The following is a 115,343-nucleotide window of genomic DNA, read 5'->3' as shown; positions in this document are numbered from 1 at the left end:
TTTCTGTATTTAGTTTTTTGGTATGTGGAGAATCCTCTGTGAATTGCCCCTAAGTTTTTAATATCCTGACCTAAAAGCCTTTCCAAAGCTCCAATCCATAATGCTAGATCCGGATTAACAGGGTTTTTCACGAATACCGGCTTATCTGTACCTCTTAAAGCCATAGCTATTTCCTGTACTGTAAAAGGGTTTACTGTGGAACGAGCACCAATCCAAAGAACGTCTACATCTGCTTCTAAGGCAGCAAAAACGTGGTGAGCATTAGCAACTTCCGTAGCTGTTTTAAAACCGTATTCTTCTTTTACTTTTTTTAGCCAGTTCAAACCGATCACTCCTACTCCTTCGAAACCATTAGGTTTGGTACGCGGCTTCCAGATTCCTGCACGGAAAACGGATACCTGAGCATTGGATTCTTTAATTCTTCTGGCAGTTTCAAGCATTTGAGCTTCACTTTCTGCGCTACATGGTCCTGCGATCATTAAAGGTTGTGTAAGCCCACTGATCCACTCGTTTTTTAAATCTTTTAAATTCATATTCTAAATTTTATTGTTTTTTAAATATTTGTTTAGTTCACAGCAATAGCCCTTTGATTATAAAATTAATTTTATAATTCTTTTCAAAAAATGCCGTTCAAAATTGTTTAAAGGAATCAGGAAAATGAAAGGGCTCTACTTCTCCTGTATTTTTTGGAAAGAAATTTTATTAACAGTACCAATAAAATCGGTAATACGTTCTAAAATTTCTAAAATAAGAAGCAGAAAAGCTAAAATAACCGCTAAAATAATTAGCGGGTGCAAAGAAAGACAGATATGTATTAGATAATTTTTCCATTTTGTTCTGGAAATGTCTTTGTTTTAGCGTTTCTTACTATAATTTGTTTTTGTGGAAAAGTTATTTTTCGCAGAAAACTTTGACAAAGATATAAAAATTATGTCAAATCAAACTTCATTAAATCATCAAGATCTTTCAAAAGTGGATTTTTTTCTATAAATTTTTCGAAAATCTTTCTCTTGGTAACGACCTCAATCTTCAGATTTTCAACGTCTCTCACGTATTCTACCTCAATAATATGGTTCTGAACTTTTCTTCTGAAATGATTAAAAAATTCTCCACTTATTTTATCGAATTCTACTTTTGCAGAGTCGGAAGGGAATAGAACTTTGATTTTATTTTCTTCTGCCTTTACCAATTTGAAGGTTTTTACAGCATTAAAAACAAAATTATTTTTTACCTGAAGTTGTTTTAGCATAATTTTCCATTCTACCTGGAGATCGGTATCTGTAAAATGGTTTTTAGGAAGGGTTTCAGTTTTTACAGCAACATTTTCTGTTGTCTCTACTTTTTCTTCCTGATTTAAAAAAGAATTGATGCTGAAGCCAGAAGAAATTCCCGATCTGGAAAGTGGCTTTGTTGTCTTTTGTGCGACAGAAGTTTCCGGAGCCTTTTCTGATGATATAGGCAGTTCGGTTTTTATTTCTGGTTTTTCCTGAATCTTTTCAGGGATTTTCACTTCCTGCTTCTCACTGAGAAACGGGGCCAGTATTAGGAATTTTTTTTTTTAGTTACGTCTGAATTTGCAGTCAGCGAAGCCAATTGCATCAACGCAATTTCAACCGTAAGTCTTGGGTTTTTGGAGTTCTTATAATTAATATCCGCATGATTACAGATTTCAATGCCGTCTATCAATTGTTGGGCGGTCCATTTCTGTGCCTGCTCTATGAATTTGGATTTTGTTTTTTCTCCTACTTCAATAAGCTCCATTGTGGAAGTATTCTGTGCCATCATCAGATCTCTGAAATGATTTCCCAGTCCGGCAACGAAAATATGAGGATCAAAACCTTTTTTTACAATCTCATTAAATGCAGAAAGTACTTCAGGAATTTTATTTTCCTTAGCAAAATCTACAATATTGAGATATTGGTCATAATCCAGAATATTTAAAACTTCTGCAGCTTTGGCAAGTGTTATATTCTTTTGGGAGAATGTAGAAAGCCTGTCGAAAATGGAAAGTGCATCTCTAAGTGCCCCGTCTGCTTTTTGAGCAATGAGGTACAATGCATCATCTTCGTACTGGATATTTTCTTTTTGAGCAATGTCTCTTAAATGCGCCTGAATCCCTTCAATCGTAATTCTTTTGAAATCATAAATCTGGCAGCGGGATAAAATTGTCGGGATAATTTTATGTTTTTCTGTAGTAGCCAGAATAAAGATCGCGTGAGCAGGCGGCTCTTCAAGAGTTTTAAGGAAAGCATTGAAGGCAGCAGAAGACAGCATATGCACCTCATCGATGATATACACTTTATACTGTCCTACCTGGGGTGCAAAACGTACCTGATCTATAAGTTCTCTGATATCGTCTACTGAGTTATTGGATGCTGCATCCAGCTCATAGATGTTATAGGCGAAACCGTCTTCGGAGACAGATCCGTCTTTCTCATTGATCTTTCTGGCCAGAATTCTGGCACATGTAGTTTTACCCACACCACGAGGACCGCAAAAAAGCAATGCCTGAGCGAGCTGATTTTCTTCAATTGCGTGTTCTAAAGTATCCGTAATATGGGATTGTCCTACTACCGTATCAAACTCCTGAGGACGATATTTTCTTGCAGATACTATAAAATTTTCCATTGGTCAAAAATAAGAAATATAGTTTTAATTTGAAAATTAAAAGTTTTCCAATTTTAAACAAAAAAGATATTTCTGCTTAAAATTGGAATTTCTAATGATCATTACTTTTGGTAAGCAAAATCTATAATCTCTACAATAGCTTTTTCAATTTCGGATCTACCCTCTTCGTTTTTCATATCCAATCCACAGAAAGTACTTCCGTTGGCAGCGGTATGAATATTCAGATAGTAAGCCCCTGAAATAAGTAAAGCCATGATAGCTCTAAATCTTTTTGCCTTGTCTTCGCCAAAGTAAGGATCTGTAATATTTTTAAACATCACATCCCCCATTTCTTCACGCTCATCAGCTAGTTTCCTCAGGATTGGCTTATGTTCTGAAAGTTCCCAAAGAATAATTTTCTGAAGTTCCTTATTCTTTTTCAAACTTTCAAATTGATTGATTAAAGCAATTTTAGACAGTTCTTTTCCTCCATCTGAAAGATCGATTTCAGTACCGCCTGCAAGGTTATTGCTCCAGTAATCCTGAGATTTGATATACTCATCGATCAACTTATCTGTACTCCCGAAGTACTCGTAGATCAATTTCTTATCAAAACCAGCTACTGCTGCAATTTTGCTTACTTTTAGGCCAGAGTAACCTTTTACTCTTAAAATTTTACCAACTGCGGCCAACAGTTTCTGTTTGGTCTTCTCCTTATCTCTGATAGGACCCTGTACAACTTTCCTAGGCATGGTTGTTATTAAATTTTTTTGCAATATGCAATTTATTATTGATATCTTCAAATGCATTTAGCGTTTTGTCCAAATGTTTTCTCTCATGAGTGGCCATTACAGCCATTCTGATCCTTGCATCTTTTCTCGCTACTGCGGGATATAATATGGGATTGGTATACACTCCGTGTTGTATAAGGAGCTTCCCTACATCTCCAGTTACGTTAGGGTCTCCTATTTTCACCGGAACGATTGCAGAACAGGTATTTCCTGTATCTAATCCTATATCATTTAATCCTTTTTTAAAGTAACTTATATTTTCCCAAAGTTTATGACGCCATATTGGTTCTTCATCCACTAATTCGATCGCTTTGATAATTCCCATTGTAGATGGCGGTGCAGTAGCAGAAAAAATCTGCTGACGGGACTGAAACCTTATAAAGGCTGCCATTTTTTTATCACAGATCACATATCCGCCTAAATTCCCAAAGGTTTTACTGAATGTTCCTGTAATAAAGTCTACTTTATCAATCAAATCTGCTTCTTCCAAAGCTCCTCTTCCTGTTTTACCAAGAATTCCTACCCCATGTGCGTCATCTACCATTAAATAGGCATTATATTTTTTTACCAGGTTGTAGATCTCTCTCAAAGGAGAAACATCACCGTCCTGTGAATAGATTCCGTCAATAATGACCAATTTTGTACGGAACTTATCTTCTGATGTCTTCAAAATGTGTTCCAAAGCATCAAGATTATTGTGAGGAAATGTTTTGGTGTTGGTATAAGCACACCCCTCATGTACACTGGCGTGCACAGCCATATCTATAATTGCGATATCTTCTTTTTGTAATAAAATCTGAAGCGTTGCACTATTGGCGGTATATCCGGTTGTAAATATAACAGCTTCTTCCTGTTTTTTCCCAAAGAAAGATGAAATTCTTTTTTCAAGGTCATCATGAAACACAAAGTGTCCTCCGATAAGGGGCGAAGCTCCTGCTCCTGTTCCGTATTTCTGAATCCCTTCGATAGCAGCCTGCTTTACTTTTGGATGCTGGGTAAATCCGAGATAATCATTGGAAACGAAGCTTACGTAATCTTTCTGTGTATTTTCTATGTCTACATTCATAACAGAGCTGCATCCTGAATTGTTTTTCAGTCTGTAATTCATATGGCCGTTGGATTTCATATAATCCAGGAACTCATAAAATATTTCGGCTCTATCTACCATATCAAAGTCTGGGATATTCTCGAAATCCCTAAATGTTGCTGTTGTGAAATTGATGCTCATCCTTAATCTTGTTTGTTGTGGTTTGAAAGCGCAAATATATGTTTATTTAAAGGGCTTAAGCTTCATGAGAAAATTAAATATTATTAATGGCACAACATTTTTTTTCTTATGATCTGGAAACCAAACGAATTCACATATTTCACGCTTTTTATAAAGAATTTTTTAATTGAATTATTTAGTTTTTCTTATCTAAATTTAAGAAAAAAAAACAAACAATAAAACAATATCGATACATAAAAAATAAAATTTTAAGACAATTTATCACAACAACCTCATTTATAAAAGATTATTTTCATTTATTTTCTCAATTTTATACATTAAAAAAATATTTTGCATCAAAATAGACTTTTCGTATGATTTTTTTCAAAGCCAAACACATCACAACCAACTCATTTATAATAATATACAAAAATTACTCTTTAAAAGCGATTACATTTTGTTGGAAATCCTATATTCTCCTGGTGTAATGCCTGTTATTTTTTTAAAAAATTTTGAAAAGTTAGATGGATCATAGGTAAAAAGTCGTGCAATCTCAGCTACAGATTCATCTGATGAAGCAAGCATTTTCTTGACTTCCTGAATAATTTTTTCATCATAGAAATGACACGGATGTCGTCCCGTTTCTTTTTTCACGGTATCTGTAAGATGTTTATGGGAAATGGCTAATTCTCCTGCAATCTCATTAACTTCCATAAACTCTGGTATACTTCCTGAAATAACATCCTGAATATGCTTATCCAAAAAGTCAAAGTATTGGTGTGTGATCTCTTCACTTCTTTTCATCTTGTATTTTTTTCAATCAATTTATAAATGTAAGAATAAGAAATAAATAATATGATGAATTTCATAAAAATAACACACCCAAGCATTTAAGAAAGTTGCTTGTTTAAATATAATTCCGGATTTTAGTTTTTTTTCGAAAGGTTTTAAATGAAAAACTCCTTTTTTATATAAAGAATAAAAGCAAAAGATCTCTTAAAGAGTTCCTTTGCCTTTGGGAAAAATCGTTTGTCTTCTTAGAATCATTATTTTGTAATAGAATAAGTCTCTTTCGTAGGGCTTAGAAACTTTTTGCAAAAGTATCAATATGTTCTGAGCCTTTTAAAAATTTCCTGTAGAATTAAGATTTTCTTCGTGTCAAATTTTTACTACACTAGAATTGATCTTTTCTGTATATCGCAAAGAAAAATACTTTAGTGATATTTCAATATTAGCAGCTATTATTTATCTAGTTTTTAAGCATAAAATATAAAAATCAGCGAATTACGAGATTCATGCGTTATTGGGCTTATTTGAAATAATGTTTGAAAAAAAATCACTATTTATAGAAATATTATTAAGTAAAACTAATTTTATATTATTCACTATAAATAGACATATAGAGAAGCGTAAGTAAAAGACTACCTCAGATACCTGTTTATGTCTATAATTTGATTATTTTTACATCACGAAAACAATATAAAAAACACAAAAATGCCAAGAAAACTCAATGACAAAAATTTATTTTCAATCGTTCCTAACCATTAAAAAGACTTTGACGTGTAAGAAAACTATTATTAACCGCTCTTTGTAATAACAGAGAGTATAGATCAGTTTTTCACATATGAGGGTTTGGGCATTGTTTTTTGCTTGTTTATATTTACATATTTCCGGACAGCGCCATACATCTTTATGGTACAATATAGACAATGGATTGCCCCAAAGCAGTGCAAAGGCTATTGTTAAAGATAAGTATGGGTTTATATGGATTTCTACAGAAAACGGACTGGTTCGGTACGATGGCAGTTCGTTCATTACTTTCAACAATTTTAAAATCAACAATCTGCACTTTGGAGAATTTACAGGTGAACCGATGATGGACAATATTACGGTTCTGGATAATTTTCAGATGAGTAAGATCATCATAAAAAACAGGTTTCCTTCTTTAGCACAATCTCAAAAGAATTTTGAAAACAGTTCTTCAGAAAGAAAGACTCCTTTCCGAATTGTAAATAACAATATATCATCCAGCTTTTATGATGATACTCAATATTATATAAAGTTTAAAAATTCTCAATACGTATTCAAAGAAAAAAATACGGTACTCTATCAAGACGAAAAAGGGCAGGAAGTCAAAATAACAATCCCTTTTTCAAATAAAGCGCTGAATCATGTTTTTGCATTTGGTGAAACCCTTTTTATAAGTGATCTGAAATCCAGAAAAACTTATGTTCTTGATAAAGGAAAGCCCAATCTTCAGGAAAAAGTAAGTCTTTTTAATGATCCGGAAAGCAAAGTATATTGGCAGCAGATCACCAATCAGACTTTTATTATTAATCATAATAATATCTATTTCGTAGATTATAAAAGGGGGCAACTTACCCTTACATTTCTTACTCAATATGATGAGATAGGAAGCCATTCTTATTGTTCTATGTTTTATGATAAAGATTTTAACAGGCTTTATCTGGGAACTCTTAATAATGGTCTTAACATTCTTAATCTTTCCAGTTTTTATGTAGCAAAAAAGGAATCAGATTTTTCCAACAATGTTTATTTTGCCTCTCTCCCTTTTGATAAAAATACAATTATAACTGAAGATGGAACCGTATTCGGGAAGAACGGTATTGTCAATCAATTTTCGTTTGGAAATAACGATAAGCATCTGATGATGTACGACAATTACAGTAATATCCTGATCCGTAAAAGAAATAGTATTATTAGGTTTCATAAAGATTCGGAATACAGAAAAAAAGATTCTACGCAGATACAACCGGGATTTGAAAATTTCTTAAAAAGCGGAAATCTTTATGCTTCAACGTTTTCAAATAATTCAAAGCACCAATTACAGATCTCAAAAAGGGATATTTTCAGTTCGCCTGAGCTAAACTATCAGTTTAAAAGTTCTATCAATACTTTTTATCAATACAGTGATCAGGAAATTTTGACAGGTACTACGGATGGACTATATTCTGTTGTATTGAGGAATAATACCATCACTCCTATTCAAAAGAATATTGATGTAAAAAGTATTCTTAAAACGAAGGATGGGCTGATCTGGATAATGACCAATAAGAGCGGATTTTATCTGTTGAAAGATCGCCAACTCATTAAGATGCCAAATGACAGAAATAATTTCCTCCAATCGGCTCATCATATTCTGGAAGATCGAAAAGGTTCTTATTGGATATCCTCTGACAACGGACTTTTTAAGGTTCCTAAAATACAACTGCTGCAGTATGCTTCGGACAGAAAATCACCCGTTTTTTACTATCGCTTTACCAAAAAAGACGGCTTCCTGACCAATGAATTTAATGGAAGCTCAGAGCCCAATGCTTATGAATTGGAAAACGGAGAATTTGTATTTCCTTCTATGGACGGTTTTGTATTTTTTAATCCGGACAGCATCCAAACTTATTATCCAGGTAAGAACGATCTTTATATTGAAAGGGTAAAAATCGGAAATTCTGACACGCAGTATTTTCACAGAACGCTTTCCCTTAAAAATGATTATAGAACGGCAGACGTTTTTATTGACATTCCTTATTTTTCTAACCTGGAAAATCTTTATCTGGAAGCGAAAATATCCGGAAGGGAAAATACGGACTGGGAACCGGTTGCAACAGGAAAAGAATTAAAATACACTATCAGCAATCTCAGTCCGGGAGATTATACTCTCAGCATCAGAATGTTGGTATCTGCGGAGGGAGAATATCTTGAAAATAAAATTAATTTTAAGATTGAACCGCTTTTTTATCAGACTTTATTCTTCAGAGTATCTGCTTCCGTAATCATTCTTGTTAGTATTATGATCATTGTTCAACTGATGACTAATTTTTTGAGGATAAAAAACAAAGCACTGAAACAAATCGTCCGCAATAAAAATTCAGAGTTAAAGGAAACTTCTCTTACCCTTGAAGGTGTAAAAAGTGAGTTACAAAAAGAAACAGAATATCAGAAAAAACTGGTGGAAACCATTAGCCATGACATCACAACGCCCATCAGGTTTATTGCTATGCTTTCTCAGAAACTTTATGAATCGGATGATCTGGAGCTACAGAAAAAATATTTTGACAGTATTTATAAATCGTCTGAGCAGCTTTATCAGTTTACGCTGAATTTGAAGGAATATACAGAGCTTTATAAGGCTGAAAACATTTTTGAGGAAGAAGAATATCCTATCAACAGAATTCTGGAAATCAAGAAAAAACTATTCTGGGAAATTGCCAAAGAAAAAGGAACCAATATCATCAATACCACAAAGGGAAATCCTTATTCCAAGATAAATGAAAGTATCATAACCGCTATTATTCACAACATTCTTGATAATGCAGTTAAAAATACTTTTGAAGGAGAAATTATCCTTAATATTACAGAAAATAACCAAAAAACGATCATAACAATAAGTGATACGGGAGCAGGAATGTCTGAAGACCAGATCAATAATTACATGAACTTATTCCGAAACCCTAACCTGGAAACTCCGAGTTTTAAAGGAAAGGGACTTGGACTTCATATGGTTATCCATCTTGTTAAAAAAATTAAAGCAGAAATCAGTTTTACCTCCAACACTCCCAAAGGAACAATTGTAAAAATAACACTCAACAAAAACTAAATTATATATGAATGACAGAATCTTAATCGCGGATGATCATTATGTTGTGAGAGCTGGTACTGCTCTCGTTCTGGAATCTGCCTACCCTACACTTACAATTGATTTTGCAGAAGACTATGAACAGGTAAAACAAATGCTGGCCAATCAATATTATAATCTCCTTATTTTAGATATTGATATGCCCGGAACTTTATATAAAAAGATGATTTCGGAGCTTAAAAGTATTCAGAGCACGATAAAAATCCTTGTCTTTTCAGGCTATGATAAAGATGTCGCCATTCAGTACATCCGCGAAGGAGCTGAAGGATATCTAAACAAACAAAGCAGTGAAGATGAAATAAAAAATGCCGTAAAAGCGGTGATCGAAAAAGGATATTTCTATCCTGCCGAACTGATAGGACTTATTATTCAGAACAAAAGAGACAATCCTGCAGAAAAGCTTTCATCGCGTGAATATGAAATTTTTAAACTTCTGGCAGACGGCAACGGAAATCTTGAGATCGCCAACAAGCTCAACATCCAAATGTCTACCGTGAGTACTTACAAAAAAAGAATTTTTCAGAAACTTGATGTAGGAAATATTGCGGAGTTGATCAAAGCGTACGAAATGATGCACTAGTAGGTTTTTGATCTAAAATAACTGCTAATCTTCCCTATTGATGTGTTTTGCCAATAGAAATGATTGAAACAATGATTTTTACATTCAAAAAATAATCCGGAAATTTGTAGGAGTAAACTATTCTGTTCAATCTATGCATTTTAATTGCAAAAATCATGAACCTATCTGAAAAAGCTGACCAGGGAAGCCAACGTTTCCGGTATATAAAACTTTGTATTTTCTTTTCCGGACTTTCCGTATTTGCACAGCTTTATCTTTTTCAACCGATGTTGCCTATGGCTGCGGAACATTTTAAAGTTTCCGTGGGCGATACTTCATTGCTTGTATCTTCTTCTACCATAGGAATGGCATTGGGACTGCTGTTTTTCGCTTTTAAAGCAGACAGCTATTCAAGAAAAAGTCTGATGGTATTTTCTTTGATTTCTTCGGCATTACTCACCATTATTTCTACCTGGATTCCCAGCCTCAGTCTTCTGATCGCGATTGGCGTATTGAAAGGCTTCGTTGTTTCAGGCGTTTCGGCTGTTGCTATGGCGTATCTCACAGAAGAGCTAAGTGCACTGGCTGTTCCCATGGCGATCAGTATGTATCTCAGCGGAAATACGATTGGAGGAATGAGTGGCAGAATATTGGCGACCCTTATTGCAGGAGAATTCGGATGGCGTAATGCAGTGCTGATGATAGGAATTGAAAGTTTATTATTAGGTCTTGTTTTCTGGAGACTGTTTCCTGAATCAAAATTCTTCAATCCGCAGAAGACAGATTATCATCTTAAGGTAAAACAGATGCAGTTCTTCCTTACCAATCCTTATATGCTTCGTTTATACTTCATTGCGGCGTTACTTATGGGAGTTTTCGTGAGTGTTTATAATTATTTGACTTTCAGACTAGAAGACAAACCTTTTTCTTTAAGTCATTTTATCATTGCTTTTATCTTTCTGATGTATACTTTCGGGGTGTTTGGAACAATGATCGTGGGAAGACTTTCTAGAAAATTTTCAACGAACGATATTTTGAAAGGCTCGATTCTCTCTATGCTTACAGGGGCGCTGTTATTGCTCTCAGAAAATATTTATATCCTTATTTTCGGGCTCGGGCTTTTTACCCTTTCATTTTTTGCGGCCCACACAATGGCCAGTCAGATGACCGCCCTCTATGCCAAACGTGGTAAATCTTCAGCCACTTCCATTTACTGGCTGTTTTACTACTTTGGCTCAAGTATCCTTGGAAGTGGTACCGGTTATATTCTTCATGCCTATTCGTGGAATGTTTTCATTGCTGTGCTTATGGTATCCGTTGTTATTGCGCTTATTCTGGCCACCTTCAATACTTCCAGAGAAAAGAATAAGATATAGTACCACACACATACCACATTTTTAAACAGAAAGAATTGATCAATACCCTTCACAGGCTTTATTTCTTAACATTTTATTCATTTCCACTCTAAAAAATTAACATAATATTGACTAAAACCCGGCACGACATTACAGTGCAGGGCATAGTATTTGCTTTTCACTAAGAACCATTTTATCATTAAAAATCAAAATATTATGAACGTAGCAGATCTAAAAATCAAAAACTTAGTCGAGTACAAAAATCAGATTTATACGATCACTGAGATTTTTCACAGTACTGAGCAGGCATATTTTGTTAAAATTGAAAGTGATACTCAAAGTATTTCCGTTCCGGCAGATTCTATTAAACCGATTAAAATAACAGAAGAATGGCTTGAAAAACTGGGGTTCTCAAGAACATACAGTTCAGACCAGAGGATACGGTACGAAAGACCGGAAGCATTCATCAAATACGATATCGATCTGAGTTCCAGAAAAATACTTGAAGGACTAAAAATATACGGAAACGCAATAAAGTGCAGATACATTCATGAATTCCAGAATATTTTTTCCTGTTTATTCGGAAAAGAACCTACATTACATTTTGGCTATCTGAAAACAGAATCCTAGTTCAATTATTCAAAAATAAAAAACCGCAGTTTATCTATTGAACTGCGGTTTTCTTTTGTGTATATTGTGTTTTTACCTCAAAAATGCTTCTTTATTTCACTTTCTTAAATTCAATATTCTGAAAATTTCCTCCGGAAAGCATAAATCCGTTTACAGTATTGCTTTTATCATATTTAAAATCAAGACCTCCAAAAAATGACTGATAGGAATATACCTTTGAACGGTTCAGAAAATGCAGCCTGATATCTCCATTCAATGCATGTCGGGCTATTAGTTTATGATCTTCAATAAGCAGTTCATACATAGTATTAAATTCCTCGTTTCTATAAAATCCCACATATTGCTTAAGATCTATTTCCTCTTCTTTCAAAGGTTTCAGAATGATTTTCTTGCAATGGAAGCTAAAATCACCAATATTGAAGGTAACCGCTTCCTTCTGAAAGACAAAGTTTCCTGTAGGAATAGAAGGTATGCCAAACTTATCATCTCCCATCACGGAAAAAGGTGTTGTATCCCCCTCAAAATAAAGGTTTTTACCATCTGTCTTTATATTCAGATAACTTCCGGGATTCATCTCATAAGTTCCTGCAAAATTCTGAAGCTCCGAATGCGAATAATTCATTTTCTTTGCCGGTGGCGGAAGTACCTGCTGATCTTTAAGAAATACATCAACCAATCCATATGCAATTAATAATCCGTCAAATACACTTTTATTTCCCGCCAATACAATAGAAAGGTTATATTGGGGAACATGGAGGATATAGGATCTGTACGCTGCTGTACCACCACCATGAAAAACAATATCAAGACCTTTGTATTTTCCGGTCTGCAGGCCAAGTCCATATTGTATTTTCTCTCCGCTGTTCAATACAGTATTCTTTTGCATTTTATCATAAATTTCACGGTTTCCGATGGATGGTTTCTGAAAATTGATGGCCCACAGACAAAGATCATCCAGTGTCGTAAAAATATTGGAAGATCCATTTTCCATCTGACCCAGATCATGCTTGATAAAACCGGAACCTTTTCTATCGTAGGATTCGGCCTTGTTAGGAATTATTTTTACAGGATCATTCACTGCCATGGAGTGATTCATATGTAAAGGCTGGAAAATATGTTCTTTGAGGATTTCAGGAAAGTCTTTTTTATAAATCCTGTGGAGAATTTCTGAAAGCAGCATAAAGCCGGTATTATTGTAGCTATACTGATCTCCCGGTTTAAAGTTGACACTTCGGATGGCCAGTACCGTCTTTATCGCTTCCGCACTGGTCACCCTGAATTCATCTCCAAAACCCTGCATTTTTTTGATATTGGTAAAATCCGGCAGCCCATGGATATGAGTGGCCAGCTGTTTGATGGTGATTTTGTAAGGTAGATTCTTTAGTTCAGGTAAATAAATGCGGATATCATCTTCTAATGAAAGCCTTCCCTCCTGCTCTGCCAATAAGGCTACAAAAGCGGTAAACTGTTTGGAAATAGAAGCGATATCAAAAGCGGTAGAATCTGTAATAGGCGTACGGTTTTCAAGATTAGCCAGTCCGTACTTTTTTTTATAGATTACTTTTCCATCTTTTATAATTCCTACTGCCATTCCCGGAGCATTCGGTTGAGAATAACTGTTGATAAGCGAATCTGCTTTCTTAATTTTGTTTTGTTGGTTTAATTGTCCGAAGCATGTTCCTATGTTCAGAACGGTAAAAAGTAACCATGTAAATTGGATCTGAAGTTTCATCTTGTATAATTTTAAATGATGAAGCAAATCTGGAAATTTACATTGGTTTAAAGATCCGACTACCGGAATTCGGACTATTTTTACATCAAAAATGAGTTCGACTTTAAGTCGGACAGTATTTAAACAACTGATTTTCTGTAATCTGTGGGAGTAACCCCTGTTTCTTTTTTAAATGCTGTATAAAACGAAGATTTAGAATTGAAACCCACTTCATACAATATTTCAAGCACAGTAAGCTGGGGTTGATCTTTCAGTAAATCTTTAGAATGGTTGATTCTGAACTCATTAATAAAATCGAAAAAATGTTTACCTGTTTGTTGGTTGATCAATATTGAAAGCTGTTTTTCGGACATTTTCATCTGTTCTGATAATTTCTGTAATGTCAGCTTATCATCCAGGTAGGGCTTTTCAATGGTCATGAATTGAACAAGATCTTTCAAGGCTTCCGGTTCTTCTTTCGTTTCTTTCACAGATTGTACCGGAACAAGATCTTTATTAATACCTGCCAATAGATTGGGACGGTACAACGCATTCAGCACAAGCCAGCTGATTACAAATAATACAAAAACCGAACTGAAAGCATATAAGTATAAAGAAATGGTTTCATTACTCTTTAATAAGCCTCTGATTAATACAAAGACATTTCCAATCACAAAAAGAATGGTAGTCTGCATCAGCCATTGATAAGTCATATGGTGATTGCTTGAATAATTTTCCTGATACAACTTCCTGAATGTTCTCAATGTCAGAAACACGGCGATGATATAAAAGTAATATTGAAGAACAGAAACGATCTCAAATATCCCACCTGCCTGTTCAGACACTCCCTGAGTTCCCAGCCAGATCAGAAAAATGACAAAAGGAAGGCTATGTAAAAGATGCTTTTTGCGAAGGGTAAAGTTATAATAGCAGGCTGCATTCACATATAAATAATACAAAGGCATCTGCAGCAAAACACTGGAAATTTTGAATCCATTAATAATTTTGTTGTCAGAAGGTTCCAGAAAAAAACCGGAGAAATCGACAACAGAAATCAACAGAAAAACAGCAAATAAATAGTTGGGTAGCTTTCTTTCTGATTTCGCCGTCAGCAAAAAAATACTCAACAGCAAAAAGAGGAAAAATATAATTTTACCCAGATCGTTTATGAATGATAGGTTCTCCATTCTCATAGTCACAAAACTACAAATAATCGTGACTGATTTGGAAGAATCATTTATCATTTATTAATGAAAATCTATTTTTTATAAAAAATAATATAGCCAATGAAACCGATTGTTTCATTGGCTATATTGAAAAGATTACTCTCTAGCTTTTAAAAACGTGCTTATTGGCTAGCTTTAAAGTATAAGAGTTTTTAACTTTAGTGAGCGTATATTTACCCTTTTTATACAGTTGTCCTTTTTTGGATGGTTCTTTATCTAGGATCAAACTTCCTTCAGCAGAAGGCATAAATAGCTCTGCTTTTGTACCATCCTCGCTCAGAATAACGGTTGCATTGGATTTGTACGATTTTTTGGGATTAACTTCTTTCAGCTGTATTTTTTCTTCAAAAAGTCTGACACAGTCATTTTTAAGTACCGAAAATGAATATCCCGCAGATAGTTTGCAACCGTGCTTATCTTTATCAGAACCGGTTCCTTTTGGGACAAGTTGTGCCGAAACGGCCGAGGAGAACAATACAACAGCCATAGCTGTCATCAATAATTTTACGTTTTTCATATTGTATATTTTTATAATGAATTTTTACTAAAGATTTCCTTCATTAATGCTTTCAAATATATTCCTGAAATGATGGATCAAAATCAGGATCTATATCCTCTGCTCAAATTCATACTGTTAATATAACAAAAATTCAACCATTTTTTTCATTTTATAATATTCAGGTCAATTCTTTCCCAACAGATCAACCATAAAAGTGCTGTACTATTTCTTTAAATTTGCATCCTGCTGATTCTAGTGGCAGTCAAAATTTCATTATGAATACAGAAAAAATATATTCGCAGCTGGTAGAACATTTTAGGGAAATCGTATTTTTAGAAGATAAGGATATTGATTGTATTATTTCCAACTTAGAAATTATTACCCTCAAAAAGAAAGAATACCTATTGCATGAAGGGCAAATATCCAAACATATGCGTTTTATTGTTCAGGGAAGCCTGTATGCCTATTATATTGATCAAAAAGGGAAAGAAAACACCACTCAATTAGGTATTGAAAACTGGTGGGTAAATGATCTGTACAGCTATTTGAGTGAACAACCTTCAAGAATGTTTATTCAAGCCAATGAAGACCCGACTATCATCCTTCAGATCAGTAAAAATAATCTGGAACAGCTTTATAAAGAAGTTCCTTCCATCTCAGAATTCTGGCGCATAAAAATGCAATCGGCCTACGTAACTCTACAGGAAAGAACGTTTGAACATTCACGAGTAGATGCTTATACCAAATACAGAACGTTTGTTACAGCTTATCGCAATATTGAACAGCGGTTTCCACAATATATGATCGCGTCTTACCTCGGAATCACGGTAGAATATCTCAGTTTTCTCAGAAAAAAACACCTCTCCGACGTTTCTTAAGATTTCTTAAGTTTATTCCGTTTTGGCCGGAATAATTTTGCTCAAAGAATTTTAATGAGTGAAATATGAAGGCTAAATTGATCTTTGTTGCTGCGCTTTTATCAGCTTCTTTGGGACTGACTGCGCAAAAATTATCTTATACCCCGGATCTTGTTGTAGGACATCGTTCTTACACTTATATGCATAACATCAATTATCAGTTGAGTGACCGCCTGAAATTGAATAATCTTACCTTATTTGACACTGAATACACCCGTGATCAGGAGAATATTTTCTTTATAAGAAATACTCTGGCTTATAGTTTTAGCAAAAGACTGAGTGCTAATGCATCCTTTGGAATTAAAAATCCGGGAGCTTTCTTCAGTGCTTATTTGCAATATAAAATTTCACAACCTTCTTACACATTGGCCTACTCTATCGGCACAACTTACCAGAAAGGTTTTTCTCTGGAGCAGTCTGTTTCCTTTGAATATACTCCTTATCTGAAAGAAGGACTGAAGGGCTATTTCAGTGTATTGGCTATCGGAAATTTGGATAACAGTGGATATCCAAGAGGATTGCAGTTGGTACGGTTGGGAGTGAAGCAGGATAAGATTATGTATGGAATTGCTTCTAATTTTGATCAGTTTAATAATGGAAAGAAGACTCTTGAAAATATAGGGGGATTTATAAAATATAGCTTTTAAAATAATGATGAGGGATGAAAAAATGTTGTGGCTTTTTATAGTGAATATTTTAGGGGTTTTAACCGCAGATCTTCGCAGATGATTGTGAATATGCTCTACGAGAAGTATTAAAATAGATGTACTGTGGCTGGTATAGAGCTTTACAATGTGAGATTATTTTTTATCTGATGATCCGTAATGAGCACAAATACATTCCTTATTATGAGTGTATTTGTGGTTTTAAAACAATTTCAGTAGATTTTCAGAATGCTCTGATGCCGGATTTTGAATAATAAAATCTATTGTATAAAATTTTCCTTTCAGTGAGTCATGGAATATTGTTTGGGATTCATTCCGAGGTGTTCTTTGAATATTTTTGAGAAATGGCTAAGGTTGGTAAATCCAAGCTGATATCCTACTTCAGATACGGTATACTTTTTTTCGCGAAGCAGAAAAGCAGCTTCTTTCATTCTAAATTCCTGGTAATAACTGAAAATACTGTCGCCAAAAATCTGCCTGAACAATCGTTTCAGTTTTGTTGGGCTCATTCCTGCCTTTAATGCCAATTCGCCAATGACAGGTGGAATTTCCAAATTCTCAAGAATTTCTTTTTTTACCTTATAAACGGTTTGTATATCTTTTGTATTTAAAGCATAAAGATGTTTTTCATCTCGCTTTTCAAGTTCCATCAGTAATCTGCAGATCAATTCCTCGGCTTTTACGCGAAGAAAAAAAAGTTTAAAACTCTCGTCAACAGAATTAGAAATAATTTCGTTGACAACAGACTGTAAAGAAGGATAAATTATTTGTTCAAAAAGAAAAGGTTGCGAATTCTGCAAAAGACTCTGTAAAACAGGCGACTGTTCCGAAGAGTAAAAAAGTCCTTTCAAATACTCTGCATCTATTTCAATATTGATTGTAGCCGTATTGCTGTGAATAGAAATAACCTCATCAGTATTGATCCTGCTTGTTCCTATTAAAACAGATGGCAAATCTGGCGTTTTTGTTCCTTCCTGCGAGGTTTCAATCTCAGGAAAAACATTCTGAAATTTAAAAAACAACATCTTTCCGGTTGTTGTAAGAGCCTTATTTTCAATATTGACATTTTCTTTTAGCTCATAGTTGCTGATAAGCATTCTGATATGTTCATTGAAAATAAAACCTGTACAATATCCGCTTCCAAACTGAGATGGAATCTGTAGCTTTCTTTGTATTATTTCGGTTCCTAATCTCTTGGCCAGCCATTTCAGAACATCAGGAACGGTATGATCAGGAGTCCTCATAAAAGTCTTTTACAGTTATTTTTAAGTCTAATATAATTATTTTATCTCTAAAATATCATACAATTTTGTATCAATCAATAATTTAACTAAAAATGATACTAAAAGATAAAAAAATAGCCATTATCGGAGCAGGTCCGGTAGGTCTTACCATGGCCAAATTGCTTCAGCTACAAAATGTAGACGTTACGGTTTATGAAAGAGATCATGATCTGTATGCCAGAATTTTTGGTGGAACGCTCGATCTTCACAAAGGATCAGGACAGCAAGCTATGAAAAAAGCTGGATTGCTGGATGCCTATTATAAAGCAGCAATACCTATGGGAATTACGATTACCGATCAGAATCTTCAGACTCTGTTTACCAAAAACATTACTCCGGAAAATCAATGGGACAATCCGGAAATCAATAGAAATAATTTAAGAACAATGTTGGTTAATAGTTTAAAGGAAAATACTGTTGTTTGGGACAGAAGATGTCTGGATCTTAAAATTCGGGACGGAAAATGGTTTTTGGATTTTGAAAACGGAACAGAGGCTACAGCTGATTTTGTTATAGTAGCCAATGGCGGGATGTCTGGAGTAAGACAGTATGTTACAGAAACATTGGTTTCAGATACAGGAACTGTTATCATTCAGGGTGATATTCCCAATCCTGAAAAAGAATGTCCCGGCTTTTATCAATTATGTGGAGGTAAAAGGTTGATGACAGCCTATCAGGGTAGCTTGATAGTGATCAATCCGAATAATAACGGAGCCTTGAGCTATGGTGTAATTTTTAAAAAGCCAAGTGATCCGGAATTTGTTCCGAAAGACACCGAAACCATCCGTCAATTTCTCATGAAAAGATTTTCTCAATGGGACGAACGTTACAAAGATTTATTCCAATCCACGTCATCTTTCTGGTATCTGCCTACCAAAAAGCTCTCCTTGGACCAGCCCTGGAAAAAGAATCGCCCCTTACCTATTACTCTGATCGGTGATGCAGCCCACCTCATGCCACCTTTTGCAGGACAAGGTGTAAATACCGGACTTATGGACGCATTGATCTTATCTGATAATTTAGCCAACGAAAAATATACTTCTTTACAGGAGGCTATTGATAACTATGAGCAGCAGATGTTTATCTACGCAACAGAAGCTCAAATTTCATCCTCCAACAACGAAATGGAAATGCGGGATCCCGATTTTTCTTTTCAACAATTAATTCAATAGATCAATCATTGTGCAATGTAGCTGGATTTGGTAATCAACCCATTATTTTACATCTCTTTTATTAGTATCTTTACTATTACTAATAGTGTATAGATGAAGGACGTTATCGTGTATCAAATTGATTCATTTACAAAAGAGAAATTTAAAGGAAATCCCGCAGGAGTCGTATTGAATGCTGAAAAACTGACCTCCGAAGAAATGCAGTTGATCGCCAGAGAACTGAATAATTCAGAAACAGCATTTGTATTGAAACCCGATTCTGAAAATGAAGGTTTTGATTATCATATCCGCTATTTTACTCCAACTACAGAAGTTCCTATTTGTGGACACGCTACTATAGCGGCTCTCTACGCAAAAGCAATAGAAAGTAAGCTGGAATCCTGCATCATCAAAATTTATACTCAAGTCGGAATTCTCCCTATTTATATTGAGAGAATTGAGGATGATTATCAAATTACAATGACACAAGGGGACTTCCAACTGAACCCTGTTTTCGATCTTTCAACAGAAGAAAATATTATAAAAGCGCTGGGATTAAAAATAGAAGACCTTGATGAAAGATGCCCTGTACAAATTGCTTCTACCGGGCATTCCAAAGTGATGATCGGAATTAAAAGCAGAAGCGCATTAAACAGTCTTACTCCAGATTTTACGAGCCTGGCTCAGCTAAGCACAATGATAAATTGCAACGGCTATTTTGTCTTCACATTTGACACCGATGATCAGAATATCCTTACCTATGGAAGAATGTTTGCTCCTGCAATCGGTATTTCTGAAGATCCGGTCACAGGGAATGCTAATGGCCCGTTGGGAGGGTATCTCATTGAAAACAAAATTATAGAAATGGCTGACGGAACTTTTGAGTTTACAGCAAGACAAGGGGAAATCACTAATCGAATCGGAGAAATGAAAGTAGAAGTTACCGTTAATAATAATACTCCCAAAGCCATCAGAATTACAGGAAATGCGGTGGCTGTGTTTCGGGTAATGATGTCTATTTGATTTGTACGAAAATTCATCCTTTACATTCTACAATTCATCCTTTATATAGTAAAACCCATCATTTAACAAACTAAACAACAGTTAGTTGCAAAATTATTAAAGTTTCTTTGTGCTTTCAAATAAGAAAGTAATGAAAAAGAAATGGATAATAATGGCTGCATTACTACAGGCAGTTCAAACTTTTGCACAAATAGAAGTAAAATCAGAGTATCTTCCCCAGCAAAAGTACATTAATGATAACGGAGACAAGACAGAAGCAAAAAGTTCTGTGGTTACCACTACTTTTACAGCAACAATTCCTGTAAATGTACGTCCAACGGCATATCATCAGCCAAAAATATTGGCAGCTACAATGAATGCGTCGTATACTTCGTTTAATAATGATGGCATAGCATCGGAAGCCATTCCCAAGGAAATGGCCTCTGCAGATCTTGGAATACTCTATATGAGCCCTATCAACGAGAAATTGATGTTTATTGGAGGCGCATCTGCCGGAATATATTCTAACCATACAGATCTCAATAAGATTGAAATGGATAACCTTATTATCAACATATACTCCTCATTTATATGGCAGTTACGTCCCAAAATAAAAGCCGGTGTTGCGCTTATTGCGAATAATGCTTTTGATAAACCTATGCTTATTCCAATGCCTTACTTTCAGTACCATAGTGAAAAGAAGCGCGGTATGGAATATCATGCAGAATTAAGTTATACTCCTAAATTTTCTGTAGGATACAGATTCAACGATACATTTGCTGTACGCATCGTGAACCGTCCCAAATTCTTCTTTTCTACCGCTAAAATTGACGGTCAGAAAAAATATTTTGATCATCATTATGTAAGTTTGGGTCTGGAACCCGAATACCGTTTCAATAACTGGACGGTAAGTGGTACATTTGGCGCCAACTTTGGACGCACAGACCGTTATAGAGATCGGGAACCGTCTCAGTTCTTAAAATGGGGAAATGCCAATTTTGATCCCTCTTTTTATGTTTCTGCGGGGATTAAGTATAACTTTGCAGAAAAACGAAAATAATGATGAATCAGAGCTATAACAGCCACTTATTTTACTATCAACCTATACCCATCAGGATATGAATTTTTCTGAATTTTTCCGGGATAAGGAAAAGAAGTCCAACAGATACGTGATTATTTTCTATTACTTCATAGTCACCACCATTTACACAGTTTACCAGATTTTTTTCTTCAATACCATTATGAAGAGCAGTATTTTATCAAAAGTAAGCCTTTGGGATAATTTTCTGCTGCAGTTTGCCCTCTTCTATCCTATTGTGCTGGTCATGACTTTTCTGGATTACAAGCTTATCAAATTGATTAATGGGATTACTCCTATGCACACCAGTTTGTACAGGCACGCTTCTTCATTGTTTGTGAGCAATATAGTACTGTGTATCATTCTCTATTTTGCTTTTAATTTTATGGTTACTGAGATCTTTGATGTTGGAATCAAGCAGTCCCTGTCTTACAAATCGGGGCTTATTCTCAATATCACAGCCAATCTGCCGATTCTTCTCGTTCTCGATCTGTTATTTTACTTCCAGGCAGAACGTAAAGCAATCAAAGCTTCTGAAAAAGCCAAAAGAAACATGCTGATGTATCAGTATAATGCTTTAAGAGCGCAGGTAAACCCGCATTTTCTGTTTAATTCTCTGAATGCGCTTTCCTCATTGATCTACGAAAATCAGGATCAGGCCAACAAATATACCAAAGCCCTGTCTCAGGTATACAGGCAGGTACTTTCTGTCAGCAAAAAACCTTTAAATACTCTAAAAGAAGAGATGCATTTCTTCAGACAGTATTTATTTTTAATGGAAATCAGGTTTGAAAACGGTTTTAAAATTGAAATAGATCCTGTAGAAGATTGGGAACATCATCAACTGGTTGCCTTCAGTTTTCAGCTTCTCCTTGAAAATGCCTTTAAGCATAATGTAAGTTCTATAGCGGATCCTTTACTCATTCATATTTCCGTTCATAAAGATGGAATTTCTTTTCAAAACAGAATATCTTTACGCAACGATGTTACCAAAGGAGAAGGAATAGGCCTGTCTTTTCTGAATACACAATACGATCGCTATCATAAAAAACTGGAAATAAAACAAGAAGATAACGTCTTTATTGTAAAAATACCTTTCATAGAATGAAGAAATATTTAATTGTTGAGGATGAACGCCTTGCCTTTTCCGAGCTGAAACGAATGATGGATCATCTCCGTTCTGATTATATTTTACTGGAAAGAACCCAAAGCGTCCTGGAATCTGTAGAATTTCTGGAAGAAAATAAACCTGATTTTATTCTGATGGATATCAGTCTTTCTGATGGCAGCTGCTTTGAAATATTTAATCATATCAAAGTTGAAGTTCCAATTATCTTTACGACAGCCTATGATGAATACGCAATTCAAGCTTTTAGAGTAAACAGTATTGATTATCTTCTAAAACCTATTTCCGAAGAAGAGCTTGAGCGGGCCATCATAAAGCTTGAAGAGCTGCATTTTGATAAAGAACAGGAAGCTATAGGAATTCGTATGGTAGAATCTACCTTGATGAAAAAGGTAAAAAACCGCTTTCTTGTACATTCCAGGGAAGGATATTTGTATGTAGAATCACGAAATATTGCCTACTTCTACAGCGAAGAAAAAGTCGTTATGCTCCATACATTAGATGATAGGCGATATATCATCAATTATACTTTGGATCAATTGGAAAGTCAGACTCCCACAGATCTGTTTTTCAGGGTTTCCCGTAATTGTATTGCCAATATAAAAGCGATTAAAGGAATTAAAAAGGCCATCAACAGCCGTCTCACCATTCAATTTGAACCATCGTGTCCTCATGAAATTATTGTAAGCCGCGCACGGGTACAGCATTTCCTGGAATGGTTGAATGATGATTAAATTCTACCCTGATATGACAAATAAAGTGGCGAATTTTTGAATACTTCATTTTCAGCACTGATATTTTTTCGTTTCCCGATAAAACAATAAGTATATTTGTGTAAGGTTCTTTTGTATGAATATGCTTACAGACAAATTCGGAAGACATATCAATTATCTAAGGCTGGCTGTCGTAGACCGCTGCAATCTCCGTTGTACCTATTGTATGCCGGAAAACGGATTGGTATGGATTAAGCAGAATGACCTGATGACGGATGAGGAAATGGTGAGAATATGTTCCATTTTCACAAAGCTGGGCGTTAATAAAATAAGAATAACAGGTGGAGAGCCTTTTGTAAGAAAAAACTGCATCAGCCTTATTGAAAATATCTCACAGCTCCATAATCTTACAGATCTGAGCATCACCACCAATGGACTTCTTACCGAGCAATATATTCCGCTACTTAAAGAATTTGGAATACAATCGGTTAATCTAAGTCTTGATACATTGGACGAAAACAGGTTCTTCGAAATCACCCGCCGCAGAAGCTTTAGCCAAGTGATGAAAACACTGGACGGTTTGCTGAAGCATGAGATCCAGGTAAAAATCAATACTGTGGTGATGGAAAATCAGAATATAGAAGATATCATTCCACTGGTTCAGCTCACGAGAGATCTTCCTGTAGATGTACGTTTTATTGAGGAAATGCCCTTTAATGGAAATGATCACACCACCAATCTACATTGGAATCATTCAAAAATCCTCCATCATATCAAAGGTCATTTTCCACAGCTCATCAAAACTGAAGATCCTAAAAGCTCTACTTCTTATCACTATAAAATACCGGAATTTATAGGTAATATCGGAATCATTGCTGCCTACACCCGTTCTTTTTGCGGTGATTGTAACAGGATCAGAATTACACCTTCCGGAATACTTAGAAGCTGTCTGTATGAAGGCGGTGGCATCAATTTAAAAGACGAGATGCGCTCCGGAAAAACAGACGAAGAACTTACCCATATCATCATCAAAACAATACATCATAAACCCAAAGACGGATGGGAAGCTGAGAAACAGACTTTAACCGCTTCGCAAATCCACCAGTCTATGGCAACAATAGGAGGTTAAATATGGAAATGATCACTGTACAACAAGCAGAAAACATTATACTTTCCCAAAGTCAGAATTTTGGAGAAGAGTATATTTCTTATGAAAAGGCATTGGGAAGGGTTTTGGCTGAAAATCTTACAGCAGACAGAGACCTTCCTCCATTTGACAGGCCTACTGTAGACGGAATAGCGATCCAATACGAAGCGTATGAAAAAGGAACTCAATCTTTCAGAATTAAAGCGGTACAAGCTGCAGGAGAACCTTCTGTATCTATTGATTCAGATGATGAATGTGTTGAAATAATGACAGGTGCTGCTTTGGATCATTCTGTAGATACCGTTATTCGCTATGAAGATATTTCTATTGAAAATGGAACTACAACACTTCATATTGAGATAAAAAAAGGGCAAAATATTCATCTGAAAGCAAAGGACAAAAAACAAGGAGAAATAGTAGTAAACACCAATCAGGTCATTACTCCTGCCATTATCGGAATTGCTTCTTCCATTGGAAAAACCTCTCTGTTGGTGAGAAAGCTGCCCAAAGTTCTTATCATTTCTACAGGAGATGAGATGGTAAGTGCAGAATCTGTTCCCAATCCGTTTCAGCTAAGACAATCAAACGGAATCACGATACAGTCTGTTCTGAAAAAATACGGAGTTCAAGCAGAGACCCTTCACCTTAATGATGATTATAATGAAATCAAAAAGGAACTTTCCCGCTGTATTCATGAATACGATGTTCTTCTTATGAGTGGCGGAGTATCCATGGGAAAATTTGATTATCTCCCAAAAGCCTGTGAAGAGCTTGGAATAGAAAAACTTTTTCACAAAATAAAACAAAGACCGGGAAAACCATTCTGGTTTGGTAAAAATTCAGATCATAAACTGGTTTTTGCTTTTCCGGGAAATCCTGTTTCGGTATTTATGTGTCTCCATAGGTATTTTCTTCCCTGGCTAGAAAAATCTATGGGTATTGAAAATCCACAACAGTTTGCCGTTTTACAGAATGATATTGATTTTCCTTTTTCTCTTCAATACTTTGCGCAAGTGAAGCTTCAGGTCAATCAATTGGGGCAACTCACCGCAGAATCTGTTAATACCAATGGTTCCGGGGACTTTTCTCATCTTGCCGATACCGATGCTTTCATAGAACTTCCTTTGGAACAGAATATCTTTAAAAAAGGAGACGTTTTTAAAATATGGAAATATAATTTGTAACTGAAAAATTGATAAAAAATACATGAATACTTATTAACCTTCAAAGTAAAAAATATTCATGTAAATAAATACCAACTCATCATATATGTCAGACTTTACCCATCTTAATACAAACGGGCAACCCACCATAGTAGATGTAGGAAACAAAGAAATCTCCCGCAGAAAAGCGGTGGCTCAGGCCATCATTTCTTTACCTGAAAATGTTCTGGAAATCCTGCAGAAGGATGATTTTAAAACAAAAAAAGGTTCTGTATTTCAAATTGCCATCATAGCCGGAATTATGGGAGCAAAAAAGACCAGTGAACTGATTCCGCTTTGTCATCCCATCGGACTTGATAACTGCAATTTGCAGATAGAACTTAATGAAAAAAACGAAATCGTCATTGAATGCACCGCCAACGTTGAAGCCAAAACAGGAGTAGAAATGGAAGCACTTACCGGAGCTTCTACAGCCGCATTAACGATCTATGATATGTGTAAGGCATTCAGTCATGATATTATCATCAAAGAAATTAAGTTAATAGAAAAATCAGGGGGAAAAAATGATTTCAGAAGATTATAAAACAATACCTGCCATCAACGGTCTTGTTCTGGCTGGTGGTAAAAGTGTACGGATGGGACAGGCTAAAGATTTGCTCAACTGGCATGGAAAAGAACAGCGTTATTTTGCAGCAGATCTTCTGGCTCCGCTCTGCGATGAGGTTTTCATTTCCTGCAGACAAGATCAGTTGGAAAACTTCGATTCTGGTTATCAATTTCTTACCGATACATTCCTGAATATGGGACCATTCGGTGGTATTCTTTCAGCATTGCGGTCTCAGAGAGATAAAGCTTGGCTGGTGGTTGCCTGCGACCTTCCTCTTCTGGACCAGAAATCTCTTGAATTTTTAATCCAATCCAGAGATCCTGAAAAGGCGGCTACCACTTATGAGAGTCCTTTTGATGGACTACCGGAACCTTTAATCACGATATGGGAACCGAAAAGCTACCCTCTTCTACTTAATTTTCTGGGAATTGGAAATACGTGCCCAAGAAAAGTTTTGATCAATAGCGATACCCTTATCCTGAAGCCTGATAATCCGCACGCTCTAATGAATGTCAATACACCTGAAGATGCAGCGAAAGCCCAGAAAATATTGAAAAATTAATCAGAAACTTTTTAAGATTTAAAAGAATGGTTATGGATACATCATTGGAACGCTATCAGTGTCAGATTGCTTTACCAGGTTTTGGAACTGCATCGCAGGAACTGCTTAAAAATGCGAAAGTTCTTATTGTAGGAATGGGAGGGCTTGGTTGCCCCTGCGCACAATATCTCGTTTCTTCAGGAGTAGGAACCATTGGTATTGCGGATGATGATCATGTTTCTTTAAGCAATCTTCACCGTCAGATCTTATATACTCCTGAGGATATTGGTCTTTTAAAAGTTGATGTTGCGGCAAAAAAACTTCAGTTACAAAATCCATCTGTAGCTGTTATTCCTTATCGATTGAGAATTTCCTCGTCAAATGTTTTGGATCTGATCTCAGAGTTTGATCTGATCATTGAAGGAACCGACAATTTTGAAACCAAATGTTTACTGAATGATGCCTGTGTACTTACAGGAAAACCTCTGGTATACGGAGCTATCTATCAACATGAAGGGCAAGTCAGCATCTGGAACGTTTTGCAGCCGGATGGCACTTATTCTCCCAATTATAGAGATGTTTTCCCCGATGTAGAAAATGCCCAGGTTCCCAATTGCAGAGAAGGAGGTGTTCTTCCTTCCCTCGCAGGAATTGTAGGCTGTATGCAGGCTAACGAAGCCATTAAATATTTAACACATTCGGAAGATATTTTATCAGGAAAACTATGGATGATGAATGTTTTGAGCGGCAAAACGCAGATAATTAAGCTTAAAAAAACGACAAACGAAATTACAGACTTACCTCAGACGATTCCGAATATTACTTTTGAACGGTTGACACAGGCAGACAAAAATCACTTTGAAATAATAGATGTGCGTACTCAGCAGGAACACGAAAATTTTAATATTGGCGGAAAAAATATTCCTTTGGATGAATTACAGGAGTACTTCCATCATATTTCCTGTATTACCAATCCCATTGTTTTTTACTGTCTTTCCGGAAAAAGAAGCCTGGAAGCAGCCCGAACCGCTATAAAAGCATTCCCTGACAAAGAAATATTTTCTTTAAAAGATGGAATAAGTAAAATAATTCATTAAAAATATTTAGTAATAGCATTTTATTCGTCAAATAAACTTTCGTCAGAATAAAACACCTTCCCATCGCGAATTCTTGCCGGTGAAGTATAGGGATGTTCTTCTTTCTTTCCGATATTCATGATATGTTCAACCTCCCAGCCTTTTGCTTTAAGATAGTCTGAGATCATAGATCGGTGGCAACTCCACCACACAGCTTCGGAGCACATCAAAACTGTTGCTTTCTTCATTGCAATATGTTCAAGCTTTTCAATAGCCTTACTAAACTCTTTGGTTTGCATATAATCGGCATACCCACGAAAAGACTCGTTTTTCCACCGGCTGTTTACTGAGTTGGGCTGTACTTTCCTTCGTCCGCCCAATTCTTCCAGATGGATATATTCAATATGATTCTCTGGTAAAACTTTTTGCAGATTGTCTTTGCTAAACCAGGGAAATCTCTTCGATCCCGGAAACCTCCTTACATCTGCCAATACTTCAATATCAAATGATTTCAGCATTTCAACAAAATATTCCAAAGGATGAACAGAGTGCCCAATAGTATAAATCAACGGTTTTTCTAAAGATTCCATGCAATTTTCCTTTTTGTCCAAAAATCAGTCTATGATATTTTGTACCTGCTTCTGAGTATTGGAAATCTTTTCTCCTGCCATTTCATGAATCGTTTCATCAATCATAACACTCATGCTGTTCAGGGCCAGATCATTCGCTTCTGTACCGAATGGCTCTTCAATTTCATCCGCTATGGCTTCAAAGGCGACAAATGTATAGGCAACAAATACTACAATAAGCGGCGTAAACCACCTCAATGAATCTACCAACCCGAAAGGTAAAAGAAAACAGTAAATATATACTGTACGATGTAATAAAACCCGATAGCTATAAGGGATAGGAGTGGAAACAATTCTTTCGCAGCCTCCCACAATATCGGACAGCTTGTCAAAATTCTCATCAAAACGGGATTGCTGAATAGAATCTATAATTTCCTCTTCCCTAGCCTTCTGCACCCATTCTCCCAATAAACGCATAATGACTGCAGGTTTGTATTTTGCCGCGGCAACAACTTTCATTTGGTATTCATGAAGCCTTTGTTGTAAGTCTTCATAAGCATCTGTTCCTCTAAGCTGATGTTTTAACGCAAAAATAAAAGCCCCAAGCAGGTTGATAAAATCGGAGGGCAAAAGACTGGTTTTTTTAGTATTCTTTAAAGTTAAAACCTGACGGGTCAACGATCTGGAAGTATTCAATAAGGCTCCCCACAGTTTTCTTCCTTCCCAAAACCTGTCATAGCTTGCATTATTCCTGAATCCTAAAAACAGGGCAAGTACAAAACCAAACAGGGTTAGCGGAGCCGGATTAAGAGGAACTTTAAATGAGAAAATCATCCCACGCAGATATACAACCCCTAATGACAGAATAAAAAGTAAAAAAAGACGCGGCAACAACCTCGGCAATACAGAGCCATGCCAAACAAAAAGCATTTTGAACCAATTTTCCTTCTTCCTTATAATCATACTTTCTTTTGTTAAGTCCTTATCTAAAATTTTATTTTTTAATCTGTCCTACGATCAAAGATTCCAGCTGGTAAGAACTGCGGGCCGGTTTTTTTTCTCCTTCTGCAATAATACGAAGCGGACCTTTAGATTCCGGCAAGGGCTTTCCATCTACAGTATCAGCCACGATCACATTTTTGTCTGCAATAGAAGCATCAAGCTCTGCCAACGAAAATAATACCTGATATCCGTCTGCACATTTGGCCAAAAGATATTTTGAAAGGTTTTCGCCATGAAGTTCTTTACCTGAAGGAACTCCCGCTTTTGCAAGAATTTCCTGAACGGAAACACCGGAATATAGATGAACATTCCCGTCTTTGTCTTTTAATGAAGCTTCTTTTCTCGGCATTTTTGAAAGATCAGCCAAACTCAGTTCTAAAGGTTTTGAAACCTCGCCGTTTACCTTCAGTTTAAAACCGGACTGACAGAATGCCCAACCGGAGAGGAACAGAAGAACTACAGGCAGTATTTTTTTCATAGTACAATATTAATGATAATTATGGTCTTTGAATGGCTCCCCGATAAAGCATTTCATCTACTTTTTTATACACTTCGGGATCGTGTTTTTTTATTTTAATCTTAACATATTTAGAAGCAGGCATATTGCTTTCTTTTACGACATTATTTACAGAGACCAAAACATTGGTTTCGGGAAAATAGGTCACTGTATTTTTTTCAGGAATCTGATAAGAAACAATGATAAACAGAGGAGCAACTCTTTCTATTCCGTCGTCATAATTGTAAAGATCTACTCTATCACCTGCTTTAAATCCTGCCTTATCAATATCTTTCTGATTCATAAAGATGACGCGGCGTTCATTTTTAATTCCGCGGTATCTGTCATCCAATCCGTAAATAGTTGTATTAAACTGATCATGAGTACGGGTGGTCGCCATCATATATTCATCAGAAGCAAGGGTATTATCAGGAATTTCCGTTAAAGTAAATGGTGCACGTCCTCCAAGTTCTTTGGAAAAACGCTGCTCATCTCTGGCTCCGTTCGGAAGATAAAATCCACCTTTTTGTCTGACGCGTACATTATAATCTGTAAATCCGGGGATGCATTGTTCAATATCATCTCTTACTGCATCGTAACTGTCATGATAACGCTGCCAGTTAACTACAGACCGGCTTCCTAAAGTAGCCATCGCCATACGGCATACGATTTGGGTTTCGTTGATCAGATTATCGGATACAGCGTCCAGCATTCCTTTTGAGCTTTGAACAACTCCCATCGAGTTCTCAGTGCTTACAATCTGTACTTCTCCATTTACGATATCTTTGTCACTTCTACCGTAAGTTGGCAGAATAAGGGCTTCTTTACCATGCACAAGATGAGTCCGGTTGAGCTTTGTAGAAACACATACCAAAAGATTGAGTCTCCGTAATGCATGAGCCGTAAAAGTAGTATCCGGAGTTGCAGAAAGGAAATTACCGCCCATACAGAACATCACTTTTACTTTTTCCTCATGAATGGCTTTTATGGCCCGTACTACATCATACCCATGTTGGCGGGGAACTTTGAAGCCATATAAATTTTCAAGACGGTCAAGCTGTTCATCGGTAGGTTTTTCGTCGATCATCATGGTTCTGTTTCCCTGCACATTGCTGTGACCACGCACAGGGCATACTCCCGCTCCTGGCTTCCCTATACTTCCTTTCAATAGAAGAATATTCAGGATCTCCCGGATCATATCTACACCGTTGGGCTGCTGTGTAAGTCCCATTCCCCAGCTGATAATGATTCGTTTTTTATGGGCAATCATTTCTGCGGCCTGATAGAGAGCTTCTTTGGAAACGCCTGAAAGTTCAGCCAAGTCGTCCAGCTTATAATGATCAAACTGTTTGAGAAATTCTTCATAACCTACTGTTTTGTCTCTGATAAATTCTTCATCAAAAACATTCCCAGGATTTTTCTTTTCCAATTCAATTAAAATAATTTCCAGCGCTTTCAGTAAAGCCATATCACCATTGATCTTTACAGGTAGATAAAGGTCTGCAAGCTGTACTCCACCTTTAAGAATTGCTTTTACATTCTGAGGATCAATAAATCCCATTAATCCAGCTTCGGGTAAAGGATTGACAGCAATGATCTTAGCTCCGTTCTTTTTCCCTTTTGCTAAAGCACTCATCATTCTCGGGGCATTGGTTCCCGGATTTTGTCCTATAATAATGATAAGTTCAGCATTATGAAAATCATCCAGAGTTACTGTTCCTTTACCAATTCCTATGGTAGGCCGTAAAGCTGATCCGGAGGTTTCATGGCACATATTGGAGCAGTCGGGCATATTATTGGTTCCAAATTCTTTGGCAAATAACTGATAAACAAATGACGCTTCATTACTAGTACGTCCGGAGGTGTAAAAAGCGGCTTCATCAGGTGATTCCAAGGCATTGAAATGCTCCGCTATTTTTTGAAAAGCATGATCCCAGCTTATGGGTTCATAGTGAGTCGCTCCCGGAGCCAAATACATAGGATCGGTAAGACGTCCCATTTTTCCGATCTGATAGTCATCTAATTTTGCAAGATCGTATACGGAGTTTTGTCTGAAAAACTCGGGGGTTACTCTTTTGGTTGTAGCTTCTTCAGCCAGAGCTTTTGCTCCGTTTTCACAATATTCACCAAGAGCAGATCGCTCATCATCTGGGTCTGGCCATGCACAGCTTGGGCAGTCGAAGCCCCCCATCTGATTCATTTTAAATAGAGCCCTCATTCCCCGGACAGGTGTTTTTTCTTCTATTAAATCACTAAAAGCAGCCATCACTGCCGGTACTCCCGCTGCTGCTTTCTCTACGTGTGTCAGTTTAAGTTTGAGTAAAGTGAAGGGGTTTTCAGCGCTGGGCTCCTTGCTGATTTCTTCTTCTACCTTCTTTTTATTATTTTCTTCCATACCCTTTATTTTGTAAAGTGATTAACATGTAAGATTGGGATTCGGATAATTGTCACTCTGATCTTCCACAGTATTGTCGATACATACAAAATCCTTTTCCACCAACAATTTTACCATTCCTACTTCGCCATCAAAACCTACTGTATCTGTAGAAACCAGCTCTTCAATCATATTAACCGGCATTTTCAGAACAATTTTGTTTTCGATAAAGGAAGCAGAGAGAACGTCGTCATTTGTTCTTTCTATTGCATAGATAAAAGCTTTCTCAACAAATTGGGTCACACTGTAAACCATTCCGTTAGTCCCTAATTCTGAAACTTCTGATTGGGTTAAACGAAATCTTATAGAGTTGTCTTTGATTCTTATTTTCATGGGGTTTGTTGTTTTGTAATAATATCGTGAAAGTTGCTTTTGTTATATATATTCAATCTATTATCCCTGAGAAATCCTAGAAGTGTTATATCAAATTCTTTAGCCAAATCTACTGCCAGACTGGATGGTGCTCCTATTGCTGCCACCATAGAAATTCCTGCCATAGCAGCTTTCTGAATCAATTCAAAGCTGGCTCTTCCACTTAATACTAAAATAATATCTTGTAGTGGAAGCTGTTCTGTAAATAAGGTATGACCTATCAGTTTATCCAATGCATTGTGCCTGCCTACATCTTCTCTTACAGCAAGCAGATTTCCGTTGAAGTCAAAAATTCCTGAAGCGTGAATTCCTCCTGTTGCACTGAAATTGTTCTGAAACTCCTGTAGATTTCCTGACAATTGGTACAATGTTTCAATCGTAACAGATTGCTTTTTCCGTTCAATATTTTGAAAAGAACTTACCGTTTTTATAGATTCTATGGACCCTTTTCCGCAAACTCCACAGCTGGAAGTGGTATAGAAATTACGGTCTGCGTTCATCAGATGCGGAATACAGTCTTCTGCCAGTTCCACTTCGATGATATTCTCCCGGTTTTTAGAACATTCAGCTTGGGGATGATCTATTTTTTTGATCTGCTGATATCGGGAAATAATTCCTTCTGTGAAGAGAAAGCCTACCGCAAGTTCAGCATCATGACCGGGAGTTCTCATGGTAACGGATATATTTTTATACTCTCTCTGATTTCCAACACCATAGGAAATCCTGATCTCCAGGGGTTCTTCTACAGAAACATCATCAGTATAAGGAAAACTGCTGTTATCTTTTATTTTGATAATATCGATCTGCCGCACAGACTGAGTTTCTAATAGATTGGTTTTCATAGCTGAATAATCTGGTATAGTAAATATACGAATTTTCGTTCTTGAAATTATGGGTGAGCAGAAACCCATTCTTCTCCATCTTCAAAAATTTCTTTTTTCCAAATGGGGACAGTCTGTTTTATGGTGTCTATAATGTATTTGCAGGCGTCAAAAACCGCATCTCTATGTCCATCGCTTACAACAATCATCACCGCCGCATCACCAGGAAATAAAGTTCCTACGCGATGATGAACAACAACGTTACGAACCGAAAATATAGAAATTGCCTGTTCTACAACCTTTTTTATTTCTTTTTCGGCCATAGACTGGTAGCATTCGTATTCAAGTCGGATTACAGGTTTGTTTTTGGTCACATTCCGAACCGTTCCTATAAAGGTGGCGATACCTCCACTGCTGAGGTCGTGAGCTGCAGCCAGACATTCTGTGATATTGAGGGGAACGTCTGTTATTTTAATATCAATCATTTTATTTTTGTTTTTTATGTGAAACCCAAGATTTTCCATCTAGCCGCCACTTACCGGTGGAATAACGGCAATTTCGTCGGTTTCTGAAATGATCTGATGATCTTCTGCATATTCTTCATTCAGTGCTATGAAGTAAGATTTCAGCTTTTTCAGGTCTGGAAAACGTTCTTCTAATAGTTTTTTCAATTGTCCTGCATTTAAGTTATCTTCTGTTTCCATTTCTTTTTCTGATGTTCCGAAAATATCTTTGGTAATTCCGAACGCTAGTATTTTAAGTTTCATTTTCTCTTTTAAATTGATTCTACCAGTATTTTATTAAAACATTTACCCCTGCGACCAATACAAGAACAGCGGTCATTTTTTTGATAATTAAAGGGTTCCATTTCAGGGACATTCTTGCACCGATCTGCCCGCCAATCAGCACCGCAAGACATAGACTTACAATTCTGAGATAATCCATCCCAACCGATAGTTTTGATAATTGACCAAAAATTCCTGAAATTGAATTCACCAATATGAAAACACTTGACGTTGCGGCAATCTTTCTGGGAGTGTCCCATTTCATTAAATTCAGAAGGGGAGAAAGAAAAATTCCGCCCCCAATTCCTACTAATCCTGATAAAAAGCCTATTCCACCTCCTAAAAAGCTGTTTCTTACGATTGAAAATCTTGGGTTTTCTGTAATGATCACTTCATTTTTGCCATCGGTTTTTATCCATAACAATACTGCGGCAATGATGAGTGTAATTCCCAGGATCAGAAAGAAGGTTTCCTGTTTTATTTTTACGATTGCTCCTAAAAAAGCCATTGGAACGTTTATAAGTGTAATGGGGAGTACTTTTCTCCAATCGATCTGCTTATTTTTAAGGTAGATATACACTCCTCCTACGACTACGATTACATTACATATAAGGGCCGTTAAACGGATTTCCTGATATGGCAGGCTATACATCGCCAATACAGCGAGATAACTGGAGCCGCCGCCAAATCCTACGGATGAGTATACAAAAGCAATGATTAAAAAGAACAGAAAAATTTCCCAATGTCCCATAGTATTTTGTTGAAGGTGAATCTTATTACAATAATACTCATTTTATAGCTTGCTTACCCTGTGAAAGATAAAAGTCTGCTTTATGATTTATGAAAAAATATAATAAATTGTTTATCTTAAGACTCCAGTAATGTCATAACTTTATCATTCATTACATTAAATTCTTAGAAAAATAGAAATGTCAATCAACAAAACAACAAAAAGTATGAACTCCCAAAACGTCACAGATTATCCTAACAACAATACTTATTTTCTGGTTTGGAACTTTAAGAAGGATTCCGATCTTGCTACCATACAATCTGTATTTCAGAGGATCTGTGCCCTTATCACAAATCTTAATAATTCTGCCCTGGACCGATTTCCGGATGCCAAAGCAAGCTGTGTTTTAGGAATAGGCTACGAAGCATGGCAGCAACTGGAGCTTCCAAAGCCTTTACCGAAAGAATTTAAAAAATTTGAAGAAATAAAAGGCAGCAAGCATACAGCGGTGAGCACTCGCGGAGATCTGCATTTCCATATTCGCGCGGATGAAAAAAGTCTTGCTTATGATATGGCTTCAACGGTTTCTGATTTTATGAAAGAGATTGCAGACTGTATTGTTGAGGTTCAGGGATTTCGCTATTGGGACAGCAGATCTATTTTAGGTTTTGTGGACGGAACGGAAAATCCGCATGGAAAAGACCGGGATTATTTTGCCATCATCGGAGATTCTGATCCTCAATATGAAGGAGGAAGCTATCTTTTTGTGCAGAAATATCTTCATAATATGAATGCATGGAAATCTCTTTCTGTAGAGGATCAGGAAAAAGTTATCGGAAGATCGAAGGAACAGGATATTGAGATGGATGATGATGTAAAGCCTAAAAATTCTCACATTGCTCTGGCCAATGTAGGTGACGATTTTAAAGTGGTGAGGGACAATATGCCATTTGGAAATGTTTCTACCAATGAGATGGGTACTTACTTCATTTGCTATGCCAGCACTTTCAGCACTGTTGAAAAAATGCTTACGAATATGTTCATTGGCGATCCTGTAGGAAATTATGATAGAATTCTTGATTTCAGTACAGCTCAGACGGGAACTTTATTTTTTGTTCCTTCGGCAGATATGCTGGATGAATTTTCTTCATAAACCGAAATACAGGAATTTCGATCTACAACAATTCTATATAGAAACGGACCGCTTTAACTGAAAAGAGGTCCATTTTCTATTAAAACAGGTTTAATTACCTTCAGAAAGTATCTTTTTTAATGTCATAGCATGAATTCTGACTTCGTCTGCATTTTTCATCTTATATTTCCTTTGTAAAGGTTTTTCATGTACAAAGATCCCATTCATTTCAATCAACCGGTTTAACTTGCCTGATGAAAGTTTTAATCCTATTCTCACTACGAAAGATATTTTAAGGTTAAAATCAAAAGGAGATTTAATAACAATGGTAAGCATTTCACGGTCTGAATCCGGTAGATCTTCTACTGAAATTTCATCACAGATCACATCGTAATCAACGGCTTCCAGATCGGCTTCAACGTTATTTTTTCTTCTTATTTTGTGAGAAAAAGCATATTCCCAGGCTGTCGCTATATCATTTTCTGACATTTTATTAAACAGATCTTTATCAATCGCTTCTGTTCTTATCCTGGAAAAAAGGGTCATATTATATCGACTCTGGCAATGTACACAACGGTAAATTAACCATATATCAATGTTTTTCTTTTGGGCATTCAACCGGAATTTATCACTACACTGAAATCTATCGCTACTACAGTGGTTGCATTTCTTTTTTAAAAAGGGAGTGTTTTTCGCTTTTATCTCCCATATATATTGTATACTCATTACTTATCATTATGCTTACTATTCTTTGTGAAATTCTTCACATATTATGTACGCATTACAGCAACAGATATATTTTCCGGAAAGCCAGAGATAGGATAAAGCCAGTTTTTACAAGCCGTTTCCTACTATAGCCAACCGCTTATTTCAGATGATAATCATAAAGATGGTAAAGCTGAAACAAGAGATATACTTGCCTTTGCGGACAATACAGTACATAATATGAGAAAATGAAAACCTGCTCAGATAGAATTATCTGAACGAAAGAATTATCAGCCTGTGGTTGCTAAGACTGATATTAAGCTATAATAAGTTTAAGAGTCGTTCTCAAAACGAGTTATTTTCTTGGTTATGATAAAAGTAAGAAATTTTGTGAAAACAATAAGGTTTTTCTCTGCTTTAATTTAAAGTCCATTAAACTCAACCATAAAAGTCAAAAAAGATTTTTATACACTTAAGCTATTTAAGTTAGATACTTTGTGTAGAGGAAGTATACTAAAGTGATGTTGAAAATCGAATATTTTCTCCTGATGTAAACCTGATTGTGCAATATTTCTTTACACTTTCTAAAGTGTATAAAGTGATTGAAAATAAAAAGTTTAAACAGTTTTTTTAATAATCAAGGTTTATTTCCTTATATAGAATCAATCCATTTGTATAAATCCACTTCGGTAGCAATACCAAATGATTTTCTCAATCTACTCTTTCTGGTCTGAATAGTGCGTACAGCAAGATGGTTATACTCTGCGATATCTTTTGTTGTGAAGCCAAGTTTAAGGAGTGCCCAAAGTTTAAATTCATCAGCCGTCATATCTTTGTTGATAAGAATAAGATGATCATATAAATCTGGGAAGACATTTTTTATTCTAGGAATAAAAGCAATATCGTCATTCATTGCTAATTTTACTAATCCTTCGAGGTCTGCCTGATCTTTACTGTTAAGTTTTATGCGCATTTCAGCAATAATATCTTCACTTCTCAAGGTTCTCCGATAGAGTTCTATGATCTTAAACTGCTTGGCTACAATAAAATATCCAAGGATAATAAATCCAAGGAATACCTGTAAAAAAGTAATCAGTCTTTGGTTTTTTGAAAACATGATACTATCTGCCCCTTCTATCGTAAATATTCTAAAATCATGATAATGACTGATACTAAACAGAATAAAAACTGTACTGTACACAATTGCATTATACCAAACCGTCTTTTTTGTATTAAATACAAACAGTGAGGCCAGCATAATTACAAAATAATATAAAGACAACCCATTTTCAAAACCGGTGGTAGAAGAGAAAAAGAAGATCATGAAAAGAAAAACCTCCAGATTGAATAAAATTACAAATACATTATAACGAACTTTTGTAAAAAAGAAAAGAAAAAGATAGAACAATCCTAATGATGATAAACCGTAGAAATTGGCAGTAAGTCCAAACCACAGATCTCTACATCCATCAATAATCAAAACTATTCCAATAAAAAATGCAAACACATTTATTCTCTGAGCCTCAATACGCTCAAGAGGATCTGCGTTGGGAGCGATATGCCTATTTGTTATATAGTCCCATATTTGACGAAACATCATTTATAAATAATTTTACGAGCAAAATAAACTCCTTCACAAATCTTATGCAAAACAATTTTATATTACTTCTAAAAAACAGTTTTAAAATAAAAATCAATATAATTCATCATTTTCAGGATATTACAAAAAAACATACGACTAAAAAGAATATTCAATCTCCATTTTAAGTATCCTATTCTTACATGCACCAAGTCTGGCTCATGTTTATCACTCCAAAAATATTTTTCTCCATTTTCCCACGATATTCAAGCTCAGTTTACAATGAAACTCGATCCGAATATTACTGAGATTATATTTCTTCTGATAATCCGGTATTTTCAAAATATGTTTTTTTTTAAAAAGCATAGTAGAAAGTTCCAGAATTTCAATGAAAAAAAGTTCTTTTTTCATCAATAGATACTTACTTATTTTATATCTTTCCATATTTCGATTCAATAGATTGGGAGATCACTTTATCGGATTCATCAAATGTAAGATACAATATTTTTTTCTTTCCATACCAGAATATTTTGAGCACATAACTCCATTTTTTATCTGGATAAAAGTTGAACTCCTGACCAAGTTTTAATAAAATTTCCTTTTTTGTAAGTCCTAAAAATGTTGTGTTTTTTTTCATATTTCAAAGAATATACTATTACAAGTTGCGCGTTTCTTTTATTTCAGATGTTCGATATGTTTATGCAGGTTTATTTATAAGTCAGGGCAGTGAGCCCGCCCTGATTATACATTCTATTTTACCCACCACTGCAGATAGCGTCCCTGTCCGCTATTGAACGAGTGAGGAGTTAAATTTCCGCTACTGCATCTTACTGTTGCAAAGCTATTGTCATCAGCAGTACATTTCCCAAAGTGATGGTTCACCTCAGTTTCACCAAAAAATCCGAATAGATTATTATATTGATTAGCATTGATAGAAGTCCCATCCGGAGCTGTTATAAGCCCATTCATACGGTTTCCGGCATCCCAATGGCTTCCATATCCACCATTATTGATATAAGGACAGACATTTCCGGAATTTACCCCATTATACTGTTGTGTATTTGTGGTTCCATTATAAATATAGCCAAAGAGTTTTCCGGTAGTAGGAACATTGCTCCCTGTACAGGTTGAAACTCCTACACTGGAAATATAGTCATAGCTAGAAGATCTTGGTTTTGCATTAAAATAATTACTATTACTCCATATATCTTTAGGATCTTTAGGATTATCGGTGATATTTACTCTATAATCTCCCGGGTTTGTACTTCTCACATTCAGCATTGTAGCATTGGCAAGTCTGTGATTCTCATAAACTATTGTTCCCGACTCTGTTGTCACAGAATTCTGAACACTATCAGTACTCAGTCCGGCAGATAATTTCATATTATTAACAATACCATAGATTGTATTTCCTCCTGTGTAAAGTGTTTTTTCAGAGAATGACCATAAAAGTGTATAGCCACCATGGGTCATGTCGCAAACTGTTTTTACTGGTGTTGCGTCAGAAGCGCTGTTTTTTATCCAATATTCTCCATCTACCATCTTACCTAGCTCATAAATCTGGGAACAACGGTCGACAGGATCTGTAAAAGTTCCTAAAGTGGTATCAAAAGTAATAGTAAATGAACAAGTCTGTACATTGGCTCCATTGGTGCTAAAGGTAAAAGTATACTTTCCTACTTTTTGAGGAGTTCCTACTCCCTGCAGGGTAATATGATCACTGGAGGTTGTTATAGTTTCGTTACTACTAAAGCTTATTCCATTGTTGGAAGTGGTTGTAATAGCAATCTGTCCAATTGTTTCAACAGAAATTGGTATGGTAACCGTATTAGAAACAGGATCTAATACTGCTCCTGTAAGATAGGTTCCATTAACAGAAATTCCATCACATACAATATCATAACTGACTGTTTTTCCTTTAATAGGATTAATATATTTTGTACAAGAATCATCTTGTCTCTCATTATAAACCATTACAAGCTGATCCCCAGGAACAGGCGTAGGGGCTATCGGCGCACCAAAACCGTTTAGTGTAATCATAAAAGTTCCGGTATTTGAGAATACTCCGGATTCTTCAAAATAATAGCCGTTAGCGGTTTTTCCCACGATATGATAAGCTCCGGTTTTAGTTACCGTAACCGGCAGACGTACATAGTTGGTATTATTAAGAGCCGTTCCTTCTGTATAAGTTCCAAAAACCTTGATCTGGGAACAGTCTACCGTATATACAGCAGGTGCAAGGGTTCCGCACAGGCTCAGCCATTGTTGAGATGCCGACTGATAATAATTATAACATTTTTCATCTGTATTGTATATGGTTAAACCTTCTTCTAAAGTCCCTAGTATAAAATTTGCATCACGCTCTGCTGTTGTATATCGCTGGATAATAAGACCGTTAAATTTATCTGGTGTAGCACTTGTAGGATCTTTTCGTTCAGAAATATGTAATCCTGCGCTTGCATTAGGTTTATCTGTATTGATTCCCACTTGGCCGTTTACCCACAGCGAGATCAGTCCTGTGATAAACAACATTATATGTTTTTTCATATCCTTTAAGTTTTTTATTTTTGATCACTATCAACAATTGCTGAGTTCTTTATTAAAGCTTAGCCTGAAAAATTCTTTATATATTACTAAGTGAGCATATACCCTCAGAATGAAGGACGGAAATTTTCTTTCATACTTGTTGATGTTAGAATGATTAATGATTTAATCTGTCCTTATAAATCAGGAGCAGACCAGTATATTTCTTCTTTAGTGTTTATTGCGCTTTTATGTCTCAAAAAGGAGGAGGCCGAACTCTTGTATTATAAAAATTTATTCTTGAGAAAATTTTGACTCTTGGGAAATGACATACAGAGTCTTTTTCTATAATCATAGCGGAACGTCTGTATTTTTCAGTAACAAATCTCTGTTTTATATAAAAAGCAATTGTAGATATAGATAAGATATATTCTCTGATATACTTGAAGGTGTAAAAAGTGCACCACAAAAGAGACCTTTGAAATGCCTTTATAACTACTGTAACTGCCTTTTTAAAATACATATTAATAGCTGGAAATCTTAGCCACAACATTAGAGTTATTTAAAAAACAGCCCAATAAAACAGATACGCTACACATACCCTACAGCCTTCATATAGCATACGACAAAGATACTTCCGATATAGAGTAATACTTTGCAAATAATTAATAACCAATAAATTACAATTACATAAAATATCTCTTATAAATTCATATTTTAATAATCAGGTATGAACTCTGAGCAATTGCTTTAAGATCCATATCAAAGAATTTTGTTTTAAAAGTCACAGAATAAAAGAACAATTAAACATGAGAAATCAAGAAAATTAAACTATTCAAATAGTCATCAAAAGAATATTATTCCGTAAATTTGACTGTTTTATAACTAAAAGAAAAAAATTCTGTGGAACAACTTGACGATAAAGATGTACAGCTTCTCAGGCTGCTACAAAAAAATGCAAAACTAACGGTGAAAGAACTGGCTAAAGAAGTTAACCTTTCCCCTTCTCCTGTTTTTGAAAGGGTAAAGAGACTTGAGCAGGAAGGCTATGTCAAAAGATATGCAGCCGTTCTGGATGCGGAAAAGCTCAATCGTGGTTTTACGATTTTCTGCCAGATCAAATTAAAAATTCATGACCGATCTGTAGGGTACGATTTTGTAAAAGAAATTCTGGAAATTGAAGAAGTTGCCGAATGTTATAATATTTCCGGGGATTTTGATTTTCTATTGAAAGTTCAGGTTCGGGATATGAAACATTATCAGGACTTTGTATTTAACAAATTAGGCTCTGTAGATTCTATAGGAAGTACCCACAGTACTTTTGTGATGGCAGAGGTAAAGAATAATCATGGAATAACCATATAGTTGAAAATGGAAAATGGAAAGAGAAAAGTGATTTCCTACATACCTAAAGTAAAATGGAATACCATTATTAGAATTCAATTTTCCATTTTCAACTGGAAATTAGTTTCCTGTAAAGCTTGGGCTGCGCTTTTCTACAAACGCACCAATACCTTCATTATGATCTTCTGTTATAAACAGTTCTCCAAATAAGACAGCTTCCTGCCGCAATCCGTCTGTAAGATGCATTTCAAATCCTGTATTTAAAGACTGTTTCGCCTTTGAAACAGCTACAGGACCTCTGGAAGCAATGGTTTCTGCAAGTTTCAGTGTTTCATTCAGAAGTTCTTCAGGAGCAAAAACTTGATTCACAAAACCAAACTCTTTACAGCTTTGCGCTGAATAAAATTCTCCTGAGAAAACCATTTCTCTCGCTTTGTAGAGGCCAATTGCTCTAGGCAAACGCTGGGTTCCGCCAAAACAAGGCAATAACCCCAAGGTTACTTCCGGAAGTCCAAATTTTGCTTTTTCGCTGGCTAGGATAATATCGCAGGATAATGCCAATTCGCATCCACCTCCCAATGCAAAACCGTTTACGGCAGCAATTACGGCAAATGGTAATCCTTCAATTGCATTAAAAGCGGTTTGGGCAGCTTTGGAAAACTCTTCTGCTTCTTGAGGATTCATTTCCTGCATCGCTTTAATATCGGCTCCTGCAACAAATGCTTTTTCTCCTGATCCGGTAATGATGAGTACCCGTACACTTTTATCTGACTTGATTTGGTCGGCAAATGATTTTAATTCCTTTAAAACCTGTTCATTCAAGGCATTTAATGCCTGTGGTCTGTTGATCGTCAAAGTTCCGATATGACCATTTTGCTGATATAGTAATGTTTCGAAATTCACGTTTTAATTGATCGTTAATGGTTGAAAATTTTTAAGCTTCCGCGTTAAGAAATTGAATAATACTGGAAAAGTCTATTTTTCCGTTTCCGGCTCCGCTCCACATTCTGTATAAATTCAGGGCTGTATTTCCAAGAGGAGTAGACGTTTTTGTTTCCAGTCCGGCTTCTGCAGCCAATCCAAGGTCTTTGGTCATAAGATCTACAGCAAAGCCTCCGGAATAATTTCTGGATGCTGGAGCATTTTCCATAACACCAGGGTAAGGATTATAGACATCGAGAGACCAGTTTTTTCCTGAACTTTTCTGCATAATTTCACTTAAAACCTGAGGATTAAGACCATGCCTCACTCCCAGATTGATCGCTTCAGAAGTTCCGATCATATGAATCGCCAATAACATATTATTACAGATCTTGGCCACCTGCCCCGCCCCGGATTCCCCGGCGTGGAATATATTCTGTCCCATACACTTCAGAATCGGTCTGGCTTTTTCGTAATCTTCCTGCTTCCCTCCTACGATAAAGGTTAAAGTTCCCGCCTGCGCTCCGGAAGTTCCTCCTGAAACAGGTGCATCGATCATTTTACATCCTTTTGAAATAGCAAGCTCTGCAACAGAACGGGCCGTAACCGCATCAATAGTGCTGCTGTCGATCAAAAGTGTATTAGGTTTCAGGCTGTTTATAAAGTTTTCACAATATAATTCTGCAACGTGTTTTCCGGAAGGCAGCATCGATATGACCACATCGGCATCCTGGGCTGCGGCCAAAGCAGAATCTGCAACCTGTCCACCAGCTTCTTTCAAAGTTTGCAAGGCTATTTCCGAAAGGTCAAAACCTATAACGCTATGACCGTTTTTCACCAGGTTAGCCGCCATTGGGCCACCCATATTTCCTAATCCTATGAATGCTATATTTGACATTTTTATTAGTTTAAAAGTTAAAAATTGGTAATCATTACTTGAAATTTCCAATGATTATCACATGACAAAGAATGAAATACGTTTTGTAATTGTTTTAAAATTTACTTCCCGTTTTCAACTTTCAGCTCATAGAAATAGGAGTCTATCCATTCTTCTGTGATTTCTTCTAATGTTGCCGGGGTCCATTTTGGCGACATATCTTTGTCTACCAGTAAAGCTCTCACTCCTTCTGCGAAATCGGGGTGAATGCAGCACTGGCATGAAAGATTCAGCTCGGATTGAAAAATTTCTTCTAAGCTTAGATCTTTCCCTTCTTTCAACTGTCTGAAAATAATGTGTGCTGAACTTGGTGAACCGGCTTCAAAACTCTTTATCCCGTTATTGATCCATTCGTCCTGACCTTTTTGAGGAATTAAAATTTCTCTGAATTCATTCAAAGATTCGACTCCCTCAAACTGCTGGATAAAAGAATGATGTATTGACGCCTGAGATTCAGGAATGACTGTATCTTTCGAAATATTTTCAAGGATAGTGGAAACCGTTTTATGAGGAGATTCATTCCATTCTGTATTGAAAAGTGTATCGAGGATTGCTTCTTTTGAGGATGATTCGATATAATAATCTGCCAATCCTAAAAATTTGCAGTCAGCTCCATCAAGTCTTGCCCCCGTTAGCCCCAGATACAATCCATAAGCAGAAGGCATTTTATTCAAAAACCAAGTTCCACCTACATCAGGATATAAACCGATTGTAATTTCCGGCATGGCCAGCTTACTTCTTTCGGTAACAATACGATGGGATGCGCCCACCATTAAACCGATACCACCACCCATTACAATTCCGTGTCCCCAGACAATAACAGGTTTTGGATAGGTATGAATGCTATAATCTACCTCATATTCTTTGGAGAAAAAATCGAAACAGTCCTGAGGAACTTCTGTAGGATCAATGGAACGCTGAGCAATGATCGCATCGTGCAGCTTTCTTACATCTCCTCCTGCACAGAATGCCTTCTCACCTGCTCCCTGAAGGAATATACAGGCTACGTCATCGGATATCTTCCAGCTATCTAAAACAACTTTCAGTTCTTCTATCATCTCTAATGACAGCGAATTGAGTGTTTTTTCAGAATTTAAAGTGATAATTCCGACTTTATTTTTTATTTCTGTTAGTATTAGACTCATTTTTAAATTGAAAATTTATTTGATCTGGAAATTAAAAGCTATTTGTGAATTCAAAATACAATAAATCTTTAACTCACGCTTTTTCAATCCGTTTATTACCTTATTTGCAAAGTAGCTCCTTCTTCGAGGATCTTTCTTGAAATCACCAGTTTCATAATTTCATTGGTCCCTTCTACAACCTGATGTACTCTGGCATCACGCATCAGCCTTTCCACCGGAAAATCCTGTGTACAACCGTATCCTCCTAATATCTGAAGCGCTTCGTTACATATATTAAAGCTCATATCAGTAGCCAGCCTTTTCGCCATGGCACAATAAGTGGTTGCATTTACATCTTTAGAATCAAGCTTAAAGGCTGCCAACTGTACCATTTGGCGGGCAGCAACCAATTCTGTAGCCATATCTGCAATTTTAAACTGAAGTGACTGAAACTGCGCCAGAGATTTGCCAAACTGCTGTCTTTCATGCATATACCGCTGAGCCTGATTAACAGCTCCCTGAGCAGCTCCTACAGAACAGGTGCCAATATTGATACGACCTCCGTCCAGCCCTTTAAGAGCAATTTTAAATCCTTCACCTAATGTTCCCAGAAGGTATTTTTCATCAACTTCCACATGATCCAGAAATACAAAACGTGTAGGTTGTGTATTCCAGCCCAGCTTTTTTTCTTTTTCTCCAAAACTGATTCCCTTAGTATTGGCATGAACGGCAAATGCGCTGATTCCTTTTGTTCCGGATTCCCCTGTACGGGCCATAACAATTAGAATATCACTTTCTCCGGCTCCGGAGATGAAGGCTTTGGTTCCGTTGATGATATATTTATTGCCTTTCTTTACAGCAGTGGTTTTCAGACCTGCAGCATCAGAACCTGAACCGGGCTCGGTGAGACAATAAGATCCCAACAATTTTCCCGCTGCAAGATCCGGACACAGTTCTTTTTTGATCTCATCGCTTCCAAATTCATCCATCATCCAAGCGACCATATTATGTATGGTAATATAAGCTGTAGTGGAAGGGCAAGCTGCGGCCAATTCTTCAAATATAATGGCAGCATCCAGTCGTGATAATCCTAATCCTCCGGCTTCTTCACTGGTATACACACCGCAGAACCCTAGTTCTCCGGCCTTGGTAATGGCTTCTCTTGGGAATTTCTTTTCGGCATCCCACTCGGAAGCGTAGGGAAAAAGCTCTTTTTCAGCAAATTTTCTTGCAGCATCCTGAAATGCCAGCTGATCCTGACTTAGATTAAACTCCATAGTATTGATGTAATAAAATTAAGAATGAAAAGGAAAGTTGAACTTTGATGAAAAGTAAACGCACATTATTTTTACCGCCCAACTTTCCGTTTTCTATTATTTAAGACTGATGGTCATATTCACGTTACCTCCCGGTACGTCTTCTTCAAACCAACGGGCAGTGATAGTTTTGGTTTCCGTATAGAAACGAACTCCTTGTTTTCCATAGGAATGTAGATCTCCGAAAAATGATTTTCTCCATCCCGTAAAAGAGAAAAACGGCAATGGAACAGGAATCGGAAGGTTGACTCCTATTTGTCCTACTTCGATCTCGTGCTGGAATTTTCTTGCTGCAGCTCCGGAATTGGTGAAAATGGAAGTTCCGTTTCCATAAGGGTTTTCATTGATAATTCTGATGGCTTCATCTAGTGTTTCAGCTTTCAGTAAAAGCAATGCAGGTCCGAAAATTTCTTCCTGATAGATATCCATGTCTACAGATACGTTGCTGAATAATGTAGGCCCTACGAAATGTCCGTTTTCATAGCCTTCTACTTTGGTATCACTTCCATCTAAAAGAACATCAGCTCCCTGATCGTAAGCACTTTTGATTAATCTCAGTACTTTATCCTTAGATTGTTTATTAATTAAAGGACCAAATGCTGCAGACTCATCAGACCATACCCCTGGCTTAATGGTTCCTAATGCTTTTTTAATATCATCCACCCAATTCTGAGCTTCTCCTACCAATACCGCAACACTGATAGCCATACAACGCTGACCGGCCGCTCCACAAGAGGCACCTACCAGATTATTGATCACCTGATTTTTATTGGCATCCGGCATCACAACCATGTGATTTTTTGCTCCACCAAAAGCCTGAACTCTCTTCAGATTGTCGGTTCCTGTACGGTACACATGTTCTGCAACCGGAACAGAACCCACGAAAGAGATCGCTTTAATTTCAGGATGATTCAGAATATGGTTAACCTGATCTTTGGAACCGTGAACAATATTCAGAACACCTTTTGGGAAACCTGCTTCTAAAAACAGCTCTGCCATTTTCATGGAAGTCATAGGAGTTTGCTCCGAAGGTTTCAAGATGAATGTATTCCCACAAGCGATTGCCATAGGAAACATCCACAAAGGAATCATCGCGGGAAAGTTAAAAGGAGTAATTCCTGCGCACACTCCAAGAGGTTGTATATAGCTGTAAGTATCTACTCCTCTGGCAACATTTTCTACTGTTTCGCCCATCATCAAGGTAGGAATATTACAGGCGTGTTCCACTACTTCTATTCCTCTCCAAACGTCACCCATAGCATCAGCAAAGGTTTTTCCGTTTTCTCTGGATAAGATTTCTGCAATTTCTTTTTGATTTTCTTTTAAAAGATGCTGGTATTTCAGAAATAATCGGGCTCTTTCGGGAGTGGCTACTTCTTTCCAGGTTTTGAAGGCTTCTTTAGCGGCTTCAATGGCTTCGTCTATCTCAGATAGTTCGGTAAGGGGAACTTCTGCAAGAATTTCTAATGAAGCCGGGTTTTCTACAGGAAGATATTCTTTAGTTTTGCTTTCTGTAAAATTTCCATTGATTAATATTTTTACTTTTTGTGACATATTTTTCCGGTTGATTACGAAGAGTTTAAAGTTGAAAATGCAGAATTCATCATTAGACGTTTTCTTTTCATTTTCAACCTTTTACTCTCCATTTTTCATTTTAAATGATTAAAAGATCAACAAATTCATTAACATTCAGATTGACTAATGTATCATACTCCAATGAATGTTCAAGAATCGTTTTCTGCTGTTTTTCAGGGAAAATACGGGCAAGATTGACCTTATATTTTTTGATAAGCTCAGGAATTCCTTCTTCTCTTCTACGTTTGTGACCGATAGGATATTCTACAACAATTTCATCCAGAATGGTTCCGTCATTTAATTCTATCGTCATTGCATTGGCAATGGAACGTTTTTCCGGATCGTGATAATCTGTTGTAAACTGAACATCTTCTACACATTCAATTTTATCTCTCAGAATATCGATTCTAGGATCTGAAGCGATATTATCCTCATAATCTGCAGCTGTAAGTCTTCCATAAATTAAGGGTACAGCAACCATATATTGGATACAGTGATCACGATCTGCCGGATTGTTTAATGGTCCTTTTTTATCAATAATCCTGATCGCTGCTTCATGCGTACGGATGGTTACTTTTTTAATATCATCTGTTGTTTTTCCAAGGCCTTTCAATGTCGCATTTAACGTCATTGCTGCTTCTACAGCTGTCTGCGAGTGAAATTCTGCAGGGAAAGAAATTTTAAATAAAACATTTTCCATTACGTAAGAGCTGTAATCTCTCTGGAATTTGAATTCATTTCCTTTGAAAGAAACGTCATAGAATCCCCATGTTTTTGCTGTTAAAACGGACGGGTATCCCATTTCTCCTGTTTTAGCAATCAGAGCAAGACGTACTGCTCTTGATGTAGCATCTCCTGCCGCCCAGGATTTACGTGAACCTGTATTAGGTGCATGACGGTAAGTTCTCAGAGATTGTCCGTCTACAAAAGCCAGTGATACGGCATTGATGATTTCATCACGGTTTAATCCTATCAATTTTCCTACTACTGCAGTAGAGGCAAGTTTCACCAATAGTACGTGGTCTAATCCTACTTTATTGAACGAGTTTTCCAAAGCCATTACTCCCTGAATTTCGTGAGCCATGATCATTGCTTCTAAAACCTGCTTCATTTTCAAAGACGCTTTTCCTTCTGCAATATTGGTTCTGGACAACCAGTCAGCGGTAGCTAAAATTCCGCCAAGATTATCAGATGGATGTCCCCATTCTGCAGCCAGCCAAGTATCATTGAAATCTAACCATCTGATGATTGCTCCAATATTGAACGCAGCCTGAATAGGATCCAACTGAAATTGTGTACCAGGAACTTTTGCTCCGTTTGGAACTACCGTACCTTTCACTACAGGGCCTAACAATTTTGTACAGGCAGGGTACGTTAATGCCTCCAAACCACACCCGATTGTATCTAAAAGACAGTAGTGAGCGGTCTTCCAGGCTAAATCGTTTTTAATTTCATAGTTTAATACATAATCTGCAATGCCTACTAATACTTTGTCCGGTTGTGGTCTTTCGTTTGAAATGTGTGAACTCATTTTTTTATCGTTGAAAATTTTTATTAATTGAAAATAGTATGTGAAAATTGAAAACAGCTTTCAAATTTTCAGGATTTTATTATTTTCTGTCGTTGATGGATACAAATTCTTTGTTTTCTGGGCCTGTATAATTGGCACTTGGACGGATGATTTTACCATCCTGTCTCTGTTCTATGATGTGGGCACTCCATCCTGTAACTCTTGAGATCACAAATAAAGGAGTGAACATCAGGGTCGGAACTCCCATCAAGTGGTAAGATACGGCAGAGAACCAGTCAAGATTCGGGAACATTTTCTTTTCTTCCCACATTACGCTTTCCAGTCTTTCTGCAATATTATACAAAAGCATGTCTCCTGCTTCTTCAGAAAGTTCCTTAGCTACTTTTTTGATCACAACGTTTCTTGGATCTGAAATAGTGTATACAGGATGTCCGAATCCAATAATCACTTCTTTATTGGCAATACGTTGGCGAATATCTGCTTCTGCTTCGTCAGGAGACTGATAACGGCTCTGGATTTCAAAGGCTACTTCATTGGCTCCTCCGTGTTTTGGACCTCTTAAAGCCCCAATTGCCCCTGTGATACAAGAATAAAAATCGGATGCCGTTCCTGCAATAACACGTGCTGTAAAGGTGGAAGCATTAAATTCATGCTCGGCATAAAGGTTAAGAGAAATTTCCATTGCCTTTACCCATGAATCCGGTGCTTTTTTGCCGTGTAACAGATGTAGGAAGTGTCCACCAATCGTATCGTCATCTGTTTCTACATCGATTTCTTTACCATTGTGGGTATAGTGATACCAATACAATAATCCTGATCCAAATGATGCCAACAGTTTGTCTGCAATATCTCTGGCTCCCGCAATATTATGATCGTCTTTTTCCGGCTGGATACTTCCGATTGCGGATACCATGGAACGCATTACGTCCATTGGGTGAGCTGCGGCAGGGATACTTTTAAGTATATTTCTTACGGAATGTGGTAATCCTCTTAAAGATTTTAATTTTGCTTTATAGTTTTTCAGCTGTGCTGCTGTTGGTAACTGACCGTATATCAACAGGTAAGCCACTTCTTCAAATTCTGCTTTTTCTGCCAGATCCAGGATGTCATATCCTCTGTAATGGAGATCATTTCCACTTTTCCCTACGCTGCAAAGTGCTGTATTACCAGCTGTTACCCCTGAAAGCGCAACGCTTTTTTTAGGTTTAAATGTTGGTTCAGTGCTCGTCGACATATCAATAATTTTGTTTAAAAAGGTTATCTAATTTTTGTTCATAGTCATAATATCCAATGCTTTTGTAGAGTTCTTCTCTGGTCTGCATTGTATCCAATACATTGGCTTGAGTTCCGTCTTTTCGGAGGTGTTCATATACATTTTGAGCGGCTTTATTGGCTGCACGGAAAGCAGAAAGCGGATAAAGAATCAATCCTACGCCTGCATTCTTCAATTCTTCAACGGTATACATTTTAATCATTCCGAATTCAGTGATGTTAGCCAAAACCGGAATTCCTGTAGCGTCTACAAATTTTTGGTAAAAGCTCAAATCCGGAACTGCTTCTGCAAAAATGAAATCTGCTCCTGCTTCTTTGTAGGCAATGGCTCTTTCTAATGTTTTTTCAAGACCTTCATTAGCGAAAGCATCTGTTCTGGCTCCAATAACGAAATTTTCATCAGTACGGGCATCGGCAGCAGCTTTTAACCTGTCAACCATTTCATCCTTGCTTACCACTTCTTTACCTGGGCGGTGCCCACATCGTTTTGCACCTACCTGGTCTTCAATGTGCAATGCAGCTGCTCCTGCCTTTATCAAAGACTTTACGGTTCTGGCTACATTAAATGCAGAAGGACCAAATCCTGTATCTACATCTACCATCAATGGCAAGTCGCAGACATTGGTAATGCGCTGAACATCTATTAAAACATCTTCAAGAGTCGTAATTCCCAAATCCGGAATTCCTAAGGAACCCGCAGCTACCCCACCGCCGGAAAGATAAATTGCATTGAAACCAGCCTGCTGAGCGAGTAATGCATGATTGGCATTGATAGTTCCAACGATCTGAAGTGGACTTTCTTTTTGCATGGCCTCCCGGAATTTACTACCCGGAGACTTCAAACTTTCACTTTTAGTCATTTTAATATTTATTGTTTAGTTGAAATTTGTTCGTTAATGAAAAATAGTCACGGCAATAGCTATCCGGACGTGATATCCTGATAACAGAAATAAAATGCTCAGAAGAAGACTGATGCGTTTGGACCGTTTCCTGAAGTTTTGAATGTGATAAAAATATTCCCGTATAAGCCTGAGTGTGGTAAAGGCTATAACTTCTGCATGTATAATCAAGATCGGATGGGTACATTTTTTAACTTTTTACATTGATAAATCCTTATAAAAAGTTCCTGATAAACTTCACAATGCCTGTGTGGGAAGAAAAATATGGGAAAGGAAAATACGGTACAAGACAGTGTAATAAAAGAGCGTACTGCTCCACTAAAAACTCATCTCACAAAATAACAAAAGATTTTTACCAAACTGTTATCCATATCGTATCATACCTGACTATAAGCTTCAGACCGCGAAAGCATCGTCAATTCGAAATAGGCAGGTCTCCTGACTTGTAACAGTTTTTATCGTCCTTCCCATATAACCAGGTATACAGTGGACCTCTATTTTGATAAAAACCTATATGTTACTTACAGTTGCGCGACAGTTCGTGATTTGCACACGATTCCCTTTTAATACACAGCTAAGTGCAACCATTTTCGGTTGATAAAGAAGGTGTTAAGAACTCCTTGGTGGTAAATATAGTTATTTTATAAAAACGACCAAGAGATTTTATGCAAACAATAATTATTTTAACATAACCCCCTGTAAATGTTTAAATTAAAAAAAAATAATTCACCAATAGAGCATTATAATTTAGACAATAACATTAATTTTTTGTTACTAAATTCATAGGATATGATGAAAAAAAACCAGACAACCACAAACAAAAAGCCTATTTTTTCATATGCCTGACATTCACAAATAGTAATAATTTCTAAGGGAGTTTTTACACTGTAAAAAAGATTCGGCCCATTGCTTTTAGCAATGGGCCGAATCTTCTGTCACAACTTTCAACAAGCGGATATATTATTTTAAATTTCTAGATTTTAACTCTTCCTGTAATTCCCGATCCGCTTTTTTTGAATTAATCACAAAAGGGAGAAAAATAACAGGGAGAAAAGTAAAGAATCCAAAGCCGTTTTTCACTGTACTGTAGACAGAAATACCAGCCATAAATCCTATGATCACAGCATTCGTTATTTTGCTGGATTTGGCTTTTTTGGCTTTTTCTATCAGCTCCTGATCGGTTAGCTCTTTCATGTTGCTTTCCATCGGTTATTGGGTCGTAAGGTTATTTGTTTTACTTTGAAATTGATACGTAATGGAAATTTCAAGACGAAATTCTGTCTAAAAAAATCCTACAGTATACGTGCCTAAAGTACAAAAATATTTTCTTACCGATTCGGAGCCGCTCAATGGTCAGTGCTTCTTCAACTGTTCTGGCGATATTGTTATAATTTTTGTTGCAGACCTCAGCTGAGTGCAGCAACAGGATAGAGATCTTTAAACTTCACAAAATCTTCTAAGGTATACTCCGGACAGGCTCCTTCCTGTGAAGTTATAAAAGCTCCCAGCGACACTGCCTGAGTCATGATTTCATGAGCAGATGCCTTATTTCCGATTCTTTTGGAAAGAAATCCTGCTAAGAATGAATCTCCGCTACCTACAGTATCTTTTACCTCAACCGGTATCGTAGGATAAAGATAGAATTCATTATCCCTACAATATAAAGCCCCTTTGCTTCCCTTAGAAATAATAATCTCCCGAATTTCGAATTTTTCCTGCAGATACCGAATGCTGTCTTCTTCGGTCTGGTATTCTTTATTTAGGAAATCCAGAACCATCCTCAATTCTGCTTTATTGAATTTTGCCAGATGGGTTTTGTGTAATAATTCGTTGATAATATTGATATCATAATAAGGCTCTCTCAAATTAATATCAAAAACATTGTATGTACCCGATTCAAGCAGTTCAAATAATGTATTTTTTGTTTTCTCATTTCGGGCAGCAAGAGTTCCAAAGACTAAAGCATCTGCATTTGTTACCAAATCTTGGTCTTTTGAAGTCATTTCGATAAAATCCCAAGCTACGTTTTCTATAATGTCATAATGGGCATCATTATTTTCATCCACAGTAGCTACCACCGTACTTGTAGGATGTGTATCCGTTATCTGAATATGATCTGTTGAAATTTGCCAGTTATTAATTTTCTGTAATAGCTCACCGCCCAGTTCATCATTACCTACACTGCTGATCATCTCTACATCCAGCCCCATTTTAAAAAGGTGATAAACCACGTTAAAAGGCGCTCCACCAATTCTTCTCTGCTCTCCCGGAAATATATCCCAAAGAACTTCTCCAAAAGAGACTATCTTATGTTTTTTTTCTTCCATTATTAATTAAATTATATATTAAAATTTGATAATCTAAAGATACTCAAGGATAATACACCGCCTTTCTGACAATGATAAGATAAAATCTTCATATCCCCAAGTATCCTTTTTTATCATCATTTGTGTTTTCCAATTCGTTAGATGAAAATTATTTTATTTTTAAAATGAATAGGCCTGAACTGAAAACTGAAGAAATGCATTATTATTTACAGGATTCCACATTCCCCATATTCCGATAGGTATTTTATATCCTTCAATGGTAAAGCTTTTTGAAACGATAAGACTTATTTCATTAAACCCTGCTTCTTTTGCAAAGAAATTGTTTTTTTCACCCTTGTTATTCAGTGCAAATCCATAGCCAACTCGTCCCCTTACTTCCAGATTTTCTTTTTTATAGACAGGATATTCACCTGACACAAAAGAAGAATATTTATTCTCCGTATTGCTACTGTTTCTGTCTCTCCCGAAAACAACGGTATTCCAACTCAGGATCAGAGGAAATTTCTCACTGATGGTATAATAAGACCTCAGATCCCAGAACCTCCCGGTTTTCGCAGCAGAATAATTGAAAAATTCTTTATTATTATACGTTGCCCCAGGAGAAAAATTGTAGATATCCCAAAGTTCCAGCACCAAATGTTTGTTTTTGTAGCCAATATAGTTGTTGAACTCTTTGTAAGAACCATCTACATTGCCACCAGCCCAAAAACCTCCATAAAAATTTTTAGAATCCAAATGGAGATCTCCGGTGTATATTAATCCCGCAGAAACCTCCAACCCTCTCCAGAGGTGACTGTTCCTAAGCTGTAAAGCAGAATGTATCTCCTGTGCGTTCAGCAACAGATTACCAACAAGAAGGGAAAAAGCAGGTAATAATTTTAATTTCATCATGGTATGTTTTTTTTAAATAATAACTATCAGTTGATAAGATCTTTTTCTCTGATTCTGGAGCCGAACAAAGCATAACACAGCATCAGCAACTCACAGATAACGGTAAGAAACCATGTCCATCTCCATGATCCGAAAATATCTGCCAGGCCTCCCTGAATAAGGGTAAAAATAGCGCCACCAAATACTGCAGAGATAAATATTCCGGAGGCTTTTGACGTGTATTTGTTCAATCCTTTGATAGATAAAGAGTAGATACAGCTCCACATCGAAGAATGAAGAAGGCCGATTGCTACAAGAAACCAGAGATTCTGCGTTATCATAGAAACTAAAGCCAGTATGGTTGCCAAAATCGTTGTGACAATCAATTGTGTTCTTGCAGAAATGGTATTGAAGAAACTGGAAACAGATCTTCCTACCAAAAATCCACCCCAATATAATGTAGACAGCAGCGCGTGAATTCCAAGGTCTACTCCTCCGATAATAATATCGGTCTTTCCAAAGAAGCTGATCGGATGCCCTGAATCCATCAGTTCAAAAGCGTAAAGATTAATATTTGCTCCAATAGCAACCTCTGTTCCTACATAAAAGAAAATCGCAAGAACTCCCAGTACAAAATGTCGGAATGACCAGATGCTTCTTTCCAGTTTTTCTCCGCCCACCGCTCTTGTATTTTCAATATCCGGAAGGTGAAGTTTTTTGGTGATTACAATAATGACCAGAATACAAAGGACAAGCATTGAAAGAGGAAGCAGCAACTGTCTGATCTCAATACTTTCTATAGAAATTCCACTGAACATCACGACAGTTACAAAAAAAGGTGCTGAAGTGGTTCCTATCGAGTTAATTGCTGTTAAAATATTCAGACGCTGAACAGGCTGAGTGCCTTTCATTTCATACGATGCCGCATAAGGATTTACAACCACCTGAATAATTGCCGCTGCAGTACCCATCAGATACGACCCGACCACAAAAATCAGAAAGCCAAAGGGAATGACAGCATCTTTAATACTGAATTTCAAATCGGGAAACTGTGATCCAAACCACGATGATGACAGATACATAAACAAACCTGAAATCATAAATAACAAGCCTCGCAGAATGGTATTTTTATAACCGAATGCATTCACCCATTTACTTCCCAATGTTCCATTCAGAAGATATCCCAAAAAGAAAAAGAAGGTAATCATGGTCGTGAATGTATTTTTAAGGCTTCCCGCATGGCTGAGAAAAGTAAATTTCAGAGGAGCCTGCAATTGTTCATTCACCGTAGTTAAAAAACCTACAATAAAGTAAATAAAGGTGATTATCGCAAAAGGAAGAACGGGATTATTCGATTTCCCTCCTGAAGTCTGTAAGTCGGATTGTATCATCATGGCAGTTAATTATAGTATTGATTTTAGAACAGAAGCACTTCCCTCGTTTTTGATCTGGCTTACCAATCGAATGTACAGATCCACAAACTGTTGTGAAGCTCCAAGATCTGTCCCTTTAAAAGCTGATAATTTCAGGAAATCAAGGGGTTCATCATTGTAGATCAAAGTTTCATCATCTGCAGTAAGCCATGGTTCTGCTGTTTCATAAGAATGACCGTTATCATCCGTCTTATATTTCAGATAATGTCTGTAAGAAGCGATCAGAAAAGCAGGTCTGGTAAGGTCTGCATCAGCTTTGATCATTTTATCCAGATTAGGAATAATATAAACCGGAAATTTTGAAATTCCATCAAAACATAAACGGCTTACCTGATCGCTCACACTATGATTGGAGAATCTCTCAATAAGAGTTGTTTTATATTCTTCAAGATTTGTATTCTTTGGCGCAGGAACAAAAGGAGTAATATCGACATCCATAAAATCGCGGATAAATTTTACGATATCACGATTTTCCATAGCTTGATCTACTTTTCGGTATCCCATCAAAAAAGAAGGATAAGACAACAGGGTGTGCGATGCATTTAAAAGGCTTAGCTTCATATTCTCAAAAGCGGTCACATCATCGGTAAACTCTACTCCTACTCTTTCCCAGGCAGGTCTTCCGGCTATAAAATTGTCTTCTATTACCCATTGTGCAAAATCTTCACAGTAAACGGGCGCGAGATCATTGGCTCCGCTATTCTGGTTCAGTCGAACAATATCTTCAGGGGTTGTGGAAGGAGTAATTCGGTCAACCATACTGTTGGGAAAAGTAACATTCTCTTTCACCCATTCCGCAAGGTCCTTGTCTCTGGCTTCTATGAAAGTTGTAAAAGCTCTTTTAGCAGTATTACCGTTATGCTGAAGGTTATCACAGGAAAGTATTGTAATTCCTCCATTATTTTTCATTTTTCTGCGATGCAACCCTTCTGCTATAAATCCAAAAACAGTGGTCGGGCTTTGCGGATTTTGAAGATCATGCTGAATCTTTTCATCCTGTAAAAGAAATTCTCCTGTTTCCTTATCCAGGTTATATCCGCCTTCTGTAATGGTTAAAGTGATTATTTTTACATTGCTGTCGGCAATTTTTTCTTTCACAGCTTCCGGATCTTCAATTCCCCAGATAAGTTCTCTTAATGATCCTATGTTGTAAACTTCATCTTTCCCGTTTCTTCCACATACGGTAAGGGTATAGTTCAAATTCTGAGTTCTCAGATCATGAACGATCTTCTCATCGGAAGGCAGCAGGCATACTCCGCAAATCCCCCATTTTTTCTGGTCTTCAAATTCCAGTAAGGTATTTGTGTAAAACTGCTGATGGGCACGGTGGAAATTTCCTACACCAATATGTAAGATTCCTGCCGTTATTTTTTGAGCATCGTAATGATAAAAAATTGGGTTCATAATGTAAAGAATGATTAATAGGTTAGTCAATGTGTTAAAACTATATTAACAATCTGTTCATCATTTGTTTTTTTTTCAAAATTTCCACTGGGAACGTTCTCAAAAATCCGGGCACGTTCCCAATTGCCATTTTTTTTACTAATTTTATCGAAAAACCTGGCCCGATGAAGCGCATAACCATAAAAGATCTGTCTAAATTTTTGTCATTATCTACGTCTACCATCTCCCGTGCGCTGCTTAATGATAAAAATGTGAATGAAGAAACCCGTAAAAGAGTGCTTGAAGCAGCGGATCAATTAGGGTATAAACCCAACCTTACGGCTTTAAGTTTAAAGTCTGGCCAATCCAAAACAATAGGCGTTGTAGTACCAGAAATGATCACTCCTTTTTCGGCAAAAGTATTGGAAGGAATTCAGAATATCATGTACCCTCTTGGCTACAGGCTGGTGATTACCCAGTGTGACGAGAACCCGCTCATTGAGAGGAAAAATCTACAGCTTCTTGAAAGTTTTGATGTGGACGGAATCATTATGAATTTATGCCACGAAACGTATAACAATGATATATACCAACGCATCATCAATCAGGGAACGCCTTTGGTTTTTTTCGACAGAATTCCGGATCAATCTCTGGATGTTTCCAAAGTAATTGTGGATGACAATATTAAAGCTTCTCTGATGGTGGAATACCTCATCAAAACCGGGAGAAAAAGAATCGCTTACATCATGGGACCGCCTACGATAAGGAATGTTATAGAAAGGCTTAACGGATACAAACGTATTGTAAGCAAGTATCAGGTTTTTGATGAGCAACTGATTGTAAAAACCGAAGGAATGACGTTTGAGCATGGCAGAAATGCAGCACAACAGCTATTACAGAAAAATATAGAGTTTGACGGCATTTTTGCATTCAGTGATACATTGGCGATTGGGGCAATGAATTATCTTTTTGAGCACGGCATCAAAATTCCCAATGATGTAGGTATTGCCAGCTTTTCCGGGACAGAATTATCTACCATGACCTATCCTCAACTCACCAGTGTACAGCAACCTTTAGTAAAGATGGGTGAAATGGCTGCAGAATTGATTTTAGAAAAAATCAAAGATCCGTCAAAAGCCAGCAGAACCGTTTTAATGGATGCCGAACTTATATTCAGATCTTCCACAAAGTAAAAACCCTTCTTAAAATATAAATTTTTAAATACATTATTAATTTTCAAGGTAAATAATCTGTCCTTTTTAAAGAAATAAAAGTTAAGTTTCGTATAAATTATCTATCTTCCAAAAAATAATAACTTATGAAACCTAAGGTTCATGCTTTTGAACTTTACAATACGATGATATGATGAAATCAAAACTAATAGCTTTATTCTTGCTGACTTCGGCAGGGCTTTTTTCGCAAACTATTGACCGAAAAAAGATGGATGACTATCTAAATTATATTGGAAACAACAATCTGGGAATTGGAAGTATTTCAATTTTCAAAGATGGAAAAGAGGTTTACAGTAAAAGTTTCGGACAAGAAAACCTTCCGGATAAAATATATAATAAAGATACCAAATATCACGTAGGCTCCGTTACCAAAATGGTTACCGCCACGTTAATTTTCAAACTGATTGAAGAAGGAAAATTAAATCTGGAGGATAAACTGTCAGATTTTTTCCCGGAACTTCCCAATGCCAATATCATTACGATCAGAAATCTTCTGGAACATTCCAGCGGATTGGGAAGCTATGTTGTAAAAGACGGTGAAGTATGGGTAACAGATAAAGCCACCCGGAAAGAAATTTTTCATGTTATACAAAAACAAGGGACAAGCTTTAAGCCTGATGAAAAGGTAGCCTATTCCAATACAGCTTATTATCTTCTGACGGACATTCTTGAAAAAAAATATAATCTTCCCTATCACAAAATTGTTGAACGCGAAATAACAGCTCCTCTTGCATTAAAAAACTTTGCTTCCACAAAATCAAATCCGAAGAATGTGTTTAAGCCTTACCATTATGAAAACAACCATTGGAGCGACATGAAGGATATTCTCCCTGAAAATGTTATTGGAGTTGGTGATATTGTATCTACATCAAAAGACTTAAATATTTTCAATGAAAATCTATTTCACAATAAAATCCTCAAAAAAAGCTCTATGGAAAAGATGATTCCTGCTTCCGGTAAAGGTTGGGGACGAGGGATTGCTTTATGGGATTTTGACGGAATAACATTTTATGGGCATGGTGGTGATACATTAGGTTCTCACGCTCTTCTTATTTATAGTCCTGAACAAAATCTGTCAATTGCTTATAATACAAATGCCGAGCGAATTAACAAAGAAAGTTTCGTCAAAAACATAGTTTCTCTGCTCTACAGTAAAGAATTTAAATGGCCGGAAATAAAATAGTACGGTAAAAAGACTCTATTAACAAGAGATCAACATTTACCATACAAGCCTTTACTCGGAAAAAAATAACGTAAATTTGCTTTATCCTATCGCTAAGGATAGGTTTTTAGTTAAAAAAGAATGAAAAAAGCAGCACTTACTTTATTGACTCTCGTTGTACATACTTTTTGTCAGGCGCAGAATTTTGATATTATTCCATTAGGAATTTATGGTGGAGAACAGGAAGATAATTTATCGGCTTATTTGGTCGGAACTCCGAAAGGCAATGCATTTATCTGTTTGGATGCAGGAACGGTAAATGCAGGAATCCGAAAAGCCATTGAATTGAAAAGCTTAAACGGGCCGGAAGATGTTGTTCTGAAAGATCAGATTAAAGGATATTTTATTTCTCATGGTCATTTGGATCACTTATCCGGGCTTATCATCAATTCTCCTGCCGATTCTAAAAAGGATATTTTCGGAATTTCACCGGTGCTTCAGATTTTACAGAATCATTATTTCATTACAGATACGTGGATCAATTTTGCAGATAAGGGACAGCAGCCTATTCTTGGAAAATACCATTATAATGAACTGCATGAAGAAACGGAAACTCCCGCAAAGGACACTCCATTTTTCCTGAAGGCCTATGAACTCAGCCATGTAAATCCTTATAAAAGCAGCGCTGCTCTTGTAAGATATGATGATCATTATTTGCTGTATCTGGGAGATACGGGTGCTGACCGTATTGAAAAGTCCAACCAATTGGACAAACTTTGGGAAAGTGTAGCTCCGCTTATCAAAAAAGGACAGCTGAATACCATACTTATAGAAGTTTCTTTCCCTAACAGTCAGCCTGAGCATCTTTTATTCGGACATCTTACTCCAAACCTATTATTGGAAGAACTGCAAAAGTTAAAAGATAAAACAGGGCAAAACAATCTGAAAAACCTGAATATTGTCGTTACTCACAGAAAACCGACAAAAGATAATCCGGAGATTATAAAAAAGGAATTGCTGAAAAACAATCCTTTACAGATTAATTATATCTTCCCGGAACAAGGCAAAAAAATCAATTTACCTTAATAAAAATGAGACAGGCTTCTGTCTCATTTTGTTTTTATAGACCTTTTATTTATTTTTAATCAACCTGTAATTTCCGGTAGCAGTATCATTCGCAAAAATTTCTCCGGTTTTGGGATTGAGGATCATCATGGATTCGTACAAATCTTTATTCCAAAGCCCAATATTCTTTTTTGAATCCACTTTAATTTCATCGAAAAAAATAGAAATACTGTTGTCTTTTAAGCTTCTTCGCACCTGTACTTTATTAATCATTATAACAATTTACAGGAAGACTTTCCAGCTTTTATCCAGGCAACAGGATTCAACATTTTATTTTCCTTATTTTTGTTATATAATATAGTATATGCACGTCGACAAATATACAGGAGAAAAAAAGGTACATCCGGGGGAACACATCATTTTAACCGCAGAGAACATTGCAACAACTGAAATATGCAGACAGGAACATCCTCAACCCGTTCATAAACAAAAGATGCTGAAGGATCATTTCCTGTTATTTGTTACCCAGGGTACTCATGAAGTAAGATTGGGAAATGACTGTTTTTTGGTTCATAAAGGGGAAATGGTGCTTCTCAAAAAAGCAACTTATGTAGAGTTTGTAAAACGTGGCAATCCGAGCAATGATTTCATTTATGAAAGTGTTTCTTTTTCTTTAAAGAAAAGCATCATTGTTGACTTTATAAAGCTTATTGAAATTGACGGTTATGTTAAAACTTCACCCTTGGAAGAAGATGAAGTCCTCATTCATCCTTATGGTGCCCGTCTTCAGACTTTCCTGGAGTCACTAAAACCTTATTTCGATGACAATGAAGAGGTAAAAATGGGATTATTCAAATTGAAAATCCTTGAACTGCTATACGATCTTTCCCAAACCAATGCCCAGTTTCTGCAACAGCTGATAAGGCTGAACCAACATGAACCCGCTGATCTTCTGCAGACGATGGAAAATCATTATCTTGAACCTCACTCGATCAGTGATCTTGCCCTGATCTCAGGAAGAAGTTTATCCAGTTTCCGTCGGGATTTTGAAACTACTTTTCGTACAACACCTGCAAAATGGATTCAGGAAAAGCGTATGCAAAAGGCTCGTGAGCTCTTTTTAACTACAGAACTTCAAATTACAGAAGTATGCTACGAAATCGGTTACGAAAACGTTTCTCACTTTTCAAGGTTGTATAAAAGCTTCTTCGGATATAGTCCCAGTGAAACTAAAAGTCAAGTAATTTGAATTTTTTAGTACAATATTTTTTATTGTAATGTCTGATATTTGTTGAAGCGCAATCACGCATTCTTCAAGAAATAAGACATGAAAAAAATAATTCAATTCGCTGTATTTCTAAGTTTCGGATATACAGGATTATTCGCACAGCAAAAGAATTTTCAGAAATTAACAACCGTTTTTGAGGATCAGGATCACCAACTGACCGGAGTTGCGGTATCTTCCTCTGAAAGGGTATTTACCAATTATCCTCGCTGGGGAGAACCTTACCGATATGCTTTAGTAGAAGTAACAGGTGCTAAAACCTCCGTCCCTTTCCCAAATAAATCTTGGAATGAATGGAACGGTACCGGTGATAAAATGCAACATTTCCTTTGCGTGCAAGCTGTAGTCATTGATGATCAGAATACCATGTGGGTAGTAGATGCCGGTTCTACGCAACCTTCTCAGGATAATGATAAAGGTCAGAAATTGGTTAAGATCAATCTTACCACCAATACTGTAGAAAGAGTTTACCCTTTGGCAGGAGCTACCGATGGGAAAAGCTATATGAATGATGCACGTATCGACACTCAAAAAAAGCTGGCTTATATTACCAATTCCAATGAAGGAGGAATCGTGATTGTGGATCTGGTATCCGGAAAGGCCCGACAGGTTCTTAATAAGGCTAAAGTAACTCAAACCAATCCTTCTTATCAACTTAAGAGAAACGGAAAAACATTACTCAAAGACGGCCAGCCTTTTCATATACAGTCGGATGGCATTGCTTTAAGCCCTGATGGTCAACAACTTTACTTCAAGGCTTTAACCGACAATTCTCTTTACCATATTTCCACAGCAGATCTTAATAATGAATCGTTATCTGAAGCTGAACTGGAAAAAAAGGTCATCTTTGACGGGAAATTTACAACAACGGACGGAATGGCTTTTGATTCTAAAGGCAATTTATATTTGGGAGATCTGGAAGCAAGAAAAATCATTCGTATTACCCCAGCATTAAAAACTGAAACCGTAGTTCCGGCCAACGAAGAACTTGCTTGGCCCGACAGTTATCACATTACAAAAGATGGCTGGTTATATATCAGTTGCTCACGCATCGATGAACAGCCTCAGTTTCACCAAGGTAAAAGTGAGCGTAAAGGATCGTATAAAATATATAAGATACATCTTTAAGAGAAAATACTTCTAAAAATGACATTATAGGTCATCACCAATACATTTAAATTCATTTAAAAAAACAATTATGGAATACAGGCTATTAGGAAATTCAGGATTATATGTATCTGAACTCTGCTTCGGAACCGGAACTTTTGGAGGTGTACATGGTTTTGAAGCATGGGGAAGTACTCAGGTTGCCGATGCTAAAAGAATCATTGACATCTGCATTGAAGCGGGAATCAACTTCTTTGATACGGCAGACATCTACTCTCAGGGAGTATCGGAAGAAATTTTAGGAAAAGCTATCGAAGGGAAAAAGCGAGAAGATCTTATCATTTCCACAAAATCTACATTTCCTTTCGGTGAAGGGCCAAACAATCAGGGATCTTCCCGTCACCGCATTATTCAGCAGGTAGAAGGAAGTTTAAAACGTATGAATACGGACTATATTGATGTTTATCATATGCATGGTTTTGATGCAGTAACGCCTGTAGAAGAAACTTTAAGAGCCTTGGATGATCTTATTGAAGCAGGAAAGATCCGTTATATTGCCTGTTCCAATTTTTCAGGATGGCATCTGATGAAGTCGTTAAGTATTTCTGAAAAATACGGATGGAATAAATATATCGCTCATCAGGTATATTATGCTTTAACGAATAGAGATTATGAATGGGAATTGATGCCATTAGCCGAAGATCAAAAAGTAGGAGCAATCGTTTGGTCTCCGCTTGCAGGAGGAAGGCTTGGCGGAAAATTCAGCAGAAGTAAAGAATGGCCTACTTCAGGGCGTGTTGCAGAAGGTGGAAGCCCGGTACATGAAGACAGTATTGAAAGAGAAAACCTTTACCGCATCACAGATGTTCTGGAAGCTATTGCTGCAGAAACAGAAAAAACAGTTCCTCAGGTAGCTTTAAACTGGCTGCTGCAAAGACCTACAGTGTCAACATTGATCATTGGAGCTCGTAATGAAGAACAGCTAAAAGACAACTTAGGAGCAACAGGTTGGAAATTAAATGAGGAGCAGATTCAAAGGCTTAATGAAGCAAGTAAAACAAAGGCACCTTATCCTTATTGGCATCAGACGGAACGTCCGAAAATAAATCCGGCAGTCAATATTTTCATCTAGAATAAACTATTTTTTAATCAAAAGGTAAGGGAGAATGATGTATTCATATTCCTTGCCTTTTTTATTTTTCTAAAACGAAACTGAAACTACTCTTTTTCAGTCGTCATATTATTTTTCTGCTTCTTTTCTGAGAGCTGTAGGCGTTTTATTGAAATGAGCTTTAAAACTTCTGCTCAAATGCCCTTCATCACTAAACCCAAATTCATAAGCCAGCTGAGATAAAGTCTTATCCTGATGAACCCATTGGTACGCAATCATATTCAACACATATTGCTGTACATACTTTTTGTAGGTAGAACCCGTAGCTTTTCTAAAATATTGAGTAAAATAGTCTTTGTTGATAGAAAAATGTTCAGATATATTTTTAACGGAAAGCTGGTCTTTTTCACGAATATTTTCCTGAATATACCGTAATATCAAATGTATTTTCTCATCCTGAGGCCGTGTAAGGTTTAACTTCGTTTCATCCATCAACAGCGTAAGAATAAGACACAACGTATTTTTGATGATGAGATTCTGATAAACGGACACTTTCTTATAAGAGCTGATCAAAAGAGAAAACAATTCCCCTATATTTTTGCGGCAGGTATCTGATAAACGTATTTTTCGGTTCGATGAGAAAAGTCCTTGTTTTAATAATTCAAGTTCTTTATTTTGAAAGTTCTGAAGAAAGAAAGCTTCATTGAATTTGATGATCCGCACCGCTGTTTTTTCACTAAACACGAAAAAATGACTCTCCCCTGGCAAAGTGATAAACACATCTCCAGAATGGTAAACGAACTGATCGTCGTTGATATAATGAAGCCCCTTCCCTTTTATAATGAACTGTATTTCATAATGCGTATGTTTATGAATAGTAAAAGGCCACTGCTCTTTGAACAGATAATCGATCTCAATATCTTTTGCCAAACTTTTTACATGCATCTTAAAAATATTCAAGTTATTCTTCTTTTTCTCCAAGTATCGAAGCTGTAGTCTTTCACAACTTTGTCCGTACAAAAATAAGTAATTAAACAAGTTTAAATTATGAAAACAAAAAGTGAAAAACCCAATGTATTCATTACAGGAGTAACAGGTTATCTGGGAGGGTCCATTGCCGATAAACTTCTTAAAAATGGTTATCGTGTAACCGGATTGGTACGAACAGACGATGCAGAAAAAATTGAGGTATTAGAAAAAAGAGGCATACAAACGGTAATAGGAAATCTCGATAGTATCGAAACACTCACCCACGCTTCACAGAAAGCTGACATCGTGATTCATACAGCGAATGTTGATCATATTTCTTCAATCTATACTTTAGTTGCCGCTTTGGAATATTCGGGAAAAACGTTGATCACCACTACAGGTTCTTCTATTGTTGCCGATTATGCAGACGGAGAATATGCCGGTTCTGTATTTTATGATGAAGACACTTATCTGAACCCTGTTTCTTTCAGAAAACCAAGAGTAGACATCAATGCATATGTTCGTATGGCAGCTATTGAAAAAGGAATCAGGACCATTGTTATTTGTCCATCTATGGTGTACGGAAAAGGAAAAGGTCTGCAACCTGACAGCGACCAAATCCCTAAACTCATTGGGTTCTCAAAGCAGGAAGGTGCCGGATTGTATTTTGGAAAAGGTCTTAACAGATATTCCAATGTATTCATTGATGATCTTACAGATTTATATCTTTTAGCTTTGGAGAAAGCTCCGGGAGGATCATTTTTCTATGCTGAGAACGGCCACAATTCTTTCAGGGAAATTGCAGAAATGATCAGCGAATACATAGGCCTTAAAGGAAAAACCCACAGCATAAGCATTGAACATCTCATTGAATTTCACGGGGAAGCAGATCGTCTAGGAGTAGCCTCAAACAGTCTTGTAAAATCTGTAAACGCAAGAAAAATAGGCTGGAATCCAACAGGACCTTCTTTGGAAGAATATTTCTTAGAAATTACTCATCTTGAACAATAGATAAAGCAGGTATAAAAAGATTGATACATCAAAAAGAGGGTTATAGTTTTTAACCATAACCCTCTGACTGAGATGAAATAATTGAATTTGTTATGTAAATTTTAAATTCCCCCTATTTTGAGGCTTCAATAATAACGTTTGCAACTTCCTGAGGATGTGAGATAAATACAGCGTGGCTAGCTCCTTTGATTTCAGTCACTTTTGTCCCCGATCTTTTATACATATTTCTCAAAATAATGGGATTGATACTTTTATCGGACGTTGGAACAATTCCAAAAGTTGGTTTGGTGTGCCAATCAGCAGCCGTAACTGCGGTAATGAATGATGATGCCAATATAGGCTTTTGTGAATGAGCCATAAAAGTAGCCTGATCATGGCTAAGATCCGCAGCAAATCCCGCATGGAATTTTTCAACATCATAATATGCAAACCCCTCATTATCTGGCGGTAATATACCCGCTTCAGGAAAACCTGGCTGTGAAGAATACCATGTATCTGTACTCTCTCCTTTATCAGGCTGGAAAGCCGTAACGTATACCAATGACCCTACATTTTTATGAGAGCTGGCTTCCGTAATTACCGTTCCTCCCCATGAATGTCCCACTAAAACAGCCTGTCCGTCAAGCTTATCCAAAATTCTGCGAACCGCTGCATTGTCATCCTTTAAAGAAGTCAAAGGAATCTGAGCAATTGTCACATCATAGCCACGTTTTGTTAGGATGTCATAAACCCCTTTCCAGCCAGAGCCATCTACAAAAGCTCCATGTACAAGAACTACATTTTTGATTTTTGCAGGATTATCTTTTTTCTGTGCTTTCAAATTTGAAAAGCCAAAAACTACCGTTAATACCAGTAAAAGTGTAAGATGAATTTTTTTGATCATGAGAGTATGTATTAAATGATAGTTGTTGAAATATTAATATTCCCTTGTATTGCCTTTGAATATGGACAGATTTGGTGGGCCATTTCTATAAACTTTTCCACTGTTTCTTTCTTGATTCCCGGCATACTGACAAACAGCCTCGCTTGTAGAAAATAAGCATCACCTGTCATTCCAAGATCCACTTCTGCATCTACATAGGTATCTTTTGGAAGCAAAATTCCTATTTCTTTAGCAGCCAGTCCCAATGCACCGATGTAACATGCAGACCATCCTGCTGCGAACAATTGTTCCGGGTTGGTCCCCTTTCCTTTTAGCCCTGGAGGAGTCAATAAAATATCAAGTTTCTCATCGCTGCTTTTTGCATTTCCTTCTCTTCCTCCTGTTGTACGAGTCTTAGCCGTATAAAGTACTTTTTCTATTACCATTTTTTATTGTTTTATTGTTTACTATGTTTTTGTGTGTTCTATAAAATAGTTTATCAATTTTCTTTTCGCTATTCTTTCTTTCGTTATTTAATGATACAAAGAGAGCGTAAAATTTCAAATGATAACAGTTTAAAATGGCTCAAATAGACATATAAAGGGGTAAAGTAGACAATTAAAATATTGAAACTGGCAATTCAATTTTCAAACATTGAAGTGGAAAAATTTTTCGTAGGCAAAGGTTAAAAATTAGGTTCAGTACTTTTGCTGTCTTACATTTTTTAAATACATTTACAGCGTTCTATTCAATCTTTAGATATATTTTCTTTCTCAGAATTCTTTACTTCTGCTCTATTTCATGAGCAATTCTATCATTGAGTCATTCAACATATCTTAAAAAAAATGAGAAATAAGAAAATAACAATATACAAATGGACAACCGCTATCACTCTTTGTTTGTCTTTGGCAGCCTGTGCTCCTAACCCAGCAATAATAAAAATCAGCTCACCAGACGTATCAAAGGCTATTGGACCTTATTCGCACGCCATAAAAGCCGGCAACCTTATATTCTGTTCAGGGCAATTGGGACTTTTACCAGCTACAGGAGAACTGTCAGGCAATGAAATAGAAAGTCAAACAAGACAATCTATTCTGAATATTAAAAGTATCCTGGAAAGTGCTGGTTCTGATCTATCAAAAGTAACTAAAGTGACCATTTTTTTGGCCGACATGAGTGATTATACTACCGTAAACCGTATTTATAGTGAATATTTTAGCAATCATCCGGCACGTTCTACTGTACAGGTAGCCAAGTTGCCCAAAAATGGACTGATAGAAATCGAATGCATTGCTATAGTTCATTAATAAACACTTATAAACACAAAAAAACGGGAACTTCTGATTCCCGTTTTTTTGTTTCTACACTTTGATTATCTATATTTTCAACCTTCAAAAAATTGAAAGAGGTTTCGTAATCGACACTTTAATACTATTTTACCTGTTTGTCAATCCAAACTACAATAACTAAGCTACTAAAAAACCAATCAACTAGTGAGACAACACATCTGCTTCCATAATTGCCACTGCAAATTCTTTAGGAGCTTCCTGAGGTAGGTTATGGCCAATTCCTCCTGTTAAAGTATGATGCATATACTTTCCTTTGTATTTGGAAGCATAATTTTCAGGAAGAGGAAATGCAGCACCGTTAGCATCACCTTCCAAAGTTACAGTAGGTACAGTAATATCGGGCAATTTCGCAAGTTTCGCTTCAAGTTTGTCGTATTGCTTTTCTCCTTGGGCCAGTCCCAAACGCCAACGGTAATTGTGAATGACAATACCAACATGATCCGGGTTTTCAAAAGCTTTGGCAGAAAGCTGATAGGTTTCTTCATCAAAAGACCATTTTGGAGAGGCCGTTTTCCAGATGAGTTTATTGAAAGCATTTGTATTGGCCTTATACCCTTTATATCCTCTTTCCGTTGAAAAATAATATTGATACCACCATAAAAATTCGGCATTCGGAGAAAGAGGTTTCTTATTTATTTCTGGACTTCCAATCAGGTAACCGCTTACCGCAACCAGCGCAGAGACACGCTCCGGCCAAAGAGCTGCCATAATATCAGCAGTTCTTGCTCCCCAGTCAAAACCACCGACAATAGCTTTATCAATCTTTAAAGCATCCATAAATGCAATAATATCAAGTGCTACCGCTGACTGTTGACCGTTACGCATCGTTTGTGGAGAGACAAATGTAGTGGTTCCGTAGCCTCTCAAATAAGGAATCAATACCCGATATCCTTTTGATGAGAGTAATTCGGAAGATTTTTCAAAGCTATGGATATCGTATGGCCATCCGTGAAGTAGTATAACAGGTTTTCCGGTTTTCGGTCCAACCTCTGCATATCCTACATCAAGCACTCCGGCACGAATTTTCTTTGTATTCTGAAATGCTGAATGAATAGATGAATCTATGTATTCTCCTTTTTCCTGTAAAGGCTCTTGAGCATGTAATAATAAGCCACCTGTTCCTAAAAGCATTATTATAGAGAATGCGATAAGGGTTTTTCTGTTAAAATTTGATATTATATTCATTGTATTGATTTAAAAGAATTATTAGTTAAATATTTTTAAGGCAAAGCCAAAATCCTGGGACGGAACATTGAATTGATCACGGCATTGCATCAATTGAATAGCTCCCTTTAAAGCTCCGTTCTTACTTTTGAGCTTAAGGGCTTGTTCCAAATCAAGATCAGTTTCAAAATAAGTAGTGGGTATATGTAAAAGTTTCTCAAACTTTCGAATGGATGTAGCTTGATCGACACCTAAGACAAGTTCATAAGATCTTTCTGACTGGAATGTCAATTTTAAATTATCTGGGCTTTTCAAAATATTACCCAACGTGTAATAATCCCAGCTAGGTGTAATGTTGCTTTTTACAAGACTTCCACTTTCAGTAAAGGATTTGCTTTTAAGCGTGTATTCCTTTGTTAATTGACCTATTGTGGTCTGCCCTTTTACATATCCACAGAATATCATAAGAAGCGTTGCCACTAGAAATATTGCTTTGTTCATTTTTTATTTTTTATTTGGTTCAATCTTAAGTTTTGTTCTACAAATAGACAGTAATTATACAGTTTTCACCAGTGAAAATTGGTTGAAATAGACATTTTGAAACATGAAGTAGACAGGCATTGTCCTAAAGAAATTACAATCAAAAAACATAAAAACTGCCCAATAATTTTGGGCAGTCCCACAATCAAACAAATGCAATGAAACACTCTATACAGTTAACATCAAACCGATTGCTTTTAAAAATATTGAAGACCCATCATTATTCTTATAGCTCAGTTCGTCCACCCTATACATTGTCTGAATAAATAGTTTATCTAGATTAATTACTTTTCTATTTTTAAACTCCTGATTATTTTTTTGCTTCTGTATTTTTCTAGCTCATTAGAGTTTTCCACGGAATGATTTAAATGCATTTCTCATCTCATGCACAAAAAGTTCAGGCTGTTCCCATGCGGCAAAATGCCCTCCTTTGTTCAATTTATTAAAATAGATCAGTTTTGGATAAGCACTCTGCGCCCATGATTTTGGTGTGGCATAAATCTCATCTGGAAAAGCACTTACTGCTACAGGAATTTTAATCCCCCTCGGATCGAAAAACCCTCCAGTGGCACCCTGAGAAGCTTCCCAATAAAGACGTGCTGATGAAACCCCTGTATTGGTAAACCAGTACAGTGAAATATTGTCTAAAATATCGTCCTTTGAAAGTCCTTCCTGCCCTCCGGCAAACACTCTGGCAATCAATTTCTGGCTCCTGTCATCGTGATCCAGCATCCATGCCGCAAGCCCTATTGGTGAATCATCAATCGCATATAACGTCTGAGGTCTCAGGCTCATTTCCTGAGCATAACCCAACCCTTTTTTGTAAAAGAAATCAAGCTGCTCAAATGCATTCTTTTCATCAGCATCCAGATTCGAAGGCATTTTACCTTTTGCCAGCGCATCAGAAATTTCCTGAGGAACTGCGGCGGCCATATTGGTATGAATTCCAAGTAGAGCTTCGGGAGCAATCAGAGCCATATTCTCAGAAATTGCATTTCCCCAATCACCGCCCTGCGCTACATATTTATGATAGCCCAAACGGTCCATCAGTTTGATCCATGCTTTCGCTATATGAACAGGATTCCAGCCTAAATCGGTTGGTTTTGCCGAAAAGCCGTGCCCCGGAATAGAAGGGATAACCACATCAAATGCATCTTCTGCTTTTCCTCCAAACTTCTCCGGATTAGTCAACTGTTCAATAATCTTAAGCTGCTCAATAACGGATCCTGGCCATCCATGGGTAATAATCATTGGTAAAGCCTTTTTATTTTTTGAACGTACATGGATAAAATGAATATCCACACCGTCAATATTGGTAATGAATTGCGGATAAGAGTTCAATTTAGACTCGATTTTCCTCCAGTTATATTGTGTCCCCCAGTAATCTGCCAATGATTTCATAGTCTCAAGCTTAACGCCTTGAGTTTCGTTACTCACAAGTTCACGGTCCGCCCATTTCGTATTTTGTATACGCGCTTTCAAATCAGCTATTTTTGATTCAGGTATATTGATATGAAATGGTCTTATACTTTCATCCTTGTGAGTTTGTACGGTATTATTCAAGGAGGCCTGCGCATAGCTTACCTGTGTTGTTACTATGGTAAATGCTACTAAAAACAGGGCTTTTACAATTTTATTTTTCATTGTCTTGATGTATTGAAATTACTATTATCTAAGAGATCTAAATGCTGCTCTAAGCTCTTCTGTAAAGACCTGAGGCTGTTCCCATGCCGCGAAATGTCCCCCTTTAGAGGCTTTATGATAATAATATAATGAAGGATAAGCTGCTTTTGACCAGCTTTCAGGAGCCTGATAGATTTCGTGAGGAAAAACAGAAATCGCTACAGGAACTTTTATATCCTTGGTTTTCTGATGGTCTGAACTAAAATTATTGTTATTATTTTCCCAATAGAAACGAGAAGATGATGCCCCTGTATTCGTTAGCCAGTACAGTGTTATATCATCAAGAATAGCGTCGCGGCTGATTACTTTCTCCGGCTTTAGATCACTTTCCGTTCACTCTGCAATTTTTTCATATAGAAATGCTGCCAGTGCAGTGGGAGAATCAGACAATAAATAACCTGTAGTTTGAGGTCTTGTTACCATCATTCCTCCATAAGCTGCATTTCTGCCAAAGAAGGTACTCATCGAATTATAGGCTTTTGCTTCCTCTGATGAAAGAGTTGCCGGAGCAGGATCTCCTGCATTGATCGGTTTTACCAATTCTGCAGGAATGGTTGCCGGCATCGTTATATGAATTCCAAGTAATCCCGAAGGCGCCTGTCTTCCCAAAGCATCTGATATGACTGATCCATGGTCTCCGCCTTCAGATACATATTTTGTATAGCCAAGTCGTTTTACAAGTATATCCCAAGCTTTGGCAACACGTTCAGGATTCCAGCCGGTCTCTTTTGGGATCTCAGAAAATCCATAACCGGGGATTGCAGGTATAATAACGTCAAACGCATCTTCGGCTTTTCCTCCATATTTAACAGGATCAGTAAGCGGGCCGATAGCCTCAATAAATTCTAAAGGAGAACCAGGCCAACCATGGGTAAGAACTACTGGTAATGCTCCTTTTTCCTTTGAGCGGACATGAATGAACTGAATATCTAGACCGTCAATTTTGGTTACAAATTGTGGAAGAGCATTCAATTTGTGTTCAATTTTACGCCAGTCATACCCATTTCCCCAATAATCAACCAGTTCTTTTAATTGTCCAAGTTGAATTCCCTGTGATTCGTCTTTTACTGTTTCTTTGTCCGGAAAGCGGGTATCCAGAATACGTTTTTTCAGTTCATTAAGCTTAGCCTGTGGGATATTGATCTTAAAAGGTCTGATACTTGTATCTGATTTTGAAGTTTGATTGGTTGTTTGAGTAGCTTGTGCATTTATACTTATAGGAGTACTTAGTGCGAAAATAGCCAGCGTAAGGATTGTTGTTACTTTTGTTTTCATTGCTTTTTTAATTTTGAGTTGATAATATGTTTGATTTTGTTGTGGCAAATGTATATCTACTGTGTTTCGCACTCAATAAACAATGGTTTCAAATAGACATATTCATGGCCAAACAGGGAAATATGAGGCGCGAAAAAACAGGCTGGCAAAAAAGTTATATGAAGTGGTTTTTTAGAAGTAATTATATTTTAATATCTTTTTTAATAATTCAATTGATGAATACATTTATATACTATTTCAATCATAAAAAACTCTCACAAGAAAACCTGTGAGAGATAAAATATAGGAAATCAATCCTAAGAAGGACCTGTGAAATTTTTAATTATTAAAAGTGGCAAAAGCACCTTCTGTACCAGCAAAAAAGCTGTTGTAAATCAATCCTGTATTTCCTACACGAATTTCGTAGATATCGTCCTGAAGAGCCTTCAGTAAGTCATTGGCAACATCAGAAGCGGGAATTCCATTTTCTCTGCCTCCTATTTCTACAGAAAAATCTGTGTTAACAAGTGGTGGCATCAATTCGAAAACTTTTACATTCGTGTTTTTTGCCAATTCATATCTCAACAGTCTGGTGTGAGAGTGAAGTGCTGCTTTAGAATCTGAATAGGTTGGAACATGCGAACCGGGAACAAATCCGACAATAGACGAGACGTTTACGATAGCTGCTTCGTTTTGTTGTTTTAAAAGAGGTAGAAATTTATCTGTCAAACGGATAGGCGCGAAATAGTTCGTTGTAAACTCTGCCAATGCTTTGCTGTAAATATCTTCTTCATCTGCCAGGTTATAAGCATAGGCATTCCCCGCATTATTAATCAGTATACTGATGCCTCCAAAAGTCGTCTTTACTTCTTCGTACAATCGGTTTACATCGCTTTCATTGGTAATATCCGCCTGCACTGTGAAAACATTTTCCAAATCTTTTGCGGCTTCTTCTAATTTTTCTTTTGTTCTTCCTACAATGATAATTTTATTTGCAGGACTTAATGCTTTCGCAATGGCTAAACCAATTCCTGAGCCTCCTCCAGTAATCAGGATGGTGTTGTTTGTAATGTTCATAATAATTTGTTTTATTTATTTTGTACTATTTAGTACAAAATTGATTAAAAATTTTTCCCTTTTCTCTATTTCTTTCGTTTCAAACTAATCACGACTTTCTATTGCTACTACTCCAACATTCGCAGATTCATTTCAATAAGTGACCGAAGCATTTGAGGTGAACTTTCCATTCTTCTTGTTACATGAATTCCGTTCCAGAGATTGGTAAGATGCCAGGCCAAAATTTCAGGATCCTGTTGGTTTTTAATCTGTCCATTTTCCTGGGCTTTTTTAATCGCTTTAGCAAAGATTTTCTGTAAACCTTTCAATAGCTCTGCGGTTATTTTTTTGATCTCATCATCTTTTTCAGAAAGCTGAACCAGAGCATTTCCAAGGTAGCAACCTCTTTCAATATCACAGTCTGTGGCATCGGCAAGTCTTAAAAAAAACTGTCTTATCAATTCAATCTGATCTTTTGAATCTTCAACAGCGTTGCTTATTTTTTGGTTAAAATTTTCCGCAAACTGTTTGATGGAACGAACATATAGTTCTTCTTTTCCTCCTTTAAAAGCGAGATAAAAGCTTCCTTTTCCTATTCCCATGGCTGCCAATAATTCGTCTGCAGAAGCTGTATCATACCCTTTTGCTCTAAAGACTTCGGTTGCTTTTCCTATTGCTTCCTGTTCGTTAAATATTTTTGGTCTGCCTGCCATGATTTCCATTTTGATACAGCAAAGGTATTAAATTGTACCAAATAGTACAGAATAAATTTTCAAATATGTTTTATAGTTTTTGTCAATAGAGTTTAACTATCCAATTTTATATACTTCTGTATGTAATAATCATTTATTTTGAGATTTTAGAGTGGTTACAAAATTGGATAGCCTATATTTCCTCTATTTTTTTGTAAAATAAACTAGTCTATCTGTAGTTTAAAAATAGTTTCCAGCTGCTTCCGGTTGGCAGAAGCTGGGATATTTTTCATAAGATTGTTTCTCAACCATACTCCCAAGCGATTATCAATATGCGCCAGTCGCCCCACAATACGACTACTGTTTACTACCTGCAAAGCTTTAGGTTTTCGTATTGCTTCATATTGTTGAAAGGCAGTCTGTATATTCTGTTCCTTAGACAGAAGCTTTCCAAGTACATAAGCATCTTCTATAGCCTGACATGCTCCTTGTCCCAGATTAGGCGTTGTAGCATGTGCAGCGTCCCCTACAAGGCATACCTGTTCCCGCTGCCAGCAATCAATAGGTTTAAGATCAGCAATATTACTGGTAAAAATGGCACTCTCTCTACACTGAGAAACGATTGATTGAATATCCGGATGGAACTCACTGAAGCTTTTTGTAAAATCTTCTTCCTTTGCGCTTTCATTCACCAATGCATACCAATAGACTTTATTGGGACTTATTTTTACAAAACCAAAGCGTTTTCCTTTTCCCCAAGCTTCATTAAGCTCATGATGATATTCTATCGGTAAATCCATTTCACTAATTCCACGCCAGCATATTTGCTTAGCATCACGGAACGTGCTCATAGGGAAAAGTTGCTTCCGTACTACAGAGTGTATACCATCCGCTCCAATTAACCATCGTGCCTTATTTACTGAACCGTCTTCAAAATAAAGATGATAATCGTCTTCTTTTTCTATTCTTACTAATCGTTTTGATAGACTAATATGCTCATTACCTAATGCTTCTACCAGCAATTTTTGTAATGCACCACGATGGATAGCTATATTACAAACCCCATATCGTTTTTCAAAGGTTTTCAGGTCTACCACTGATAAAGCTTTAAGATCACTATCTGTAATTTTCATAGCAGATATACGGTTACCTGCATTTTCAACCTGTTGATGAAGGCCTAAAGATTTAAAGACCTGCATGGCATTATTCGCCATAATGATTCCTGCTCCAACCGGTTTTATTTCTGTTGCTCCTTCATAGATATGCACAGGATACCCTTGCTGCTTGAGTGTTAGTGCCGTTACCAATCCACCGATACCAGCTCCTATAATTGTGATTGTTTCTTTCATAACCTACTGTTTTGATATCACAAATCTACAGAGCATTATCCTCCAAAAACGTTCACTTAAGTTAATAAATACGTATTGCTTTAAGATATCTAATGTTCTCTTCAAAGCGTAAGTATCGGTTTGTGGTTAATTCTAACGCATCAGTCTTTTGCGGATCCGACTTAACGATTGAGGTTGAATACCGAGATAGCTTGCTATGTACTTTTGAGGAAACTTCAAAACAATTTCCGGGTAATTTTCTATCAGTTTGAGATACCTGTTTTCCGGTGTAAAGTATAATAATTCTTCAATTCGATGTTTGGCAGCAAGATATACGACCTCTGTCATCCGCCTTCCAAATACCTGCCAGTATTCATCACTATGGGTAAGTTCCATCCAATTTTTACGCGATATCAAAGCAACATATGATTTTTCTAAAGCCTGAATATTGAGTTTAGCTTTCTCCTGTAAAAGAAAACTTTCAAAATCCGTGAATCCCATATCTTCCAGCCTGTTGTGAAAATGGAAAAGGAAATTGATCTCATCGCCCTCCTCATTGACGTAAAAAGTACGAAGTGTTCCATTAATGACAAATCCAATAAAATGACAGTACTCTTCCTGCTGAATTAAAAATTGTTTTCGTTGCAGCTCTCTGAATTCTAATAATTCATAAAAAGTATCTATACGAAACTCATCCACAGCAAGTGCCTGAGCTAACATTTTTTTAAAGGTAATATGATCAATCATGAGACAAATAAAGGCGCTTATAAGAATCTTTCTCAAATATACATATCTGGAACAAAGGAGCCAAAAAGGATCAATCAAACCTTATGTACTTCTCAGTTCACCAATTCCGAATATCTGTTTTTCAATACCTTTACCCAATCAAATCAGGTTTATGTATTGCGTTTTCTGTAACTTCTAGCTACGAATCGTTAATATCACGTGGCTTCTCACCTTGGATACTTCCAAGCAAAAATTAAAATCATGCATCAGTTTCTCTATTACTACGCATAGATATTATTGACTGTAGCTGTTCTTTGTGCTGGTTTCCCCAGTTCCCCATCGTATCAATAACAGGTAGCAAAGTTTTCCCAAATTCGGTAAGCCTGTATTCTACTTTGGGCGGTACTACGGCATAAATTGTTTTTTCAAGAATGCCATGTTCTTCCAGCTCTTTGAGCTGGATATTTATGACTCTACGGGACGCATCGGGTATTTGCCGCTGCAATTCGCTTGGACGTAAGTGACCTTGACTGATATTCCATAATAACAGTACTTTCCATTTGCCGTAGAGCACTTCTGCGATGAGATCTAGCCCACAATCCAATCGTATTGGGATCTTTCTTTCATACATAGTACAAAAATAGATCAATGTACATCATTGTGCAATAGAGGAAAAATTTTTCCTTATGCAAATCTATTTTCCGTACTTGTACTAAGCTGAGAAAAGCAGGTACTTTGCTCCATCATTTAAAAAAATTAAATAATGAATTTCAACGATAAAAATATTTTAATTACAGGTGGCAGTACAGGGATAGGCTTTGCTACAGCTCAGGCATTCATTAATGCTGGAGCGTATGTTACCATTACAGGAAAAAATGAAGCCAATCTGATGAATGCGGCGAGGGAAATCAACGACAGTAAACTCAACACTCTTGTATCGGATACAGCTAGCCTAGAAGATATAGATGTTTTGGCAGAAATCATTTCTAAAAAGGGTAAAAAAATAGATGTTCTATTTTTAAATGCCGGTGTATCTAAGTTTGCCTCTATAGAAACAACTTCGGTAGCAGACTTTGACTTACAATTCAACATCAATGTGAGAGGGTTGTTTTTTACACTTCAAAAAATGATACCGTATTTGCAGGAAGGGGCCTCTGTAGTGTTTACATCATCTGCTACTTCCACAGGTTCTTACAGCCAGCTCAGTACTTATTCTGCCACAAAAAGTGCCGTTGATACAATTGCCCGCATAGCCGCTACAGAACTTGCAGATAGAAATATACGGGTGAATGTCATCAGCCCCGGACCAATAGATACTCCGATATTGGGAAAAGCAATGTCTAAACAGGAAGCAAAGGCTACTCAAGATTTTTATAAAACAGGTGGGATGATTCCACTAAAAAAAATTGGGACAACAGAGGAAGTTGCCAACGCTGTCCTTTTCCTATCTGCTGATAATTCTTCCTTTATAACAGGTGCTTCATTGTCTATAGACGGAGGAGTGGCTTTGCGCCGTTAGTAAGGCTCCGATTTACTGACGGGATATATGCAAAAAAGCTATTCTGCATATATTTAGCAACCTATCGAGAGGAGTTGTAATCGTTTCCAAATTCTACCTTACATAAACTTTCTTATTAATTATCAATTATTTACATATAATTCAACAACAGCTTTTTCGAAATTCTAAAACCGTCAGAATCTTTCAGCATCTTAAAAATTTCAGCAATTTCTATGAATAAAAACTCACAAATAAATAATTTGCGAGTTTTTATTTTCTTAATGCTTTTTAATCACGGATGAACTCATAGATCACTCTTTAACAAAGTTTTGTTCTGACTTTACAACTGATATTTTACCTCCAACAGAGCACTGACAAGTAGAGTTATCTAAGAGCTCTTTTTTACCCTCGATTTCAAAACCAGAGGTGTTATCCCACTTAATGGGAGAAGGTGAACATGCAGACCTTGAAACACTACATAAACCAAAAGGTTTAATGTTAGTATTGGCCTGTTTGTCTTCTTCTGTAGCCTGTAGCTTCCCTTCAATCTTCATAAAAGACTGACTTGTTACTGTGAGTGGAGCTGGTGAAGCTCCTTTGTCACATTTTAGCTGGGTGGTATCAGTAATATATTGTGGCATATTGTCAATTTTTTGTTCTCCTTTTTAATGCTACTCCAACAATTTTTTTTACATAATTGTCTAGGTCTTTGGACTCATAGAAATTTAAGCAATCTGCCGTTATTGTATAACTTATACCTGTTTCAGAATAATAAGATGATTCAATAGTTGCTATATCTTTAGTTTGTTTTTCAGTAAACTCTCTAATTTTAGCACTTTCTTTATCAGAAATTTTACCTAAATCCATAAATAGATTTTCAGATTTATCACTTAGTTGAAACTTATTGTTTAAATAGGTAGCATCTAATTTATTATTGTTTATATATAGACAATTACAATAAGCATATTTCTTCATATACTTAATTTTATTATCTTTTGTTTGACCAAAAATTAGATTGCTGGAAATAATTAAAGTTATAATTATTAATTGTATTATTTTAGTTCCCATAGTCTTATTCTATTTGTTTGTACAAAATCTAATTCGTTTTTTTTATTTTTTATTACATAAAGCATATGAAAATAATAGTTTGAACTTTTAGGATCGTCATGCTCAGCCCCACCTGGATAAATTAGATGATTGCCATCCCAAAGTGTAAAGTGACCAGAAGCTCCATCCCATCCTGAAACATCAAAAGTTATTATACCTTTAGCATTATGTATTTGTGCCCAATCATTTTGTGAGATTTTTTTCTTATTGTTCCATAATTGTGCCCATTCTGATTGTGTAAGATTATTTTTTTTTCTCAGATTAGCCGGCATTTCAATTTTATCTAATTTTATATCAATTTCTGGTTTTCCCAAGTGGTCAGACAAATATGGAGCTAACTCGCTTACTCTATACCAATAGTTCAATTTATCATCACCTTTATGAACTCCTCCTATTGTTCCTTTTGCTTTATAATTTGAATTATTATTTGGTAATTTAAACCCACTATAGTTCAAACCTTTGCTCATTCTAAATGCACAAGTATTTTCCCATGCACTATTTTGTTTCAACATGCCAAGTAATCCATTTCCAATATCCGTATATAAAGTGGTTACATCTATGGAATTGTTAGGATAATTTTTAATCATATCTCTCCAGCTTGGCCTTAAAACTTGAATTGGCGTTGTCTGTTGATTTCCACTTGTTGCAACGATACCTCTCTGTTGTTCAAGTAGTATTGGTATAAAATTGTTAATTTTCATGATAATGTGTTTTATATATTTTCTGTTTCTTCTGTCATAAGTTCAATAGTATAAGCTTTTAAAGGTTCTTTAAAGATGACCATTCCATCTCTATTAACAGTACCTGATAAGGTTAATTCATTAAGCTCCTCTGCTAATGGTTTACTATCATCTGGCTTTATAATAACATCAATACTTTCTCCTTCCTCATAATTTCTTGTCTGAACAATCAGATTCATATCTACAAAAAACTTGGAATCATCCATCAAAGAGGTGTTTTCTTCTTCATACGCCCAGTACATTAATGTTATTTGTTTCTCTTTTGTATAATCAAACTCTCCATTTTCAGGAAGCTTATTCATTTGAGGAGCTTTATACTCAATCTTGTCTTTAGCAGTCAATAATGAGTTGGCTCCATAAACATGCATTCTGTCTTTCGCTCCAAACTCTGTCTGCCCGTCAGTATACCCTATAAATTTTTCTTTACCGTAAAGATCTAAGTGGGCTTTTGCTGATATTTCAGTATTAGTTCCGGCATTAATAATGGTCTTCTTCCCACTGTCCTGGCTGATCTCCTGCTTGGCAATAATCTTGATATTCTGTCCAACATTGGTATCCATATTCTTTCCAGCGTTGGTTTCAATATTTTCTTCAATATCAAATTTCAAATTCTTGGATTTTATAGTAATGGTTTCAGGGGCTGTAATGTTGATGTTGCTTCCCTCAGTATCAAACCTCAGCTCATTGCCACTTTTATCAGTCAGTACAATACTCTCATCCTCTGTAAATACTAGTCTATGCCCACTTCTGGTCTGTAGGGATTTTATACGGTTATCCATACCGCCTCCCAATCCTACACCACCGTGAAACATTCCTCCCATGGCAAAAGGAAAGTCTGGATTATGATATTCAAAACCCACCATTACCTGGTCTCCAATCTCTGGAACAGCTACAAACCCTCTATTCTGGCTTATAACATCCGTTCCTCCCGCATCAGGACTCATCATTCGGATAAAATGAGTAGTATCATTCAACTGCCAGTCAAATTGAACCTGTATTCTGCCTTGATTCAAAGGATCTACATTGGAAATAACAGTTGCAACCTGTGGTTCTGCTTTTGGAATGGTAAAATTAGGTTTAGGCATGAAACCTGTTCCTTCAGCTATGGCTTCAAAACTTCCAGTATAATATCCTCTTGCATCAACTTCATGGTTTACTTCGGTCATCATTAATGTTGTGAAATGGGAAGTCTGGTTACTGTCATGATTTCTCATATCTATGTCTGCAACACAACCCACATATAAAAAAGGGACTGTTGTCTTTCCAGAAACCGTAAAAACCTCTACTGCTTTACTTCCTCTTGCACTTTTTTGGGAGTCGTCTACATCCAGAAACATATTAGCATTGAGAGGAGCAGGAGTGAGTGATCGTGTTTTGAAAATATTATCATTCAACTCATAGGCTTTGGCTGATAAATTCCCTAAGTGTTTAATGCTATTATTAGAGCCAAGCATTTTAGCATGACTATCGCTATTGTATCCAAAATATTCAGGTTTTGTATGAACGGCTTTTAACTCTACCTGTACATTTGTAATATTGCTTCCATAAATAAGTTGAATAGGCTTTTCAGATGGAGGAAGTTTTCCAAAATGTAAAATATACCCATCGTAGTAGAACTGTTCTCCATAGGCTTCTGCCAACCTTGCAAGATAATTATAATGAGTTTCGCAGTATTGAGAACTATAATTGATATATCCTTTATTCTGAGATTCTATTCTGTAATCAAACTTACTGGTTCCCAGAGATTCTTTAATGATTCTGTCGGCAATAATGGAGGTGTTTACCGATTGACTTCCTCCGAAACTCTGAGTATGAGGCGCAGCATCCATCAAAATCGTTGGGCTATATCCTTCCAGAACAATATTTCCAAGACTCATTTGCTTTTGACTGAAAGCAACTTTTGTAATAACCCCTACGAAAGTTCTTTCAGGACTTTTACCTTCGTAATCCTTATACTTGAAAGTTACTGTAATTCTTTTTCCCAGAAATTGTCTGGCTTCTTCAAGGTTATGATTCTCTACCTCAGCTAAAGAATCATGAGCTAAAGTCAGTTCAAAATGATGATGTGTTCTGGCGCTTTGTTGTAAACGGAAATGTTTAAAATGACTGATAGATTTCCCTTCAATCACAATGTCAAGCTTAACCACACGGTTAATTCCGGCAATATGATTCTCCGAAATCCTTTCAGAATTGGAAAGATTTTTTTTCATCGATAGAGAGTGATTTGTGTTGCATCAAATATAGATAATTAGACAATATCACCGATACAAATCTTTGGAAAATTTTGAAAGGATAGTAAAACTGCGATTGATTAGGAACGTAATGTCAAATCTGTAGTTCTAATTATGATGATAATTAAACAAGCTCTTTCTTTTTGGATGAGTCCTCCTCTTTGAAATTAGGCTTATCTCTATTTATCTAGGAAAATGTGTGGGCAAGAAAACCTTATAAAAAAAACAAAACCTACTGTTTATCAGTAGGTTTACATCTAGTACTTGCGGAGAGTGAGGGATTCGAACCCCCGGACCTGTTACAGTCAACAGTTTTCAAGACTGCCGCAATCGACCACTCTGCCAACTCTCCTTAAACTCTGGTTACACCGTTGTTTTCAGTGGTGCAAATATAGAAAGTTTTCTAATACTGACAAAATATTTTTTAATAAAATTTAAACTTATTTAAAACCAGTGAAGATACTCGTTGTATATAAAAGGCTCCATTCAATATAACTCTTTGAATTATTACCAATTACAACCTATTTTAAACTTTTGACGGCTTTTGAAGTTCCCCTACTTTTTTTAAATAAACATCAGTTTGTTCTAAAAACTCCTGATCCGTCTGATGAACCTCAACATGAGGAATTACCCCCTGCCCTTTTTTCTGATCCGGAAGATTTTGCGCATCCTGAATAACATGAACAATAGAAAAACCGGTCTGTATTCCTGTATTGGGAAGTTCATACACCAAAGGCAAATGTCCATTGTGTTCATAATATCCCCCCACCGTTTCTTTACCTATAACAACAGCATTCGTATAAGATTTGATCAGAGAAGCAAGATGTGAAGCCGCAGAAGCGACCCGTTGATCTACCAAAAGATAAAGCTGCCCTTTAAATGTTTTTTCATTAGGAAGAATAGAAGGATTTTTGTCATCTGCCCAGTAATATTTCCCTTGAACGTCTTTAGGATAGAGATCTTTTAAATAGGTGTTTAACCCTTTTTTATCTGTTACTCCATTGGAAAGAAATAGTGGCGTGATGATCAGTTTTTCCTCCATAGGAACTTCATTGAAGTTGGTGTAAGCATAGTGACTGTCACGGAAAGGTCTTGGTGCGAGATAGGAAAATACTTTTTCATAAAGAGCTCCGGTTCCGCCCGTATTTCCTCTCAAATCGACAATCAGGTTTTTAACGTTTTCTTTTTCCAGAGTATTGATCATTTGATCGAGAAAAATACTGAACTTTTTGTACGCAGGATCATCTTTACTTGTTGCAAAATCAAATCCCCTCACTGATAAACGGTACATGCCTTCTCCTTCTTTGGTAAAGCTATATTTTTCTGACAACAGTTTTTTGTCGAAGAAAAGCGAATGACGGGATTCCTGAAGTTTTTTAGCATTATCCAGTGATATTCCCGGTAAAGAAATTTCATTGATTTTGCCATTCCAGCGATAACTGATTTTATAATTTTTATGAGTTCCAAATTCTATATAAAACTTATCCAGCATTCCTCTCTCAAATCCTGTTGTTTCTTTGTAAGGCGCAGAAAATCCATCAGAAAAATAATATTGAGAAAAACGACTGATCATTTCTTTCGCAGGAATTCCGTTAATTGATAACACTTCTGCACCAAGAGGCACTGCAACCTCTTTTGAATCCTGCAACAGACGTCCGTCAATATTTTTTAATGTAACAGGAAGATATTCCGGTTTCTGGGTAAGGTAATAAGAAGCGTGATTGGGAAGATCCGTATAATTGTGGCAACTTCCTTCAAAACCTGTCAGTTTAGCGATTACTTTATAAAAATCAAAGATTGTTTTACAGTTTTGGGCTTCGAGTTCTGCCTGCTGGTAAATGCTGTCGATCTGTTTTTTGCTTCTGTAAACATATAATCCGGAATTTGCCTTATCTCTTATAGAGTGGAAAATATGAAGGTCCTCCACAAACTGGTCTGGGGTAAACTGATCTTTTAAAACCTGAATATTCTTAGATTCAACAATCGAAACTTGGACAGGTTTACTTTTTTCAAGGTATGATTTAGCCCAGATTCTGAGTTCATATTTCCTGCCTTTTTCCGGTGAAAAGTACAACCTCTCCACACTTTTTATTCCTCGGGAATCATCCTGTTCCTTTATCTTTTTCCCGTTTATGAACAAAGATACCGCAAGATTGGCATCTCCGGACTGAACAGCAATCCAGGCAGGCTTATCAGAACGGGGAGAATATTTCAGGGTATCTCCCGGTTTCAGCTCAGTATTGGTTTGTGCACATGCAGAATTGATGAAGAATAAAAGAGGAATAATAAAAGGCTTGGTCATTGTCATTTTTATACGGCTAATATACAAATTAAGCCCAATCATAGGAACTCCTCTATTTTTTGAAACGCTATAGTTTTACACTCATCTCCTGTACTTCTTCTGCTGAAAACCCATAGATCTGAGGTGTTTTTACATCCAGCAAGTTCAGGTAAATATATATTTCTGCTCTGTGATGAATCTCGTGTTCTAACATTGCCCGGAGCCATTTCCAGATTGAAATTTCGCTGTTAGCGGGTGTTAAGCATTTGCGGGTAAGATCTTCGTCGGATAAATTACTGATGATTTCCAGCGTCTGTCTGTGCATTTCATTAAAAAATTTCACGGTGTTTTCATATCCGTCTGCCAATTCTTTTCCGCACCCCTGATAAGCACTTTTTCTCCCAGAAATTGTCTCTCCATACATATAACGCTCAATAGCGGCAATATGCCTGATCTGATCTCCAATGGTAAATTTTCCAGGTTTATAGGAAAAATTAAGATGCTCAGGAGGAACTACTTCTATAATTCTGTTTGTTCTTTCTCTGATCTTTTCATAATAATCGAGGAAGGATTTCACCGTTTTAATTTCCATTTGTTTTACTATTAATCAAATTAACACTCAGTTTTTGTTGGGATGAATATAAGAAATCCCCGAATAGAACATCCTTGTTTTCAATATAAATTCTTCAAATTATTAAAAAATCACACATAAGGGAGTATTAAATTTGGAAACGTATGAAAAATCTGATACTTTAGTTAAAAAATAATACTGATGAAAATTTGGATTTGCTTGTGTACGGCAGTATTGAGCTATCAGAACATACACGCCCAGTCTGCCAAGATTGATACAGAAAAACTCCTTGAATATTATGAGAATCAGCGCTATGACGATGCTGCCCGCTATCTGCATAGCATTTATACTGAAAACACACAGGATATAAAAGCATTAAGCCAAATTGCGTACTGTAATATGATGGCAGGGAAACTTCCTGAAGCGGAAAAAAGCTATCTGAAAATCAACACCCTTCAACCTGATCATATATCTACACTGTTCAGTCTGACAAGTATTAGTTCCAGACGGGGCAATGCATCGAAGGCAAAATCTTATCTTCAGCAGATCATTGGGCTGGACAGTTTGAATTTCAATGCCTATAAACAGTTGGCAGGTTATGAAGATAATACTCAAGCTAGATTAAAGTATCTCAAAAAAGCCAATACTCTCAAAAACACTGATCCTGATGTCGCCTATGATCTATCCCAGGTTTACCGTGAACTGAAACAGTATCAAACAGCATATGACGTACTCAAAACAGCTATTTCAGCTGATCCTGAAAATTTCACTCTGCAGCAGGCTCAACTTCCCATATCCAATCTGCTCGGAAAATATCTGGAAGTCATTGAAATTGGTGAAAAACTCCTGAAAATAAATGCAGATCCCAATATAATCAATGATATAGGACAGGCTTATTTTTATGTAAAAGATTACCAAAAGTGTATCAATATGTATAAAATTCTGGAAGATCTGGGAATTCAGAACGAGGGAACTTTATATTATATGGCACTGAGCTACCGGGAACTGAAAGATTATGACAAAGCATGTCTATACGCCCAGAAAACGATTGATGAAGCTATTTCAGATCATACTCCACTTTATTATGCTGCGTTGGCTGGTATTTACGAAGATAAAAATCAGTACAATGATGCATTGACAGCCTACAAAAGAGGACTTACCTTTGGTCAGAATAATATGATTTATTATCGCATGGGCCTGCTTTATGATCTCAATTTAAAACAGAGTAAAAACGCAGTAATCTATTATCAGATGTATCTTAAAAACAAACCTGATCAGGAAAAAGAAAAGGAACAGATTGAGTATGCCAGAGAAAGAGTGGCAATGTCAGCTACAGTCAAATAAGGTTATAAACATTTATATCCAGCCTACTTTTTTCCTCCATATGGTATATCCTTCATCCTTTGCATCTATTTCAGGAATATTTTCCGGGGAAGGGATTCTACTTATTTTTTCAGAAGATAACGGCGGAAGATGCATCGTTTCCCGTTCCTGATTAAGGTTCTCTATATTTTCAACGGGATAAATTCCTTCGGGAATAAGCTGCGTTCCATACTTTTGTGGTCTACTTTGAAATACCTGAATACGATCATACAGGTAAGCAATATTTTTCAAATTCATATCACTTCTGTTTTCATTCATCATTTCATAACACTGTTTCATAAAATCCGGTTCTCCAATGGAATGCTGAACAATAAGCCAGGCTGCATCACTTGCCTTATCCCCCACTTTTGATATGGTTGGGAATCCTATCTCTTTTATTATCTCACGTAGCCGCTGCGCATTATCCTGATGAACTTTTTCCATATCGGGGTGATATCCTCCTGAAAGTTTTCCTTCAGTAGCAAGCGTTTCTCTTACTTCCAGATCGTGATTGGCAAGTTTCATTAATTCCTGGGCCAGTCTGTCGTTCATTTTTATAGTTTTTTAAAGATAGTTGCATAATTCTACAAAGTCTGCCTATAATAACAACTGATGACCTTTTCTCTTTGCAGGTTACAATGAAATTTGGTCCAGCGATATCCTCCAATCCATTTTTTCAGTGATCCAAATTACAAAAACATTTGATTCAAAAAACTTCTGTTCGGATAAAATCGAGAATAAAATCTGCTCTTTCACTGACTTCTGCTTTAGGAACTTCAACCAGGTTATAGCTATATTCCTGATAAATCCTTTTGATATGGTTGAAAGTAGATTCTGCTACTTCAAAGGTTTGTTTTCTTTCCTCGTCATTTTCATAAATAGCCTTCCATGGCGGGAGAATAAAAACACTTTTATGATACATCATTTCTTTGGCTTTTACTCTCATTTCATGAGGAATGGGAATATTTTCAAGATTGAGATATCCTAAAGTATCTACAATTCCACGGTCAAAGAATACAATTTCCGAAGATGAAGAATCTCTCATTTTTTGAAATATTTTCACAGAAGCATCAAACATTAATTCTGCAAAATATTCTTTATTTTTCCATGGTAAACCTTCTCCATGAGTGTCTATCTGCTCTCTGATTATTCTGCGTCCCTCTTCCGGAACCGTTATAAATCCACGACGGGATAATTCATTAAGTAAAGTTGTTTTCCCGGCTCCAGGTCCGCCGGTAATAATGCATAATTTTTTCATTGGAATTACATAATGTTTCGGATAAGCACAACTTCACGTCAACAGGAATGTAACCTTATTTCTTAATGATGATGTGCGTTATGTATTTTGAATAATAATATTTCTGTACGTATTGATCCTGTCTTCTTCTTTATACATGTTGCATAATATCAGGATATCATCTGTATTATATTGCTCTGCAACCTGTTGGATTTTTCCATAAACGGTCTCAGGAGTTCCCATAATAATTCGGTTAAGAACAGTAAAAAAATCCTGTTCCTCTTGAGTTCCTAAAATCTTCTCTTCAACCTTTTCAGGAGGAAGGAGAACGTCTGGGCTCACCAATTGTCTCGACTGCAAAAATTGATAAGCCATTCCATACGCATTGCCCCTTGCCTGCTCCAAAGTATCGGCAATAGAAACGGCAACAGCAATCTGTAAAGCGGGTTGAGAACTATATTGATCAGAATCAAATTCTTTGAAATAGGTTTCTGTATTTTCTATGCCCGTTTCGCTATTCATAAAAGCGGCAAAAGAATATCCTATCCCATGTTTTGCAGCTTCCTTAGCAGAAGTTGCTCCGGAACCCAGCCAAAAAATTTCCGGTAAAACCTTTACCTGTTTGGGTTGAGCAATAAGTCCTTCATACACTCCTTTTTCTTCTTTTAAAAATTGAATCGTTTCTTCCAGTTTGGTTTCCTGATTAGAAAGAACGGTTAATTTATGATTGTTGAGTGCCATTACCGCATCTTTTAATCCACCCGGAGCTTTTCCCAATCCTAGCATAAAACGTCCGGGATACACAGTTCCCAACATCTTTGCCCACTCTGCAATTTTATAAGCAGAATAATTCCTCATCATAATACCGGCTGTACCTACTTTTATGTGTTTTGTTTTACCAAGAACAATGGCAGAAAGCAATTCCGGGCTGGAGCTTCCATATGCTTCTACTCCATGATGTTCAGAATACATTAGGCTATGAAATCCCATTTCTTCTGCAAATAAAGCAAGCTGAATACTGTTATTTAATGCTGTTGCTGCATTACTTCCCATGGCTATGGGCGATTGGTCCAGTATTCCTAATTTCAACTTCATCATATTAAGACTGATTTATATTCAGGTAATGTGAAATTATAAAAAAAAAGAGCCATCCGGAAATATTCTTAACTCAAATCATCTGATGCTATGATTGGAAAATACAATGAAAAAGATGGTTTTCCAATTATTCACGATCTTCCTTTGGTGGGAAAACGATCCCTTCACTTTGTATGAGATCATATCCGAAACTCATGATTGTTTCAATCACAGGAATAGATTTTTTACCCTTTTCCGTTAAGCTATATTCCACTTTTGGAGGGACAACGGGATATACTTCACGATGAATCATCTCTTTACTTTCCAACTCACGAAGTTGGCTGGTCAGCATTTTATCTGTAATGTGCGGGATATCTTTTTTCAGTTCACTGAAGCGAAGTGGTTTTTCCTGCAATCTCCACAAAATGGGCATCTTCCAGGTTCCACCAATATGACTTAAAGCGAATTCTATAGGCGTATAATAAAGTCTTTTATCATGGAAAAACTGAGGCATAAAAATTATTTTTATTTAAACACTTTCAAAAAGGTAAGTATAGAACTAAAAAGTAAGTATATCGCTTTCTGATAGCTCATTTTGCAAATTTGCAAAAAAAATTATGAATATGAACAGAAATCTTTATGTGCTGGCGTTGGGTGTTTTTGGAATTACAACCACCGAATTTGGGGTAATTGGAGTATTACCAGAAATCGCTTCAGCCTTCCATATTCCGGTTGATAAAGCAGGATGGTTATTAAGTGCTTTTGCTTTAGTGGTAGCCGTTTTCGGGCCCTTTATGGTTTCCTTACTTTCTTCTTTTAAGAGGAAAAACCTTCTGGTTACAGCTCTTTTTATTTTCGCTGCCACTAATTGTTTGTCCATTTATATCAACAATTTCTATGTATTGCTTTTAGTACGAATGATTCCTGCATTTTTTCATCCTGTGTACTGGTCCATAGCTTTATCTATTGCAGAAAAAACGTTAAAGCCAGAACGTAGATCCAAAGCTGTAGGTATTATTTTCTCTGGACTAAGCATCGCAACTGTTCTGGGAGTTCCGATGGCTACATTAATGGCTGATCTTTTCTCATGGCAGGCTTCTTTCCTCCTTACAGCAGTAATAAATATGGTTGCAATGATAGGCGTTCAGCTATTCCTTCCCAATATAAAAAATACAAACGAATCTGCAGCGGCATTCAATTTTAAGATATTCCAGAATAAGAACCTACGGATAGGTTTATGGATTGCCTTTTTTACAATTGCCTCGATGTATTCTACCTATGGTTTTATGGCTGATTTTTTAAAAACCGTTTCGGGGATGAATGGAAAACAGATCAGTATAATGCTTTTTTTATTTGGAACTGTTGGAATTGCAGGCAATAAAATAGCGGGAAATTATATGAGCCGATTCCCTTTTCACACTAGCTGTATTTTCCTTATCCTGTTATCTTTTATTCATATACTGGTCTGGTATTATGGTAAAAGTTTTACGCCTATCATCTGGATAACCGGAGTTTGGGGATTGGTACATTCGGGAGGGTTTCTGATCAGTAATATTAATGTGACCTCATCTGTTTCCTGTTCTTCTGAACTTATTAACAGTATTTTTACCTCCTGTGGAAATTTTGCTGTAACAGCAGGAACTTTATTTGGTGGATTCTGGATGGGTCATTTTGGAATTGAAAGCATCGCCTGGTCGAGTATCATCCTCATGGCATTCGCCTTCATAACTTTGATAATCAGAAAAAAGCTACAATAATTTGAGTGCAAATTATTTTTCCGCCACGAATACACCTATATTTTTTACTGGTGTATTCGTAGCGATTATCTTTATACTTTATCAAAATTTCATTGTGCTCAATTCGCTGAAATTTTCCTTACTGTATATTTTTTCAATGCCACCATTCTGTAGAAATGCTATTTTATCGCAAGTATGAAAAAGAGTTTCAATAATGTGAGAGCTGATGATCACAATTTTATTTTCCGATTTCAGCTGGCTGATAATATCATAAAGAACATGTACCCCTTCAAAATCTACTCCGTTGAAAGGTTCATCAAGAATATTAATAGGTTTATCCAACATCAGCATCCCAATAAGAGCCAGTTTTTTCTTCATTCCAGTGGAATAGTACTGTACATATTTTTTCAAGGGAAGATTGAATTTTTCAATAACTTTTGCAACTTCTCCCTCTTTTTCTGAAGTAAAATAAGACAGATACTCCTCTCCTGTAATGTAAGGATAGAAATAGTTTTCTGTTTCCAGATAAGAAATCATTTTACGTTGCAATCGTTCATTTTTCCAGATCATTTCCCCGGAAAACGGAACACTTTTGTAGAGAGATTCAAACAAAGTCGTCTTCCCTGCTCCATTTTTACCAAGTATTCCCAGTATACATCCTTCTTCTATAGATAGATTCAGGTTGTTTAGAACTTTTTGATTTTTAAAATCAACATTTACATTTTTAATCTCCAACATAGGTTTCGATGTTTTGGGTAGCGTCTTTTATATTTTTTCTCAGTAAAAATATGGCCGGGATGATGACGATACTGCATATCACGTATTCCATATAAACTCCCATATTGAAATAATTATTTTTTTCTTTATAGTGGTATTGTCTGTATTTTCTGGTAATAATCAGCAGAAAGTAAAGATTCATGAACGCAAAATAGTACAGAAGATAGAAACTTTCGGCTGGATTCAGAATCAGAAATATGCAATAAGCCGGTAAAAGAAGAAGATTAAAAAACAGTGAGTTTCTTCTTATTTTTTCTTTTAACTGAAACTTTTTGAAATACATAGCCAGCATTTCTTTATTTTCATTGGGTTCGTAAATATGTGATATAGAATCAAGAATAAACAATCCCACAAAGATCAATGTAGCAGAGGTATAGGCAGAAGCCATAACAACAAAGAGCCCCAAAATGCCCGCCCACGTATTTTTTCTTAAAAAACTTTTCCATTCAAACAGATCATTGGGGATGAAGTTCCATTGCAGTGCCTTCCATGGATTGTTTTTTGGAGTGATAAAAGCCAGTAATGCAATCAAAATATAGCCTCCAAAACATACTTCATCAAAGGTATAATAGATATTTCCCAACAGCAAAATATTGTAGATAAAAAAAGCTTCCAAAACAATAATCCATCGCCAGCTATTTACAAATACTTTTCTAAGAAAAGGAATATCTTTTCTTTCGTAGTGAAACAAGAGGGTAAGAATAAAAAATACAGGCGGGTAATAGTACTTCTCCGGCAATTTTATCAGGATCAAAGCCATAAAAAAAGCCAAAGCCGGAATACTTACTCTCGGGTTCAGGTTTAAGAGTCTAAAACTCTGAAAGAGTCTGAATTTTAAATGGTTGATTATTTTTTTCAAAAGGGTTACTATGTTCTCGTTGACAAGATATGAAATTGGAAATCTATTTAAAAAAAACACGGTTTTATTTAACAGTTTTTATGACATACAAAAAGTCCATACCTAGTTATTAATAGGCAAACTCCCGATAAAGTGCATAAAAAATCCGAAGAAAATAAATACTTCTCCGGATTAAATATTATCTAATTTTATGTCAACCTATTTTAATACAAACTATCTCTGTTTTACTTGGCCAATACCTGAGCTCGCTTCAGATTATCCGTTGCCTGTAAGATTTTATTCTTAAGAATTGAATTATAATTAGGGTTTTGATCTAAAAATTTCTTAACAATCTCCAAAGCTTCTGGTTTTTGATAGGTACTGAATGTAGATCGTAGCCAATTATCCGGAAAGAAAATATCTCCGGTTTTTTGAATTTCCTGCAAAAGTTCCAAAGACTTAGGAAGATAAGGCATAGAAGTCTTTTGCCTCAAAGGATGATGCAGATAGGCTAATGCTGCACCAACAGCCGATTCATTGGACCTGTTCTGCTTTTCTGAAAGTCCTTTGAAAAACTCATCTCTGATCTGTTGATCTGAAGAAGCTGCTTTCATAATGATTTTAAAACGGTTGATGCGATCCGGGTTTTTGATTCTCGTCAGCTGTTCCTGCAAGAGATCACGGTTATCTGCATTTCTAAGTGACAACGCAAGGGCAAGATTTGTAAAATCATCATCATTAAGCAAAACATCCTGTGGTGGAGTCTGGGATTTCCAGATGGTATACAAATTATCATACGCCTGGCGGTTTTGAAAAATGCCCTGATAGCAATCAAACAGAATTTTCTTATTGTTTTTGGAGGATTGATTGGGTAAGGCTTTCCAGATTGTATTTTCTAAGTCTTCGGATATTTTCAGTCTATTATTTTGGGATAAAAAATCCCAGTATATCGTAGAAATATAACCTGTGATCAAACGTAGATTAAGTTCTGTCGTTTCTTTTTGAAGCTGACCGGTATAAAAATTCAAGAGTTCCTGAGGTGATGTTCCTGAACCTCCCAACATATTTTCATATAAAGATATGTAAGCACTCGCCCTGTTGATAGGATCTTTTACCACAGAAAAATCAGACATCATCGCTGCATCCGTATTGAAAACTCCATACCCGATACCAGACGAATTCTGTAGAACAAAAAGAGGTTTTGCTTTTCCTTTCAATTCAGAGATTTCCTGTTGTCCTTTCAATAGTTTTACATTGACTTTTTCGATCTTGTTATTGGGATAAAATAAGCTTACTTCAAACTCCTGCGGCCATATTTTCTGTTCTTTTCCGTATTCCGGATGTTGAGATATTGTGAAACTTTCGATTTTATCGCCATTATATTTCACTTTATAATTAATAACAGGTCTTCCGGGATCATTCACCCAGACTTTATTCCAGGTTTGCAGATCCTGTTGCGTATGTTGATCCAGGATATCGATCAAATCCGGCCATGTTGCGTTGCTGTACGCATATTTTTTAAGATACTCTCCAATTCCCTTTTTAAAATCTTCTTCACCAATTAAAAGTTCCAGCTGACGCATCATAATAGGTGCTTTGTTGTAAATAATAGGGCCATACATCATCCCCGCATTCTGAAGATTATCCAAAATCTGACGAATCGGATTGGCTCCCAAAGTACGGTCTACAGAATAGGCTGCAGGAAAATGTGTCGTTAAAAACTTCAGATCATAAACGCTTTTATCAGAAGAAGCCCCCGTACTTTTATCAGCCATAAAATTGGCAAAAACCTCCTTCATCCATACATCGTTGAACCAATCCATGGTCACCATGTCTCCAAACCAAAGATGGGCCACTTCATGAGCAATAAGATTGGAACGGTTATTTAACTGATTCTGGGTTGCATTTTTATCTAAAAACAAGGTGGAATTCTGAAATAAAATGGCTCCGGGATGCTCCATTCCTCCAAATTGAAAATCGGGGACGGCAACCATTCCATGTTTTTGAAAAGGATGCGGAATATGAGTCCATTTTTCAAAATAGTTCAGAGAGTTTCTGTACAGTGAAAAAATAGAATTCATGCTGTTTTTAATTTTGACGGAATCTGTTTCCCGATACAGAATGTTAGAATCCTGTTTATCAATTTTCTCTGTGAAAGCTTTAAAATCTCCTGCCGCAAAAGAAAAAAGATAGGTTGGGATCAGGTCCGATTCCTCAAAATCCAACACTTTGGTTCCTTTTTCTACCCTTGTATTTTTAAGTTTTCCATTCGCAATAGCATTCCATTTTTCAGGAATTGTTAATGATAAAGTATATTTTGCCTTCAGGTTGGGCTGGTCAAAACATGGAAACATCGTTCGTGCCCTATCCGGGACAAATAAAGTATACAGATAACCATCACGTCTGTTCAATGCAGCATTTCCGGCAAGAAAATTAAAGTGAATCTGATTAAATCCTGAGTTCAGATATTGAGCATCAATGATGATATGCTCGTTTTCAAAAACAGGTTTTATAGTCACCCCATTCACCGATACAGAGATCAGCGAAGTAGTTTCTTCTTTAAAATCTAAAGCTAAAGGAGAATTGTTCTTCTTTTTATATTGAAAAGAAACGATTTCTGCTCCTGAAATTTTGTCGGTTTTGCTTTCGGGGATTTTCAGATTGAGATCATACTTAATATCACTTAATATACTCTTTCTCAACTGAGCCAGTTCATATGATACTCCGGGTTCTATCTTAGTCTGGAATTTTGTCTGTGCAAAATAACCACTACTGAAAATAACAAAAGATAATGCTAGTACACCTGTTTTCATAGATCAAATATAAGCATTGAAACAGGAATAAGCGTTCTATTTTTCTGCCGTTTTAAATGTTATCAAAAACTTCTCGTCTTTCAAAGGATAGCCATCTTTAGATTCAAATTTCTTATTTGACAGAACAAACTCATAGGTTTTATTGGGTTGAAGATCCATTCCCAAAACCAATGTGATATTATTATTTTCCAATCCTATGACTTTGGCAAGCGGAAAGCTTTCTTTTCCTTTTTCTGAAGTTTCTATGGAATAATGATCGGGCACAATTTCTTTTGAAAAAGTAATTTTTATTTCCTTAGTGGCAGGGCTCACTGTTTCTGAACCTACTGCAGGATCTGTTTTTACAACATAAAGCAGACTTTTTTCGTATTCTTTAAGCAGCTTTTCTTTGTTTATTTTTTCTTTAAAAAATTTTGATCGGGCCAGAAAATCTTCTACGGCATTATCGTCATTATAATTCAGTTCAATAATATCTTTTATTGCCTGTTTTTTGTCCTTAGCATTCTGATAATAGGATTTACAAATCTCATATCCTATATAGTAGCCTAAATCTGCGGCATCAGGTCTTTTTCTTCCATTATACAGCCAGTTGGTAGAATTGGTACTGAACATATCATTTTTAAATAAAGCCTTAAGCTGGTCTGCATGAGCCGCTCCGTAAGATAAATATTTGGTACGAAGAGGTTTCTGCATGACCAATTCCGTAATAAAATCACATGATCCTTCCTTTATACTGTGGTTCAAAACCCTTTTGCTTCTTCCGTTTTGCTGAGTATGGATATATTCGTGAATATTTAAAGAGACAATATTATCCAGTGATTGTTCGGCAAATACGCCTTTGAGCCATCCATTTTTAAACTCAGAAACATCAGTATTCGGAGTCCCCGTTGCAATTTCGGTACCTACCAACACCATATTTTTACTGACCGTTCCTCCGGAATTGAGGCCTCCAACAGTAAAATACATTTCAGCATCTTTCAGTTGGGGATATATTTCCTTTAATTTCGTAACAGATTTATTGAGCTCACTTATCTTCTCTTTTACTTTCAGCGTATTGGGTCTAATGGAATTCCAAAACTTTGGGTACCCATCTATTACTCTTACAAAAACAGTATCCGAGTATTCTCTTACCTCCATAAAGGTTTTGAGCCCTTTTGTTCCTTTACTGATATACAATTCGTTGATCAGGTTGAGCTTTTTAGAAAAATCGTCAGTTTTTTTAATCTGGTCATAAGCATTCCAGAAGTTATCAATATCTGAAGTAAATATGGTATTTGAATTCTGTGCGTGCACCCCTGCAAATGCAAGTGCGAAAATAAATGAAGTAATTCTTTTCATGGTTTTTTTTAGGTTCAGCAAGTATACACAGAAATATACTTGTGGACAAATTTTATTTTTCCCTGAAAAGACTGTTGCTTTTCATCTTAAAAAGCTTAAAAAACGTCTTATATTAGTCTATAATATTGATAAAAGAACTCATTTTTTCAATTATTTATATTAGTTCCAAATAATTTAAATTCTATCCATTAATTTTCATAAATATTTAATACTTTAGCTTAATAATTTAAACGAATGGGAATAGTCCTTAAACCAATTGATGTTGTAGATGATATTTCACAAGAAGATTTCCGTGAAAAATATCTAAAGCCATGTAAGCCAGTGGTAATCAAGAATATGGCCAGAAAGTGGCCTGCGTATCAAAAATGGACAATGGAGTACATGAAAGAGGTCGTAGGTGATGTGGAAGTTCCTTTATATGATAGTGCGAAAGCCGATCCTGCAGCTCCCATCAATACCCCGACTACAAAAATGAAGTTCAAAGATTATGTAGACCTTATTCAAAAGGAACCTACAGACCTGAGAATTTTCTTTTTTGATCCTATTAAATTCGCTCCGAAGTTACTGGAAGATTATGTCCCACCCAAAAACCTGATGGGAGGATTTTTAGATAAATATCCAAGTATGTTTTTTGGAGGAAAAGGTTCTGTAACGTTCCTTCATTATGATATTGATATGCCTCATATCTTCCATACCCATTTTAACGGAAGAAAGCACGTCCTTCTTTTCGAATATAAGTGGAAAACACGTCTTTACAAACTTCCTTATGCTACCTATGCATTAGAAGATTATGATATTGCGAATCCGGATTTTGAAAAATTCCCAGCACTTGACGGTATTGAAGGTATTGAATGTTTCCTTGAACATGGAGATACTCTTTTCATGCCAACCGGCTGGTGGCACTGGATGAAATACCTGGATGGATCGTTCTCTATTTCTCTTCGTGCATGGGACAAAAGCTGGGCCGTAAAAGCGCATTCTCTTTGGAACCTGACTGTTCAACGTAATTTTGATAACTTCATGAAAGGCAGATACAAAAAAAGGTATATGGACTGGAAGGAAAGAAAGGCCGTTGAAAGAGCCAATATTGCCCTGAAAAAAGGACTTCCCAAATAAGCAAATAGAAACTTCGTAATCTGATACAAGATATCTGATTTTTAAAGCCCAACAGTTTTATTTTCCCTGTAATCTAAATTTTCTTTAATTTGCACGGAATTAAAAAACACCTATGTTTGAAAAACTGATTGACAGCTTTGAGAAGCTTTGTCTGCAAATTATTATTGAAATACTGCTGGTTCCTGTAACGATATTCAAATTATTTCAGGAACCAAGACGGTGTTATGATTTTTCTGTACAAGAAATGGAAAAGGAAGAAACCGAACGCTTCCATGATTATCTCTCCCCTATCAAACTTTCGGTATACACTTCGGTTATCATCTCTATTATTTTAATGGATTACAGCGGAGAGCATAGTATGATCTCCGATATCAAAGGAGTGACCATGGTCGAAAAAGCCTTATTTATCTTTCTGCTCAATAATTTTACTGCGGTATTATTCACTGTTATTTTATTGGCATACAAAAAAGAAAAAGTCAACAGTGCAACCTTCCGGACCCTGCTTTTTTCCTTTATTTATACCACCGTATATACATATACCCCGGTGTTCATAGGCACGCTCTCTATCATGTTTATAGGAGAGACTATGGATATTCAATCTTATCTCGACCACTTCAAACCTTCGCGTTCCACAACAGGCGATTGGACTTTTATGATAGTCCTTCTTATAGTTCTGATCATTTTGTTGATTGGGATGATACAATTATTAAAGGCGCTCCATTATATTCTGAGAGAAAACTTCCCTCATCATCCTTATGTGATTTGGTTTTTTACTTTACTGTTTTTTGCCACACAGTTTTACTATATAACTAATTCTATTTAAGCGGAATGTAATATGAATTATATTTCTAAAAAATTCAGTCGTTATTTTTTGTCACATTTTCTTTGCTAAGTTTGTCTTAAAAAGAAATATCATGCAGGAAACTTACAAAAGGCTGCTCACCTATGCTTATAATATCACAGGATCTTACGAAGACTCACAGGATCTGGTACAGGATGTGATAGAAAAATATATTTCTTTGGATCAATCTGAAATTAAAAATGAAACGAATTTTCTGATAAAAAGCACCATCAATCATGCAATTAATTTTAAAAACAGGCACACCAGAAAGATGGTTTACGGAGAATGGCTGCCCGAGCCCCTTTCTTTTGAAAATGCAGAAAATAAACTCATCAGAGAACAAACTGCGCGTTATACGCTACTGGTACTTTTAGAAAAACTGAATGCCCGAGAACGCGCCGTGTATATCCTCAGGCAGGCTTTTGACTATTCTCACCAGGAAATTGCAGACACTCTTGATATCTCCGCAGAAAACTCACGGAAATTACTGAGCCGCGCAGCAAAGCAACTGGAAAATATACAGTACAAACCGGACCATATAGAACCGGCTTCCGGTACAGACATCCTCCAGAAATACCAGCTGGCATTGAGTGAAGGAAATATCGTCACTATTGAAAAACTGCTTATTGATGATATAAAAATTTCAGCAGATGGAGGAAAACGCATTCGGGTAGTTAAAGCGGTTGAAGTCGGAAAATCTGCTACAGCACAACTTCTGTCCTATGTGCAACAGCAGTTTCTGGGGAACAAGCCTCATACTTTCCATACTTTCAATCACCAACCGGCCATTTGTTTCTGGCGGGAAGACCGTATTTATAACTGTCACATTCTGGATATTGATTCCCAGGGATTCATCCGTGAAATCTATTCTATCGTAGATCCTGAAAAATTAAAAAGACTGCAATAACTGTCACATTCACGGAAAGCTGTGTGTCTTTAAAGAAAAAAATATGAACACACTTCTCAGAATCGACAGCAGCGTCAGAACAGAAAACTCCTTTTCCCGTTCATTAGGAGATTATTTGATGAAAGAATGGAAAGAAAAAAATCCGGATGGACTCATTATTGAACGAGATCTTGCGCGACAACCTGTTCCTCAACTCAATGAACAGACGGTAAATGCATTTTTCAGTGAAATTCCCGAAGCAGAAAGTACACGCCTTTCCGATGAGCTGATCAATGAAATTTACCAGGCTAATGAAATCCTAATTACCTCTCCTATGTACAATTTCGGGATCCCATCCTCATTAAAAGCTTATTTTGATTTGGTCGTGAGAACAAGGAAAACCTTTACAGAAAACATTACCCGAAAGGGATTACTGGAGAATAAAAAGGCTTATGTTATTTCCTCTATGGGCGGTATTCTTCAGGAAAAACGAAATCCTCTGGAAATCCATATTACACAGCTTCTTAATCATATGGGAATTACCGATATCTGCTATTTTCCATTAGACGGAACCGTGATTGAAACCAGAATCGCAGAGCTGGTAACTTTTCAACAGGCTGAAATTGTAAAACAATTCAATGAATGACGAATGCAACGGTTCCTCTGGAAAGCCCAACTCATCAGTTCTCTTCTCTTATCACCTGTGTACAGGAAGACGGAAAGTGACTGATCATCACAAATCTTCCTTCAATAAAAACCCAATAATGACTTTACTCATCCTGCAGCTTAAAACTGCAGGATTTTTTACTATTAAAGGAGACGACAATACCCAAAAAGCCCCTGAAATTCAAATCTTTTGCTTTATATTAACAATTATTAAAATAACCTTAACCTCTGCTTCAACTCTTTCTCCAAACGGACGTTTAATTTTGTTCTGTTTTTAATCTAATCAAAAGAAAGTGAAGAAAATTTTTACATCTGTTTTGTTTTGTGCCTCTATATTTTTCTATGCACAAACCGGAACTCTTTCAGGAAACATCAATGATGACGCTAAAATTGCTCTTCCGGGAGCTAAAATATCTTTAAGCCCGGGAAATATTTATACCACCTCCGATGAACACGGAAATTTTGTTTTCCTGAGCGTTCCTCCCGGTCAGTATACCATGAAGGTAGATTATTTGGGCTACGGCGTTCATGAATATAATGTTACCATAGAATCTGAAAAAAATACCCAGCAAAATATTGTATTCGATAAAAAAGAAACAAGTATTGCTGCCATTGTGGTTTCCGGAGCAACATTAAAAAACCAGGCGCGAGCTTTAAATAAGCAAAAAAACAATGCCAATATCACTAATGTTATTTCCTCGGATCAAATTGGCCGTTTTCCCGATGCCAATATCGGAGATGCTTTGAAGCGAGTTCCCGGTATTACGATTCAAAATGATCAGGGAGAAGCAAGAAACCTTATCATCAGAGGTCTTGCTCCCAATCTGAACTCTGTAACCCTGAATGGAGACAGAATTCCTTCTGCTGAAGGTGACAACCGTAATGTGCAGATGGACCTGATTCCTTCTGATATGATTTCCACCATCGAGGTGAATAAGACCTTAACACCTGATATGGACGCCGATGCAATTGGGGGTTCCGTAAATCTTATTACCAGAGCTTCCCCTAACGGACAGAGAATTTCTGCCACCCTTGCCGGAGGATATAACCCCATCAGAGAGAAAGGAAATTATACTGCTGGATTGGTATATGGTAACCGTTTTTTAAATAAGAAATTGGGTGCGGTATTCAGTTTTTCTTACAACAATAATAATTTTGGATCAGATAATATAGAACCTGTATGGAGCCAGGCAAATGATAAGGCTCAAACAGCATATATAAGCAAAATGGGAGTTCGTTACTATAATGAACACCGTATTAGACACAGTTTTGATCTTAATATGGATTATGAATTTAATTCCAAAAACAAGATCTACGCTTCAGCGATGTACAACTTCAGAAATGACAAAGAAAACCGTTTTGCTCTCGGCTATAAAATAAAACCGGTCTATAATACTGATGAGTCTGAAATTACAGGCTGGAAAGGAAGCATCACAAGACAAGTGAAAGGCGGAGATGCAGACAACGACAATACCCGTCTTGAAAAGCAGAAAGTTCAGAACTATGCCTTAAGAGGAGAACATTTACTGGGTTCAAAAGTAGATCTGGACTGGTCTATGAACTACGCTATAGCCAGTGAAGACAAGCCTCACCAACGTTATATAGAATTTGAAAACAGCAAGATGAACTTCTCGCCGGATCTTAGTGATCCCAGAAAACCTATCATTAACCTTCTGGCAGCAGATAATTTAGGAAGTTATAAGCTAAGTGATCTTTCAGATGCCAACAGTTTTACACAGGAAAAGGAATTTGGTGCTAAAGTCAATGTACGCTTTCCTCTTTCCGTTATCCAAGATCAAAAAGGAAGACTTCGTACCGGATTCCGCATGCGTTTGAAGGAGAAGGAAAGAAATAATGATTTTTACGCCTTTGAACCTATTGGCGGAATGGGAAGTCTGCTTTCGGTGCCGACAGTTTATCACGATGGAACAAACTTCCAGGCTGGAAATTATGTTCCGGGAACGTTTGTTGACCCTGCGTATCTGGGAGGATTGGATTTGTTCAACTCAGGTTTATTTAATGGTAAGCTGAAGCCTTCGAAATTCCTTTCAAACAATTATAATGCTAAAGAACAGATCTATGCAGGATATATCCGTTGGGATCAGGATTTCAATGATAAACTTTCCATGATTGTAGGAGCCCGTATTGAAAGCACGACCATTGATTATACAGGAAATTATGTTCTGAACGAAAGTGACCTCGTGGGAAAGATCACTAATACCAATACCTACACCAACGTACTTCCGAATATCTCCTTCAAATATGTTCCGGTACAGGATCTTGTACTTCGTGCAGCCTTTACAACGGCTCTCGCCCGTCCGAACTACTATTCATTGGTTCCTTATCTGAATGTTATTTCAGAAGATGAAATCGTTTCAGCAGGAAATCCTAATCTGAAAGCTACTTACGCTTACAATTTCGACTTCATGGCAGAAAAATATTTCAAATCTGTAGGGATTCTTTCCGGAGGAGTTTTTTATAAGAATTTGAAAGACTTTATTTATACTTTTTCCCGAAGAAATTATACGGCTAATGACTTTGCCAACGATTTCGCCGGACAATCCAACCCTATCCCGGCAGGAGAAAGCAACTGGAAATTCACTCAGCAACGCAATGGTAATAATGTAGACATCTATGGTTTCGAAGTTGCTTTACAAAGACAGCTGGACTTTATTCCCGGAGCATTCTGGAAAGGCATGGGAGTATATGTGAACTATACTTATACCCATTCAAAAGCAAAAGGAATTACCAATGAAGAAGGAGTTGAAAGATCAGATGTAGGGTTTCCGGGAGCCGCACCCCATATGTTCAACGGATCGCTTTCATGGGAGAACAAACGTTTTTCAGCAAGAATCTCTATGAATTATGCTTCTCATTATATTGATGAATTAGGCGGAAAGGCTTTTGACGACCGTTACTACGACAAGCAGTTTTTCCTTGATGCCAACGCTTCCTATAAAATTACCAGCCAGCTGAGAGTTTTTGCAGAAGCCAATAATCTGACCAATCAGCCGTTAAGATACTATCAGGGAATCCCAAGCAGAACAGCACAGGCAGAATACTACAGACCAAGATTTACGCTGGGGGTAAAATTTGATTTTTAAAAACATGAAAAAAATAACTTATTATATAGCAACACTTGCCATTTTTCCTTTTGTGATGAACTGCAAAGGACAGAATCAGACAGGAGAAAAACTAAAACCAACCGTTATTACAGAAACTGTCGTTCATGATACCGATGATCCTGCAATATGGATCAATCCGAAAGACACTTCTAAAAGTATCATCATCGGAACAGATAAAGACACAGATGGTGGATTGTATGCTTTTGATCTTCAGGGAAAGATTATTCGTAAAGTTTCCGGCCTTAAGCGTCCCAACAACGTTGATATTGAATATGGTTTCATCCTGAACGGAAAAAGTACGGATATCGCAGCGGTTACAGAACGTGAAACCAACAAAGTGAAACTCTATTCTCTTCCTGAACTGAAAGAAATTGGAGAATTTTCGGTATTTGATGGTGAAACAGAACGCGGCCCTATGGGAATTTCCATGTATAAAAATCCAGCAACAAAAGAAATTTTTGCTGTTGTAGGAAGAAAATCAGGTCCTAAAGAAGGCTATCTCTGGCAGTATAAACTTTCTGAAAAAAATGGAGCTGTAACCGGAGAAGTTGTCCGTAAGTTTGGAAAATACAGCGGCCTGAAAGAAATTGAAAGCATTGCTGTAGATGACGAAATGGGCTATATTTATTATTCTGATGAGCAGTTTGGAGTTCACCAGTATTATGCAGATCCGGCGAAAGGGAATGAAGAACTTTCGGTTTTTGGGAAGGGCGATTTCACTTCTGATGTAGAAGGAATTTCCATCTATCCTACTTCTAAAAAAGCAGGATATATTCTGGTCTCCAACCAACAGAATGATACTTTTAATGTTTATCTGCGAGAAAACCCGGCAAAAGGCAGAATTGCAGAAATACCGGTTTCAACTCTGGAAAGCGACGGTTCTGAGGTAACAAACGTCAACTTAGGCCCGCAATTTCCTAAAGGTGTATTTGTCGCAATGAGTAACGGCAGGATATTTCATTTATACGACTGGAGAATAATCGAAAAAAGAATTCAGTCAGAAATAAAGGCATCAAAACAGCCAAAATAAATTTTACTTTTACTTTTATTTGCCACAAATTCACTTTCGCTGTCTGTGAATTTGTGGCAATTTTCTATTTTAAAATAGTATAACAGACGCTTTATTTGTAAGTGCCGAACAATCTGTCCCAAATGGAAGTATAGAATCCAAAATTCTTCGTCTCGTCCTGATGATGATCGTTGTGAAATTTTGTAGTTCCGACAAAAAAGCGATCTAACCAAGCGGGGAAAAATTCTCTGTTCAAATGGCCTACTGTTCCCCAAATCAAGTTGATCAACAGGTAAACGGTAATAGAAATAACAGAAAAATCATGCGTCATCAATACAACTAGCATCATCAATCCAAAACCAATTGTTTCAAGAGGATGAAGAACAAAAAGACTCAGGAAATTGGTGCTTACATGTTCGTGATGTTTTCCGTGCAATATTTTGTATACAAAAGGCATATGGGCTGTGTAATGAAAAAAAAACATCAAAAGGTCCATCAGCAGTAACAAAGCGATTACTTCCAGGAAGATTTGAATTATTGACATTTTATTTCCAAGATCAATCCAGCCATTTTTCCATAAAAAAGCTCCAATTAACATCACAAGACTGTTACAGAATACAGTAAAAAGACTGAGGTAAAAGTCTGATTTTGTAATAGGATGATTCTCTTCCTGCAACTGGTTTTTCTGGCAGGTTTTGTCAATAAAAACATATAAGCCTATTGAAAAAAGATACAGGAGACCATTCATAATAAGACTGAATATCATCCACTGAGGCCAGGAAAACTGCCAAAACACATTGATATAATCAGAAAAATCAGTCTCATTAAAGTTCATAGATGCATTATAAAACGGATAACAGGGTTTCTTTAAAATTCAATATTTTAAAATCGGCAAGATCAAAATCCAGGGTTGCATTGTCATTGGTAAAAACAACCGTCCTCATCCCTGCCTCCTTTGCTGCTTTCAGCCCGGAATAACTGTCTTCAATGGCAATACAATGCTCGGGTTCCACGCCCAGTTTTTTTGCTGACGTAAGATATACAGCAGGATGTGGTTTTCCTTCTATTTCAAATTCTGATGAATGAATGGCATCAAAATAATCACGAATCTGAAGTTTTTCCAAAACAGCATCAGCCACCCGTAAAGGAGCGTTGGTAGCCAATCCAACCTTATATTCTTTCTCTTTAACCGTTTTGATAAATTCCTTTATACCATCCATAGCACAATCTTCCGAATGTATCATGTCAATCACTCTTGAGACAACTTCCTGTTCTACTGAACTCACATTCAGGTTTTCCCATGGAAATTTCTCATACCAAAACTCAGTCACTTCCTGAGTGGTCATATATTTGGTTTGCGCGGCTAATTCATCCGTTATCTGAACGCCATAGGATGAAAATACATCCATTTCTGCTTTTACCCAGAATCCTTCAGAATCCACAAGCACACCATCCATATCAAAAATTATCGCTTTCAAAGTCATCTTTCAATACAAGTATATGATGGATTACTGACTGATTTTATATACACAACGCTGCCCTCCGGAAATAATATGATCTATTCTTTCCACGGTATATTCCGGCCCGATTAATGACTGGAAATTTGACAGTTCTGCACGGCAGAATCCCTGGCATTCTGTAGCAGCAGCACATATTGGACAATGATTTTCAATCAGGAAATATTCTTTTCCTTCTTTTTTCCATTCTGCCATATATCCTTCTTTGGTTCGGGCTTGGGTAAGTACTTCAAGGCGTTTTTCCAGAGATTTTGCATTTGAAAGAGCCTTTTCATAACGATCGTGTGTATTTTTTTCCCGGTCGGTAATCAACAGATCTAATGCGTTCTCTCCTAGCAGATTTTTTACTGATCTTAAAAGCTGAACGGTAACATCGGCATGGGTATCCGGAAACTGCGCCAATCCTTTCTCTGTGAGCGTATAATAGGTTGTTGGGCGGCCAACTCCCTCACTTTTTACAGAAGGCTGAATAAGTCCTTCTTCCGCCAGGTTAAGTAAATGCTTTCTCGCACCTTCCTTTGTAATGGACAGTTCTTCGGAAATAAGGAGTGATGTAGCTTCTCCCCTCATTTTCAAAAACATCAAAATGCGATCCGCTGCCGGCTTTTTCATTTGAACAATTTTTAAGTTGTTTTATTTTTCAACAACAAATATAGTCATTTTCTATAATCTTTACCCAAACACTTTAAATCAATTATTTACAGCTATTTATAAAGTATTTTTCCAAAATATATAAAACAACCAAAAAGTTGTTTTATTAAAATATATTGTTACCTTTGTCCAACATTAATCAAAAAAATAAATGCAATGAAACCATTTACATTACCTCAGTTACCGTATGCTTATGATGCATTGGAACCCTTTATAGATAAAGAAACGATGACCATCCACCACCAACGTCATCATCAGGCTTACGTTGATAATCTGAATGCTGCTTTAGAGCAAACCAATGAGACTCATCCCGATTTGGAACTTTTGTTACAAAGAATCAGTGAATACAGCCCTGCGATAAGAAATAATGGTGGCGGCCATTACAATCACTCTTTATTCTGGGAAATCCTTTCTCCAAAGCCAAAATTACATCCTGAAGGACCACTTAACGATGCTATTTCATCCACTTTTGGAAATATTGAAACTCTTAAAGCTGAAATGAAAAAAAGCGGACTGGCTCAGTTTGGTTCCGGATGGGTTTGGCTTTATGTAAAATTCAACGGATCTCTGGCTATAAGTTCTACACCTAATCAGGATAACCCTATGATGGATGTACTTTCAATGAACAGAGGTTTTCCGATTCTTGGAATTGATGTATGGGAACACGCCTATTATCTAAACTATCAAAATAAAAGAGCAGATTATCTCGACAAATTCTGGTCTGTGCTGGATTGGTCTGCTGTAGAAAGAAAATATGAAGAAGCGCTCTTAAAAGTACGATAATAATCATCCTCTTATGAATCAGGAAATTTTCATTAACAAAGCAAAAACCTCGGGCATTATTGCTCTTGATCTTTTAGACTACAAACCTACGACCGAAATAGTGGAGCTGGATATTAAAGACCACCTCTTTATGGGAATGATTGTCAAGGAGAAGGAGTTTAAGGCATCTATTGCAGAGGTGGATTTTTCCATTTACAACGAAAAAGCAGTGGGCATCATCTGTTCTACTGAAGCGATCATCCCGCCATGGGCCTATATGTTTCTGATGGAAAAATTATCGCTGTATGCCGCGTACGTAGATTTAAACAATTCTGAAACCATTCTTCTTGATCTCTGGAAACGACGTCTGATCTATGCAGATCTTAAACACTTTAAAAACCAGAAGGTAGTAGTAAGAGCTAATGCAGATCATGATCCTGCCCTTTATCTCCTGGCGGCCGGACTTCTGAAACCTTTGGTTAAAAGTCTGATGTATGGAGAAATAGGTCTTCCAAAAGTAATTTTCAAAACATAAACAACATGAAAGCAATCATATTCAACGGATCTCTGGAAAGAAGAACTGAATCTACTTCAGGAACTATTTCAGGGTATTTAGCAGAACGTCTGAAAATGTTGGGCATCCATACCGATATTTTTACCCTTGCCGACTCTGGAATTCCTTTATTTGATGTTACTCTTACCAAAACACCACTGGCAGTAGAGCGCATGACTCAAATGTTTAGAGATGCCGAGCTTCACTTCTGGCTGGCACCGCTTTATCATGGTGGAATCCCAGGCGTTATGAAAAACTGTCTGGACTGGCTTGAAGTAACCGCCAACAATTATGATCCTTATCTCACCGATAAGACTGTAGGACTTGTTTGTTGGGCAGATGGTCTTCAGGCTATGCAGGGAATCAATGCTATGGATGCGGTGGCAAAATCCCTGAGAGCGTGGCCACTCCCCTTCAGTGTTCCTATTGTTCGATCTTCTTTATTCGATGATGATAGAAAGGCCATTTCGTCTCTCTATACAGATAAATTTAATAGACTCATCGATATTGCCACTACTAAAAAAATAGAAAAAATCACCATAAACCATTCTTAACATGATAGAAACAGATATACTGATCATTGGTGCCGGCCCTGCAGGGTTATTTACAGTTTTTGAAGCCGGGCTCCTTAAAATGCGGTGTCACATCATTGATGCATTACCCCAAATGGGCGGCCAGTTATCAGAATTATATCCCAAGAAACCCATCTTTGATATTCCTGGATTTCCAAGTGTACTGGCCGGAGAGCTGGTTGATAATCTTTATGAACAGATCAAACAGTTTGAACCAGGTTTTACCTTCAATGAAACAGCGATTCATCTACTGAAGCTGGAAGAAAATCTTTTTGAAGTGATTACAGATAAAGGAACAAAACACCGAGCAAAAGCGGTTATCATCGCCGGCGGTTTAGGAAGTTTTGAACCTAAAAAGCCTCCCATTGAAAATATTTCTGAATATGAAGATTCAGGAGTCAGCTATTTTGTAAAACATCCTGAAGATTATGCCGGCAAACGTGTTGTCATTGCCGGTGGTGGAGATTCTGCCTTAGATTGGGCCATTCATCTTGCGGAAATAACTTCTTCACTTACTTTAATTCACAGACGAAACGAATTCAGAGGGGCGTTGGATTCGGTAGAAAAGGTGAAAAAATTAAAACATGAAGGAAAGATCCATCTTATAACTCCCGCAGAGGTTATTGGACTGAAAGGAAATGATTCGTTGGAAGAAATTGTTATTGAAAAAGAAGGCTCTGTTCAAACCATAGAAACTGATTATTTTATTCCTTTATTCGGATTGGTTCCTAAACTTGGGCCTCTTGCAGACTGGGGACTGGAACTTGAAAAAAATGCAATAAAAGTAGACAACAGTACCGATTTTCAGACTAATATCCCCGGTGTTTACGCTGTTGGAGATATTAATACCTATCCATATAAAATGAAACTGATCCTTTGCGGATTTCATGAAGCAGCCATAGCCTGTCAGAGCATTTATCAAAGACTTAATCCTCATAAAAAGTTTGTATTAAAATATACAACGGTAAGCGGAATTGAAGGTTTTGACGGAACAAAAAAACAAGCCGAAAAACAAGTAGTAGCAACGATTGGCTAATCCTATGAAGAATGAAATTACAATCATCGTAACGGATCAGGAAGGAAACAAACATCCACTGATCTGCCCTACAGATATGGGACTTACCTTAAAAGATATCTGCAAGGCCTATGATCTGCCCATGGAAGCCATGTGCGGAGGAATGGCCATGTGTGCCACCTGTCATTGTTATATTCCCGATGAAAATGAGGTGCTGTCTGAAAAAAATGAGGTTGAAGAAGCCCTTCTCTCCGAACTTTTCAACACAAAAGAAACCAGCAGGTTAGCCTGCCAGATCTACCTTACCCATCAGATGGATGGAATTTCTGTACAAATTGTTGCAGATTAACAGATTAAAAATAAAAGTTTGCACAGTTTATGATATATCTAAATTGTTGAAACTGCTTTAATTAAGTTGAGTAGGGATTTCTGCAGTATCCAACTGAAGAAGTCCCTTTTTAAAACAATTGAAAAAACAAATAATATGGCTATAAAAATAACAGATGACTGCATCAATTGTGGTGCCTGTGAACCCGAATGCCCCAATTCTGCCATTTATGAAGGAGCGATCGACTGGCGCTGGAAGGATAAAACAAAGCTTTCCGGGTCTATAACTTTTCCGGACGGCACAGAAGCAGACGCTAATGCCTATAATCCAGCCATTTCTGATGATGTTTATTACATTGTTTCAGGAAAATGTACGGAATGTAAAGGTTTCCATGAAGAACCTCAATGTAAGGCAGTATGTCCTGTAGACTGCTGTGTAGATGATCCTGATCACCGGGAAAGTGAAGAAACATTATTAAATCGTCAGAAATTCATGCATGAAACTTAAAAACTATTACACATTAAGTACAACCCACTAATTATTTGTAACAATAATTCAATTTTCCATACTTATCGGGAAATAAAATATCATTAATAATTTAAACACCCTATTATAAATTATGAAACCGATATTACTTTTTCTCGTGTTGCTGCCTGTTTTCTTATTGAGTCAGACAGATGTTCAGAAAATTAAAAACGAATATGTCCGACTGATAGAAAAATCCAACTATGGCAACAATCCTAAAGCCGGAAAATATTACGACGTTAATGGAATCAGGATGTATTGTGAAACCTATGGCCAGGGCCAGCCTTTGCTTCTCATCCACGGAAACGGTGGCTCGATTGTAGATTTTTCCAAACAAATCCCTTTTTTTTCAAAAAAATACAAAGTGATTGTTGCCGACAGCAGATCGCATGGAAAATCAATAGACAAAGGAGATGCGCTCACCTATGAAATAATGGCCGATGATTATGCAGAGCTTCTGCACAAAATGAAGATTGATTCCGCAATGGTTATTGGCTGGAGTGATGGAGGAATCAACGGACTTCTGTTGAGTATGAGACACCCGGAAAAGGTAAAAAAACTTATTGTAACAGGGGCTAATCTACGACCTGATTCTTCTGCAGTGCAGAAGGATGTTTTCAAAAGAGTAAATGCTAATTATACGAAATTCAAAGATCAGTTTGCCACCAAAAAGGACAAAACAGATCTGGATTATCAAGTTCTCAAATATAAAAGATTATTGAGTGAACAGCCCAATATTAATCCAAAAGAGCTACATCGAATTAGCATTCCTGTTTTGGTGATCGGCGGAGATCATGATGTTATAAAACCGGAGCATACCCTGGAAATTTTCAGAAATATTCCCAAAGCCAATTTGTGGATTTTGCCCAATTCCGGGCACAGTACATTAATTGTGTATACAGATGAGTTTAATACAAAAGCGGATACTTTTTTCAACACAAAATTCAGAACCATCCAAGACCGGGATCGTGAATTTTAATCATAAAAAGGGTCTTACCAAGTCTGTATGATAGGTGTAGCCTTTGTCAATTTTATATTTATATTTCTAATCAACAGAAAAGACGGGTGTGAATCCGTTTTTTTTCATTCATAAACCGATGTTTAGAACGTTTAGATCATCAATTTTCCAAAAATATGTAATCAAAGAAATAGAACGATACGTTTTATCTTTTCAAACAATAACAAAAGAAGAAAGACTTTTCTCAAGATTATTCAACTCATTGATCATTAAACACAATTTGGCTATGATCTTAAGAGGATTCAAAAATGATCACAAAGCTCAGTATTGTGTTTTATTTTATAAATTTGCCAACCGGATTATTTGATTTTTTTATATATAAGAAGGAAGATTTCTCCATGAAAAAAGACTCTGGATTATCTTAATAAAGAGAACATATTCAAAAAGATCAAAAAGGATACTGTCCTATACAATTTAATATTAACTGATATCATCGAGATATAAATGAACAATTACAGACATTTTATTATTTATGCACTCAGCATGTTCTTATTCTTTTTAAGCATTGATTCGCTGAAAGCTCAGGAACACAAAATGGACCGCCCTTCTGTACATGGTATGCTACTGCTTGGCAATAGTTCCCTCTATGGTTCTCATTTACCCATGTTTCACAGTCCGCACGATTATCAGGTATTATTACAGTTAAGCATTAACGATAAAGACAAAGTAGCCTATATTAAAGATCGGATCGGTCATCCTGACGAGAAAGTATATACCTTAGAGCCAGAAGTTTTTGTTTTGCCGGAAATTCTTGAAAGTAGAAAATCGTTTAAGGGAAATATTTATAGAGGTCATTTTGAACGTGGTGGAGTCGAAATTTTGAAAAACATCGAAGTACATATTGATAAAATCCTTTATTTTAAAAAATTAAATCCTTTAGCAACAAAGGACAAGCTTCCCACTTATTTACTATTTGGAGATCAGAATGAACAGTTTATAGCCCATTCCATCAAAGCCCAACCGGATTTTGATCAATTGCTAAGCACACAGACAAAAAACACTACAGTTCTTGATTCATTGAAGAAAGGAAAGGTTGTTGAGATTCAACTTCCGGATTTTGATTATAAGAAAACATATTTGAAAAAGGAATCAGGACTGTTATTAAATGGCGAAAAACTGAACATTACTAACTCTCAGCAGATTTATATTGAATTTGATGATTTAAAGTAACCTCATCAGAAGATCTTAAAGAATATTATATTTCAATTTCGGCGGGCTTTCAGCCCGCCGAAATTCTATCATTTATTGACTTTATTGATCAGCCAAAGCTTATTCTCCTTTCAATTCGCTGTATATTTTTTGAGTAAAAGGAGCTTCCACATCCAACTCTTTGGCATACTGCAAAATAGCTCCTGCAAACAGTTCCAGTTCGTTCTCTTTTTTTCCCGAATTAATATCAAGCTGTAACGAGGTTGGGGTTTCAAAAGGAAATGTAGCCGCTTTTTCAAAGGTTTTCTCAATGATATCTTCTTCCAGCTTAATTCCTTTTCTGTCTGCAATGACCTTCATTTCTTTCATAATTTCTGTGGCTTGATGCTTCTGTTCTTGATCTGCACAAACGGTTCCTATGGAAGAATTGTGCTTTGCAGTTACCAATCCGAAACTTGCAATAAAGAAAAATTTGGTCCAGATATCCGACAGTGAATTCTCTTTAAAATCAAAATCAATTTTACTTTCAGCAAGCATATCTGTAATCCAGTTTACATCTACCGAAAAATTCTGAGGATCTCTCCCGACAATCATTTTTCCGGCTTTTCCTTTATGTTCTACCGTTCCTCTGTTCTTAATGTGGGAAGCAACATAGATACAGGTAGGTAATATGGTATTTTTTGGTATTACTTTTCGAATTCTGTCATAAATATCAGCTCCATTCATCATCGGAAGCAAAACAGTATCCGTATCAATCACTTCTGAAAGCTGTCTGCATACATTTTCCAAATCATATTCTTTTACACAGATGAGAACCAGGTCAGGATTTTTGATCTCTGCGATGTGTTCTGCTATAACATTGGGATAAGTTCTGTCATTAGGATGCTCCGGAGACAGAAGAATGAGGCCGTTTTCTTTTACTTTATTATAAGTTTCTCCTCTGGCTACGAAAGAGATTGTATATTTTTCGGAAACTTCATTGGTCTGATTTATTTTAAATCCAAAATATCCTCCTACTCCCCCTAATCCTACAACGACAATATGTTTTTTGTTCATGAAATTATTTTTGACAAAGATGAATGAGAAATATCAAATGATCACTTGACAAATGAAAAGAAATTATATTTTATGGATCTCCCGTCTTATCCGGCTCAGAGAGCTGTCTTTAATTCCCAGATAGGACGCAATGATTTTCAGAGGAACGTGGCGGAATATATCCGGGTCTTTCTTCATCAGATTGGCATATCTTGTGGAAGCTTTTTGACTGGCCATTTCAATCAGCCGGTCGTGAATATTATAATAATTGAGAACAAAAAGAAGTCTGCTGAATTCTCTGAATTCAGGGATATTATGAAAATTATGCTGAACATTTTCCAGACCTGTTTCCCAGAAAACACAGTCGGTAACGGTTTGATACACTTCCTTGGCAGGCTGCTGTCTGAAAAAGGATAAAAAATCATTCACAAAACACGGCGCCGCATAAATATGAGTGGTAATTTCCTCATTATCTTCGTTGATGATATAAGATCTTACATATCCTTTCTCCAAAAAGAATGTTTTGGTACTGATAACGTCTTTGTCCAGCAGCACGGCGTTGGCTTTCAACTCAAAATGTCCGAATGTTTCCGTTATCTTTTCAACCACCTCATCTTTAATGCTGAATAACGAGTGAAAATAGGTATTAAGTAATGATTTATCCATTAATAATAGAATAATAAATCTGTTTAAATGATCTAAAATAGTGATAATTCTTTGAAAAAGATGACAACCGGGAAAAGATAAGAATATTGAGTAGGAAGTCTGAAGAAAGAGAATGCATCTTACTCTCAGAATGGGTATGTGTGAAAAAAGTTAAGTCTTTACCCTATGAATATGTAAAGACTTAAATTTTTTCGATATACTTATCAACATTAAGTACAAAATCATTTTATCAGTTATGGGAAACCGTAACGGTATTCAACATGAACAACTGATTTTTTCACTTTCGATAAAACCTTTACTTTTCCAGCATCGTAAAGTCATTATTTTTAACATTATAGAAATAGTGCATCCCATTGCACGAACAAAAACAAAAGAACACAAAACAATGATATTCAAATACATAATTTCAAATTACCTCTAATAAATATCATTTAATTTCTATCGAAAAATTTTAAATTTCATCCTGATTTTGAACATTTTTAAGAGGTTTTTGGTTAGAACATGAACAGATAAAAGTTCTACATTTGCTGTATCGATGAAGAAGTCCTTCCACATATCACTTATTTTTCTGCTTATCCCGTTTTTCACTGTAATACTGGGACTTGTCAGCAGCAAAAAAAGTATCGGCAATGTATATTCTTCACCAAATAAAGTGGGTGTAAGTGTTTCTGAATCTCTTCAGCAGCATGACGTTTCATTTGTTGCTTCTCTTACAGAAAACGACTTTGATATCGATAAGACTTTCTGGGATGTCCCTTTTATTATTTTTGGAAAAAATACATTTTTCTGGGGAACATCATTCCATTCTAAACCGACAGTACATTGTGTTTCAGAGTCTGTACACGATTATCATCTTCCCCGGTATCTTTTATTTCATAATTTAAAGATCACAATCTGATCCTTTCCCATAATAATTCAGGCA

113 protein-coding genes, 1 tRNA gene and 1 riboswitch (1 of these 115 running past the window's edge) are annotated in these 115,343 nt (G+C 36.6%); of the genes, 45 read left to right on the top strand and 69 right to left on the bottom strand.

What is annotated here, in order from left to right:
- The 6 genes from ACL9RH_RS03490 to ACL9RH_RS03465 form a co-directional block, all read right to left on the bottom strand.
- Positions 1–533, bottom strand: the 5' portion of a protein-coding gene (locus tag ACL9RH_RS03490; protein WP_422691951.1) for a chorismate mutase. It extends 550 nt beyond the left edge of the window; 533 of the gene's 1,083 nt are visible here — the first part of the coding sequence; its start codon is at positions 531–533; the stop codon falls past the left edge of the window.
- Positions 534–928: 395 nt separating this feature from the next.
- On the bottom strand, positions 929–1,510 hold the full coding sequence (locus tag ACL9RH_RS03485) for a hypothetical protein (RefSeq protein ID WP_422691950.1): 582 nt from the start codon (positions 1,508–1,510) through the stop codon (positions 929–931).
- Between the two features lie 32 nt (positions 1,511–1,542).
- Positions 1,543–2,628 (bottom strand): DNA polymerase III subunit gamma/tau, encoded by a 1,086-nt coding sequence (dnaX, locus tag ACL9RH_RS03480; RefSeq protein ID WP_422691949.1) that lies wholly within the window; start codon positions 2,626–2,628, stop codon positions 1,543–1,545.
- A gap of 101 nt (positions 2,629–2,729) precedes the next feature.
- Positions 2,730–3,359: a TetR/AcrR family transcriptional regulator gene (locus ACL9RH_RS03475; RefSeq protein ID WP_422691948.1), complete on the bottom strand. Its 630-nt coding sequence runs from the start codon at positions 3,357–3,359 to the stop codon at positions 2,730–2,732.
- Complete coding sequence (locus tag ACL9RH_RS03470) at positions 3,352–4,626, bottom strand: aminotransferase class I/II-fold pyridoxal phosphate-dependent enzyme (protein ID WP_422691947.1); 1,275 nt, start codon at positions 4,624–4,626, stop codon at positions 3,352–3,354. The genes ACL9RH_RS03475 and ACL9RH_RS03470 overlap by 8 nt, the downstream gene beginning before the upstream one ends.
- A 429-nt stretch (positions 4,627–5,055) precedes the next feature.
- Positions 5,056–5,409, bottom strand: coding sequence for a helix-turn-helix domain-containing protein (locus ACL9RH_RS03465; RefSeq protein WP_422691946.1), 354 nt, complete (start codon positions 5,407–5,409; stop codon positions 5,056–5,058).
- Between the two features lie 820 nt (positions 5,410–6,229).
- On the opposite strand from ACL9RH_RS03465, the gene ACL9RH_RS03460 reads away from it, so the two are divergent.
- The 4 genes from ACL9RH_RS03460 to ACL9RH_RS03445 all read left to right on the top strand — a co-directional run bounded on the left by ACL9RH_RS03460 (position 6,230) and on the right by ACL9RH_RS03445 (position 11,803).
- Positions 6,230–9,220, top strand: coding sequence for a sensor histidine kinase (locus tag ACL9RH_RS03460; RefSeq protein ID WP_422691945.1), 2,991 nt, complete (start codon positions 6,230–6,232; stop codon positions 9,218–9,220).
- 7 nt (positions 9,221–9,227) lie between these two features.
- A complete protein-coding gene (locus ACL9RH_RS03455) occupies positions 9,228–9,839 on the top strand; it encodes a response regulator (RefSeq protein ID WP_422691944.1) in 612 nt (203 codons plus the stop codon).
- A gap of 155 nt (positions 9,840–9,994) precedes the next feature.
- Positions 9,995–11,194 carry an MFS transporter gene (locus tag ACL9RH_RS03450; protein ID WP_422691943.1) on the top strand — a complete coding sequence of 400 codons (1,200 nt, stop codon included), beginning with the start codon at positions 9,995–9,997 and terminating at the stop codon, positions 11,192–11,194.
- 195 nt (positions 11,195–11,389) lie between these two features.
- A complete protein-coding gene (locus ACL9RH_RS03445) occupies positions 11,390–11,803 on the top strand; it encodes a hypothetical protein (RefSeq protein WP_422691942.1) in 414 nt (137 codons plus the stop codon).
- A gap of 91 nt (positions 11,804–11,894) precedes the next feature.
- Here ACL9RH_RS03445 and ACL9RH_RS03440 read toward each other — a convergent pair whose 3' ends face one another.
- The 3 genes from ACL9RH_RS03440 to ACL9RH_RS03430 all read right to left on the bottom strand — a co-directional run bounded on the left by ACL9RH_RS03440 (position 11,895) and on the right by ACL9RH_RS03430 (position 15,257).
- Positions 11,895–13,535, bottom strand: coding sequence for a serine hydrolase domain-containing protein (locus ACL9RH_RS03440; protein WP_422691941.1), 1,641 nt, complete (start codon positions 13,533–13,535; stop codon positions 11,895–11,897).
- A gap of 119 nt (positions 13,536–13,654) precedes the next feature.
- Positions 13,655–14,701: a helix-turn-helix domain-containing protein gene (locus tag ACL9RH_RS03435; protein ID WP_422691940.1), complete on the bottom strand. Its 1,047-nt coding sequence runs from the start codon at positions 14,699–14,701 to the stop codon at positions 13,655–13,657.
- Positions 14,702–14,843: 142 nt separating this feature from the next.
- The gene (locus ACL9RH_RS03430) at positions 14,844–15,257 is read right to left on the bottom strand and encodes a hypothetical protein (protein ID WP_422691939.1); all 414 of its coding nucleotides are present in this window, start codon (positions 15,255–15,257) and stop codon (positions 14,844–14,846) included.
- Between the two features lie 257 nt (positions 15,258–15,514).
- On the opposite strand from ACL9RH_RS03430, the gene ACL9RH_RS03425 reads away from it, so the two are divergent.
- Entirely contained in the window at positions 15,515–16,117 is a 603-nt protein-coding gene (locus tag ACL9RH_RS03425; RefSeq protein ID WP_422691938.1) for a Crp/Fnr family transcriptional regulator, read from the top strand.
- Positions 16,118–16,182: 65 nt separating this feature from the next.
- Positions 16,183–16,803: a hypothetical protein gene (locus ACL9RH_RS03420; protein ID WP_422691937.1), complete on the top strand. Its 621-nt coding sequence runs from the start codon at positions 16,183–16,185 to the stop codon at positions 16,801–16,803.
- Between the two features lie 299 nt (positions 16,804–17,102).
- On the opposite strand, the gene ACL9RH_RS03415 is transcribed toward ACL9RH_RS03420, so the two are convergent.
- Positions 17,103–18,065, bottom strand: a complete 963-nt coding sequence (locus ACL9RH_RS03415) for a helix-turn-helix domain-containing protein (RefSeq protein ID WP_422691936.1) — start codon at positions 18,063–18,065, stop codon at positions 17,103–17,105.
- Positions 18,066–18,157: 92 nt separating this feature from the next.
- Here ACL9RH_RS03415 and ACL9RH_RS03410 point away from each other — a divergent pair, with 92 nt between their 5' ends.
- The 10 genes from ACL9RH_RS03410 (at position 18,158) to ACL9RH_RS03365 (ending at position 27,729) form a co-directional block, all read left to right on the top strand.
- Positions 18,158–19,276 (top strand): FAD-dependent oxidoreductase, encoded by a 1,119-nt coding sequence (locus tag ACL9RH_RS03410; protein WP_422691935.1) that lies wholly within the window; start codon positions 18,158–18,160, stop codon positions 19,274–19,276.
- Positions 19,277–19,369: 93 nt separating this feature from the next.
- Positions 19,370–20,278 carry a PhzF family isomerase gene (locus ACL9RH_RS03405; RefSeq protein ID WP_422691934.1) on the top strand — a complete coding sequence of 303 codons (909 nt, stop codon included), beginning with the start codon at positions 19,370–19,372 and terminating at the stop codon, positions 20,276–20,278.
- A gap of 130 nt (positions 20,279–20,408) precedes the next feature.
- Entirely contained in the window at positions 20,409–21,317 is a 909-nt protein-coding gene (locus tag ACL9RH_RS03400; RefSeq protein ID WP_422691933.1) for a DUF6268 family outer membrane beta-barrel protein, read from the top strand.
- A gap of 58 nt (positions 21,318–21,375) precedes the next feature.
- On the top strand, positions 21,376–22,443 hold the full coding sequence (locus ACL9RH_RS03395; RefSeq protein ID WP_422691932.1) for a sensor histidine kinase: 1,068 nt from the start codon (positions 21,376–21,378) through the stop codon (positions 22,441–22,443).
- Positions 22,440–23,195, top strand: coding sequence for a LytR/AlgR family response regulator transcription factor (locus tag ACL9RH_RS03390; RefSeq protein WP_422691931.1), 756 nt, complete (start codon positions 22,440–22,442; stop codon positions 23,193–23,195). The genes ACL9RH_RS03395 and ACL9RH_RS03390 overlap by 4 nt, the downstream gene beginning before the upstream one ends.
- Positions 23,196–23,316: 121 nt before the next feature.
- Positions 23,317–24,303: a GTP 3',8-cyclase MoaA gene (gene moaA, locus ACL9RH_RS03385; RefSeq protein ID WP_422691930.1), complete on the top strand. Its 987-nt coding sequence runs from the start codon at positions 23,317–23,319 to the stop codon at positions 24,301–24,303.
- A gap of 2 nt (positions 24,304–24,305) precedes the next feature.
- The gene (locus ACL9RH_RS03380) at positions 24,306–25,505 is read left to right on the top strand and encodes a molybdopterin molybdotransferase MoeA (protein WP_422691929.1); all 1,200 of its coding nucleotides are present in this window, start codon (positions 24,306–24,308) and stop codon (positions 25,503–25,505) included.
- An 85-nt stretch (positions 25,506–25,590) separates the two neighbouring features.
- Positions 25,591–26,067: a cyclic pyranopterin monophosphate synthase MoaC gene (moaC, locus tag ACL9RH_RS03375; RefSeq protein ID WP_422691928.1), complete on the top strand. Its 477-nt coding sequence runs from the start codon at positions 25,591–25,593 to the stop codon at positions 26,065–26,067.
- The gene (locus ACL9RH_RS03370; RefSeq protein ID WP_422691927.1) at positions 26,048–26,653 is read left to right on the top strand and encodes an NTP transferase domain-containing protein; all 606 of its coding nucleotides are present in this window, start codon (positions 26,048–26,050) and stop codon (positions 26,651–26,653) included. Before moaC ends, ACL9RH_RS03370 begins: the two co-directional genes overlap by 20 nt.
- Before the next feature lie 32 nt (positions 26,654–26,685).
- Positions 26,686–27,729 (top strand): ThiF family adenylyltransferase, encoded by a 1,044-nt coding sequence (locus ACL9RH_RS03365; protein ID WP_422691926.1) that lies wholly within the window; start codon positions 26,686–26,688, stop codon positions 27,727–27,729.
- 20 nt (positions 27,730–27,749) lie between these two features.
- Here the strand turns inward: ACL9RH_RS03365 and ACL9RH_RS03360 are convergent, their stop codons facing one another.
- Genes ACL9RH_RS03360 through ACL9RH_RS03320 form a run of 9 tightly spaced genes read right to left on the bottom strand, consistent with a single transcriptional unit; the run spans position 27,750 to position 34,938 of the window.
- The gene (locus ACL9RH_RS03360) at positions 27,750–28,298 is read right to left on the bottom strand and encodes a DUF488 family protein (protein ID WP_422691925.1); all 549 of its coding nucleotides are present in this window, start codon (positions 28,296–28,298) and stop codon (positions 27,750–27,752) included.
- Positions 28,299–28,322: 24 nt separating this feature from the next.
- A complete protein-coding gene (locus ACL9RH_RS03355; protein ID WP_422691924.1) occupies positions 28,323–29,240 on the bottom strand; it encodes a bestrophin family protein in 918 nt (305 codons plus the stop codon).
- 31 nt (positions 29,241–29,271) lie between these two features.
- Positions 29,272–29,757 carry a molybdopterin-dependent oxidoreductase gene (locus ACL9RH_RS03350; protein ID WP_422691923.1) on the bottom strand — a complete coding sequence of 162 codons (486 nt, stop codon included), beginning with the start codon at positions 29,755–29,757 and terminating at the stop codon, positions 29,272–29,274.
- Between the two features lie 19 nt (positions 29,758–29,776).
- The gene (locus ACL9RH_RS03345; RefSeq protein ID WP_422691922.1) at positions 29,777–32,170 is read right to left on the bottom strand and encodes an FdhF/YdeP family oxidoreductase; all 2,394 of its coding nucleotides are present in this window, start codon (positions 32,168–32,170) and stop codon (positions 29,777–29,779) included.
- 21 nt (positions 32,171–32,191) lie between these two features.
- On the bottom strand, positions 32,192–32,542 hold the full coding sequence (locus ACL9RH_RS03340) for a DUF7009 family protein (RefSeq protein ID WP_422691921.1): 351 nt from the start codon (positions 32,540–32,542) through the stop codon (positions 32,192–32,194).
- Positions 32,539–33,423, bottom strand: coding sequence for a formate dehydrogenase accessory sulfurtransferase FdhD (fdhD, locus tag ACL9RH_RS03335; protein WP_422691920.1), 885 nt, complete (start codon positions 33,421–33,423; stop codon positions 32,539–32,541). Before fdhD ends, ACL9RH_RS03340 begins: the two co-directional genes overlap by 4 nt.
- A gap of 47 nt (positions 33,424–33,470) precedes the next feature.
- Complete coding sequence (locus ACL9RH_RS03330) at positions 33,471–33,887, bottom strand: molybdenum cofactor biosynthesis protein MoaE (protein WP_422691919.1); 417 nt, start codon at positions 33,885–33,887, stop codon at positions 33,471–33,473.
- A 39-nt stretch (positions 33,888–33,926) separates the two neighbouring features.
- On the bottom strand, positions 33,927–34,169 hold the full coding sequence (locus ACL9RH_RS03325; protein WP_422691917.1) for a MoaD/ThiS family protein: 243 nt from the start codon (positions 34,167–34,169) through the stop codon (positions 33,927–33,929).
- 19 nt (positions 34,170–34,188) lie between these two features.
- Complete coding sequence (locus ACL9RH_RS03320; protein ID WP_422691916.1) at positions 34,189–34,938, bottom strand: sulfite exporter TauE/SafE family protein; 750 nt, start codon at positions 34,936–34,938, stop codon at positions 34,189–34,191.
- 205 nt (positions 34,939–35,143) lie between these two features.
- Between ACL9RH_RS03320 and ACL9RH_RS03315 the strand changes: the two genes are divergently transcribed.
- Positions 35,144–36,070, top strand: a complete 927-nt coding sequence (locus tag ACL9RH_RS03315; RefSeq protein ID WP_422691915.1) for a Dyp-type peroxidase — start codon at positions 35,144–35,146, stop codon at positions 36,068–36,070.
- 90 nt (positions 36,071–36,160) lie between these two features.
- On the opposite strand, the gene ACL9RH_RS03310 is transcribed toward ACL9RH_RS03315, so the two are convergent.
- From ACL9RH_RS03310 to ACL9RH_RS03295, 4 genes are all read right to left on the bottom strand, one after another.
- Positions 36,161–36,775: a DUF1062 domain-containing protein gene (locus ACL9RH_RS03310; protein WP_422691914.1), complete on the bottom strand. Its 615-nt coding sequence runs from the start codon at positions 36,773–36,775 to the stop codon at positions 36,161–36,163.
- A 631-nt stretch (positions 36,776–37,406) separates the two neighbouring features.
- On the bottom strand, positions 37,407–38,354 hold the full coding sequence (locus ACL9RH_RS03305) for a helix-turn-helix transcriptional regulator (protein WP_422691913.1): 948 nt from the start codon (positions 38,352–38,354) through the stop codon (positions 37,407–37,409).
- 409 nt (positions 38,355–38,763) lie between these two features.
- Positions 38,764–38,970, bottom strand: coding sequence for a hypothetical protein (locus ACL9RH_RS03300; RefSeq protein ID WP_422691912.1), 207 nt, complete (start codon positions 38,968–38,970; stop codon positions 38,764–38,766).
- Between the two features lie 113 nt (positions 38,971–39,083).
- On the bottom strand, positions 39,084–40,880 hold the full coding sequence (locus tag ACL9RH_RS03295) for a hypothetical protein (RefSeq protein WP_422691911.1): 1,797 nt from the start codon (positions 40,878–40,880) through the stop codon (positions 39,084–39,086).
- A gap of 879 nt (positions 40,881–41,759) precedes the next feature.
- Here ACL9RH_RS03295 and ACL9RH_RS03290 point away from each other — a divergent pair.
- Positions 41,760–42,221 carry an Lrp/AsnC family transcriptional regulator gene (locus tag ACL9RH_RS03290; RefSeq protein ID WP_422691910.1) on the top strand — a complete coding sequence of 154 codons (462 nt, stop codon included), beginning with the start codon at positions 41,760–41,762 and terminating at the stop codon, positions 42,219–42,221.
- Between the two features lie 99 nt (positions 42,222–42,320).
- Here ACL9RH_RS03290 and ACL9RH_RS03285 read toward each other — a convergent pair whose 3' ends face one another.
- From ACL9RH_RS03285 to ACL9RH_RS03225, 13 genes are all read right to left on the bottom strand, one after another.
- On the bottom strand, positions 42,321–43,103 hold the full coding sequence (locus ACL9RH_RS03285; protein ID WP_422691909.1) for an enoyl-CoA hydratase/isomerase family protein: 783 nt from the start codon (positions 43,101–43,103) through the stop codon (positions 42,321–42,323).
- Between the two features lie 31 nt (positions 43,104–43,134).
- Positions 43,135–44,019 carry a 3-hydroxyisobutyrate dehydrogenase gene (mmsB, locus tag ACL9RH_RS03280; RefSeq protein WP_422691908.1) on the bottom strand — a complete coding sequence of 295 codons (885 nt, stop codon included), beginning with the start codon at positions 44,017–44,019 and terminating at the stop codon, positions 43,135–43,137.
- 101 nt (positions 44,020–44,120) lie between these two features.
- Positions 44,121–45,203 (bottom strand): enoyl-CoA hydratase/isomerase family protein, encoded by a 1,083-nt coding sequence (locus tag ACL9RH_RS03275; protein ID WP_422691907.1) that lies wholly within the window; start codon positions 45,201–45,203, stop codon positions 44,121–44,123.
- 95 nt (positions 45,204–45,298) lie between these two features.
- Positions 45,299–46,459, bottom strand: a complete 1,161-nt coding sequence (locus ACL9RH_RS03270) for an acyl-CoA dehydrogenase family protein (protein ID WP_422691906.1) — start codon at positions 46,457–46,459, stop codon at positions 45,299–45,301.
- Positions 46,460–46,555: 96 nt separating this feature from the next.
- On the bottom strand, positions 46,556–48,052 hold the full coding sequence (locus ACL9RH_RS03265; RefSeq protein WP_422691905.1) for a CoA-acylating methylmalonate-semialdehyde dehydrogenase: 1,497 nt from the start codon (positions 48,050–48,052) through the stop codon (positions 46,556–46,558).
- A 100-nt stretch (positions 48,053–48,152) separates the two neighbouring features.
- Entirely contained in the window at positions 48,153–49,604 is a 1,452-nt protein-coding gene (locus ACL9RH_RS03260) for a bifunctional 2-methylcitrate dehydratase/aconitate hydratase (protein ID WP_422691904.1), read from the bottom strand.
- Positions 49,605–49,683: 79 nt separating this feature from the next.
- A complete protein-coding gene (prpC, locus tag ACL9RH_RS03255; RefSeq protein WP_422691903.1) occupies positions 49,684–50,838 on the bottom strand; it encodes a bifunctional 2-methylcitrate synthase/citrate synthase in 1,155 nt (384 codons plus the stop codon).
- 1 nt (position 50,839) lies between these two features.
- On the bottom strand, positions 50,840–51,736 hold the full coding sequence (gene prpB, locus ACL9RH_RS03250; protein ID WP_422691902.1) for a methylisocitrate lyase: 897 nt from the start codon (positions 51,734–51,736) through the stop codon (positions 50,840–50,842).
- Between the two features lie 450 nt (positions 51,737–52,186).
- A riboswitch (cobalamin riboswitch) is annotated at positions 52,187–52,379 on the bottom strand.
- A gap of 356 nt (positions 52,380–52,735) precedes the next feature.
- A complete protein-coding gene (locus ACL9RH_RS03245; RefSeq protein WP_422691901.1) occupies positions 52,736–52,969 on the bottom strand; it encodes a hypothetical protein in 234 nt (77 codons plus the stop codon).
- 212 nt (positions 52,970–53,181) lie between these two features.
- Positions 53,182–54,102: a carbohydrate kinase family protein gene (locus tag ACL9RH_RS03240; protein ID WP_422691900.1), complete on the bottom strand. Its 921-nt coding sequence runs from the start codon at positions 54,100–54,102 to the stop codon at positions 53,182–53,184.
- A gap of 159 nt (positions 54,103–54,261) precedes the next feature.
- Positions 54,262–54,993: a hypothetical protein gene (locus ACL9RH_RS03235; RefSeq protein WP_422691899.1), complete on the bottom strand. Its 732-nt coding sequence runs from the start codon at positions 54,991–54,993 to the stop codon at positions 54,262–54,264.
- 26 nt (positions 54,994–55,019) lie between these two features.
- Positions 55,020–56,366, bottom strand: coding sequence for an MFS transporter (locus tag ACL9RH_RS03230; protein WP_422691898.1), 1,347 nt, complete (start codon positions 56,364–56,366; stop codon positions 55,020–55,022).
- 9 nt (positions 56,367–56,375) lie between these two features.
- Positions 56,376–57,809, bottom strand: a complete 1,434-nt coding sequence (locus ACL9RH_RS03225) for a mannitol dehydrogenase family protein (RefSeq protein ID WP_422691897.1) — start codon at positions 57,807–57,809, stop codon at positions 56,376–56,378.
- A 164-nt stretch (positions 57,810–57,973) separates the two neighbouring features.
- Between ACL9RH_RS03225 and ACL9RH_RS03220 the strand changes: the two genes are divergently transcribed.
- The 3 genes from ACL9RH_RS03220 (at position 57,974) to ACL9RH_RS03210 (ending at position 61,268) form a co-directional block, all read left to right on the top strand.
- Positions 57,974–58,981 carry a LacI family DNA-binding transcriptional regulator gene (locus ACL9RH_RS03220; RefSeq protein WP_422691896.1) on the top strand — a complete coding sequence of 336 codons (1,008 nt, stop codon included), beginning with the start codon at positions 57,974–57,976 and terminating at the stop codon, positions 58,979–58,981.
- Positions 58,982–59,150: 169 nt separating this feature from the next.
- The gene (locus ACL9RH_RS03215) at positions 59,151–60,203 is read left to right on the top strand and encodes a serine hydrolase domain-containing protein (RefSeq protein ID WP_422691895.1); all 1,053 of its coding nucleotides are present in this window, start codon (positions 59,151–59,153) and stop codon (positions 60,201–60,203) included.
- Positions 60,204–60,323: 120 nt separating this feature from the next.
- The gene (locus ACL9RH_RS03210; RefSeq protein WP_422691894.1) at positions 60,324–61,268 is read left to right on the top strand and encodes a 3',5'-cyclic-nucleotide phosphodiesterase; all 945 of its coding nucleotides are present in this window, start codon (positions 60,324–60,326) and stop codon (positions 61,266–61,268) included.
- Positions 61,269–61,313: 45 nt separating this feature from the next.
- Here ACL9RH_RS03210 and ACL9RH_RS03205 read toward each other — a convergent pair whose 3' ends face one another.
- On the bottom strand, positions 61,314–61,520 hold the full coding sequence (locus ACL9RH_RS03205; RefSeq protein WP_422691893.1) for a hypothetical protein: 207 nt from the start codon (positions 61,518–61,520) through the stop codon (positions 61,314–61,316).
- Positions 61,521–61,611: 91 nt separating this feature from the next.
- On the opposite strand from ACL9RH_RS03205, the gene ACL9RH_RS03200 reads away from it, so the two are divergent.
- The 3 genes from ACL9RH_RS03200 to ACL9RH_RS03190 all read left to right on the top strand — a co-directional run bounded on the left by ACL9RH_RS03200 (position 61,612) and on the right by ACL9RH_RS03190 (position 64,771).
- Positions 61,612–62,496 (top strand): helix-turn-helix domain-containing protein, encoded by an 885-nt coding sequence (locus ACL9RH_RS03200; protein ID WP_422691892.1) that lies wholly within the window; start codon positions 61,612–61,614, stop codon positions 62,494–62,496.
- A gap of 78 nt (positions 62,497–62,574) precedes the next feature.
- On the top strand, positions 62,575–63,660 hold the full coding sequence (locus tag ACL9RH_RS03195) for an SMP-30/gluconolactonase/LRE family protein (RefSeq protein WP_422691891.1): 1,086 nt from the start codon (positions 62,575–62,577) through the stop codon (positions 63,658–63,660).
- Positions 63,661–63,730: 70 nt separating this feature from the next.
- Entirely contained in the window at positions 63,731–64,771 is a 1,041-nt protein-coding gene (locus ACL9RH_RS03190) for an aldo/keto reductase (RefSeq protein ID WP_422691890.1), read from the top strand.
- A gap of 108 nt (positions 64,772–64,879) precedes the next feature.
- Here ACL9RH_RS03190 and ACL9RH_RS03185 read toward each other — a convergent pair whose 3' ends face one another.
- The gene (locus tag ACL9RH_RS03185) at positions 64,880–65,695 is read right to left on the bottom strand and encodes an AraC family transcriptional regulator (protein ID WP_422691889.1); all 816 of its coding nucleotides are present in this window, start codon (positions 65,693–65,695) and stop codon (positions 64,880–64,882) included.
- 102 nt (positions 65,696–65,797) lie between these two features.
- Here ACL9RH_RS03185 and ACL9RH_RS03180 point away from each other — a divergent pair, with 102 nt between their 5' ends.
- On the top strand, positions 65,798–66,730 hold the full coding sequence (locus ACL9RH_RS03180; RefSeq protein WP_422691888.1) for an NAD-dependent epimerase/dehydratase family protein: 933 nt from the start codon (positions 65,798–65,800) through the stop codon (positions 66,728–66,730).
- 112 nt (positions 66,731–66,842) lie between these two features.
- Here ACL9RH_RS03180 and ACL9RH_RS03175 read toward each other — a convergent pair whose 3' ends face one another.
- Together ACL9RH_RS03175 and ACL9RH_RS03170 are read right to left on the bottom strand one after the other, a co-directional pair.
- Positions 66,843–67,613: an alpha/beta hydrolase gene (locus tag ACL9RH_RS03175; RefSeq protein WP_422691887.1), complete on the bottom strand. Its 771-nt coding sequence runs from the start codon at positions 67,611–67,613 to the stop codon at positions 66,843–66,845.
- An 11-nt stretch (positions 67,614–67,624) separates the two neighbouring features.
- Positions 67,625–68,038 carry an organic hydroperoxide resistance protein gene (locus tag ACL9RH_RS03170; protein WP_422691886.1) on the bottom strand — a complete coding sequence of 138 codons (414 nt, stop codon included), beginning with the start codon at positions 68,036–68,038 and terminating at the stop codon, positions 67,625–67,627.
- Between the two features lie 399 nt (positions 68,039–68,437).
- On the opposite strand from ACL9RH_RS03170, the gene ACL9RH_RS03165 reads away from it, so the two are divergent.
- Complete coding sequence (locus tag ACL9RH_RS03165) at positions 68,438–68,899, top strand: RidA family protein (protein WP_422691885.1); 462 nt, start codon at positions 68,438–68,440, stop codon at positions 68,897–68,899.
- A gap of 183 nt (positions 68,900–69,082) precedes the next feature.
- Here ACL9RH_RS03165 and ACL9RH_RS03160 read toward each other — a convergent pair whose 3' ends face one another.
- The 9 genes from ACL9RH_RS03160 to ACL9RH_RS03120 form a co-directional block, all read right to left on the bottom strand.
- The gene (locus tag ACL9RH_RS03160; protein ID WP_422691884.1) at positions 69,083–70,126 is read right to left on the bottom strand and encodes an alpha/beta fold hydrolase; all 1,044 of its coding nucleotides are present in this window, start codon (positions 70,124–70,126) and stop codon (positions 69,083–69,085) included.
- 21 nt (positions 70,127–70,147) lie between these two features.
- A complete protein-coding gene (locus tag ACL9RH_RS03155; protein ID WP_422691883.1) occupies positions 70,148–70,606 on the bottom strand; it encodes a hypothetical protein in 459 nt (152 codons plus the stop codon).
- 381 nt (positions 70,607–70,987) lie between these two features.
- Complete coding sequence (locus ACL9RH_RS03150; protein WP_422691882.1) at positions 70,988–72,289, bottom strand: epoxide hydrolase family protein; 1,302 nt, start codon at positions 72,287–72,289, stop codon at positions 70,988–70,990.
- A 372-nt stretch (positions 72,290–72,661) separates the two neighbouring features.
- Positions 72,662–73,603: an epoxide hydrolase family protein gene (locus ACL9RH_RS03145; RefSeq protein ID WP_422691881.1), complete on the bottom strand. Its 942-nt coding sequence runs from the start codon at positions 73,601–73,603 to the stop codon at positions 72,662–72,664.
- A 318-nt stretch (positions 73,604–73,921) separates the two neighbouring features.
- Positions 73,922–74,659 carry an SDR family oxidoreductase gene (locus tag ACL9RH_RS03140; RefSeq protein WP_422691880.1) on the bottom strand — a complete coding sequence of 246 codons (738 nt, stop codon included), beginning with the start codon at positions 74,657–74,659 and terminating at the stop codon, positions 73,922–73,924.
- A gap of 107 nt (positions 74,660–74,766) precedes the next feature.
- Entirely contained in the window at positions 74,767–75,351 is a 585-nt protein-coding gene (locus ACL9RH_RS03135) for a TetR/AcrR family transcriptional regulator (protein ID WP_422691879.1), read from the bottom strand.
- Positions 75,352–75,554: 203 nt separating this feature from the next.
- A complete protein-coding gene (locus ACL9RH_RS03130; RefSeq protein WP_422691878.1) occupies positions 75,555–76,679 on the bottom strand; it encodes an FAD-dependent monooxygenase in 1,125 nt (374 codons plus the stop codon).
- Positions 76,680–76,811: 132 nt separating this feature from the next.
- The gene (locus ACL9RH_RS03125; RefSeq protein WP_422691877.1) at positions 76,812–77,378 is read right to left on the bottom strand and encodes a Crp/Fnr family transcriptional regulator; all 567 of its coding nucleotides are present in this window, start codon (positions 77,376–77,378) and stop codon (positions 76,812–76,814) included.
- 265 nt (positions 77,379–77,643) lie between these two features.
- On the bottom strand, positions 77,644–78,015 hold the full coding sequence (locus ACL9RH_RS03120; RefSeq protein ID WP_422691876.1) for a winged helix-turn-helix transcriptional regulator: 372 nt from the start codon (positions 78,013–78,015) through the stop codon (positions 77,644–77,646).
- Between the two features lie 132 nt (positions 78,016–78,147).
- Here ACL9RH_RS03120 and ACL9RH_RS03115 point away from each other — a divergent pair, with 132 nt between their 5' ends.
- Positions 78,148–78,903 (top strand): SDR family oxidoreductase, encoded by a 756-nt coding sequence (locus ACL9RH_RS03115; protein ID WP_422691875.1) that lies wholly within the window; start codon positions 78,148–78,150, stop codon positions 78,901–78,903.
- A gap of 290 nt (positions 78,904–79,193) precedes the next feature.
- Here ACL9RH_RS03115 and ACL9RH_RS03110 read toward each other — a convergent pair whose 3' ends face one another.
- The 7 genes from ACL9RH_RS03110 to ACL9RH_RS03080 form a co-directional block, all read right to left on the bottom strand.
- Positions 79,194–79,523, bottom strand: a complete 330-nt coding sequence (locus ACL9RH_RS03110) for a DUF4280 domain-containing protein (protein ID WP_422691874.1) — start codon at positions 79,521–79,523, stop codon at positions 79,194–79,196.
- Positions 79,524–79,527: 4 nt separating this feature from the next.
- A complete protein-coding gene (locus ACL9RH_RS03105) occupies positions 79,528–79,950 on the bottom strand; it encodes a hypothetical protein (RefSeq protein WP_422691873.1) in 423 nt (140 codons plus the stop codon).
- The gene (locus ACL9RH_RS03100) at positions 79,935–80,690 is read right to left on the bottom strand and encodes a T6SS effector amidase Tae4 family protein (RefSeq protein ID WP_422691872.1); all 756 of its coding nucleotides are present in this window, start codon (positions 80,688–80,690) and stop codon (positions 79,935–79,937) included. The genes ACL9RH_RS03105 and ACL9RH_RS03100 overlap by 16 nt, the downstream gene beginning before the upstream one ends.
- A gap of 11 nt (positions 80,691–80,701) precedes the next feature.
- On the bottom strand, positions 80,702–82,939 hold the full coding sequence (locus tag ACL9RH_RS03095) for a type VI secretion system Vgr family protein (protein WP_422691871.1): 2,238 nt from the start codon (positions 82,937–82,939) through the stop codon (positions 80,702–80,704).
- A gap of 288 nt (positions 82,940–83,227) precedes the next feature.
- Positions 83,228–83,312 (bottom strand) — tRNA-Ser (locus ACL9RH_RS03090).
- 174 nt (positions 83,313–83,486) lie between these two features.
- Positions 83,487–85,262: a S41 family peptidase gene (locus ACL9RH_RS03085; RefSeq protein WP_422691870.1), complete on the bottom strand. Its 1,776-nt coding sequence runs from the start codon at positions 85,260–85,262 to the stop codon at positions 83,487–83,489.
- A 67-nt stretch (positions 85,263–85,329) separates the two neighbouring features.
- A complete protein-coding gene (locus ACL9RH_RS03080) occupies positions 85,330–85,833 on the bottom strand; it encodes a DinB family protein (protein WP_422691869.1) in 504 nt (167 codons plus the stop codon).
- A 180-nt stretch (positions 85,834–86,013) separates the two neighbouring features.
- On the opposite strand from ACL9RH_RS03080, the gene ACL9RH_RS03075 reads away from it, so the two are divergent.
- Positions 86,014–87,156, top strand: a complete 1,143-nt coding sequence (locus ACL9RH_RS03075) for a tetratricopeptide repeat protein (protein WP_422691868.1) — start codon at positions 86,014–86,016, stop codon at positions 87,154–87,156.
- 12 nt (positions 87,157–87,168) lie between these two features.
- On the opposite strand, the gene ACL9RH_RS03070 is transcribed toward ACL9RH_RS03075, so the two are convergent.
- From ACL9RH_RS03070 to ACL9RH_RS03055, 4 genes are all read right to left on the bottom strand, one after another.
- The gene (locus ACL9RH_RS03070; protein WP_422691866.1) at positions 87,169–87,726 is read right to left on the bottom strand and encodes a DUF6624 domain-containing protein; all 558 of its coding nucleotides are present in this window, start codon (positions 87,724–87,726) and stop codon (positions 87,169–87,171) included.
- 154 nt (positions 87,727–87,880) lie between these two features.
- Complete coding sequence (locus ACL9RH_RS03065; RefSeq protein WP_422691865.1) at positions 87,881–88,432, bottom strand: AAA family ATPase; 552 nt, start codon at positions 88,430–88,432, stop codon at positions 87,881–87,883.
- Positions 88,433–88,510: 78 nt separating this feature from the next.
- Complete coding sequence (locus ACL9RH_RS03060; protein WP_422691864.1) at positions 88,511–89,509, bottom strand: MsnO8 family LLM class oxidoreductase; 999 nt, start codon at positions 89,507–89,509, stop codon at positions 88,511–88,513.
- A 124-nt stretch (positions 89,510–89,633) separates the two neighbouring features.
- A complete protein-coding gene (locus tag ACL9RH_RS03055; protein WP_422691863.1) occupies positions 89,634–89,999 on the bottom strand; it encodes a winged helix-turn-helix transcriptional regulator in 366 nt (121 codons plus the stop codon).
- Positions 90,000–90,108: 109 nt separating this feature from the next.
- Here ACL9RH_RS03055 and ACL9RH_RS03050 point away from each other — a divergent pair, with 109 nt between their 5' ends.
- A complete protein-coding gene (locus ACL9RH_RS03050) occupies positions 90,109–91,242 on the top strand; it encodes an MFS transporter (RefSeq protein WP_422691862.1) in 1,134 nt (377 codons plus the stop codon).
- 81 nt (positions 91,243–91,323) lie between these two features.
- On the opposite strand, the gene ACL9RH_RS03045 is transcribed toward ACL9RH_RS03050, so the two are convergent.
- From ACL9RH_RS03045 to ACL9RH_RS03030, 4 genes are all read right to left on the bottom strand, one after another.
- The gene (locus tag ACL9RH_RS03045) at positions 91,324–91,959 is read right to left on the bottom strand and encodes an ATP-binding cassette domain-containing protein (protein ID WP_422691861.1); all 636 of its coding nucleotides are present in this window, start codon (positions 91,957–91,959) and stop codon (positions 91,324–91,326) included.
- Complete coding sequence (locus tag ACL9RH_RS03040) at positions 91,946–92,857, bottom strand: hypothetical protein (protein WP_422691860.1); 912 nt, start codon at positions 92,855–92,857, stop codon at positions 91,946–91,948. Before ACL9RH_RS03040 ends, ACL9RH_RS03045 begins: the two co-directional genes overlap by 14 nt.
- 224 nt (positions 92,858–93,081) lie before the next feature.
- Positions 93,082–95,649 (bottom strand): M1 family metallopeptidase, encoded by a 2,568-nt coding sequence (locus ACL9RH_RS03035; RefSeq protein ID WP_422691859.1) that lies wholly within the window; start codon positions 95,647–95,649, stop codon positions 93,082–93,084.
- Positions 95,650–95,685: 36 nt separating this feature from the next.
- Positions 95,686–96,987 (bottom strand): Ig-like domain-containing protein, encoded by a 1,302-nt coding sequence (locus ACL9RH_RS03030; RefSeq protein WP_422691858.1) that lies wholly within the window; start codon positions 96,985–96,987, stop codon positions 95,686–95,688.
- A 234-nt stretch (positions 96,988–97,221) separates the two neighbouring features.
- Here ACL9RH_RS03030 and ACL9RH_RS03025 point away from each other — a divergent pair, with 234 nt between their 5' ends.
- The 7 genes from ACL9RH_RS03025 (at position 97,222) to ACL9RH_RS02995 (ending at position 104,651) form a co-directional block, all read left to right on the top strand.
- Positions 97,222–98,103: a cupin-like domain-containing protein gene (locus ACL9RH_RS03025; RefSeq protein ID WP_422691857.1), complete on the top strand. Its 882-nt coding sequence runs from the start codon at positions 97,222–97,224 to the stop codon at positions 98,101–98,103.
- A gap of 112 nt (positions 98,104–98,215) precedes the next feature.
- Positions 98,216–98,926, top strand: a complete 711-nt coding sequence (locus tag ACL9RH_RS03020) for a hypothetical protein (protein ID WP_422691856.1) — start codon at positions 98,216–98,218, stop codon at positions 98,924–98,926.
- Between the two features lie 91 nt (positions 98,927–99,017).
- Entirely contained in the window at positions 99,018–99,851 is an 834-nt protein-coding gene (locus ACL9RH_RS03015; protein ID WP_422691855.1) for a sigma-70 family RNA polymerase sigma factor, read from the top strand.
- 43 nt (positions 99,852–99,894) lie between these two features.
- Positions 99,895–100,476 (top strand): FMN-dependent NADH-azoreductase, encoded by a 582-nt coding sequence (locus tag ACL9RH_RS03010; protein WP_422691854.1) that lies wholly within the window; start codon positions 99,895–99,897, stop codon positions 100,474–100,476.
- A complete protein-coding gene (locus ACL9RH_RS03005; RefSeq protein ID WP_422691853.1) occupies positions 100,469–100,774 on the top strand; it encodes a hypothetical protein in 306 nt (101 codons plus the stop codon). The genes ACL9RH_RS03010 and ACL9RH_RS03005 overlap by 8 nt, the downstream gene beginning before the upstream one ends.
- A gap of 15 nt (positions 100,775–100,789) precedes the next feature.
- Positions 100,790–103,600, top strand: coding sequence for a TonB-dependent receptor (locus ACL9RH_RS03000; RefSeq protein WP_422691852.1), 2,811 nt, complete (start codon positions 100,790–100,792; stop codon positions 103,598–103,600).
- Positions 103,601–103,655: 55 nt separating this feature from the next.
- Positions 103,656–104,651: a phytase gene (locus tag ACL9RH_RS02995; protein WP_422692651.1), complete on the top strand. Its 996-nt coding sequence runs from the start codon at positions 103,656–103,658 to the stop codon at positions 104,649–104,651.
- Between the two features lie 91 nt (positions 104,652–104,742).
- Here the strand turns inward: ACL9RH_RS02995 and ACL9RH_RS02990 are convergent, their stop codons facing one another.
- The 3 genes from ACL9RH_RS02990 to ACL9RH_RS02980 are packed head-to-tail and all read right to left on the bottom strand — an operon-like array spanning position 104,743 to position 106,759.
- Positions 104,743–105,465 (bottom strand): sterol desaturase family protein, encoded by a 723-nt coding sequence (locus ACL9RH_RS02990; protein ID WP_422691851.1) that lies wholly within the window; start codon positions 105,463–105,465, stop codon positions 104,743–104,745.
- A gap of 7 nt (positions 105,466–105,472) precedes the next feature.
- Positions 105,473–106,114 (bottom strand): hexitol phosphatase HxpB, encoded by a 642-nt coding sequence (gene hxpB, locus ACL9RH_RS02985; RefSeq protein WP_422691850.1) that lies wholly within the window; start codon positions 106,112–106,114, stop codon positions 105,473–105,475.
- A 24-nt stretch (positions 106,115–106,138) separates the two neighbouring features.
- Entirely contained in the window at positions 106,139–106,759 is a 621-nt protein-coding gene (locus ACL9RH_RS02980) for a helix-turn-helix transcriptional regulator (protein ID WP_422691849.1), read from the bottom strand.
- 195 nt (positions 106,760–106,954) lie between these two features.
- Here ACL9RH_RS02980 and ACL9RH_RS02975 point away from each other — a divergent pair, with 195 nt between their 5' ends.
- From ACL9RH_RS02975 to ACL9RH_RS02940, 8 genes are all read left to right on the top strand, one after another.
- Positions 106,955–107,581, top strand: coding sequence for a superoxide dismutase (locus tag ACL9RH_RS02975; protein WP_422691848.1), 627 nt, complete (start codon positions 106,955–106,957; stop codon positions 107,579–107,581).
- Positions 107,582–107,594: 13 nt separating this feature from the next.
- Positions 107,595–108,095, top strand: a complete 501-nt coding sequence (locus ACL9RH_RS02970; protein WP_422691847.1) for a DUF2480 family protein — start codon at positions 107,595–107,597, stop codon at positions 108,093–108,095.
- A 5-nt stretch (positions 108,096–108,100) separates the two neighbouring features.
- Positions 108,101–108,667 carry an NADPH-dependent FMN reductase gene (locus ACL9RH_RS02965; protein ID WP_422691846.1) on the top strand — a complete coding sequence of 189 codons (567 nt, stop codon included), beginning with the start codon at positions 108,101–108,103 and terminating at the stop codon, positions 108,665–108,667.
- A 1-nt stretch (position 108,668) separates the two neighbouring features.
- Positions 108,669–109,721 (top strand): NAD(P)/FAD-dependent oxidoreductase, encoded by a 1,053-nt coding sequence (locus ACL9RH_RS02960; protein ID WP_422691845.1) that lies wholly within the window; start codon positions 108,669–108,671, stop codon positions 109,719–109,721.
- Between the two features lie 4 nt (positions 109,722–109,725).
- Entirely contained in the window at positions 109,726–110,049 is a 324-nt protein-coding gene (locus ACL9RH_RS02955) for a 2Fe-2S iron-sulfur cluster-binding protein (RefSeq protein ID WP_422691844.1), read from the top strand.
- 135 nt (positions 110,050–110,184) lie between these two features.
- Positions 110,185–110,535, top strand: a complete 351-nt coding sequence (locus ACL9RH_RS02950) for a 4Fe-4S dicluster domain-containing protein (protein ID WP_422691843.1) — start codon at positions 110,185–110,187, stop codon at positions 110,533–110,535.
- Positions 110,536–110,647: 112 nt separating this feature from the next.
- Positions 110,648–111,532 (top strand): alpha/beta fold hydrolase, encoded by an 885-nt coding sequence (locus ACL9RH_RS02945; RefSeq protein ID WP_422691842.1) that lies wholly within the window; start codon positions 110,648–110,650, stop codon positions 111,530–111,532.
- A 483-nt stretch (positions 111,533–112,015) separates the two neighbouring features.
- Complete coding sequence (locus ACL9RH_RS02940) at positions 112,016–112,741, top strand: hypothetical protein (RefSeq protein ID WP_422691841.1); 726 nt, start codon at positions 112,016–112,018, stop codon at positions 112,739–112,741.
- 99 nt (positions 112,742–112,840) lie between these two features.
- Here ACL9RH_RS02940 and ACL9RH_RS02935 read toward each other — a convergent pair whose 3' ends face one another.
- Together ACL9RH_RS02935 and ACL9RH_RS02930 are read right to left on the bottom strand one after the other, a co-directional pair.
- Positions 112,841–113,776: a ketopantoate reductase family protein gene (locus tag ACL9RH_RS02935; RefSeq protein WP_422691840.1), complete on the bottom strand. Its 936-nt coding sequence runs from the start codon at positions 113,774–113,776 to the stop codon at positions 112,841–112,843.
- A gap of 63 nt (positions 113,777–113,839) precedes the next feature.
- Positions 113,840–114,421, bottom strand: a complete 582-nt coding sequence (locus tag ACL9RH_RS02930; RefSeq protein WP_422691838.1) for a Crp/Fnr family transcriptional regulator — start codon at positions 114,419–114,421, stop codon at positions 113,840–113,842.
- Positions 114,422–114,956: 535 nt separating this feature from the next.
- On the opposite strand from ACL9RH_RS02930, the gene ACL9RH_RS02925 reads away from it, so the two are divergent.
- Positions 114,957–115,319: a hypothetical protein gene (locus ACL9RH_RS02925; RefSeq protein WP_422691837.1), complete on the top strand. Its 363-nt coding sequence runs from the start codon at positions 114,957–114,959 to the stop codon at positions 115,317–115,319.
- Positions 115,320–115,343 lie beyond the last annotated feature (24 nt).

The sequence above is a fragment of the Chryseobacterium sp. Mn2064 genome (assembly GCF_049319685.1).
Lineage (GTDB): Bacteria > Bacteroidota > Bacteroidia > Flavobacteriales > Weeksellaceae > Chryseobacterium.
The sequence above is the reverse complement of the archived record's forward strand: the minus strand, read 5'-3'. Positions and strand labels throughout refer to the sequence as shown.

What these genes read in the sequence shown, in the direction of transcription:
- ACL9RH_RS03265 (WP_422691905.1), bottom strand. Translation starts at nt 48,052, where the DNA reads ATGTCACAAAAAGTAAAAATATTAATCAATGGAAATTTTACAGAAAGC.
- ACL9RH_RS03145 (WP_422691881.1), bottom strand. Translation starts at nt 73,603, where the DNA reads ATGAAAACAAAAGTAACAACAATCCTTACGCTGGCTATTTTCGCACTA.
- ACL9RH_RS03260 (WP_422691904.1), bottom strand. Translation starts at nt 49,604, where the DNA reads ATGAGTTCACACATTTCAAACGAAAGACCACAACCGGACAAAGTATTA.
- ACL9RH_RS03115 (WP_422691875.1), top strand. Translation starts at nt 78,148, where the DNA reads ATGAATTTCAACGATAAAAATATTTTAATTACAGGTGGCAGTACAGGG.
- ACL9RH_RS03035 (WP_422691859.1), bottom strand. Translation starts at nt 95,649, where the DNA reads ATGAAAACAGGTGTACTAGCATTATCTTTTGTTATTTTCAGTAGTGGT.
- ACL9RH_RS03165 (WP_422691885.1), top strand. Translation starts at nt 68,438, where the DNA reads ATGAGAAATAAGAAAATAACAATATACAAATGGACAACCGCTATCACT.
- ACL9RH_RS03435 (WP_422691940.1), bottom strand. Translation starts at nt 14,701, where the DNA reads ATGGAGAACCTATCATTCATAAACGATCTGGGTAAAATTATATTTTTC.
- ACL9RH_RS03130 (WP_422691878.1), bottom strand. Translation starts at nt 76,679, where the DNA reads ATGAAAGAAACAATCACAATTATAGGAGCTGGTATCGGTGGATTGGTA.
- ACL9RH_RS03390 (WP_422691931.1), top strand. Translation starts at nt 22,440, where the DNA reads ATGAAGAAATATTTAATTGTTGAGGATGAACGCCTTGCCTTTTCCGAG.
- ACL9RH_RS02925 (WP_422691837.1), top strand. Translation starts at nt 114,957, where the DNA reads ATGAAGAAGTCCTTCCACATATCACTTATTTTTCTGCTTATCCCGTTT.
- moaA (WP_422691930.1), top strand. Translation starts at nt 23,317, where the DNA reads ATGCTTACAGACAAATTCGGAAGACATATCAATTATCTAAGGCTGGCT.
- ACL9RH_RS03205 (WP_422691893.1), bottom strand. Translation starts at nt 61,520, where the DNA reads ATGATTAATAAAGTACAGGTGCGAAGAAGCTTAAAAGACAACAGTATT.
- ACL9RH_RS03325 (WP_422691917.1), bottom strand. Translation starts at nt 34,169, where the DNA reads ATGAAACTTAAAATACTAGCGTTCGGAATTACCAAAGATATTTTCGGA.
- ACL9RH_RS02960 (WP_422691845.1), top strand. Translation starts at nt 108,669, where the DNA reads ATGATAGAAACAGATATACTGATCATTGGTGCCGGCCCTGCAGGGTTA.
- ACL9RH_RS03220 (WP_422691896.1), top strand. Translation starts at nt 57,974, where the DNA reads ATGAAGCGCATAACCATAAAAGATCTGTCTAAATTTTTGTCATTATCT.
- ACL9RH_RS03460 (WP_422691945.1), top strand. Translation starts at nt 6,230, where the DNA reads ATGAGGGTTTGGGCATTGTTTTTTGCTTGTTTATATTTACATATTTCC.
- ACL9RH_RS03320 (WP_422691916.1), bottom strand. Translation starts at nt 34,938, where the DNA reads ATGGGACATTGGGAAATTTTTCTGTTCTTTTTAATCATTGCTTTTGTA.
- ACL9RH_RS02995 (WP_422692651.1), top strand. Translation starts at nt 103,656, where the DNA reads ATGAACTGCAAAGGACAGAATCAGACAGGAGAAAAACTAAAACCAACC.
- ACL9RH_RS03180 (WP_422691888.1), top strand. Translation starts at nt 65,798, where the DNA reads ATGAAAACAAAAAGTGAAAAACCCAATGTATTCATTACAGGAGTAACA.
- prpB (WP_422691902.1), bottom strand. Translation starts at nt 51,736, where the DNA reads ATGACTAAAAGTGAAAGTTTGAAGTCTCCGGGTAGTAAATTCCGGGAG.
- ACL9RH_RS03305 (WP_422691913.1), bottom strand. Translation starts at nt 38,354, where the DNA reads ATGATGTTTCGTCAAATATGGGACTATATAACAAATAGGCATATCGCT.
- ACL9RH_RS03230 (WP_422691898.1), bottom strand. Translation starts at nt 56,366, where the DNA reads ATGATGATACAATCCGACTTACAGACTTCAGGAGGGAAATCGAATAAT.
- hxpB (WP_422691850.1), bottom strand. Translation starts at nt 106,114, where the DNA reads ATGACTTTGAAAGCGATAATTTTTGATATGGATGGTGTGCTTGTGGAT.
- ACL9RH_RS03360 (WP_422691925.1), bottom strand. Translation starts at nt 28,298, where the DNA reads ATGGAATCTTTAGAAAAACCGTTGATTTATACTATTGGGCACTCTGTT.
- moaC (WP_422691928.1), top strand. Translation starts at nt 25,591, where the DNA reads ATGTCAGACTTTACCCATCTTAATACAAACGGGCAACCCACCATAGTA.
- ACL9RH_RS03110 (WP_422691874.1), bottom strand. Translation starts at nt 79,523, where the DNA reads ATGCCACAATATATTACTGATACCACCCAGCTAAAATGTGACAAAGGA.
- ACL9RH_RS03245 (WP_422691901.1), bottom strand. Translation starts at nt 52,969, where the DNA reads ATGAAAGAGCTAACCGATCAGGAGCTGATAGAAAAAGCCAAAAAAGCC.
- ACL9RH_RS03405 (WP_422691934.1), top strand. Translation starts at nt 19,370, where the DNA reads ATGAAGGACGTTATCGTGTATCAAATTGATTCATTTACAAAAGAGAAA.
- ACL9RH_RS03355 (WP_422691924.1), bottom strand. Translation starts at nt 29,240, where the DNA reads ATGATTATAAGGAAGAAGGAAAATTGGTTCAAAATGCTTTTTGTTTGG.
- ACL9RH_RS03465 (WP_422691946.1), bottom strand. Translation starts at nt 5,409, where the DNA reads ATGAAAAGAAGTGAAGAGATCACACACCAATACTTTGACTTTTTGGAT.
- ACL9RH_RS03200 (WP_422691892.1), top strand. Translation starts at nt 61,612, where the DNA reads ATGCACGTCGACAAATATACAGGAGAAAAAAAGGTACATCCGGGGGAA.
- ACL9RH_RS03450 (WP_422691943.1), top strand. Translation starts at nt 9,995, where the DNA reads ATGAACCTATCTGAAAAAGCTGACCAGGGAAGCCAACGTTTCCGGTAT.
- dnaX (WP_422691949.1), bottom strand. Translation starts at nt 2,628, where the DNA reads ATGGAAAATTTTATAGTATCTGCAAGAAAATATCGTCCTCAGGAGTTT.
- ACL9RH_RS03045 (WP_422691861.1), bottom strand. Translation starts at nt 91,959, where the DNA reads ATGTTGGAGATTAAAAATGTAAATGTTGATTTTAAAAATCAAAAAGTT.
- ACL9RH_RS03135 (WP_422691879.1), bottom strand. Translation starts at nt 75,351, where the DNA reads ATGGCAGGCAGACCAAAAATATTTAACGAACAGGAAGCAATAGGAAAA.
- ACL9RH_RS03015 (WP_422691855.1), top strand. Translation starts at nt 99,018, where the DNA reads ATGCAGGAAACTTACAAAAGGCTGCTCACCTATGCTTATAATATCACA.
- ACL9RH_RS02970 (WP_422691847.1), top strand. Translation starts at nt 107,595, where the DNA reads ATGAATCAGGAAATTTTCATTAACAAAGCAAAAACCTCGGGCATTATT.
- ACL9RH_RS02945 (WP_422691842.1), top strand. Translation starts at nt 110,648, where the DNA reads ATGAAACCGATATTACTTTTTCTCGTGTTGCTGCCTGTTTTCTTATTG.
- ACL9RH_RS02955 (WP_422691844.1), top strand. Translation starts at nt 109,726, where the DNA reads ATGAAGAATGAAATTACAATCATCGTAACGGATCAGGAAGGAAACAAA.
- ACL9RH_RS03085 (WP_422691870.1), bottom strand. Translation starts at nt 85,262, where the DNA reads ATGACCAAGCCTTTTATTATTCCTCTTTTATTCTTCATCAATTCTGCA.
- ACL9RH_RS03430 (WP_422691939.1), bottom strand. Translation starts at nt 15,257, where the DNA reads ATGAAAAACGTAAAATTATTGATGACAGCTATGGCTGTTGTATTGTTC.
- ACL9RH_RS03275 (WP_422691907.1), bottom strand. Translation starts at nt 45,203, where the DNA reads ATGAGTCTAATACTAACAGAAATAAAAAATAAAGTCGGAATTATCACT.
- ACL9RH_RS03155 (WP_422691883.1), bottom strand. Translation starts at nt 70,606, where the DNA reads ATGAACAAAGCAATATTTCTAGTGGCAACGCTTCTTATGATATTCTGT.
- ACL9RH_RS03400 (WP_422691933.1), top strand. Translation starts at nt 20,409, where the DNA reads ATGAAAAAGAAATGGATAATAATGGCTGCATTACTACAGGCAGTTCAA.
- ACL9RH_RS03215 (WP_422691895.1), top strand. Translation starts at nt 59,151, where the DNA reads ATGATGAAATCAAAACTAATAGCTTTATTCTTGCTGACTTCGGCAGGG.
- ACL9RH_RS03445 (WP_422691942.1), top strand. Translation starts at nt 11,390, where the DNA reads ATGAACGTAGCAGATCTAAAAATCAAAAACTTAGTCGAGTACAAAAAT.
- ACL9RH_RS03050 (WP_422691862.1), top strand. Translation starts at nt 90,109, where the DNA reads ATGAACAGAAATCTTTATGTGCTGGCGTTGGGTGTTTTTGGAATTACA.
- ACL9RH_RS03025 (WP_422691857.1), top strand. Translation starts at nt 97,222, where the DNA reads ATGGGAATAGTCCTTAAACCAATTGATGTTGTAGATGATATTTCACAA.
- mmsB (WP_422691908.1), bottom strand. Translation starts at nt 44,019, where the DNA reads ATGTCAAATATAGCATTCATAGGATTAGGAAATATGGGTGGCCCAATG.
- ACL9RH_RS02990 (WP_422691851.1), bottom strand. Translation starts at nt 105,465, where the DNA reads ATGAACTTTAATGAGACTGATTTTTCTGATTATATCAATGTGTTTTGG.
- ACL9RH_RS03150 (WP_422691882.1), bottom strand. Translation starts at nt 72,289, where the DNA reads ATGAAAAATAAAATTGTAAAAGCCCTGTTTTTAGTAGCATTTACCATA.
- ACL9RH_RS03065 (WP_422691865.1), bottom strand. Translation starts at nt 88,432, where the DNA reads ATGAAAAAATTATGCATTATTACCGGCGGACCTGGAGCCGGGAAAACA.
- ACL9RH_RS03270 (WP_422691906.1), bottom strand. Translation starts at nt 46,459, where the DNA reads ATGGAGTTTAATCTAAGTCAGGATCAGCTGGCATTTCAGGATGCTGCA.
- ACL9RH_RS03315 (WP_422691915.1), top strand. Translation starts at nt 35,144, where the DNA reads ATGAACTCCCAAAACGTCACAGATTATCCTAACAACAATACTTATTTT.
- ACL9RH_RS03380 (WP_422691929.1), top strand. Translation starts at nt 24,306, where the DNA reads ATGGAAATGATCACTGTACAACAAGCAGAAAACATTATACTTTCCCAA.
- ACL9RH_RS03095 (WP_422691871.1), bottom strand. Translation starts at nt 82,939, where the DNA reads ATGAAAAAAAATCTTTCCAATTCTGAAAGGATTTCGGAGAATCATATT.
- ACL9RH_RS03055 (WP_422691863.1), bottom strand. Translation starts at nt 89,999, where the DNA reads ATGCCTCAGTTTTTCCATGATAAAAGACTTTATTATACGCCTATAGAA.
- ACL9RH_RS03075 (WP_422691868.1), top strand. Translation starts at nt 86,014, where the DNA reads ATGAAAATTTGGATTTGCTTGTGTACGGCAGTATTGAGCTATCAGAAC.
- ACL9RH_RS03235 (WP_422691899.1), bottom strand. Translation starts at nt 54,993, where the DNA reads ATGATGAAATTAAAATTATTACCTGCTTTTTCCCTTCTTGTTGGTAAT.
- ACL9RH_RS03475 (WP_422691948.1), bottom strand. Translation starts at nt 3,359, where the DNA reads ATGCCTAGGAAAGTTGTACAGGGTCCTATCAGAGATAAGGAGAAGACC.
- ACL9RH_RS02950 (WP_422691843.1), top strand. Translation starts at nt 110,185, where the DNA reads ATGGCTATAAAAATAACAGATGACTGCATCAATTGTGGTGCCTGTGAA.
- ACL9RH_RS03225 (WP_422691897.1), bottom strand. Translation starts at nt 57,809, where the DNA reads ATGAACCCAATTTTTTATCATTACGATGCTCAAAAAATAACGGCAGGA.
- ACL9RH_RS03310 (WP_422691914.1), bottom strand. Translation starts at nt 36,775, where the DNA reads ATGAGTATACAATATATATGGGAGATAAAAGCGAAAAACACTCCCTTT.
- ACL9RH_RS02965 (WP_422691846.1), top strand. Translation starts at nt 108,101, where the DNA reads ATGAAAGCAATCATATTCAACGGATCTCTGGAAAGAAGAACTGAATCT.
- prpC (WP_422691903.1), bottom strand. Translation starts at nt 50,838, where the DNA reads ATGTCGACGAGCACTGAACCAACATTTAAACCTAAAAAAAGCGTTGCG.
- ACL9RH_RS03125 (WP_422691877.1), bottom strand. Translation starts at nt 77,378, where the DNA reads ATGTTAGCTCAGGCACTTGCTGTGGATGAGTTTCGTATAGATACTTTT.
- ACL9RH_RS02930 (WP_422691838.1), bottom strand. Translation starts at nt 114,421, where the DNA reads ATGGATAAATCATTACTTAATACCTATTTTCACTCGTTATTCAGCATT.
- ACL9RH_RS03425 (WP_422691938.1), top strand. Translation starts at nt 15,515, where the DNA reads ATGAATACAGAAAAAATATATTCGCAGCTGGTAGAACATTTTAGGGAA.
- ACL9RH_RS03080 (WP_422691869.1), bottom strand. Translation starts at nt 85,833, where the DNA reads ATGGAAATTAAAACGGTGAAATCCTTCCTCGATTATTATGAAAAGATC.
- ACL9RH_RS03030 (WP_422691858.1), bottom strand. Translation starts at nt 96,987, where the DNA reads ATGAAAAGAATTACTTCATTTATTTTCGCACTTGCATTTGCAGGGGTG.
- ACL9RH_RS02975 (WP_422691848.1), top strand. Translation starts at nt 106,955, where the DNA reads ATGAAACCATTTACATTACCTCAGTTACCGTATGCTTATGATGCATTG.
- ACL9RH_RS03365 (WP_422691926.1), top strand. Translation starts at nt 26,686, where the DNA reads ATGGATACATCATTGGAACGCTATCAGTGTCAGATTGCTTTACCAGGT.
- ACL9RH_RS03345 (WP_422691922.1), bottom strand. Translation starts at nt 32,170, where the DNA reads ATGGAAGAAAATAATAAAAAGAAGGTAGAAGAAGAAATCAGCAAGGAG.
- ACL9RH_RS03070 (WP_422691866.1), bottom strand. Translation starts at nt 87,726, where the DNA reads ATGAACGACAGACTGGCCCAGGAATTAATGAAACTTGCCAATCACGAT.
- ACL9RH_RS03300 (WP_422691912.1), bottom strand. Translation starts at nt 38,970, where the DNA reads ATGAAAAAAAACACAACATTTTTAGGACTTACAAAAAAGGAAATTTTA.
- ACL9RH_RS03010 (WP_422691854.1), top strand. Translation starts at nt 99,895, where the DNA reads ATGAACACACTTCTCAGAATCGACAGCAGCGTCAGAACAGAAAACTCC.
- ACL9RH_RS03120 (WP_422691876.1), bottom strand. Translation starts at nt 78,015, where the DNA reads ATGTATGAAAGAAAGATCCCAATACGATTGGATTGTGGGCTAGATCTC.
- ACL9RH_RS03005 (WP_422691853.1), top strand. Translation starts at nt 100,469, where the DNA reads ATGAATGACGAATGCAACGGTTCCTCTGGAAAGCCCAACTCATCAGTT.
- ACL9RH_RS03210 (WP_422691894.1), top strand. Translation starts at nt 60,324, where the DNA reads ATGAAAAAAGCAGCACTTACTTTATTGACTCTCGTTGTACATACTTTT.
- fdhD (WP_422691920.1), bottom strand. Translation starts at nt 33,423, where the DNA reads ATGAAAACCAATCTATTAGAAACTCAGTCTGTGCGGCAGATCGATATT.
- ACL9RH_RS03240 (WP_422691900.1), bottom strand. Translation starts at nt 54,102, where the DNA reads ATGGAAGAAAAAAAACATAAGATAGTCTCTTTTGGAGAAGTTCTTTGG.
- ACL9RH_RS03330 (WP_422691919.1), bottom strand. Translation starts at nt 33,887, where the DNA reads ATGATTGATATTAAAATAACAGACGTTCCCCTCAATATCACAGAATGT.
- ACL9RH_RS03440 (WP_422691941.1), bottom strand. Translation starts at nt 13,535, where the DNA reads ATGAAACTTCAGATCCAATTTACATGGTTACTTTTTACCGTTCTGAAC.
- ACL9RH_RS03295 (WP_422691911.1), bottom strand. Translation starts at nt 40,880, where the DNA reads ATGAAAAAACATATAATGTTGTTTATCACAGGACTGATCTCGCTGTGG.
- ACL9RH_RS03415 (WP_422691936.1), bottom strand. Translation starts at nt 18,065, where the DNA reads ATGAGGACTCCTGATCATACCGTTCCTGATGTTCTGAAATGGCTGGCC.
- ACL9RH_RS03395 (WP_422691932.1), top strand. Translation starts at nt 21,376, where the DNA reads ATGAATTTTTCTGAATTTTTCCGGGATAAGGAAAAGAAGTCCAACAGA.
- ACL9RH_RS03105 (WP_422691873.1), bottom strand. Translation starts at nt 79,950, where the DNA reads ATGGGAACTAAAATAATACAATTAATAATTATAACTTTAATTATTTCC.
- ACL9RH_RS03370 (WP_422691927.1), top strand. Translation starts at nt 26,048, where the DNA reads ATGATTTCAGAAGATTATAAAACAATACCTGCCATCAACGGTCTTGTT.
- ACL9RH_RS03350 (WP_422691923.1), bottom strand. Translation starts at nt 29,757, where the DNA reads ATGAAAAAAATACTGCCTGTAGTTCTTCTGTTCCTCTCCGGTTGGGCA.
- ACL9RH_RS02980 (WP_422691849.1), bottom strand. Translation starts at nt 106,759, where the DNA reads ATGAAAAAGCCGGCAGCGGATCGCATTTTGATGTTTTTGAAAATGAGG.
- ACL9RH_RS03170 (WP_422691886.1), bottom strand. Translation starts at nt 68,038, where the DNA reads ATGGTAATAGAAAAAGTACTTTATACGGCTAAGACTCGTACAACAGGA.
- ACL9RH_RS03020 (WP_422691856.1), top strand. Translation starts at nt 98,216, where the DNA reads ATGTTTGAAAAACTGATTGACAGCTTTGAGAAGCTTTGTCTGCAAATT.
- ACL9RH_RS03160 (WP_422691884.1), bottom strand. Translation starts at nt 70,126, where the DNA reads ATGAATATAATATCAAATTTTAACAGAAAAACCCTTATCGCATTCTCT.
- ACL9RH_RS03140 (WP_422691880.1), bottom strand. Translation starts at nt 74,659, where the DNA reads ATGAACATTACAAACAACACCATCCTGATTACTGGAGGAGGCTCAGGA.
- ACL9RH_RS03470 (WP_422691947.1), bottom strand. Translation starts at nt 4,626, where the DNA reads ATGAGCATCAATTTCACAACAGCAACATTTAGGGATTTCGAGAATATC.
- ACL9RH_RS03420 (WP_422691937.1), top strand. Translation starts at nt 16,183, where the DNA reads ATGAAGGCTAAATTGATCTTTGTTGCTGCGCTTTTATCAGCTTCTTTG.
- ACL9RH_RS03175 (WP_422691887.1), bottom strand. Translation starts at nt 67,613, where the DNA reads ATGATCAAAAAAATTCATCTTACACTTTTACTGGTATTAACGGTAGTT.
- ACL9RH_RS03100 (WP_422691872.1), bottom strand. Translation starts at nt 80,690, where the DNA reads ATGAAAATTAACAATTTTATACCAATACTACTTGAACAACAGAGAGGT.
- ACL9RH_RS02935 (WP_422691840.1), bottom strand. Translation starts at nt 113,776, where the DNA reads ATGAACAAAAAACATATTGTCGTTGTAGGATTAGGGGGAGTAGGAGGA.
- ACL9RH_RS03455 (WP_422691944.1), top strand. Translation starts at nt 9,228, where the DNA reads ATGAATGACAGAATCTTAATCGCGGATGATCATTATGTTGTGAGAGCT.
- ACL9RH_RS03195 (WP_422691891.1), top strand. Translation starts at nt 62,575, where the DNA reads ATGAAAAAAATAATTCAATTCGCTGTATTTCTAAGTTTCGGATATACA.
- ACL9RH_RS02940 (WP_422691841.1), top strand. Translation starts at nt 112,016, where the DNA reads ATGAACAATTACAGACATTTTATTATTTATGCACTCAGCATGTTCTTA.
- ACL9RH_RS03060 (WP_422691864.1), bottom strand. Translation starts at nt 89,509, where the DNA reads ATGATGAAGTTGAAATTAGGAATACTGGACCAATCGCCCATAGCCATG.
- ACL9RH_RS03410 (WP_422691935.1), top strand. Translation starts at nt 18,158, where the DNA reads ATGATACTAAAAGATAAAAAAATAGCCATTATCGGAGCAGGTCCGGTA.
- ACL9RH_RS03340 (WP_422691921.1), bottom strand. Translation starts at nt 32,542, where the DNA reads ATGAAAATAAGAATCAAAGACAACTCTATAAGATTTCGTTTAACCCAA.
- ACL9RH_RS03185 (WP_422691889.1), bottom strand. Translation starts at nt 65,695, where the DNA reads ATGCATGTAAAAAGTTTGGCAAAAGATATTGAGATCGATTATCTGTTC.
- ACL9RH_RS03190 (WP_422691890.1), top strand. Translation starts at nt 63,731, where the DNA reads ATGGAATACAGGCTATTAGGAAATTCAGGATTATATGTATCTGAACTC.